Raw genomic sequence first — 113,790 nt, forward strand, 5'->3', positions numbered from 1 at the left:
CCCCCCCCCCCCCCCCCCCCCCCCCCCCCCCCCCCCCCCCCCCCCCCCCCCCCCCCCCCCCCCCCCCCCCCCCCCCCCCCCCCCCCCCCCCCACCGCCGGTTAGGCCCTTTTCGGCTGCCTGCGGCCCCGCGATCACCGGGCACGGTCTCCCCGTACGGTGTTCCCGGTACGCAGGACACGACCGGGCCCGATGGGCGTACGGTGGTCCGTGGCGCGAGGTGGTCGCGCGAGGAGGCCGGCCGTGGAGGCGAAGTTGAAGACGGTGATCGGCGGAGAGCTCGTGGAGCTGCCGGGCACCATCGCCGGTATCCGCGCCGTCCTCGACGAGGAGCAGGCGCGCGCGTTCGACCAGGAGATCCCGCACGTCCCGGCCGGCGAGCTGCCCGCCAGACTGGCCCGGTGGGCCATGGGCGGCACGGGAGCCGACCGCGAGGACCAGGAACTTTTCGAGCGCCTCGAGCGCGGCGAGGACATCGGTGCCGTACCGGCCGACGACAGCCGGCCGGAGGTGGCGTGACCCGCCGTCGCCTCCAGTACGCACCCCCTGCCGACCAAGCCCGCGACTCCATGGACACCGCCCTGCGCACCCGCTTCGACGCGGGAATGCACCGCCTCGCCGACGACCCGTACGGCCACGGCTCCGCGGCAATAAAAACGGAACGCGAGCGCCGAGAAGCCACCGTCGCCGGCGTCGTCATCCGCTACTACGTAAGCGAAAGCGTCCTCACGGTCACGGTCGTACGCATCGTGTACTTCTGACTCCCCCAGCCCGGCGGCCGCCTGTGAGGCCCCCGCTCGTGCGCCGTTCGATGGAAAAGTTGGGGTTCCGCTGGAGCTGATCGCGGGCATCGTGGCCTTCTGGGCGCGGGACGGCGGGACGGCGGGGCGGCCACGGCGCTGCTGACGCTGGGGTTTGCGTGGGCCGGTACGGCGCTGGTCATGGCATCGGGGTCGCCGGGGCAGCTCAGTCCGGCGCTGGCGGTGTTCCTGCTGACGCTGACGCCGTTCATTCTGGTCCTCAGCGTGGCGGCGTTGAGTGGCAAGCCGCTGTTCGCGATCCTGCTGCTGGCCGGCGCGTCCCGGTACGCATTGGTCGGTTTCTACAACGCGACCGGCAACGCCGCGGTGGAGTCGGCCGCGGCCTGGCTGGGGGTCGCTCTCGGGGCGTTCGCGCTCTACGGCGGGCTGGCTCTCCTCCTGGAGGACACCGCCCAGCGGCACCGTGCTGCCCCTCGGGCGGCGGGGCCATGCGCGGGTGTCCCTGGAGGGCGGGCTGCGCGCGCAGTTGGCCTACGCGCAGCAGGAGGCGGGCGTGCGGCGTCAGCTGTAGGGGGTGGTCCTCCTCATCCCTTGTACGCGCAAGGCCCCCCGCCCTCCAGCAGCCGCTCCACCTCGTTGTGGGCCGCGTTGACGATGCGTACGACGGCTTGGGCGGCGTCGGTGGGACGGCCCGCGGCGACCGCGCTAGCGACTTCCTGGTGGCGGTGTACGGCCGCCATGTCGATGTCGGGCGGCATCAGGGCGAGGTCCCGGCGGGCCGTCAGCAGCTCCTCCGTGACCTCGGCGAGCTGCGCGAACATGCCGTTGCCCGAGGCGGTGAGCAGCGCGCGGTGGAAGGCCGCGTCCGCGGCGACGAAGGCCGCGCGGTCGCCGGTCCCGGCGGCGTCCGCCATGGCGTGGGCGTGCTCGGTGAGTGCGGCGCGGGCGCCGGGGGCCGCGCCGGACGCGGCGAGGGCCGCGGCGGACGGTTCGACGGCGGCCCGCAGCTCGGCCAGTTCGCGCAGCTGGGCCTCGCGCCGGGGCGAGGCGAGCCGCCAGCGGATGATCTGCGGGTCGTAGAGGTTCCACTCGGCGAGCGGCCGTACGGTGATGCCGACGCGCGGGCGGCTGGTGACGACCCGCTTGGACTCCAGGACGCGGACCGCCTCGCGGGCCACCGTGCGCGAGACGCCGTACCGTTCCTGTACGTCCTCCAGGCGCAGCACCTCGCCCGCCCGGATCTCGTCCGCGGCGAGCGACCGGCCGATGCGGTCGACCACCTGCCCGTGCAGGCCCTGAAGTTCCACGCCGTCCCCCGTGTTCCCGTGTTCCCGTGCGCCTCGGTACGGGGCGGCCGGACCGCGGCCGCCCCGCCGATTGTCACACCTGAACCGCCTTCGGTGCCCGCCGGCAGGACGGGGTCAGAACGCCTGGGGCGGCGGTGCCGAGTCGCCGGCGCCGCGCAGGAAGTCCAGGTCGACGCCGGTGTCGGCCTGGGTGACGTGCCGGTCGTAGAGGTAGTTCCAGCCGCGTTCCGCGGGCGCGCGGGGCGGCTGCCAGGCCGCGCGGCGGCGCTCCAGCTCGTCGTCCCCGACCAGGACGTCGAGGCGGCGGGCCGGTACGTCCAGGCGTACGGAGTCGCCGGTGCGGACGAGGGCGAGCGGGCCGCCGACCGCCGCTTCGGGGGCCACGTGCAGGACGCAGGTGCCGTACGCGGTGCCGGACATCCGGGCGTCGGAGATGCGGACCAGGTCGCGGACGCCGGCGTCGAGGAGCTTCTTGGGCAGCTGCACGTTGCCGACCTCGGGCATACCCGGGTAGCCCTTCGGGCCGGTGTTGCGGACGACGAGGACGGTGTCGGCGGTGACGTCGAGGTCCGGGTCCTCCGCGACGGCGAGGTAGTCCTCCAGCGAGTCGAAGACCAGCGCGGGCCCGGTGTGGCTGAGCAGCTTGGGGTCGGCCGCCGACTGCTTGATGACCGCGCCGTCGGGGGCGAGGTTGCCGCGGAGTACGGCCGTGCCGGTGCCGGCGGGCTGAACGGGGCGGTCGAGCGGGCGGATGACCTCGCGGTCGTACACCTCGGCGCCCGCGCAGTTGTCGACCAGGCTGCGCCCTGTGACGGTGACGGTGTCGTGGTGCAGGTGGTCGCGGAGGTCGTTGATCAGGGCCGGGAGCCCGCCCGCGTACGCGAATTCCTCCATCAGGAAGCGGCCGGAGGGCATCAGGTCGATGAGGAGCGGGAGTTCGGCGCCGAGGCGGTCGAAGTCGTCCAGGGCGAGCGGGACGCCGAGGCGGCCGGCGAGGGCGAGGAGGTGCAGTACGGCATTGGTGGAGCCGCCGATGGCGGCGTTGATGCGGATGGCGTTCTCGAAGGCGGCGCGGGTCATGATGCGCTGCGGGGTGAGGTCGGAGCCGGCCAGTTCGACGGCGCGGATGCCGGTCTCCTCGGCGAGGGTGCCGCGGCGGGAGTCGACGGCGGGCAGGCCGGAGCCGCCGGGGACCATCATGCCGAGCGCTTCGGTGAGGCAGGCCATGGTGGAGGCCGTGCCCATGGTCATGCAGTGGCCTGCGCTGCGGGTCAGCGCGGTCTCGAACTCGGTGAACTCCTCCTGGGTGACCGTGCCCGCGCGCAGCTCCTCGGTCATCCGCCAGACGTCCGTACCGGATCCGACGGCGCGGCCCCGGAAGCGGCCGTTGAGCGTGGGACCGCCGGTGAAGACGAGCGCGGGGACGCCGGCGCTGGCGGCGCCCATGAGAGCCGCGGGGGTGGTCTTGTCGCAGCCGGTGAGGAGGACGACGGCGTCCAGGGGGTTGGCGCGGATCTGCTCCTCGATCTCCATGGCGGCGAGGTTGCGGTACAGCATGGTGGTCGGGCGCATGATCGGCTCGCCGAGCGACATCGCGGGGAACTCCAGCGGGAAGCCGCCGGCCTGCAGTACGCCGCGCTTCACGGCGTCCGCGAGGAGCTGCAAGTGGCCGTTGCAGGGCGTGAGTTCGGAGTAGGTGTTGCAGATGCCGATGACCGGGCGGCCGTCGAAGTTGTGACCGCCGCGGCCCATGGCGCGCAGGGAGTGCCGGGCGATGAAACCGTTCTTGCCGCCGTCGCCGAACCAGGCGCGGGAGCGGAGCGCGGGCTGCTCCGGCGGGTGCGGGGAGGATGCGTTCGCGGCCATGCGAGGTCCTTCCGGTGCGGGCGTGGCGGGCCGGGCGGGACCGGCCGTGACCAGGCTGCACCCTCCCGCTCTCCAATGGTGCTATCAAAGCATGATAGGGGTCTCGCCTGTCCAGAGTCCGGCACGGACCTTTTCCCACGACGGGGCACTGGGCGAGCGTGGCAGAACCTTTCGGACGCCGGGCAGCGCATACGGGTGGCCGAGGAGCCGGGCCCGAGTGGCGTCGCGGGCCCGGCCCCGCGCAGCGCCCCGCGCCTCGCCCCGATCGTCCGCACCGCGCGCACCACGGCCGCCGGACTCTCCCGGCGGCTGGCCTGAAACACCCCCGCCCCGGGCGTGCGCCATGACCCGTCGGCGCCGCCCGTCACCCCTGTCACCAGGCACGATGCATACCGGCCGTTCGAGGGGCAGCTTCACGACACGCTTGCGCGAAAGCTTATAGAGTCACAATTCACGTCATATTCTCCGGTTCTGTGCAGAAGAGTGACGACGTGGTCGTGTCAGGCATGGTCCGGGAAGCGGCGGCGGGTCCCCCGCACCCTGTGTGGGCAGCACGCCGCCTGAAGGTGTGCTTCCTCCTTTTCAACCTCTACGGCATCGGCGGCACCATCCGCTCGACCGTCAACCTCTCCGGCGCGCTGGCGGAGGCCGGGCACGACGTCGAGATCGTCTCGATGATCAGGACCCGGGCCGCTCCGGCCCTGCCCGTCCATCCCCGGGTACGCATCGTGCCGCTGGTCGAGGCCCGCAGGGACCGGCCCGGCTTCGACCCGGCGCACGACCCGAAGGGCAACCCCTCACGCGTCTACCCCGCCTGCGACGGCCCGTACAAGCTGTGCAGCGCGCTGGTCGACACGCGGATCGAGGAGTACCTGCGGGACACCGAAGCGGACGTGATCATCGGGACGCGGCCCGGCATCAACGTCTACCTCGCGCGCTTCGGGCCCGCCCGCGCGCTGCTCGTCGGGCAGGAACACCTCACCCACGACATGCACCGGGCGGACGTGCGGACGGCGCAGAACGCGGCGGTGCCCCGCCTCGACGCCTTCGTCACGGTGTCCCGGCAGGACGCCAGGATCTACCGCGAGGCCCTGCCCGATGTCGCCACGGAGATCCGCTGCATCCCCAACGCGGTGCCGCAGCCGGACGTGTCGCCCTCCTCGGGGCGCCACAAGCTGGTGGTCGCGGCCGGCCGGCTCATCCGCATCAAGAACTACCGGCTGCTGATCGACGCGTTCGCGCGCGTGGTGGAGCAGCGCCCGGACTGGAAGCTGCGGCTGTACGGGCGCGGGCCCGAGGCGCGGGCGCTGCGGACCCGCATCCACGAGCTGGGGCTGTGCGAACAGGTGACGATGATGGGCGCGCACGCGCCGATCGAGCCGGAGTGGGCCAAGGGGTCCATCGCGGCGGTCTCCTCGGACGGCGAGTCGTTCGGGATGACGATCGTGGAGGCGATGCACGCCGGGCTGCCGGTGGTCGCCACGGACTGCCCGTTCGGGCCGGGCGAGATCATCTCCGACGGGGTGGACGGGCTGCTCGTCCAGCCGGGCAACGCCGAGGAGTTCGCGGCGGCGCTGCTGGAACTGATCGCGGACGACGAGCGGCGGGCCGCGATGGCCGCGGCGGCCCGCGCCAAGGCGCTGGACTACGCGCCCTCGGCCGTCGCGCACGCCTACGTCAAGCTCTTCGAGGACCTCGCCGCGAAGACGGGCAAGTGCTGCGGTCCGCCGGAGGCGCGGAAGGAGCTCGCCGGGGCGCACGCACTGGGCGGGTACACCGGTACCGCGGGGCGGGGCAGGGCGCTGCGCGCGGGCAAGGCGCTCGCCCGGCGCGTGGCACGCCCCCTGCTCCAGCGGCCGGTCACCGCCGTGCCGCTGCTCGGTGTACTGCGCAAGGTCTCGCCCGCGGCCGCCGCGCGGGCCGACGGCACGGCACGCAAGCTGCGCCCCGAGGCGCGCTGCGCGGTGGCCGAGGACGGTGCGCTGGTACTGACCTTCCCCGCCGCGGGGCTGACCGGCCCCGCCGATCTGGTACTGCGCCGCCGCAACTCCGCCGAGGAGGTGCGGGTGCCGCTGCCGCCGCCCGTACGGGAGGGCCGCGGCGGCCCGTACCGGGTACGGCTGCGGCTGGCGCGGATGCCGCTCGCCGAGGGGCACTGGGAGGTGTGGGTACGGCGGCGCGCGGACGGGGCGCTGCGGCCCGTGCGGTCCACGATGGTCGAGCGGGCCGCGCTGGTCGGCCGGGCCCCGGAGGTGGCCGACGGCGCCGTGCGGTCCTGGATCCCGTACGCCGCCGACAGCGGGCGGCTGGCGCTGCGCGTGTGGCAGCGCGCCGCGCACGCGGAGGCGGTGTGGGTCGCGGTCGGCCCTTCGGTCACCTACGTCGAGGCGCAGCTGCTGGGCGCGGAGCCGGCGGCGGAGGCGGTGGTGACGGCGACGCGCCGCGGCACGCGGCCGACGGTGCTGCGGCTGCCCACGACGGAGCTGGGCACCGGCCGGTTCTGCTGTCTGCTGCCGCACGAGGACTTCACCGGGCGGGTGGCCGGGTCGGCGCCGCGGGAGCGGGAGTTCTGGGACCTGCGGCTGGTGCTGCCGGGCGGCACGGCCGTACGCATCGGGCGGATCGGCGGGGACATCGTCGCGCGCAAGGACATCGACACCCATCCGTCGGCGTACCGCGGTGAGGGCGCGGCCCGCGCGCGGGTCCGTCCGTACTTCACCGACGCCAACGACCTGGCCCTGGTGGCCGCGCCGGCTCCGGCGCCGGACACCGCGGCCGTGCACGCGGCCGCGCCCCGGTGCGCGCATCTGCGGAACGGCTGAGACAGCGGTCCACAGCCGGCCGGCGGGCGCGTCTCAACTCGCCGGCGGCGCCGTCCTCGTCGTACCGGCGAAGACCGACCAGGTCACCGGGCGGCTCATGAAGGGGCTGAAGGAGCGGGCGCGCGGGCTGGGGGCGCTGCGCCGGCGGGTCGCGCGGTGTCCGGTGCCGCCGGCCGTCTCGGCGCGGTGGGCGTCGGCCGCGGACGGGAAGGGCGCGCCGAACACGCCGTGCCAGAGCCCGATCGCGCCGGTGTGGTCGCCGGCCTGCTCCCGGCGGCGGGCCTCGGCGGCCTGCGCGGCCAGTGCGGCCAGCACCTCGGCGCGAGCCGTGCGCTGTGCCCCGGTCCAGTCGGCGGTGAGGTCCTGGGAGCCGGTGGGGTCCAGGACGGGGCCGGTGACGGCCTGCGCGGCGTGCGCGAGGGTGGTGGCGATCGCGTCGGTGTGCTGCCGGGGTCCGGAGACGGCTTCGTAGGCCAGCGCCTCCCACAGGAGGCCGCGGGTCTCGCGCAGTACGGGGTGGCCACCCCTTAACGACTTGACCATGCGGACCTGGTGGACGAAGCGGCCGTCGGTGGCGTGGTCGTGCCGGCCGATGACGCGGTTGAGCGTGCGGACCGTCGAGCGCTCCCAGGTGTCCCGCTCCCAGTTGGCGGTGAGCAGGTCGGTGCAGCGCGGGTCGGCGAGGGCCGGGGTCAGGCCGAAGGTCACGTCCAGGTCGGCGAAGGTGACCTGGAGGGCGCGGGAGGTGCGGTCCTCGTCGCCGAAGCGGGAGCCGGGGAACGCCTCGGTGACCGTGTCGCAGAGCATCGCCATGGCGTCGGCGGCGCCGCCGGGGCGCTTGACGAGGCGGGCGAAGCGCCGGTGGAAGACCATGACCATGCCGATGTCGTCCAGCGGGGCGATGCGGGTCTTCCGGGCGAAGCTGCCCTGGAGGCAGCTGCTTTCGATCAGGCCCGCGTTCTTCAGCGCCGCGGTGATCTGGCGGTGCCGGCGACGGGCCCTCTCGTAGCGGCCGGGTTCCAGGGCGAGAGCCTGGTCGAAGTCGCCGAATGCGGTCCTGGCGGTGTAGGTCATCGCGAGGGGCTCGTTTCTCTCGACAGCAACGGGACGAGGGGGCATTCCGGTTGGGCGTCCGCGGCGGTGCCGGGTACGTCCGGGGAGGAGCGAGCGTAGCGGGGAATCGTTTCAGCGGAAGGGGTCGAACGTGTCACATCATGCATGGGAAAAATCGTTCCTCTCCGACGCCGGCCGACGACCGGACAAGCCGCGGCGAGTTGTCTTGTGCCACTCCGTGCCACTCCCGCACGACGGGTTCCGGTTCCCTCCGTGCGCACACCGGTCCGTCCGGGCGGCCGCACCTCCCGGGCGAACGCGCGGCACTCCATTCAACTACGCATATATCTGTCGTGGAGCACCGCGAAAGAGCTCGTCCTGATCGATGATGAACTTAATTCCCCCTTTCTCGTCCACCTCCGACAGCACCTGTTTCACGCCCTGTTGCCATCGCGACCGCATCCGACAGCGGCAGCGACCTTCTGGCATATGCCAGAGTCGTCCCGGCGACATACCCCTCCGGCGGACCGCCGACACCGCTCAGTTCGGGAGATCCGCTGCCAACAGGTCCAGCAGAAGCGAGTCGTGCCAGGTGCCGTCGGGTCCGCGCTCGTACTGGCGCATGATCCCGACCGGCCGGAAGCCGGCCTTCCGATAGCTGCGGATCGCCGCCTCGTTGTCCGCCGCCGGATCGATCGTGATCCGGTGGTGACCACGCTCCGTCAGCAAGTGCCGCGCCAGCGTGCGCACCGCGTCGGTGCCCAGCCCCCGGCCGTGCAGCGCCGCCGTCAGATAGATGTCGATATTCGCGTGCCGATAGTCCGGATCCGATTCCTGCGACCACTGGATCGCGCCAATGATCCGGCCCGCGTACTCGATCGCGTACGTGTACTTCCCGGGCGAGGCGAGGTCATCGGCGACCTCGGCCTCCAGGTCCTTCCCGCCGCGCCATCGCGCGTACACCTCGGGCTCGCCCCGGATCGCGGCCAGGACGGGGATGTCGTCCGCCGTGGCGGGGCGCAGTACCACGTCGACGCCGTACAGAGTCGTCTGCATACGCCATGACGCTAGCGGCCGGGCCCCGCCACCGCACCGGTGCGGCCCGGCGACCGCGATCTTCCGGACGCCCGGGGCTACTGGGCGGCGTGCCGCTCGCGCAGCGCGGTCTTGAGCACCTTGCCCGCCGCCGAGACCGGCAGCGCGTCGGTGAAGTACAGCTCGCGCACCCGCTGGTACGGGGCGACGCGCTCGGCGACGTACGCCATCAGCTCCTCCGCCGTCGCCGCCGTGCCGTTCCGCAGGACCACATAGGCGGCGGGGATCTCCCCCGCGTCCGCCGCGGGCGCGCCGATCACCGCGGCCGCCGCCACCGCCGGGTGCCCGGCCAGGATGTCCTCCAGGTGCAGCGGATAGACGTTGTACCCCTTGTAGATGAGCATGTCCTTGGCGCGCCCCGACAGGAAGAGGTGGCCCCGCTCGTCCAGCCGCCCGATGTCACCGGTGCGCAGCCAGCCGTCGGCGTACTGCTCGGCGGTGAGTTCCGGGTGGCCCTGGTACCCGTCGGTGACCTGCGGGCCGCGCGCCCACAGCTCACCGGTCTCCCCCACCCGCAGTTCGCGCTCGGGGTCGAGCAGGTCGCGGATGGACAGCTCGGTGTCCGGGAGCGCGACGCCGACCGTGCCGTGCGGCGTCCCGGCGGCGGCGTCCAGCGGCCACATGGCCAGCGCCATGGTCGCCTCGGTGAGCCCGTAGCCCTCGCTGAACAGCGCGTCCGGGAAGAGTTCGGTGAGCCGCTGCCGGGTCCCGGGGTCCATGGGCGCGGCACCGGAGTTGATGTTGCGTACGCATTTCAGGCGGCGCCCGGCGCTCGCCGGGGAGGCCAGCAGGGCCCGGTACATCGTGGGCGAGCCGCCGACCATGCCCACTTGGTGGGCCTCGAGGTCGTCGAGGAAGCGGGCGGGGTCGAAGCGGGTGTGCAGCACGGCCGTGGTGCCGATGACGGTGTGCGCGACCATGCCGACCAGGCCCATCGCGTGGAAGAGCGGGGCCACGGAGATCGTCGACTCGGTGCCGGGGACGGACTGGTGGGGCGTCGCGACCGCCTCGTCGCGGACCACGTCGAGCACGCCGTCCGCCTCCCGCAGCCGTCCGGCGGCCCGTACCCAGACGGTCTGGGCGGCGTTGGCGATCACGTTGCGGTGCAGCACGCGGACCGCCTTCGACCGGCCGGTGGTGCCGCCGGTGAACGCGAGGTGCGCCAGATCCTCCGGGCGCCGCCGCGCGGGCTCGGCCCTGCCGTACGTCAGCAGCTCGTCGGCGGCGAGGACGGTACGGCCGGCCGGGGGCTCGGGGACGGTGACCGGCCCCGGTTCACCGGGGGTGCCCGGTCCGCCGGGAGCCGGTACGACGGCGGTGAAGCGCACGCCGGGTGCGTCGGCGGCGTACACGGACGGCAGCGCGCCCGCGTAGGCGATCACCGCGCGGGCGTCCGAATCGGCGAGCTGCGCGGCCAGCGGGGCCGCGGGCTGCGCGGGGTTCGTGGGGCTGACGACCGCGCCGGCCAGCAGCGTGCCCCAGTACGCGACCGGGAACCACGGGCAGTTGGGGATCATCAGCAGCACGGTCTCGCCGGGGGCTATGCCGTGCTCGTGCAGGCCGCGCGCGAACCGCAGCGCCCGGTCGTACAGCTCGGCGTACGTCAGGCTCTCCCGCCCGTCGGTCAGCGCGAGCCGGTCGGGATAGCGCCGCGCGGCCCCGGCGAGCACGGCGCCGACGGGCAGGGGCGGGTAGTCCAGTGCGGTACGCGGCATGGGGCGACTCCTCGGGGGGTGCCGGTGTCTGCGGACGACGGCTACGGGAGGGCGTGAGGGACAACACGAGCGCGGAGGTCACATATTGGCGAACGATCGTTAAGCTAAGGCGGCGCCACGACCTCTGTCCAGGGGTCGGAAGTCGAAGGGACGGAACTTCCTGTGACAGCCGACGCAACAGCCGAGATCACCGGCACCGTGCAGTGGCGGGCCTGGCAGGACGGTGTGCTGCCGCCCGTCGAACGCGTCCGGGACGGCCTGTGGTCCCTCCCCGTCCCCATTCCGGACAACCCGCTGCGGTACGTCCTGGTCTACGCGCTGGAGGTGCGTGGCGGCCTCGCGCTCGTCGACGCGGGCTGGGACGCCGACGTCTCGTGGCAGGCACTCAACGACGGGCTGACGGCCATCGGTTACGACATCCGCGACGTCAAGGCCGTGCTGGTCACCCACAACCACGCCGACCACTTGGGCCTGGCGGGCCGGGTCCGCGACGCCTCCGGCGCGTACGTCGCGCTGCACGAGCTGGACGCCCATGCGATGCGCCCGGAGCTCGACACGTACGACAAGTGGCGGCACGGGTACGTCGGGCACCTGACGGAGCACGGCATGTCCGGCACCGACGCGGACGCCACCGCCGACATGATGGACCCCGACCGGCTGTTCCGCGCCCCGCGCCCGGACGTCCTCCTCCGGGACGGCGAGCGCATCGCCCTCCCCGGCCTTGACCTGCGGGTCGTCTGGACGCCCGGCCACAGCCCCGGCCACTCCTGCTTCTACGACCCCGACCGGCAGCTGCTGTTCTCCGGCGATCACGTACTGCCGCGGATCACGCCCTCGATCGGGTACCTCCTGCAGAGCGTCGGCGACCCGCTCGCGGACTTCCTGCGCTCGCTGGACAAGCTGACCGGCTACGACGTGGCCGAGGTGCTGCCCGCGCACGAGTACCGCTTCCGGCAGCTGGACCGGCGGCTCGCGTACATCGCTCGACACCACACCGAGCGGCTCGCGGAGACCCTGGCCGCGGTCACCGCGGCGCCCGGCAGCACCGCGTGGGAGCTGGCCGCGCACCTCAAGTGGTCGCGCAGCTGGCAGGAGTTCGGCCTTCAGCAGCGCCGCTTCGCGCTCGGCGAGACGCTCGCCCACCTCAAACTGCTCGCGGCCCGCGGGGAGATCACCGAGCACGCGGGCGGGCCGGAACAGCCCGGGGGCCCGCGTCGGCCAGCGCGCTGGACGCCGGCTGCCCCTAGGCGATGACGAACGATCGTTAACTTACGGCTGCATGGAGACCGTGTCCAGAGAGGGCGCCGCACAGGATCGGGCCGCCGTACCACGTCGGCCTGGGCTGCGGCGGAAATGGCGCATCCGGCACACGAGTTGCACACCTGTCACGGGCCTCACGGGCACAAGCGCGTTGCGCTGCCGTACCTGCCGCGCACCGGCCGGGCGCGGCCCAATCGTCGTGGAACGCCGCTGGTCGGCGCGGGTGAGTGAGTGAACGGCCGACGGCGGTCCGGCGGCAGTCCGGCGTCCGCCCACCGCAGCGACGACAGGACACCCGCCGGGAACTCGACGCAAAGAGACCGGTAAAGGTCCGAGACTGATCGGCGGCCGTCACCAGAGCCATCTCTCCAGGAACTCCACCCAGATGTAGCCCACGAACCCGTCGAAGGCCGGCGGGTCGATGGCCTTCAGCTGCACCGCCAGCCGCCCCAGCTCGGCCACCGCGGCGCCCTCATCGCCGTTCGGGTCGTTCAGGACCGCCGAGCGGCTCACGTGCAGCCCGTAGTGGTGCAGCGTGCGCAGCCACAGCTCTATCGAGGAGTTGGCGAACCACGCCTCGCCGTCGGGCAGTACGTAGTACACCGCACCGGAGTCGGGATCGACGCCGAACGCCCAGGTCAGCGCGGGCGAACGGCGGCCGTGCGCGTTCTGCGTCAGCCGGTACAGGAGCCGGCCGTCGCGGGTGCGCAGCTGCGGTTCGGGCTCGTGCTGGAAGCACGCCGTGCCGATGAGATTGTCCACCACCGGTATCCCGGTGGTCACCAGTAACGCCTTCTGGCGGTCCGGTATCCGCCACTTCGCCACGGCGTCCGGATCGGCCCGGACGACCTGTCCGGCACCGGCCCACGCCACCAGCTCTTCGTATTTCGGCACAGGAGCCCCTCCCCCCACGGCTGACCGCACGCGGCGGGACTCTACCGGGAACAACCGTCCGGCGAGTCGGACATCTGACCACGCGGCGCGGCGCGAAGGAGCAGACCGGGGCGGGAAAGAGAATTGAACGGTCGTTAAGAGCGGGTGGCCGACCACCGGCCGGGCACCCACCGCCGCGGGTCAGCCGGACCGGCGCGGGAGACTGCCGGCCGGCCGGTACTCGACCAGTACGAGCGCCAACTCGACGTAGCGCTCGGCCAGTTCACCGACGCCGACGTCACCGCCCGCGCTGTACCACTGCGCCACCGCATTGCACATCGCGATCACGCCGCGCCGGGCGTCCTCCGGATGCGGCGTACGGAACACGCCCTGTGCCACGCCCGCGTCGACCACTTCGTGGAACAGCCGCGAGCCGTCGTACTGCCGCTGCCGCGCCTCCTTCAGCCGGCCCTCGGAGAGGTGGCGCCACTCGGTCAGCAGCAGGCTGCTCTCCAGCCGGTGCTGGGCGCGGTAACGGACGGTGGCCCGCACCAGGGCGGCCAGCCGCTCCCCCGCGTCCGTCCCGGCCCGCGCCTGCTCGGCCTCGCAGGAGGCGAAGTACTGGGCGCTGCTCTCGTCCAGCAGGGCGTGCAGCAGCTCCTGCTTGCCCGCGTAGTAGTGGTACATCGCGGAGAGGCTGACCCGGGCCCGCCGCGCGATGCCGCGGATGGACGCCGCGCCGTAGCCGCGCTCGGCGAACTCGTACCGGGCGGCATCGAGGATGGCCTTCTGGCCCGCAGGCCGCACCGCACCCACCTGGGTCCTCCCGTTGACCGCATGACCGAACCTGACTGAACGAACGTTGGCTCAGTGTACGCAGCCGTACGGTGGTGCAGCGCAGCCGTACCGAAGGCGTATCCGGCCGTACACAGCCGCAACGCACGACGGAGCGCCGCCCGGACGGATCCGGACGGCGCTCCTCGGTCGGGGGACTCCCTCAGGTGTCAGTCCTTGACCTGCTGGCCCGAGAGGCGCTCGACGCCACGCAGGAGGGCCGAGTGGTCCAGGCCGCCGTCGCCCTGGGCGCGGAGCGAGGCCACAAGGTTCGCGACGACGGCGCCGACGGGCAGCGCGGCACCGACGGTACGGGCGGCGTCGGTGACGATGCCCATGTCCTTGTGGTGCAGGTCGATGCGGAAGCCGGGCTTGAAGTCGCGGTTCTTGAAGTTGTCCTTCTTGCGGCTCAGCACGGTGGAGCCGGCCAGGCCGCCGTTGAGGACGTCCAGGGCGGCGGCGAGGTCGACGCCGGACTTCTCCAGGAAGACCACGGCCTCGGCGCACGCCTGGATGTTGACGGCGACGATGAGCTGGTTGGCGGCCTTGACCGTCTGGCCGGAGCCGTGCGGGCCGCACAGCACGATGGTCTTGCCGAGCGCGTCGAACAGCGGCTTGGCGGTGTCGAAGTCGGCCTGGTCACCGCCGACCATGATGGACAGCACGGCCTCGATGGCGCCGGCCTCGCCGCCGGAGACCGGGGCGTCCAGGACGCGGATGCCCTTCTCGGCGGCGTTCTTGGCCAGGTCGATGGAGGTCTGCGGGGTGATCGAGGACATGTCGATCAGCAGCGCGCCGGACTTGGCGTTCTCCAGGATGCCGTCGGGGCCGTACGCGATGGCCTCGACCTGCGGGGAGGCCGGGACCATGGTGAGCACGACATCGGCGTCGCGGACGGCCTCGGCGATGCTCGCGGCCGCGGTGCCGCCGGCCTTGGCCAGCCGGTCGAGCTTGTCCTGCTCAAGGGTGAAGCCGGTGACGGAGTAGCCGGCCTTGATCAGGTTCTCCGCCATCGGGGAGCCCATGATGCCCAGGCCGATCCACGCGATCTTGGGGAGGTTGCTGCTCATGGAGAGTGTGATCCTTTCCAGGGGAAAAATGGGGACGGTATGAGGACGGTCAGGCGCTGTAGAGCCAGCCGAACGCCTGCGAGCTGGGGCGGTCGCCGGGCTTGTACTCCAGGCCCACCCAGCCGTCGTAACCGGCCTTCTTCAGACGACCGAGCAGGTCCGCCAGCGGCAGGTCGCCGGTGCCGGGCGCGCCGCGTCCGGGGTTGTCGGCGATCTGCACGTGCCCGGTCTTGTCCGCGTAGGCGTCGATGACCTCGTTGAGGTCCTCGCCGTTCATGGCCAGGTGGTACAGGTCCATCAGGAACGTGGCGTTGCCGAGCCCGGTGGCCGCGTTGACCTTGTCGACGATCTCGATGGCCTTCGGTGCCGAGACGATCGGGCAGCGCGGCGACTCGGTGGCGTTGAGCGCCTCGATCAGCAGCGTCGCGCCGATGCGGTCGGCGGCGCGGGCCGCGAGTACCAGGTTCTCCAGCGCCAGGGTGTCCTGGACCTGGGGGTCCACGCCGTCGACGCGGTTGCCGTAGAGCGCGTTGAGGGCCTTGCAGCCGACCGACTGCGCGAAGTCGGCGGCGACGTCGATGTTGGCGCGGAACTTGTCGGACTCCTCGCCGGGGACGGAGAGGGCGCCGCGGTCGGGGCCCGGCAGCTGTCCGGCGTAGAAGTTCAGGCCGATCAGCTGGGTGCCGGCGTCGTTCAGCGCGTGCCGCAGCGCGTCCAGTTCGGACTGCTCGGGAACCGGCGCGTCGACCCACGGCCACCACAGCTCGACCTCGGTGAAGCCGGCGGCGGCCGCCGCCGCGGGGCGCTCCAGCAGCGGCAGTTCGGTGAAGAGGATCGACAGGTTGACGGCGTAACGGGCGTCGGTGAAGCCCATGAGGGATGGCCTTCCTTCCGGTGCGGACGACAGGGGGCGGGGGCCGGGCCTCCCGCGTACGGGGCGCAGGCGGGAGGCCCGTCGGCGTCAGCTCTTCAGCGGCGAGATCGCGCTCGGCGCGTGCCACGGCTCGGTGGCGATCTCCTCGAACTCCGTGACATCGCTGATGTCCGCGGTCTTGCTCATCGCGATGTTGGTGATCCGCTCCAGGATCGCCTCGACGACGACCGGCACGCGGTGCTCGGCGGCGAGCTTCTTGGCCTGCTCGAAGGCGGCGCCCAGCTCGCTCGGGTCGGTGACGCGGATCGCCTTGCAGCCCAGGCCCTCGGCGACCTTGACGTGGTCGACGCCGTAGACGCCCAGCTCCGGGGAGTTGATGTTCTCGAACTCCAGGTTGACCTGGAAGTTGATGTCCAGGCCGATCTGCGCCTGACGGATCAGGCCCAGGTAGGAGTTGTTGACGAGGACGTGGACGTACGGGATGCGGTGCTGCGCGCCGACGGCCAGCTCCTCCAGCATGAACTGGAAGTCGTAGTCGCCGGAGAGCGCGACGACCTGCGCGTCCGGGTCGGCGGTGGCGACGCCGAGCGCGGCCGGGATGGTCCAGCCGAGCGGGCCGGCCTGGCCGCAGTTGATCCAGTGGCGCGGCTTGTAGACATGCAGCATCTGCGCGCCGGCGATCTGGGAGAGGCCGATGGTGGTGACGTAGCGGGTCTCGGGCCCGAACGCCTTGTTCATCTCCTCGTACACGCGCTGCGGCTTCATCGGGATGTTGTCGAAGTGCGTGCGGCGCTGCAGGGTGGCCTTGCGCTCCTGGGTGGAGGCGGCCCACTCGCCGCGGTCCGGCAGCTTGCCCGCGGCCTTCATCTCCTTCGCCACCTCGACGAAGAGCTCCAGCGCCGCCTTCGCGTCGGAGGCGATGCCGTAGTCCGGGGCGAAGATCTTGCCGATCTGGGTCGGCTCGACGTCGACGTGGATGAACTTCCGGCCCTTGCGGTAGACGTCCATCTTGTAACCGGTGTGGCGGTTGGCCCAGCGGTTGCCGATGCCGAGGACGAAGTCGGACGCCAGGAAGTTCTCGTTGCCGTAGCGGTGCGAGGTCTGCAGGCCGACCATGCCGGCATTGAGCTCGTGGTCGTCGGGCAGGACGCCCCAGCCCATCAGGGTCGGGATGACCGGGATGCCGGTCAGCTCCGCGAACTCCACGAACAGGTCGGAGGCGTCGGCGTTGATGACGCCGCCACCGGCGATCAGCACCGGCCGCTCGGCCTCGTTCAGCATCGAGAGGGCCTTCTCGATCTGGGCGCGGGTCGCGAGGGGCTTGTAGACGGGCAGCGGCTCGTACGTCTCGGGGTCGAACTCGATCTCGGTCTGCTGGACGTCGATCGGCAGGTCGATCAGGACCGGGCCCGGGCGGCCCGACCGCATCAGGTGGAACGCCTGCTGGAAGACGCCGGGGACCTGCGCGGCCTCCAGGACCGTGGTCGCGGCCTTGGTGACCGGCTTGGCGATCGAGGCGATGTCGACGGCCTGGAAGTCCTCCTTGTGGAGCACCGAGGTGGGCGCCTGGCCGGTGATGCACAGGATCGGGATGGAGTCACCGATCGCGGAGTACAGGCCGGTGATCATGTCGGTGCCGGCGGGGCCCGACGTACCGATGCAGACACCGATATTGCCCGCGTGGGTACGGGTGTACCCCTCGGCCATGTGGGACGCGCCCTCCACGTGGCGGGCGAGCGTGTGCTGGATGCCGCCGCCGGCCTTCAGGGCCGCGTAGAAGGGGTTGATCGCCGCACCCGGCACGCCGAAGGCGTTGGTCACGCCCTCGCGCTTGAGGATCTCCACTGCCGCACGAGCGGCGGTCATACGAGGCATCGAGTACTCCTGCGTCGTCGGCCTGTCAGGAAGCGGACACGTTCCGGCGTGAGGCCCGGAAGTGACGTTTTCCGTATCTTGGAAAAGTTGTTTTGCTTTATGGAAGACGAAAGTAGAGCGAGACGCGGCAGCCGTCAAGACCGGACCGCGCCCTTCAGCCGAGGTGCGTCCTTCAGCCGGGGCGCGACCGGACAGCACGACGCCCTCCTCGGCTACTGGGCCGGGGAGGGCGTGGGAGGGAGGGCGGCGGGCGTCGGGCGGCGGCGCGGGAGGGTCAGCCGCGCTTGATGCGGCCGCGGACGGCGAGCACCGCGAGGCCGAGGAGGGCCGGCTCGGAAAGGCGGGACACCATCTCGATGTACGTACCGGCGGTGGTCAGATTCTGCCCACTGGCGCGGAAGACCACGGAGTGGATGACCACGTCGGCGGCCTTCTCCGCGCGCTCCCCCGTGAACCGGTCCAGAAAGGGCCGCTGGAGCTCCGGATGCCGTTTCCCGATGACGCCGGCGCTCGCCGGATAGTCGCGCGCGGGCGTGTCCGGCAGGCCGTACGCCATCATCAGCACGACCGTGGCCGCCATCGCGAGGCCGAGCCCGACGAGGGCGCGGGAGGCCCGCAGGCCGTACCCGGAGAGCAGCCAGTACGCCTGCAGCAGCCAGCGCTCCGCCTTGCGCCGCCCGTGACTGTACCGGCGCATCTCCATTTCGCCGTAATAGAAATCCGCCGCGCCCGGCTCGTCCTTCGCGTCCTCGCGTGCTTTACGGAGCTGGCGGTAGGTCGTGGTGAGCGTGGCGAGTCCCGGTACGCCGTCCGGCGACTCCGGCGGATCGCCCCAGGCGTGCCGCGCCGCATGGCGGCGACGGGGCAGCGTGCGCCATTGCCGCTCTTCCTCGATGATCTGGCGCTTGGTGCACCAGCGGGGAATTCCCCGGCCCCACTGGACGCCTCGGGGCGCGGCGGAGAGCCGCCATTTCCCTTCGAATCTCAGCTGGTCGAGGTGGTGTGCGCCGGAGAAACGGCAATGGGTCAGATCCACGTCGCTGAGCAGCAGCATGGCGGCGTCGACTCCGCGGATCGAGGCAATGGAGACCTCGATGTCGTGGGCGGCAGAGAGGGGCTCTTCGCCGGGGCGGCGAGGCGTGGAGAGGTCGGTCGCCACCGAGCTCGGGAACAGCAGTACGGCATCGGTGAGGTCGATTGTCGCCCATCGTGCGCGCAGCGCGACGGCCCCCTCGAAAAGCGCGGAACGGGCATCGATCCCCGCCGCCAGCACGGAAATCTGCAGGGCGTTACGGAATTCTGCATCGGTCAGCCGAAGCGTTTCCCGGCATATCACAGGCCCTCGCCAGGACGCCGCGAAGACCGCCCGCATAAAGCTCACATCGCGCCGGAACACCGCATTGCCGAACCACGCCATGCCGTCGAACCGGCATCCGCCGAACCACGCCGCACCGTCGAATTCCGTGCCTTCGAACCCCGCGTCCTCGGCGAAACTCACTCCCCCGAACGAAGCGATACGAGAAAAGCGGGACCCGTTGAACCAGGCACCTTTCTCGAACCTTGCCCCGTCGAGGGTGACGCCGGAGTCGAAGCGCGCCCCTTCGAATACCGCATCATCACGGAAGCGGGCTCCCGCGAAATCCACGGTTTCCGGGAAACGCGCCCGGTGAAAGGACGCGGAGCCCACGACGGGCCGCCCGTCGTCGCCGCCCAAGCGGCCCAGTAAGTCCGCGAACAGCCAGGGGGGCAACGTCACCCCGCGACAGTCCAGATCGGAACCGGGCCCCAGACCCGCCAAGTACGCCTCGCGCTCGGCGGGTTCGAGATGTGCGAGGCACCGGGCGCCCGCCCGGCTGCCCCGGCATCCGACCGGATCGTCCGCGGAGGCCCCGAACCGGCAGAGATCCCAATCCGGTGGAGTCGGAGTCGGAGTCGTGTCCATGCCGGTGATCCGATCAGCACGGCCACCACAGCGCAACGGGCCGGTACGCAGCGCACGTTGCGTACCGGCCCGTTGCGAGAAGCGTCAGCGGATCGGCATGCCCGCCAGCGTCCGTGCGATCACCAGGCGCTGGATCTCGCTCGTACCCTCGAAGATCGTGTAGATCGCGGCATCCCTGTGCATGCGCTCGACGGGGTACTCGCGGGTGAAGCCATTGCCGCCCAGGATCTGAATGGCCTGACCCGTGACCTTCTTTGCGGTCTCACTCGCGAAGAGCTTGGACTGGGAGCCCTCGGCGGCGGTGAAGGGCTTGCCGTTGACCGCCATCCAGGAGGCGCGCCAGACCAGCAGCCGGGCCGCGTCGATCGACGTACGCATGTCGGCGAGCTGGAAGGCGACGCCCTGGTTGTCGATGATCGGGCGGCCGAACTGCTCGCGGGTCTTGGCGTATTCGAGCGCTTCCTCATACGCGGCGCGGGCGGTGCCGACCGCCATCGCACCGACGGCCGGGCGGGACGCCTCGAAGGTCGCCATCGCGGCGTTCTTCACTCGCTCGCCGCCGCCCGCCTTGGCGCGCTCGCGGGCGCGGGCCATGCGCTCGTCCAGCTTCTCCTTGCCGCCGAGCAGGCAGCTGCCGGGGACGCGGACGTCCTCCAGGACGACCTCGGCGGTGTGCGAGGCGCGGATGCCGTGCTTCTGGAACTTCTGGCCCTGGGCGAGGCCGGGGGTGCCCGGCGGGATGATGAAGGAGGCGTGGCCCTTGGAGCCCAGCTCCGGGTCGACGACCGCGACGACGACGTGGACGTTGGCGATGCCGCCGTTGGTCGCCCAGGTCTTGGTGCCGTTCAGCACCCACTCGTCCTTGGCCTCGTCGTAGACGGCCCGGGTCCGCATCGAGGCGACGTCCGAGCCGGCGTCGGGCTCGGAGGAGCAGAAGGCGGCGACCTTGACGTCGTTCACATCGCCGTACATCTGCGGGATCCAGGTGCCGATCTGCTCCTCGGTACCGTTGGCGAGGACGCCGACGGCGGCCAGGCCGGTGCCGACGATCGACAGGGCGATGCCCGCGTCGCCCCAGAACAGCTCCTCCATGGCCATGGGGATGCCGAGGCCCGTGGGGTCGAAGTACTGCTGGGCGTAGAAGTCGAGCGAGTAGATTCCGATCTTGGCCGCTTCCTGGATCACCGGCCAGGGGGTCTCCTCGCGCTCGTCCCACTCGGCGGCGGCGGGGCGCATGACGTCCGCGGCGAATCCATGGATCCAGTCCCGGACTTCCTTCTGCTCGTCGTTGAGTTCCATGATGAACTCGGCCATGACCCCTCCAGCAGTGCGTTACTTGCGGTAACAGCAGTCTGTTACTCACGAGTAAGCACTGTCAACCTCAGCGACCGATATCTCCCGCCCAATGGACAGGGTGTTACGTTGCGCGAACAGCACGAAGTCACCACAGGGCGGGGAGCCGGACGATGGAAATGACACAGGAGAGCCGCCGCACAGCCAGTGAGCGCCGACGACGCGAGCTGCTGGAGGCCGCGGACCGCGTGGTCCTCCGGGACGGCCCCGAGGCGTCGATGAACGCGATCGCGGCCGAGGCCGGGATCACCAAGCCGATCCTCTACCGGCACTTCGGCGACAAGGGCGGCCTCTACCGCGCACTCGCCGTACGCCACACCGACGCTCTCCTCGCCGGCCTGCGGGCCGCGCTGGACTCCCCCGTGGCACGAAGGGAGCGGGTCGAGGCCACGCTCGACACCTACCTCTCGGCCATCGAGGCCAGGCCGCAGGTCTACCGCTTCCTGATGCATCCGTCCGACGAGGGCCAGACGCCGGACAGCGGTTTCGACGTCGGCCGGCACTCCGCTCCCCTGCTGCGGCGGATGGGCGAGGAGCTCGCGCAGGTCATCGCCGAGCGGGTGGACCTGGGGCCGGTCGGCGACGAGCTGGCGCGGGTGTGGGGCCATGGCATCGTCGGGATGATGCACGCGGCCGGCGACTGGTGGCTGCGCGAGCAGCCGTGTTCGCGAGCGCAATTGGTACAGCATCTCGCGGACCTGCTGTGGGGCCGACTCGCAGCGGCGGGCGACCGCCCGGGCGGCCCGGGGTTCTAGGCCCGGGCCGGGCCGGAGGTGACGTTTCGCCTTCCGGCCCCCCTTGTACTGGGGAACGCTCGAGTGGCTGAGGTGGTGCCCGACCCGCCCGGGGTTCTGAACCACGGCAGTACGGGCAGTACCCGCTAGCCCGCCACCGTCCGGCCCGCCCACGGTGCCTTCGCGGCAGCCCGCAGTGCGCGGCGGCGGCGCAGGCCGGTGAGGTGGTCGACGTACAGGCCGCCGTCCAAGTGGTCGCATTCGTGCTGCAGGCAGCGGGCGAAGAAGCCGGTACCGGAGATCCGGCGCGGCTCCCCGTCCACCGTGACGCCCTCGACCACCGCCTCGTCGTGGCGCGGCGTACCGGATTCGATCCCGGGCAGCGACAGGCAGCCCTCGGGGCCGCGCAGGACCTCGCCGTCCACCGCCACGAGCCGGGGGTTGACCACGTGTCCGAGGTGGCGGACGTCCTCGTCGTCCGGGCAGTCGTAGACGAACACCCGCTGCGCGACGCCGATCTGGTTCGCGGCGAGGCCGACACCCCGCGCCGCGTACATCGTCGCGAACATGTCCTCCACGAGCCGCGCCAGCGCCGGCCCGAAGTCGGTGACCTCCTCGCACGGCGCGTGCAGGGTCGGGTCGCCGAGCAGCCGCATGGGGCGGACGCGGCCGGAACTGCCGGGGATGGAGCGGTGTCGCATGGGGGCAAGAGTACGTTCCGGCCGACGACCAGCGGCGTTGCGGTCCGGGCAGCGGCCCGGCCGGCCCGCCGGATCGCCGGGCGCCGGGCGCCGGCCCGGTCGTCGCTCCCGGTGCAGCGGCGCTGTACGGCAACCCCGTACGGCAGCCCTGTACGGCGGCGGACCGGGCACCACATCAACCACTGCCGGACGTCACATCAACCACTACGGGCACCACATCAGCCGCTACCGAGCACCACATCCACCACTACCGGGCACCACATCAGCCGCTCGAGCGTTCCCCAGTACAAGGGGGGCCCGAGAGCCGAAACGTCACCTCCACACCCCCCTCACGGGTGGTCTGGTTCGGGCCCCGGCGCGGAAATCGATAGGCTGATCCCCAACCACAGCCTCCCGGCCGGCCGGGCCGGTACGGAGGGGCGTTCCACCGGCGGCCCCGGGGGCAGGAGGGCGCCGGATGCAAGGAGGATCTAGGACGATGGCAGGCAACACGGACCCGCTGTCGCCGCGGGCCAAGCTGGCCGTGACGGCGGGCAGGGCCGCGGCGGCGGCGTCGCGCGCGGTGGGCCGCGGCAGCGGATCGGTGATCGGTGGCAAGGTCGCGCTCAGGCTCGACCCCGACCTGCTGGCCCGGCTCGCCCAGCACCTGGACGTGGTCCTGGTGTCCGCGACCAACGGCAAGACCACCACGACCCGGCTGATCGCGGAGGCGCTGCGGGCCAGCGGCCCCGTCGTCTCCAACGCGCTCGGCGCGAACATGCCGGCCGGCATCACCTCGGCGCTGGCCGGGGGTTCGGACGCGCGGTACGGCGTCATCGAGGTCGACGAGAAGTACCTCGCCGGCGTCGCCCGCGACGTCACCCCCAAGGCCATCGCGCTGCTCAACCTTTCGCGTGACCAGCTCGACCGCGCCGCCGAGACCCGCATGCTGGCGGAGCAGTGGCGCGAGGGGCTGGCCGGTTCCAAGGCGCTCGTCGTCGCCAACGCGGATGACCCGCTGATCGTCTGGGCGGCCTCCTCGTCCGCCAATGTCGTATGGGTCGCGGCGGGCCAGGAGTGGAAGGACGACGCCTGGTCCTGCCCGTCGTGCGGCGGCGTGATGCAGCGCCCCGGCGACGACTGGTTCTGCGGCGAGTGCGGCTTCCGCCGCCCGACGCCGAGCTGGGCGCTCTCCGGCGACCACGTGCTGGACCCGCACGGTTCGGCCTGGCCGATCAAGCTCCAGCTGCCCGGCCGCGCGAACAAGGCCAACGCCACGACCTCGGCCGCGGTGGCCGCCGCCTTCGGCGTGCCCCCGCAGGTCGCCCTGGAGCGGATGTACTCCGTCCAGGCGGTCGCGGGCCGGTACGACGTGGTCTCCTTCCTCGACCGCGAGCTGCGGCTGCTGCTGGCGAAGAACCCGGCCGGCTGGCTGGAGACGTTCTCGCTGATCGACCCGCCGCCGACGCCGGTGATCCTGTCCGTCAACGCCCGCGGCGCCGACGGTACGGACACCTCCTGGCTCTGGGACGTCGACTACACCCGGCTCGCCGGCCACCCGATCTTCGTGATCGGCGACCGCAAGCTGGACCTCGCGGTCCGGCTGGAGGTCGCGGGCCTGGAGTTCCAGGTGTGCGAGGACGCCGACGAGGCCGTACGGAAGGCACCGCCGGGGCGTATCGAGGTCATCGCCAACTACACCGCCTTCCAGGACCTGCGCCGCCGCGTGGGCAACTGACCCGATCCGCAACGGACAAGGACGAGCAAGCATGAGTGACAACAGCCTGCGTCTGGTGTGGATCTACCCGGACCTGCTGAGCACGTACGGGGACCAGGGCAACGCACTGGTGGTGGAGCGCCGGGCGCGGCAGCGCCGCCTCGACGTCCAGCGCCTGGACGTCCGCTCCGACCAGCCGATCCCCACCTCGGGCGACATCTACCTGATCGGCGGCGGCGAGGACCGGCCGCAGCGGCTCGCGGCCGAGCGGCTGCGCCGGGACGGCGGTCTGAACCGGGCGGTCGCCAATGGCGCGATCGTCTTCTCGGTGTGCGCCGGTTACCAGATCCTGGGCCACGAGTTCATCAACGACCTGGGCGAGCGCGAGCAGGGGCTCGGGCTGCTGGACGTGGTGAGCACCCGCGGTGAGGGCGAGCGGTGCGTCGGTGACGTACTGGGCGACATCGACCCGGAGCTCAACCTCCCGCCGCTGACCGGCTTCGAGAACCACCAGGGCGTCACCCACCTCGGGCAGACCGCCCGCCCGTTCGCGAAGGTACGATTCGGCAACGGCAACGGCGTGGGGGACGGCTACGAGGGCGCGTGGAACGACACCGTCTTCGGTACGTACATGCACGGGCCCGTGATGGCCCGTAACCCGCACATCGCCGACCTGCTGATCAAGCTGGCGCTGGACGTCAACGCGCTGCCGCCGGTGAGCGACCACTGGTACGAGGCGCTGCGCCAGGAGCGCATCGCGGCGGCTACGCAGCCGGCGTGACTGTCACGGCGGCCGGCATGAGCACGTCGGCCGCCGTGACGTTCCGCCACTTGGGCCCCCCTTGATACAGGGGTAACGATCGGGGAGCCGTCGATGTGCCCGTAACGGCTTGGCCGGATAACAGCGTTTTTGCGTGCCCGCAGTCCCGCACTGCGGGCACGCGCGCGTTCATGTGCCGCGCGCTTGTAGGGTGACGACATCCCAACCGGACGACGGGGTCCGGTCATCCGGTTGAGTTGCAGAGGTTCTACGAGCAATGCGTATTGGTGTACTCACCTCCGGAGGCGACTGCCCCGGTCTGAACGCCGTCATCCGCTCCGTCGTGCACCGCGCCGTCGCCGACCACGGCGATGACGTCATCGGCTTCCGCGACGGCTGGCGCGGCCTGCTGGAGTGCGACTACCGCAAGCTCGACCTGGACGCGGTCGGCGGCATCCTGGCCCGTGGCGGCACCATCCTCGGCTCCTCGCGCGTGCAGCCCGCGCATCTGCGGGACGGCGTCGAGCGGGCCCGCGGCCACGTCGCCGACCTCGGTCTGGACGCGATCATCCCGATCGGCGGCGAGGGCACGCTGAAGGCGGCCCGGCTGCTGTCGGACGCCGGGCTGCCGATCGTCGGCGTGCCGAAGACCATCGACAACGACATCTCGTCGACCGATCTGACCTTCGGGTTCGACACGGCGGTCGGCGTGGCGACCGAGGCGCTGGACCGGCTCAAGACCACCGCCGAGTCGCACCAGCGGGTGCTGATCGTCGAGGTCATGGGCCGGCACACCGGCTGGATCGCGCTGCACTCGGGCATGGCGGCCGGCGCGCACGCCATCGTCGTGCCCGAGCGCCCCTTCGACATCGACGAGCTGTCGGAGCGGGTCGCGGCGCGCTTCGACGCGGGCAAGAAGTTCGCGATCGTCGTCGTGGCGGAGGGCGCGAAGCCGCAGGCCGGCTCGATGGACTTCGAGGTCGGCGGCAAGGACGCGTACGGGCACGAGCGCTTCGCGGGCGTCGCCCGGCAGCTGGCCGTCGAGCTGGAGGACCGGCTCGGCAAGGAGGCCCGCGCGGTGATCCTGGGCCACGTGCAGCGCGGCGGCACTCCGACCGCGTACGACCGCGTGCTCGCGACCCGCTTCGGGTGGCACGCGGTGGAGGCGGCGCACCGCGGCGACTTCGGGATGATGACCGCGCTGCGCGGTACGGACATCACGCTGGTGCCGCTGGCGGAGGCCGTCGAGACGCTGAAGACCGTGCCGGGCGACCGGTACGACGAGGTGGAGTGCGTGCTGTAGTCGCACCGCGTACGACACGGCGCTCGGGCTCTCGCCGCACCGCGTACGGCACAGCGCTCAGGAGCCGCCCCCGGTCACCGTCCGTGCCGGGGGCGGCTCTAGGCTGGTCGCGGAGCATTGGTGCGAATCAGGAGCGAGCGGATGGATCACAGCGGGCACGGCATGATGATGGATCTGCCGCCGTTCACGCTGGGGCGCGGGTTGGAGTTCGGCGGCGACGCCTTCTTCCTCGTCGGATGCCTGCTGGGGCTGGCGCTGTACGGCTGGGCCGTGGTGCGGCTGCGGCGGCGCGGCGACAGCTGGCCGGTGAGCCGGATCGTGGCCTGGGTCGTGGGCGTGCTGACGGTCGCCCTGGTGATGTGCACGAAGCTGAACGACTACGGCATGGCCATGTTCAGCGTGCACATGGTGCAGCACATGGTGATCAGCATGTTGTCGCCGATTCTGCTGCTGCTCGGCGCGCCGGTGACGCTGACGCTGCGGGCGCTGCCGACCGCGGGCCGCGGCCGCAAGGGCCCGCGCGAGCTGCTGGTGGCGTTGCTGCACAGTCGGTACATGCGGATCATCACGCATCCGGCGTTCACGATCCCGCTGTTCATCGCGAGCCTGTACGCGCTCTACTTCACGCCGCTCTTCGACTTCCTGATGGAGTCGCGGACCGGGCACATCGCGATGATGGTGCACTTCCTGGCCGTGGGGCTGGTGTTCTTCTGGCCGATCATGGGTGTGGATCCGGGTCCGCACCGTCCCGGCTATGTGATGCGGATGCTGGAGCTGTTCGCGGGCATGCCGTTCCACGCGTTCTTCGGCATCGCGCTGATGATGGCGTCGGAGACGATGGTGAAGACGTTCCAGCACCCGCCGGCCTCGCTGGGCGTCGACGCGCTCGCGGATCAGCAGGCGGCGGGCGGCATCGCCTGGGCCTTCAGTGAGATCCCGTCGGTGCTGGTGCTGATCGCGCTGGTCTTCCAGTGGTACACGACGGAGAAGCGGCAGTCGGTACGGATGGACCGGGCCGCCGACCGGGACGGCGACAAGGAGCTGGCGGCGTACAACGCCTATCTCGCGTCGCTGAACGCGCGCGGCCAGGGCTGACGCGGACTCGGTCCGGGAGTCGGGCGGGCGAGGCGGAATCCGGCGAAAGCTGGCGGTGCGGGCCGCGGCCGGGGAACATGTCCCCAAGGCCGCGGCCCGTGGCATATCCCCGTACGGGCCGCCGTGAGGAGGATGCCAGGATGCCCGGATCGGCTAAGGCGATGGCAGGGTGCACGGTGGGCGGGCTGATCCTGGCCACGGCGTACACGGTGGCGGTGGGCAGCAGCGGTTGGCTCTGGTTCGCGTGGGTGGTGCTGGCCCTGGTGACGGTCGGGGTGGTGGCCGGGAAGCGGTGGTGACCGCCTCCCCGCCTACGGGAGGGATCGGAGGCGCCGCACGGTCGCCTGCAAGGGCGCGGCCGGCTGGAGCAGCAGGCCGACGCGTGGGTCCGGGTCGGCGGGTGCCACGTCGAGGTGGCACCGCTGGGCGAGGGTGGCGAGCAGGAGTGCGGCCTCGACCTGGGCGAAGCGTCTCGTGCCCGGCGGCCCACAGGGTGGCGGCCTCGTCGCGCACCTCAGCGGCGGTCAGCGGCCGGCCCGCTTCGTCGCGGGCCGCCAGGAGCCTGCTCAGCAGGTCGTCGCGGTCCTCGGTGTCGCCGCGCCGCTGCCGCGCGCGGATCAGCCGGTGCACCTCGGCGTCGATGGTGGCGATGGCCCGGAGCAGGCGGCGCCGGCCCGGGGTGCGGATCCAGCCCGGCAGGAAGAGGGTCATGTTCCGCAGTTCGGCGCCGATGTGGTGTTCGGCGACGGCCATCGCCTCGCTGAGTTCCCCGGTCCGGTCGCCGAGGTCGTTGCCGAACAGGGTGCGCAGGACGATGCGCTGGGTGAGCAGCGCCATCTGGTGGCGTACGTCGATGCGGTCGCCGTCCCGCCACTGCCCGGCCGCGTCCTGCGCGCACTCGACCATGGCGGAGGCGTAGCCGCGTACCTGGCGGGGGCGGACGGTGGGCTGGACGAGGGACCGTTTGCGGCGCCAGTCGCCGCCCTTGCTGAGGATGAGGCTCTGGCCGGTGAGCTGTTTGAAGGCCCAGCCGATCTCCAGGAGCTCGAAGGTGCGCTCTCTGGCGGCCAGGAATTCGGCGATGTGCGCGGGGTGGAAGAGGAACAGGCTGCGCCGCGGCCCGAGGGACCAGGTCACCGCGTCGCCGAACTCGTCACGCAGCCGTACGAGGAAGCCCAGGGGGTCCCTGCCGAAGGCCGGGAGGTTGCCGAGGAGGGGCAGGCCGCGGGGTCCGGGTACGGGCTTGAGGGGGACGGAGGGCGGGGGCATGGGGTCTCCGGGGGCCAGGGGGCCGTCAGGCCGTACCGCGGAGTACGCGCTGTTCGAAGCGGTGGAAGGCGCTCTCCAGCCGCCACTGCAGGCGCGCCTTGAGGCCGATCGTGGTGCCGGTCCTGGGGGTGGCGGTGAGGTCGGGGCCCGGCAGGAATGCCTGTTCCAGCGAGGTCCGGGCGAGGTCCTTCAGTTCGGGGTAGCTCAGGTCGTACGTGGTCGCGGCGCGCTGGTACTCGTGGCTGATGTCGGTGCGGGAGATCCCGGGGTCGTCGGTGGCGAGGGTCACCGGTACGCCGGCCCGGCGGTAGCGCTGGAAGGGGTGGGCGTCCCCGCTGACGCCGAGGATCTGGGCGTTGCTCGTCAGGGGTGATTCGAGGGCGATGTGGTGGTGGGCCATGGTGCGCAGCAGTTCTTCGGCGTCGTCCTCGTGTGCCAGGTCCACGCCGTGGCCGATGCGCTCGGCGTGGCCGGTGTGTACGGCTTCGCGGATGTGGAAGCGCAGGTCGGCGGGCTTGACCAGGCCGGGTGTGAGTTCGCCGGCGTGCAGGGTGATGTGCGCGTGGGGGTAGACGCCGTGCAGGTAGTCCAGCATCCGCATGTGGAGCCGGTAGTCGCGCAGGGCGACGGCGCCGTCCTCCGGGGCGACGAGGTTGACCGCGACGAACCGCCGGTCGTGCTCGGCCAGCCGCATGCCGAGCGCGAGCTGCGTGAAGACCTGCTCGGGTGCGGCGGACCGGGTGCCCTGGGAGATGAAGCGGTACGTGACGCGGCAGGCGGGCGCCGGGGTGGCGGTGTCGCAGTGTGCGGTGCGGCGGAAGTCGGCCGTGGCGCGGTCGGCCTCCTGGCGGGCGTCGCGCACCACTTGGTCCAGCTTGCCGCCGGCCAGCAGCGCGCGGTGCATCCGGGCGAGGTCGGCGTCGTACCCGACGTCTGCGGCCAGCCGGCGCGCGGCGGCCCCGGCCGGGCTGACCATGGTCTCCAGGTACGACTGGTGGTTGGCGGCCGCGGTGCCGGCCACGTCGGCCAGCAGTTCACCGGTGTGCCGCTTGGTGACCTCGCCGAATTTGCCGAAGGCGGCGAAGAAGTGGTCGTGGCCGGATTCGCCGGGCGGGAGGTCCTGCATCGACCAGGCGCGGATCAGCCGCTGCCGGAAGGCGGGGTCGGTACGGGTGTCGGCGGCGGACCGGGTGCCGGCCCGGCACGGCGGCGGCAGGGCCGTGTCGGTCCGGTCGATGCACAGTCCGTCCTGCGCGGCGAGGCGGACGAGCAGCTCGGTGGAGACCGCGCCGGAGAGGTGGTTGTGCAGGTCACCGCCCTTGGGCAGGGCCTGCATGAACGCGCGCAGCGCCTGTGGGTGGTGCCGGATGGCGTCCAGGCGTGCGTCGACGCGCTGCTCGGCGGGGGTCGCGGGACGGCCGGCCGGTGGCGGTGTCGCGGCGGCGTCCGGTACGGCGGGCAGGGCCGCCGCGCCCAGGGAGGCGGCGCCCAGGAGGGCCAGTACGGCGCGCAGGCCGGGCTTGGGACGGGGTGCGGAAGCGCTCCTGCGGAGCCGGGTGCCGAAGATCACGGTGCATCTTCGGCATGCGGGGTGGCCGGGTGCGACCTGACAGGCCGAGATCCGGCCAAGGCCACCCGGTCGGCACAGCCACGGGCCCGGCGGCCCGGTGGCTGTGCCGGTGCGGTCCGGGCTCTTATGCCCCCGAGTACGCCCCGGAGACCGTCTCCAGCTGCCGCTCGGCTTCCCGGGCGGCGAAGGGGCACTGCCAGTCGGCGGGCTTGGGGCGGCCGGAGTAGCGGCGGGCCTCGGAGAGCTGCTCGTACTCGTACAGGTTGGGGTTGATGTCCCCCTGCAGCTTGATGTCCTGCTTGCGTATCTTGTCCGCCAGCCGGTCCCACATGCCGGCGCCCTTGATGAGGTCGAACTGCTCGTGGGAGTTGAAGGCCAGCATGGGGAAGGGAGGCCGGCGGCCCCAGCGGCGGTGCGTCTCGTGCAGACCGATCACGAAGAAGGGATGGCCGGCGACGCTGAACGCGAACTGCCCGGACTGGGGATCGGACGAGTAGCCGTCGGCCCAGCGATGGGATTCCGCGTCCTGCTCGTGGAGCAGTTGCAGCTGCTCCCAGAGAAGCTCTTCGAACCGCAGCTCATCGACTCCGCGAGGTTGCTCGAACGTCGCGATGAAGCTGGTGAACGTCCGGGGGCTCCAGTCCGCCGCGCCGACGAATTCCGCGAGGTCGAGCGCCATCAGCCGGGCGGCTTCCGTACTCCCCATCCGGTCGTAGTGCCGGTGGGTGATCCCGCCCCGGCGCCAGGCCGACCGGCCCGCCAGGCAGGAGAACCGCTCCCCCAGGATGAACTCCTCGACCTCGCCACGCGCATCCGCCGTCATGGCCAGCCTTCCTTCCAATTACGTGCCTCCTCACAGGGAGATCGTTCCGGTGTGCCTGGCTGATTGTGACGGCCGAAGGCCGGTCAAAGAAAATCCGCGGCGGAACGCGCGATGACGAATCGCCCGCATCCCCCTGCAATCGGGTGGTTGTGCGCCGCCGGACACCGTCACGGGGCAGGCGTTCCGGAGTCGTGAGGAACTCCGGAGGCGTGAGGAACAAGGAATCCAGGAACCCAGGAATCAGCAACCGAGGAAACAGGAACCGAGGAGAGGTGTGGCATGAGTGAGTACGAGCGTTCCCGGACGATGCCGGCGCTGCCCGAGCACGTCTTCGACCAGGCGAGCGATGTGTCGCGGCTCGATTCCTGGATGCCGGCGGAGCTGCACGTACGGGAGGAGGAGCTGCCGGCCGTGACGGTGCACGAGGACCGTACGGGCGAGGACGCGTCCGCTCTCTTCCGGGCCCAGTCCGACCAGCAGCGCCTGGAGTGGGGCACCCGGGAGACCGGCAGCTACGCCGGGTGGCTGCAGGTCGCCGGCATCGGGAGCGGGGCGAGCGAGGTGACCATCCACCTGTCCTTCTTCGAGGCGTCCCACGACCCGGGCGGCGAGGCCGTGGACGCCGCGCTGGACCGGAGCCTGGAGCGGCTGGCGGAGCAGGTGCGGCTGCGTGTCGACGACGCGGGATAGCCGACAGCGCGGGGCAGCGGCAAAAGGGATATTCAATTCGTTTCGCCGCGCCGGCCGGCGGAAACCCGGCTCGGTGCGACCGCCGGAGCGGGCGGCGCCCGGCGCCCCCGCCCACGCCGGGATCGAGAGGTGGAAGATCATGCATCATGACGAGTTCCTGCGATCGGTACAGGCCGGAGCCGCGCTCCCCGACCACGGGGCGGCGGAGCGCGCGGTGCGGGCGACGCTGGAAACGCTGGCGGAGCGCATCCCCGACGGCCTCGCCGAACACGTGGCGGCCCAGCTGCCGCACGAGATCGGCGAGCACCTCCGCCGGGTGGTCGCCGCGCACGAGGGCGGGTCGGCCGAGCACCACACGGCGGAGCGGTTCGACCTGACGACCTTCGCCGCGCGGATCGCCTGGCGCGGCGGGGTCTCGGAGGACGCCGCGCTGCAGGAGGCGAGCGCGGTCTTCGAAACGCTGGACGCGGCGCTCGCGCCCGAGCTCAGCGAGAAGCTGGGCAGCGTCCTGCCGCCCGACATCCGCGAGCTGCTGCCGACGAGCCGGGTGGAGGACCGTTGACCGCGAACCGGGCACCTGACCTGCGTGCCGCCGTGATCACCGGGGCGGACTCCGGCATCGGCCGCGCCACCGCCGTACGCCTCGCCGAGCAGGGCGTGGACATCGGCATCACCTGGCACACCGACCGGGAGGGCGCCGAGGCGACGGCCGCCGAGGTGCGCGGCAAGGGCCGGAACGCGGCGATCGAGCGGATGGACCTCGCGGACCCGCCGGCGGCGGCGCAGGTCGTCGACCGGCTCGCCGAGCGGCTCGGCCGGCTCGACGTCCTCGTCAACAACGCCGGCACCGGCACCGCGACGCCCTTCCTCGACATCGGCCACGAGACGTTCCAGCACGTGGTGGACGTCGACCTCATCGGCCCGTTCCTCTGTTCCCAGCTGGCCGCTCGGCGCATGATCGACCAGGGGGACGGCGGCCGGATCGTCAACGTCACCAGCGTGCACGAGCACCAGCCCCGGGTCGGCGCCGCACCGTACTGCGCTGCCAAGGGCGGGCTGGGCCTGCTGACGCAGGTCATGGCCCTGGAACTGGCCGAGTACGGCATCAACGTGAACGCCGTCGCGCCCGGTGAAATCGCCACCCCGATGACCGGGCAGGAGGACGCGGACGTGACCGTCAAGGACCGGCCCGGCGTCCCGCTGGGCAGGCCGGGCGACGCCCGCGAGGTGGCCGCCGTCATCGCCTTCCTCGCCGGCCCGGACGCGGCGTATGTGACGGGGGCATCGTGGGCCGTCGACGGTGGCATGCTGCGGATGGGCCCGCAGGCCGGCTCCCACCTCACGGACCACAGCTGGCGCCGCCCCTGAGGCCCCTGCAGGCCTCGACACCGTACGGACGCCGCGGCCTTACGTGGCGCTGCGCTCGCTCTCGTCCCGGAGCTCGCGCTCCACGGCGCGGTTGCGGGCGTCGTCCGGGCGGCCGGCCGCGCTGCCGGGCCGGCCGGCCCTGAGCAGCTCGCGCCAGCGTTCCGGGCTCCAGTCGGCCGGCCGGGTCGTGGCGATGAAGTGCTGCACCGCGGCGAGGAAGCGGTCCGGATCGGCGGTGAAGGGGAAGTGCCCTGCACCCTCGAAGACCTCCAGACGGCTGCCGGGCATCGCGGCGTGCGCGCGGTACGCGTGCCGTACGGGCAGCACGCCGTCCCGTGACCCCCACAGCAGCAGGGTGGGCATGCCCTCGGCCAGGTAGCACCGGTCCAGCATGGTGATGACCTGGCCGCGCCAGTCGACCACCGCGCGCAGGCTGCGGACGAACGCGCTCCGGGACGCCGCGTCCGGGAGCGAGTCGACCAGCCGGAGCAGGGCCGGCGCGTCCTGCCCGAGGTCCGTGCCGAGGCCCTTGAGCAGCCCGACGACCAGCCGGGTCTGGCAGCGCATCCCCGGCAGGCCGAGCACCGACAGCAGTGCGGCGGCCACCGGCAGGGACACGGCCCGCAGGACGGGGGTGACCTCCCGGCCCACGCCGCCCGCGCTGACCAGCACCAGGCGCTCGGTGCGCTCGGGGAACTGGTACGCGAACTGCATGGCCACCCCGCCGCCGAGCGAGTGCCCGATCAGGGTCGCGCGGTCGATGCCGAGGACGCCGAGCAGGTCGCGGACGCCGTTGGCGTAGGCGGCGACCGAGTAGTCGGCGCGGGGCTTGTCGGAGGCGCCGTGGCCGAGCAGGTCGGGGGCGATCACGGTGTGGTTCCTGGCCAGCGCCGGGAGGACGCCCTCCCAGGTCGCGGAGGAGTCCCCGATGCCGTGCAGGAACACGAGGGCGGGTCCACGGCCCGCGAGCCGGAAGGCGCGGCGGTAACCGTGCACCACGTGGTAGCGCAGCTCCACGTCGTCCTGCACGCCCGACGCCCCCTCCCCCGGCCGTCTCCCCGTCTCCCCGCTTCTCCGTGCGAGCGTAGAAGGTGTAGCACCCCGACACCGTTACCGGAGCGTTTCGCGCCCGCTACGACGCTTCGCGACGGCCGCCGTGGACGCGTCCCGGCGGCGGGCGGCCGCGGGTGCGGGGCCGTCCGCACCCCGTGATACTGAAAGGCGGGCCGTGCGCAGCAGAAGCGAGGAGGTACCAGTGGAACGACTGCCCCCGGTGATGAGCGACCCGCTCACCAACCACGGAACGGCCTTCACCCGCGCGGAACGTGACCGTCTCGGCCTCGTGGGCCGCCTGCCCGACGGCGTACTCACCCTCGATCAGCAGGCGCGGCGCGCGTACGGCCAGCTGCGGCGGCAGCCCACCGATCTGGCTGCGAACATCTACCTGGAGCAGCTGCACGACCGTAACGAGGTGCTGTACCACCGGTTGCTGACGGACCACCTCGTGGAGCTGCTGCCCATCGTCTACGACCCGACGGTCGGGCAGGCGATCAAGGACTACAGCCACGAATACCGGCGGCCCCGGGGCGTGTTCCTGTCCATCGACCGCCCGCAGGACCTGCGCCGCTCGTTCGAGGCACTGCAACTGTCCGCCGACGACGTGGACATGGTCGTGGTGACCGATGCCGAGCAGATCCTCGGCATCGGCGACTGGGGTGTGCACGGCATCCAGATCTCGGTCGGCAAACTCGCGGTGTACACGGCCGCGGCGGGCATCGACCCCGCGCGCTGTCTGCCGGTGGTGCTCGACGTCGGCACGGACAACGCGCAGTTGCTCAACGACCCGCTCTACCTGGGCGTACGGCACAGCCGCGCCCGGGGTGAGGAGTACGACCGGTTCGTCGCCGACTTCGTCGAGACCGTGTCCGCCCTGTATCCGCACGCGCTCCTGCACTTCGAGGACTTCGGGCCCGGCAACGCCCGGCGCATCCTGGAGCGGTACGGCGACCGCCACCGCCTGTTCAACGACGACATGCAGGGCACGGGGGCGATCACGCTCGCGGCGCTGCTGTCCGCGCTGGACGTGACCGGTGTCCCGTTCCGCGACCAGCGCGTCGTGGTGTTCGGCGCCGGCACGGCAGGCGTCGGCATCGCCGACCAGCTGCGCGCCGCCATGGTCCGCGACGGCCTGGACGAGGACGCCGCGACCGGGCGTTTCTGGCTCGTCGACAAGCAGGGGCTGCTGCTCGACGACATGTCCGACCTGCGCGACTACCAGCGCGGCTATGCCCGGCCCGCCGCCGAGGCCGCCGACTGGACCGACGGCCGCCCCGTCGACCTGCTGACGACCGTACGGAAGGTGCGTCCGACCGTTCTGATCGGTACCTCGACCGTGCGCGGGGCCTTCACCCGGGAGGTGGTGGAGGCGATGGCCGAGCACGTCGACCGGCCCATCGTCCTCCCGCTCTCCAACCCCACCGAGCGGATCGAGGTGCTCCCTTCCGACCTGCTGGACTGGACCGAGGGCCGGGCGCTGACGGCGGTCGGCATCCCGGTCGAGCCGGTGGAGGCCGGCGGCGTGCGGCATGTCATCGGCCAGGCCAACAACGCGCTCGTCTACCCGGGCGTGGGCCTGGGCGTCATCGTGTCGCGCGCCGAACGGGTCACGCCGGGGATGCTCCGGGCCGCGGCCGAGGCCGTCGCGGGCCAGGTGGCCACGGGCGAGCCCGGGGCGCCACTGCTGCCGGAGGTGGAGAACCTGCGCGCCTCCTCGGCGACGGTCGCGGTGGCGGTCGTACGAGCGGCGGCCGAGGACGGCGTGGCGACGGTCGTACCGGCCGACCCCGTACAGGCCGTACAGGACGCCATGTGGCAGCCGGAATACGGGCCGGTGTCAGACCCGCGTCCCTGACTCACGGCCCTGACTCACGGCCCTGACCCGCGCCCCGGGAGTCCCTGGCCCTCAGGCGCGGTGCGGATCCACGCGGTGCCGGACCCAGACGTTGGGTTCGACGTAGGCCGCGTGGTCATGGGCGGTGTCGCAGTGCACGGGGACCAGGGCGCCGGGCACCTCGATGTCACCGTCGCGGTCGAAGGGCAGGCCGGTCCACCGCCGCCACTGGGCCAGGGAGCCGCTGACCGTCATCGACGCCGGGGCGATCCTCTCGATGGTGCCGCCGGCCTTGACGTGCACGCGTAGCCACGGGTCGGCCGGCAGTCCGTCCGCGCGCCGCCGGCGGACGTAGTCGGCCATGGGGACGCGCGGTTCACGATGCTTGGCCGTCGGGCGGACCGGGGCCAGCAGCACGTCGTGGCCCTGCTCGCCGACGGCGCTGCGCAGCGCCTCCAGCATCCGGTAGGACAGCCCGCGGCCGAGGTACTCGGTGTCCACCGTGATCTCCAGCGCACTGGCCGTCGTCGGCGGGTGCCCGTCGCGCCGGTCGTGGAACGCCCACCCCAGCACCCGGTCCCAGCCCCGGTCCGGCGTCTCCTCGCGGCCGTCGCGCCCGCCGTCGAAGGGCACGCTCAGCCCGCGCGCCACGACGCGGTCACCGTCCGTCGCCACCACGCAGTACTCGGGGAAGTCCGCGGCCACCCGGCCCAACAGGGCGTCCGCCACCGGGTCGTGCGGTATGAAGGCCGGCCAGGTCTCGGTGAGCTCGTAGAGACGGGGCAGCAGCGCCGGGCGCTCGGCGACGGGGGTGATCCGGATGCGGTCGGTGTCTGTCACAGCGCGGACGCTGCCACAAGGACACCGCTGCGGCCAGCGGTTTTCTCCGGCCCTGCGTGCCTGGCCGACAAGCGGCTACACGTCAGTGGCGCGGCAGCCCATGGTCGGAGGGCGGGGCACGAGCGCCGGCCGGCCGCCGACGGGCTCCTGCGCGCGCTTCGTTGGTCGTGGGCGCCACCTGGCGGGCAAGGTCAGGGGCTCCCGAACAGGGAGGAGTTGGCATGATCTTCTTCCGGCGGTCCCGCCTGAAGGCACGCGCCGTGAAGCAGAGGACGAGGCAGGCCGCCGGCCGCACCGCGGAGGCGCTGGACGCCCGGCTGCCGGTCGCCGAGGGCGGCGGGCTGCTGCGCAAGCCGTTCCCCGACCACTGGTCGTTCCTCCTGGGCGAACTGGCCCTGTACAGCCTGATCGTGCTGATCCTGACGGGGGTCTACCTCACGCTCTTCTTCAAACCCGACATGCACGAGGTGGTGTACCGCGGCGCGTACACACCGCTCTCCGGCATCCGCATGTCCGAGGCGTTCGACTCCACCCTGCACATCAGCTTCGACATCCGCGGCGGGCTGCTGATCCGGCAGATGCACCACTGGGCCGCGCTCGTCTTCATCGCGGCGATCGGCGTCCACCTGCTGCGGGTCTTCTTCACCGGGGCGTTCCGCAAGCCCCGCGAGGTGAACTGGATGATCGGGGTGACGCTCTTCCTGCTGGCGCTGGCGGAGGGCTTCGCGGGCTACTCGCTCCCCGACGACCTGCTGTCGGGCACCGGGCTGCGGATCGCGCAGGGCATCATGCTGTCGCTGCCGCTCGTCGGGTCGTACGTCAGCATGTTCGCCTTTGGCGCGGAGTTCCCCGGCCACGACATGATCTCCCGGCTGTACGGGGCGCACATCCTGCTCATTCCCGGCCTGATCCTGGCCCTGGTCACCGTCCATCTGATCCTGGTCTTCTACCTCAAGCACACCCAGTGGGCGGCCCCGGGCCGCACCAACCGCAATGTGGTCGGCAAGCCCCTCTTCCCCCACTTCATGGCCACGTCGGGCGGCCTGTCCCTCATGGTCTTCGGGGTGACGGCGTTCCTCGGCGGGGTGGCGCAGATCAACCCGGTCTGGGTGTACGGCCCTTACCGTCCCGACCAGGCGTCCACCGGCGCCCAGCCGGACTGGTACGTCGGCTTCCTGGAGGGCGCGCTGCGGCTCGTACCGCCGTGGGAGACGTCGGTCGCAGGCCACACCCTCATGTGGAACGTGCTGCTCCCGGCCGTGGTGCTGCCGCTCGCGCTGTTCGCGCTGCTGTACGCGTACCCGTTCGCCGAGGCGTGGGTGACCGGTGACCGGCGCGAGCACCATCTGTGCGACCGGCCGCGCGACCGGCCCGTGCGCACCGCGCTCGGCACGGCGGCCGTCAGCGCGTACGCGGTACTGCTGCTGGCCGGCGGGAACGACGTGGTGGCCGACACCCTCGGCATCTCCCTCAACGCCCTGACCTGGCTGCTGCGGACGGCGCTGATCGTGCTGCCCGTCGTCGTGTTCCTGGTGGTCAAGCGGGTGTGCCTGGCGCTGCGGGAAGCCGAGTTGGAGCGGCTGGCCGAGGGCGAGGAGACCGGGCGGATGCGCCAGACGGTCGAGGGCGGTTACGAGGAGGAGCACCGGCCGATGGGCGAGGAGGAGCGGTACGTGGTGCTGTACGGCAGCATGCCGGCGGCGCCGCCGCTGACGGCGGCCGGGCGGGACGGGTCTCCGGAGGAGGCCGACGGGGCCGGTGCGGACGGCGATGCCGGGCGGCTGCGGGCCGCGCTCAGCCATTGGTTCGCGGCGGCCTCGCACCCGCGCACGGACTCCCGGGAGCCCGGCCGTCAGCTGCGCGACCGGCGTCAGCTCCGCGACCGGCCGGCGGGCGGCTCGTCGCCGGACTCCTGACGGTCCTGACGCCCCGCGTACTGGAACACCATCTCGAAGACGCCGAGGGCCAGCACGCCCGCCCCCAGCAGCGCCAGCCACAGCCCGAAGACGACGCCGAGCGCGACGACCGTGAAGCCCGCGGCGACGACGAGGGGCCAGGGGCTGGCGGGCGGGAAGAAGTCCAGCGGCCCGGCGGTGTCGGCCACCTCGGCGTCGCGGCGGTCCTGCGCCCGCTGCCCGCGCCGCCGGTACTGCACGGCCAGGAAGAAGGCGACCAGCGCGGCCATCAGACAGGCCACGATCAGCACGCTGGCGCCCGCGGGGTCGTGGCCGTATCTGCCGTAGACGCCCGCGGTGACGGCGAAGAAGACCGCCACACCGGCGAAGAGAACGGCTTCGGTCTTCATGTGTCCTCCCCCTGCTCCTTCTTCTCCTCCGCCGGCTTCACGTGTGCCACTCCTTCTCCGGATGGTGCAGGTCAAAGGCGGGCGACTCGGAGCGGATGCGCGGCAGGGCGACGAAGTTGTGGCGCGGCGGCGGGCAGGAGGTGGCCCACTCCAGGGACCGGCCGTAGCCCCACGGGTCATCCGTGCCGACGCGCGTGCCGTACTTCGCGGTCTTCCACACGTTGTACAGGAACGGCAGCGTCGAGGCGCCCAGCAGGAACGCGCCGATGGACGAGACGGTGTTGAGGACCGTGAAGCCGTCGGCGGCGAGGTAGTCGGCGTAGCGGCGCGGCATGCCGTTCTCGCCGAGCCAGTGCTGCACGAGGAAGGTGGTCTGGAAGCCCACGAACAGCGTCCAGAAGTGGATCTTGCCGAGCCGCTCGTCCAGCATCTTCCCCGTCAGCTTCGGCCACCAGAAGTAGAAGCCGCCGAACATCGCGAACACGACCGTCCCGAACAGCACATAGTGCAGGTGCGCCACGATGAAGTACGAGTCGGTGAGGTGGAAGTCCAGCGGCGGCGAGGCGATCAGTACGCCGCTGAGCCCGCCGAGCAGGAACGTCACGAGGAAGCCGACCGCCCACAGCATCGGCGGTTCGAAGGAGAGGGACCCGCGGTACATGGTCCCGATCCAGTTGAAGAACTTCACCCCCGTGGGCACCGCGATGAGGAACGACATCAGGGAGAAGAACGGCAGCAGCACCGCGCCGGTGGCGAACATGTGGTGCGCCCAGACCACGGCCGACAGCATGGTGATCGCGACGGTCGCGCCGATCAGCCCGACGTACCCGAAGACCGGCTTGCGGGAGAAGACCGGCAGGATCTCCGTCACGATGCCGAAGAACGGCAGCGCGACGATGTACACCTCGGGGTGGCCGAAGAACCAGAACAGGTGCTGCCACAGGATCGCCCCGCCGTTGGCCGCGTCGAAGACGTGCGCGCCGAACTTCCGGTCCGCCTCCAGTGCCAGCAGCGCCGCCGTCAGCACAGGGAAAGCCGGGAGCACGAGGATCGAGGTGAAGAGCACGTTCCAGGTGAAGATCGGCATCCGGAACATCGTCATGCCGGGCGCGCGCAGGCACATGATGGTGGTGATGAAGTTGACCGCGCCGAGCGTGGTGGACACACCCGCCACGACCAGGCCCATGGTCCACAGGTCACCGCCGGTGCCCGGTGACCGGACGGCCCCGTTCAGCGGCGCGTACGCGAACCACCCGAAGGCCGCGGCCCCGCCGGGCACCAGGAATCCGCTCACCACCATCAGGGCGCCGAAGAGGTACATCCAGTACGACAGCGCGTTCAGGCGGGGGAAGGCCACGTCCGGCGCGCCGATCTGGAGCGGCATGACGGCGTTCGCGAACCCCGCGAAGAGCGGGGTGGCGAAGAGCAGCATCATGACCGTGCCGTGGATCGTGAACAGCTGGTTGTAGAGGTGCTCGTCGACGATCTGCAGCCCTGGCCGCGCCAGCTCGGCCCGCATCAGCAGGGCGAGTACGCCGCCGAAGAGGAAGAAGCAGAAGGACGTCACCAGGTACAGATTGCCGATCACCTTGTGATCGGTGGTCCGCGTCAGCCGGACCAGTCGCCTGCCCAGCGACGGGGCCGGTCGGTACACCGGCCGCACCACGCCGTCCGCCAGTTCGGTCACAGCCTCGCCTCCCGGGAACACGCCGACTCAGCGGCGTCCGAGTGCCCCGGCCGGCGGCGGAGAATCCGCACCGCGGGCCACCGGGACCAAACCGTCGCCGCTCCGGCTCCGAATGACTCGTGTACCGGAATTCCCCGGGCACCGGAATTCCCGGGTTCCGGACGGACGTCGTAGAGGATCACCGCGTGAAAGAAATCGTGCGCATCGGGGAGAGCCCGGCACCGGGTCCGGATCTGCCGGCGCTGATGGAGTCCGTCGCCCGCGGGGACGAGGAGGCGTTCTCGGGCGTCTACGACATCGTCGCGGGGCCCGTCCTGGGCGTGGTGCGCGGCGTGCTGCGCGATCACGCCCAGTCGGAAGAGGTGACGCAGGAGGTGCTGGTCGAGGTGTGGCGGACGGCGGCCCGTTACCGTCCGGAGCGCGGCGCGGCGATGAACTGGGTGCTGACGCTGGCGCACCGGCGCGCGGTGGACCGGGTGCGGTCGGCGGAGGCGTCGGCGAAGCGGGAGCGCAGGGCCGCGCTGCTGGACCGTACGCCGGAGTTCGACGAGGTGACGGAGCAGGTGGACGCCCGCCTGGAGCGGGAGCAGGTGCGCCGCTGCCTGCGGACGCTCACCGAACTGCAGCGGGAGTCGGTGTCCTTGGCGTACTACCGGGGGCTGTCCTACCGCGAGGTGGCGGAGCTGCTGTCGGTGCCGCTCGGGACGGTCAAGACGCGGCTGCGGGACGGTCTCATCCGGCTGCGTGACTGCCTGGGGGTGACCGCGTGACCGGCGCCGACCTGCACACCCTGACGGGCGCGTACGCCCTGCACGCCCTGCCCGACGACGAGCGCGCGGAGTTCGAGCGGCACCTGGCCGTGTGCGAGTCCTGCGCGCAGGAGGTGCGGGAGCTGTCCGCCACGGCCGGCCGGCTGGGCCTGGCGGTCTCCGTCACGCCGCGTCCCGGCCTCAAGGACGATGTGCTGCGGCGGATCACCACGGTCCGCCAGGAGGCTCCCCGTACGCCGCGGCCGCCGCACTCCGGACCCGTGTCGGCCCGGGCCCGGCGGCTGACGCGCTGGGCACTGGCCGCGTGTCTCGCCATCGCGGCGGCGCTCGGCGGCGTGGCGGTCTGGCAGCACGACCGGGCCGAGGACGCGCGCGAGGAGGCCCGGCGGGCCCAGCAGCACACGGAGGACCTGGCGGCGGTGCTGGGCGCGCGGGACGCGAAGGCCCGTACGGCCCGGTGGGGCAAGGAGGCAAGCGGTACGGTCGTCGTCTCGCGCAGCCGCGACCAGGCGGTGTTCATAGCCTCGGGGATGTCGAAGCCACCGGACGGCAAGGTGTACCAACTCTGGTTCGACGACAACGGAACGATGCGTTCCGCCGGGATGCTGGACCCGGCCCGGCCCACGGCCGCGGTCATGATGGGGCCGCTCGGCCGGGCGTCCGGCATGGGGATCACCATGGAACCGGCGGGCGGGTCGCCCCGGCCGACCTCCGCTCCGCTGACCATGGTGCACCTCCCCGCGTGACGCCCGCTCAAGGAAACCGTGCGCCGGTCCGATGAAGGACCACGTCGATCCCGTACAAGTCGAGCCAGTGCAAGTCGATCCAGTACGAGTCGATCCAGCAGAGGACCAACTCGATCCGGGAAAGGACCAATCCGCCGCCCGTCCGGCGACGGATTCCCCACGTGAGCAGAGACCAGAGATTTCGGGAAGCCCCGGCACGGGGCACGCGGCTGCGGGCACTGGCACCGGGAGCCCTCAGCGGGCTCCTCGCCGGATACGCGGCGCTGGCCGTCGCGGAGCTGGCGTCGGCGGCGGTGCGGCCGCAGGCCGGCCCGGTCGTGGCGGTGGGCGGCGCGGCGATCGACCTGACCCCGGCGTCGGTGAAGGACTGGGCGATCCAGCGCTTCGGCACGGCCGACAAGCTCGTCCTCCAGCTCGGCATCCTGGCCGTACTGGCGCTGCTGGCGATCGCCCTGGGCGTCCTCGCGCTGCGCCACCGGCGGCTCGGCGCGGCGGGCGTCCTGCTGTTCGGCGTGGTCGGCGCGGTGGCGGCGACGAGCCGGCCGGACGCGTCCGCCGCCGACGCGCTGCCCTCGCTGGTCGGAGCGGCGGCGGGCAGCGGCCTGCTGTACTGGTTCGCCGGGCGGCTGAGCGCCCGTACGGCACCGGAACCGGCACCGGCTGATGGGCCCGCGGCCGGTGAGGGCAAGGGCTGGGACCGCCGCGGCTTCCTCCTCGCGGCCTCGGCCGCGGCGGCGGCCTCCACCGGGGCCGGCGTACTGGGCCGCACCCTCAACGGCGCGGGCAGCCACGCGCTCGCCTCCCGCAGCCACGTCGTCCTGCCCCCGCCGGCCTCCCCCGCGGCCCCCATCCCTCGGGGAGCCGGGCTGCGTATCGCGGGCCTCGGCCCGTTCGTCACCCCGTCCAAGGACTTCTACCGGATCGACACGGCACTCCTCGTGCCCAAGGTCGACGCCACGACCTGGCGGCTGCGCATCCACGGCAAGGGCGTCACCGCGCCGCTGACGCTGACCTTCGACGATCTCCTCCACCGCGACCTGATCGAACGCGACATCACCCTCGCCTGCGTATCCAACGAGGTCGGCGGCTCGTTGGTGGGCAACGCGCGCTGGATCGGCGTACGGCTGGCCGAGCTGCTCCGGGAGTGCGGCGTCCGGCCGCCGTCACGGGGCGGCCCGGCCGACCAGCTGGTGGCCCGGTCGGTGGACGGCATGACGATCGGCAGTCCGGTCGAGGACGTCATGGACGGCCGGGACGCGATGCTGGCGCTGGGCATGAACGGCCGGCCGCTGCCGTTCGAGCACGGCTTCCCGGTACGGATGGTCGTCCCCGGCCTGTACGGCTACGTCTCGGCCTGCAAGTGGATCGAGGACATCGAACTCACCACCTTCGACGCCTACGACGCGTACTGGGTCGAGCGCGCGTGGGCCCCCAAGGCACCGGTCAAGACGCAGTCGCGCATCGACACCCCCCAGCCGGCCGCCCGGCCGCGGGCCGGCACGGTCATGATCGCCGGCGTCGCGTGGGCGCAGCACCGCGGCATCGACCGGGTGGAGGTGCGGGTGGACGACGGGCCGTGGCAGCGGGCCGAACTCGCCTCCGAGGACACCCGCGACACCTGGCGCCAGTGGTCCCTCCCCTGGCGGGCCGCTCCCGGCACCCACACCCTCACGGTCCGCGCCACGGACCGCACCGGAAAAACCCAGCCCGCACACCGCACTCCCCCCGCCCCCGACGGCGCGACCGGCCACCACTCGGTGGTCGTCAGTGTCGACTGACACCCCCGGTCTCCCTCAGCCCTCCAGGACTCGGTCGGTGTCCAGTCGGGTGAGGAGCTCGGGGTGGTGCAGCTCTGCCAAGGGAGCCAGCAGGTCCGGGTGGCGCAGGAGGGCGGCGGCCTGCTGGTCGTGGGCGTCGGGCGAGACCAGGCGGCGGAATTCGACCGGTGTGCCGGACGTGTGCCAGGAGTCGGCGAGGGCGGTCACCGCGGTGGCGGCCAGGGCCGGCGTACTGAGCAGGGACGCCGCCCAGCTCGCGACGACCTCGTCCACCCATGACCGCCACGCGCTCTCCGCCTCGTCGTCCTCTCCGGGGACATCCGCGCCGGTGAGCCAGTCGAGCCGGCCGGAGCCGCCCGGACCGGTGACCGAGACCAGCGCGGCGTCCATCGCCGTCGGGTAGCGCAGCCAGGCCGCGACGGTCACGGCCTGCCGGGCCTGCGCTTCGGTGAGGGCAACGCTCATGGCGCCGCCGCTCGACGGATACGCGCAGGTCAGCCACTGGGTGGTCGCCGATATCAGCAGGGAGAGGTCCGTGGGCACCGATGAGCCGTCCGAGTCAGCGAGGGGGCAGGACGTACAGAACGTTACTCAGCGGAACTCTCCGGATAAATGACGCAGGTCACGACGGAGGAGTGGCGTTCGTCTCCGCGTGTCCAGTACCGACACGCCGCCTGTTCGGGTGGTTGAACGATCCGCGGCGACGGAGGAGTGACGCAGGGGGCAGGCATCGTCATCGGGTACCGGACCGGTGCCCGTCGGCGACCGGCCCGAGGACGTCTCCCGCGCCCCGGCCGGCAACGAAAGGAGCATTGACCATGATCGCTGTACGAGGCGTGGCGGCGACCGCCGTGCTGGTGATGGCTGTGACCGGCACGGTCACGACGACCGCGGCCGCGGCTGCGCCCGCGACCGCGACCGCGACGAGCTCGCGCCCGACCGATGGGGCGTTTCTGAGGACCGTGCACCAGGGGAACTTGGCGGAGATCGCGGCCGGGCGGGATGCGGGCACCAACGCCACCACGCGCTGCGTGAAGAGACTCGGCGCCACGCTGGTGCGCGATCACCGGAGGCTGGACAGGGACATCACGGCCCTCGCGGACAAGCTGCATGTGCGGCTGCCCGGCTCACCCAGCGCGGAACAGCGGCACGCGCTGGCGGACGTACAGGCCAAGAAGGGCACGCGAGCGTACGACAGGGCGTGGCTGAGGATGGAATCCTCGGATCACGTGAAGACGCTGGCGCTGATCGGCCGTGAGCTCCGGACGGGCCGCAACAGCGAGGTGAAAGCCGCCGCCCGCAAGGCGCGGCCCGTGGTGGCGAGGCATCTGGCGGCGGTGTTCGTGTGCAGGACGACCACGCACGCCGCCCCGCCGACGCACCATCACTGACCGCCACGCGGGAGTCCCCTCCGGCCGGCTCCTGCCCGGCGAACCACGGTCACCGCAACGCACCAACTCCTCGGGCGCGCCCGGACTTTCGCGTCCGGGCGCGCCCGACAGCGAGGAGACGGAAGTAGAGGAGGCGGAAGTCGAGGAGACGGAAGTACTCGACGGGGGCGCGCAACTCCCCAGTATCTGCTGAGCCGCGAGCGGTCAGGCGGTCAGCCGGCATCGGTCGGCAGCGGGCGGACCGTGAGGATCTGCTGCGCATGGCCGACGGGACCGTTGATGTCGTGCAGCACGGTGCTGGTGATGCCCTGGCCGGTGGGCCCGAAGGTGACAGTGGTGTCCAGTCCGGTCCAACGGCCTTCGGGCCGGCGGTGGAGGTGGACGGTGAGGTCGACGTTGGGGAACATCCAGTCGGTGGGCGACTGGCGCACGGCGATGCCGTTGGCGGTGTCGACGAGGGCCAGGTAGGACGCCAGCTGACTGCTGGGCTGCCCGGCGACGAGGTCGAGAGGGGTGGACACCCAGGCGGTCGTGCCGCCCGGCTGCGGCGGGGCGACCGGCCGGACGTCCAGGGAGGCGATGTACCCGCCCGGCCATACGGAGGCCAGCGGCCAGGAGGGCAGCGACTCGGGCGGCTGGAGCCTGTCGCCGGCGCCACCGGCCACGGCCGCGGTGTCCACGGCGGCGAGCAGCCAGGCGCGCGCCCGGACCACGGGGCGGTCGGCGATCCGCACAACGGCCTCGATCAGCTCGATCGTACGGCCCGGCCGCAGTGTTTCCACGAGGATCTCGCACTCGTCGAGGGCGAGGCGCCCGAGGATGTCGAAGCTGATCCGCCCGAGGACCAGCCCGCTGTGCGGACGCGCGGCCAGATGACGCTCCATGGCGTGCAAGATGAGCCCACCGAGCGGACTGAAGTGCTGCTCATTGACGTCCCATGCGCCGCTCGCGTGGGCGGTGGGCTTGTAGCGGTGCTCGTCTATGGGCTCGAAAAAGCTGTCGGAGTGCGGCGCGCCGGTGCTCAACGGAAGGTTCTCCTCATCCTGATGCCGGGGTGTCAGAGGACTTTGATGAGGATGACACAGCAGGCGGTGCCGACACCCACACTGAGCGCGTGACCTCGCGCTTCACGAGGAAGAACGTCAAGCCGGGCCCGTAGCCGCGGGCCGGCGGGCCGTGTCGGGCGGCCAGACGGGGCGGTGGCCTTCGGGGAGAGTGGCGAGGGCTTGGGTGACGGTGGTGAAGACCGGGAGCAGCTCGCTGCTGCCGGTCTGGTCCAGTACGTGCCGTACGCGGCGGCCCACGCACGCCAGCAGGAGCCGGCCCTGGCGGCGACGCAGCAGCCAGTGCAGGCCCAACAGGCAGTTCAGGCCGCGGGAGTCGCAGAAGGTGAGGGCGGAGCAGTCCAGGGCCAGGTAGCGGTAACCGGCGCCGACGCAGGCACCCATCGTGACGCGGAAGACCCCTTCGCTGCCGTGGTCCAGTTCGCCGCTGACGCGCAACACTGCGCCGGCATCGCAGGAGGCGAGCGTGGTGATCGCCAGTCCGTCGGCGTTCGGCATCCAGCACCTCCGGCGCGCTTCATGCCACTTCCACTTCCCCGTTGCTGCGGATCGTACGTGCCATGCGAGGAGAAACAAGACGGTTTCCCCGAGTCTCCTTTCCTCCGTGCCCCTTTCTCCATGCCCGTCCCGCTTCTCCCCGTTCCCCGTTGCCCTTTTCCCGTTGCCTTTTCCACTGGGGAGTTGACGTGGTGGCCCGACCCGGCCGACCGTGCACCGTACGCACTGTGCGGTACGGTCCGTTCAGGCGACACCCGGTGAGAGGAGGTGGGCACAGTGGCCGGACCTGTGGCTCGCACCGCCATGGACGACCGAGCCCAACTCCGCACGATGATCGACTTCGCCCGCCGCCACTTGGAGAGCAACGCGGCCGAGGCCGAGGCGTTCGCCCCTGGCGACCAAGGCGGCCAGATGCGCCACCGCCTCGCCGGCCTCAAGAAGACGATCGAACTGCTTCTGGAGGCCGCCGAACCGCTGGCCGCCCCACCTCGACGCAACGCGCCCCGGCCGGACGGCACGGCCACATAACCCGGCGATCGCACCCGCCCCGGCCGGGCACTGATAGGAATACCGTGCGGACTGATAAGGCATCACTTATCAGCAGTGGGCCCTACGCCTGGAACCCTTGCCTGTTCAGGGTCGACGCCCTGTCCCGTGTGCACCGAACCGGAGGCGCGGCATCCGTCAAGCCTCGGCCATTACCTGGAGTATCCCACTTGCTCCGTTGAGCGACCGTTGCCAGGATGCGGTGCACTTCGAGATATGACCCGGATGCATGCCAACGTCAGAGTCACGTCAGAGATCCAAGCCGGACTGACCAGGCGTTCGGCCCCCAGGAGACGACCACGCATGTGCGACGAATCGATCCATCAGCAGTTGACGCCGGTCCTCCTCGACCTCGCCGACGCCGCTCCACGCGACCTCGAAAACGGTGGCGTACTGCGGCGGCTGACCGATCACAGTCTGCGGCTGCCGGGCGTCGAGGCGACGGCGGTCATCTCCGTGGACGAGCGGAACAAGAACACTCCGACGGTGGCCGCCGCCTCGCACCACGCATCCGGTCAACTGGCGCGGGCACAACTGGAGCTCGACGAAGGCCCCGGCCTCGAAGCCCTCCGCACCGGACGCCGGCTCGCCGACCTCCCCCTCGACCGGCCGAGCTTCCGTTCCCGATGGCCGCGCTTCGTCCCCCGGTCCCTGTCCGAGGGCTTCACCGGCATCACCGTCATCCCCCTCTGCCACGAACACCGGGCGATTGCCGCGCTTCAACTGCACCACCAGCATTGCCACGACCACGCGTTGTCCAGTGAATCCGTCCGCGCAGCACAGGCCATGAGCGACGCGGCAGTGATAGGGGTGGCTCATCAGATGCAGCAGCGGTACGTCGACCAGTTGCAATCGGCCCTGACATCGCGGATCGCCATCGAGCAGGCGAAGGGAATGCTCGCGGAACGCTTCGAGTGGACCACGGACGAGGCGTTCGCACTGCTCCGCTCCTACGCGCGCAGCCACAACACCCGCCTGAACGACCTCGTCCGCTCGGTCATCGACGGCCCGGCCACCGATGGCCCGTTCCGGCGCGCATCACCTCAATAGCCGGTTCGCCCACTCCCCACGCCCCATCGACTGCACCGAGCGCCCTCTGTCTAACGGTCTAACGGTCTAACGGTGAAAGGTCGTGGTCGCGTCGAGGGGAGCCCGGCCGGTTGTGAGGTGGTTGACCGGCGCGGCAGCGTCGGCGTAACCGAAGGAGACCCCGACGAGCAACTTCCCGTCGTCAACGCCGAGTTCGCCACGAACGGTATCGGCGTAGAAACTCAGCAGCCCCTGCGGGCAGCTGTCGATGCCGTACGCGGTCATCGCCAGCAGCAGCGTCTGCGTGTAGATGCCGACGTCCGCGGCCAGCCGCGCCCCGGCATCACCGGTCGCGAAGAGGAAGGCGACGTGCGGGGCGCCGTAGAAGCGCAGGCTCTCGGCGTCATAGGCCGCGCGGGCCGCGTGGTCGTCCCGGCCGATGCCCAGCGCACCGTAGAGCTCGCCGCCGAACGCGGCGCGGCGGCGCTGCTGTGCCGTCGAGTACATGTCGTCGTGGTAGGGGAAGTCGACCGTGGTGCGCTGCTCGGCGTGGGCCGCCTGGAGCGCGTCGGCGAGCCGGTCCCGCCGCGCCCCGCTCACCACCTCCACACGCCAGGGCTGCGCGTTCGAGTTGGACGGCGCGGCGCCGGCGAGCGCGAAGACCGCGCGCAAGGTCTCCTCGGGCACCGGGTCGGGCAGGAAGGCGCGGGTCGCGCGGCGGCCGCGGATCAACTTCTCGGCGTGGCCGGCCAGGTCGGTGGGCCGGGGCGGGCTGGTCGGATTCATGGGCGCTCCTCAAGGAATCACTTAGCAGTTACCACTTAGCGCTTGGCGCTTAGCACTTGGCACTTGGCACTTAGGTACACGGAAGCGTGTACCTAAGCCTGACCGTAACAGTGACTCACGCCTGAAGTAAACGCTCGCGTATACTTTCGATCCATGAGTACGACGACCACGAAGACCCAGCGCCGGGGGCGCGGCGGGCGGGAACGGATTCTGGCCGCTGCCGCCCTGCTGTTCGCGCGCCAGGGGATCAACACGACCGGTATGGAGCAGGTCGCGGAGGCGGCGCCCGTGTCCAAACGGACGCTCTACGCGCACTTCCCGACCAAGAGCGACCTGGTGATCGCGTACTTGCGGGAGCTGGCCGCATCGGGCCAGACGCTGGAGAGCGTGCTCACACGCGAGGAGCTCGACCCGCGCGACCGCATTCTCCGGCTGTTCGAGCTTCCGGCGCCGGACGCGGCCCCGGTGCGCGGGTGCCCGTTCATCGATGCCGCGGTCGAGTTCCCGGATCCGCTGAGCGAGATCCACACGTACGCGCGCGAGCAGAAGCTGCTGATGGCGCAGCTCGTCACCGAGCTGGCGGCGGAACTGGGCGCCGCCGAACCCGCCGCGCTCGCCGAGCAGTTGGTCACCCTCGCCGACGGCGCGGCCAGCCGCGCGATGGTGCTGGATCAGCCGGATTACGGTCGGCACGCGCGCGCGGCCGCGGAAATCCTGCTCGACCGGGCGACGCGTCACTGAACTCCGCTGCACTCGCCGACCCTGCGGGGGCTGGACTGCCGCCCGCCGCCTGGGCACCGCCCCTCACGAGGCAGCCCAGCGCGGTGGCGGCCGCCACGGCCCCGGCGGCGAGCAGCAGGACGCGGTGGTCCACGAGGGCGACCAGGCCGGCGCCGAGGGCCAGGGCAAGGGCGTTGGGTGCGAAGAGGAGGGTGTTGGCGGTGGCCGCCACCCGGCCCAGCAGCGCGTGCGGCGTCTCGCGCTGGACGGCGGTCATGGCCGCGATCAGTACGCAGGGCAGGCCGGCGCCGATCATCGCACTGGCGAGCAGCGCGACGGGCACGGAGGGTACGACGCGCAGGGCGACACCCAGCGCGAACAGCATGATCCCCGCTGCGGCGAAGCTCCGCTCGGGCATCCGCCGCAACAGGGCACCGGCGCACAGCCCGATGAGAACGGAGCCGGTGCCTTGCACCGCGTAGAGCACCCCGGCGAAGGCCGGCGGGCGATGGAGGCCGGCGTCGACCACGGCATACACCGCGGCCCCGTTCAGCCCCGCCATGCCCATCGTCGCGGCCCCGGCCAGTACGAGGCGCCGCAGGTCCGGGTGCCGGCGCAGATGCCGGACACCCTCGGCGGTCCGGGCCGTCCACCTCGGGGCCTCGGCCGGGTCGGCCGGGTCGGTCGGGACGGTCGGGACGGCCGCGTCGGTCGGGACGGTCGGATCGGTCGTGACGGTCGGGACGGTCGGGACGGTCCGGCGGGGCGGGGTTTCGGATACGCGTATCAGCGTGAAGGCCGCGGCGGCCAGCGCGAACGTGGCCGCGTCCAGCAGGGCCACGGCCGCGCCCCCGAACTGTACGAACAGGCCCGCCCCCAGAAGCGGCGCGACCAGTTTCATGCCTTCGTTGACCGTCATCCGCAGGCCGTTGAAGTCGCCACGCAGCGCCTCCGGTACGGCAGTTGCCACCAGTGCGGCCTCCGCGGCGTCCAGCAGTACGGAGCTGACGCCGTACACCGTCAGCACCACGAACAGGATCCAGATCTCCCCGCCGGAGCGGACAGCGAGCAGGGGCAGCGGCATCACGGCCATGCCGAGGTTGGTCCAGATCAGCAACGGCCGCCGGCGCGTCCGGTCGGCCACCGTGCCGATCAGCGGGCCGAACAGGATCGGCGCCCATACGCAGAAGGTCGTCAGCGCCGCCAAACTGTCCGATCCCGTAAGCGACTTGGCCCATACGCCCGCAGCCAGCGCCATGGCCGAGCTGCCGAAGCCCGAGACCACCACACCGCTCAGGTAGAACACCACGTTGCGGTCACGCAGAACGCGCCGTCCGCCCCAGCCCGTCCCCATCCCCCGTGCCCCCATTCCCCGTGCCTCCTTCCACCACCGCCGCCGCGACACTACGCCGCCCGGGCTGCCGCGCGGTCAACCGGATGAGGTGATGTGCACACGTACCGGCGAGTTTGGTGCCCCGTTCGAGTTACAGGCGTTTTCTGCACATGGCGACGGAGATGCTCCGTGCGGGCATTCCCTCACATCAGGAGATAAACATGAGCATCCGTCGCGCAGTCGTCGCCACCACCCTGGCCGCCGCCGCTGTCCTGGGAGGAGCAGGCGTCGCAGCGGCCGACTCCGGCGCGTCAGGCGCCGCAGCGAACTCGCCCGGTGTCATCTCCGGCAACACCATCCAGGTCCCCATCCACGTTCCGGTCAACCTCTGCGGCAACAGCATCGACATCATCGGGCTGCTCAACCCCGCCTTCGGCAACACCTGCGTGAACGACTGACCCGTCGCGACCCGTCACGCCGTCAACGGCCGGTCTCCGGCCGGACGCCCCGCCATCTCCCCCTTGTGGCGGGGCGTTTCGCATGTCCGCACGGGCACGAAGTACACCCACCCCTGCCGAAACGCCGAGCCGTCGAGAAACCCGGCGCAGCACCCTTGTGAAGCGATGCGTCGCCACTCTTCAAAGGGCAACCGCCATGGCTCTGCCGCTCCCCCGCCGCGACAAGGGAGCAGACCGCCGCCCCGACCCCGTAAACAACGACACGCACTGAACTCACCGTTGCGCGGCGGGCGCCTCGGGCCGTCGAGGCGTCTGCGTGCGGTACGAATGGCCGAGTTCCGGGCCGAGGCCGAAGTAGTGGCGGAAGTTGTAGATGAGGGGGCTCCAGGCCGCGGGGTCGATGTGGTCGGTGCCGGGGACGACGAGCCGGGGGTCCGCGTGCACCTTCCGCACGGCGGCCTCGACGAGGACAAATTCCCCGGACACGTCCGGCTGCACCCGTTCGGCGCGGGCCTCCAGCTGGAGGGGGCATTCGGTGACGCGAGGCGGCCGGACGAGGTGGGACGGCTCACTGTGCAGGCCGGCCGCGCCGAACTTGTCCGGCTCGAAGCGGCAGCCGTGCGCCTTGGTCGGGGGCACCGGATTCCGGCCGGTCAGCGGCGCCAGCCGCTCCACGGCAGGCCAGAGCGCGGGGTCCGGCAGGTTGATCACGAGGTCGGGCCGCGTGCCGAGGTTGCGCGCGGTCTGCCCGTCGCGGCCGAGACCGAGTACCACTGTCTGCCCGAGCGCCCATGCGGAGGACATCGGGGCGAGGTTGAACGACCCGTCCTGATTCTCGGTCGACAGCAGGACCACGGGCGTCCCGAAGTACAAGACGCTGGGCTCGATGGCTATCGGGGCGGCGGGTCGCCCCACGTCCAAGGTGTCATTCACAACGTTCACAACGTTCGTGGCGTTCGTTGCGTTCATGGCGTTCATGGCGTTCATCGCGTGCATGATCGGGAGCCTAGGAACCGGATACTTCGGCGGGCGCCGAACTGTCACCGGGGATAATCGAGCACATGAACACTCAGCGCGAGCGCGTACGTGAGGCAGGCCCGGACCTGGCTTCAGTGGCCAGGCTCCTGGCCGATGGCACGCGTGCGGGCTTCTGCCTCGCGCTGCTCGACGGGAGGGCGTGGACGGCCGCCGAACTGGCCCGCCACCTGGGCGTGGCGGCCTCGACCGCGACCGAGCACCTCAACGCGCTCGTACGCGGCAATCTGCTTGCCGAGGAACGGCAGGGGCGCCACCGGTACGTGCGGCTGGCCGATCCCCAGGTCGCCGAGTTGATCGAGAGCCTCGCCGCGATGGCACCCGGCCGCGTCCAGCCGCCGCCCCGTTCGTTGTCGGCGGCCAGCCGCCGCCAGGCCCTCGCCCACGCCCGTACGTGCTACGACCACCTCGCCGGGGCCGTGGGGGTCGCCATCACCGACGCGATGACCGAGCGGGGGCTGCTGGACTGGCAGCACGGATTGCAGCTCACCGGCGACGGAGCGGCCTGGCTGGGAGTACTCGGCATCACCGTCCCGAACGGCACGCGCCGGCCGTCGGTGCGCTCGTGCCTGGACTGGACCGAACGCCGCCCGCATCTGGCAGGCGCCGTCGGAGCGGCCCTCTGCCGCCACGCGTTCGACGCCGGCTGGATCACCCGCATCGGCACCACACGCGCCGTAGCGGTGACGCCCACCGGCCGCCGCGCCCTCCACGACCACCTCGCCCTGCCCGACACCGTCCTCGCACAGAAATAGGCTCGCGGGCGCCCATGACCGGTCACACCTTGGCCGGTCACACCTTGGCCGATCACGCCATGACCGATCACGCCGTGACCGCCGTGCGGTGGAGGTGTTCCAGGGCGTCGAGGACGATGGTGCGGTGGTGCCAGGCGAGCCAGCGGCCGGCCTGGTCGCCGATCCGGTCCAGGGCGCGGGCCTGGGCCGGGACGAGGAGTTGCTGGGGGCGGTCGTGGTGGGTGGAGACCATGCCGAGGCAGACCCCGTTCGCGGTGGTCAGCGGCGTACTGTGCGCGGCGCGGCTGCCGGCTTGGAGGATCTTGTAACGGGCCTCGTCGGTGAAGACCGGGTCGGTGGCGACGTCGGTCACGGTGACCCGCGTGACGTTGCGCGCGGCCAGCGCGCACGACGTGCCTTCCTTGCCCACGAGGTCGAAGTAGTCGACGAACTCCTCGTTCAGGCCGTGGTGTTCCTCGATGCGCAGGCCGCCGGCGTGGCGGTCGGCGAGCTGTACATTGCCCATCGGGGTGTCCGAGATCGTCAGGGACTGGTGCAGGACCGCGGAGATCACCGCACTGCGGTTGGTGGCCTCGCCGTTCACCTGCGGCAGCGCCGGGAGCTCCGGCGGGCGGGTCCGGATGCGGTCGGGGAACCAACGGGCGCTGCCGCTCTTGGGCCGGGGCGCGTTGAGGACCGCGGCGGCCAGGGCCCGGAGCTTGACGTTGTGCTGCTGCGAGGCGTTGCGCAATAGGGCGAACGCCGCCTGTCCGTCGGGCAGCCGGTAGCGCTCCTGCAGTACTCCCTGTGCCTGCGCGATCATGGGATGCGTACGGACCTTCGCCTGGAGGTCCCGTACCTTGCCGCGCAGGCGCTCGATCTCCTGCTCGGAACTCTCGTCGCGCGTCGCAGCGAGGAGGTCGGGAGCGGGGGCGGGGGCGCAGGCCACGGCTGCCCGTACGGCCGCCTCCGGCAGATCCGGGACGCAGGCGGTGATGAGGTCGTGCGCGGTCGGCAGCACGACGAGGCGGGCGGCGGCGGTCCCATTGGCGGCGTCGGCGGCCCCGTTGGCGGCCGTCAGGGCCCGGGTGACCTCCTCGGAGGGGGCGGCCAGCAGGAGGCGGATGCCCCGGCGGTCCAGTTCCGCCGCACACGCGGCCAGGCCGCGCGCCGCGGCGACCGACACCTCCCGTACCGCCGACAGGTCGACCGCGACCGCCCGCGGCTGCCCGGTGGTCTCGAGGATCGCCGCGAGGAGCGGATGGTCGGCGGAGTCCAGGACCCCCTCGACGCCGAGCATCCGCAGCCATCCGGCCGCAGCGGGTAACCGAACTATGTCGGTGCGGATTTCCCGTGCTGCTCCGCTGTCCATACCGCCTCGCATGCCGCTTCTCATACCGCCTCCGTATCCGGTCGTTGTCGTCCTCGGCGTCACTGTCCTTCACCGGCGTGGTGTCAACCACCAAGCGGCCAGGCGCACTTACGTCACACTATGACGGTCGCGCAACAGGTTCACACAGAGGGTTCACGAGGTAGCGGCGGGTTGGGTTTGACGACCACCGCTACTGCATCCGTCGCAGCAGGGACTACCTCGATAAGACCTTCGCCGCGTACGGACTCAGCCCGCCCGAGTGGCTCCACTCCGTTCGAATGCCCCCGGAAGCCGATGAGCCCATCACAACGGGCGGACCGTCACCTCATAGAACATCCGCCCAGCAACTACCCATAACGGCACCTCTTGTGGCTCTGTTCTTAGAGCACCAGTACCCCTCGCGCACCCATCCGGAGGACACCATGACTCTTACTCCCGTCCCTGCCTCTGCCTCCATCAGAATCGAACGGGTCAACCTCGCCGCGCCGGCCGCCGCGGCGACAGTGCGGCGCCGTGTTGACGTCTGGAGGCACTACCCATCACGTCTCGAAACGACGTGGTCAGCATGAGCGAACGAGCAGACGAGGCCCACGTCAGCAAGACCCCCACTGCCCCTCGGGCCGAGATGCGGTACGTGGATCTGACCGGCAGCCGAGAGGCGGCCGGCAAATCGATCCGGCTGCTCGACATGGCCAAGCGGCTGCCGCAGTTGGTACGCCGGTCGCTCGCGCTCGCCTGGCAGGTGGACCGGGCCGCGACGGTCGGCCTCCTGCTGTGCCAGGCGGTCGCAGGAGTCATGCAGGCGATGGGGCTGGTCGCGATCAGCGGCACACTGACCGCACTGCTGGCGAGCGGCGACGTCTACCACCGGCTCCTGGAGGCGTGGCCGTCCGTGGCACTGCTGGCCGGCACGTCCGGCGTACGGGCACTGCTGGGCATCACCGTCACCTGGCTCTCCTCCCGACTGGGTCCGCTGATGTCGCGGGAAGCCGAGCAGATGCTGCTCACGGGCTGCGCCGAGGTGGAGCTGTGCGCCTACGACGAACCCGATTTCAACCGCGACCGTGAGGCCGCCGACCGGGGCGCGCAAGTCACCGGAGATCTGGTCGACGAGGGCCAGGACCTGATCGCCTCGGCCGCCTCGTTCCTCGCCGGGTCGGTGGTACTGGCCGGGGTGCACCCGATGCTGCTGCCCCTGCTGGTGGCGGCCAGCCTCCCGCAGGCCGTGGCCCAGGTCAGCGCCGCACGGGTGCGCTACCTGGCGAATCTGCGCAGCAACGGCGACAACCGGATGCTGGCGGTACTGCGCTGGCACATCTACACCAAGGAGGCCGCCGACCAGATCCGCGCCGGCACCATGGCCGGGTTCCTGTCCGGCCGGTACCGGCAGACCGTCGCCCGGATCAACCGCGAGGACAGGGCCGCCGCCGACCAGGGAGCCCGCATGTCCCTGGTCGGCGCTCTGTGCGGGGGCCTGGGCTCGGCGATCGTGTGGGCGGCGGTGGTCTGGCTGCTGGCAACCGGCCGGATCAGCGTCGGGCACGCGGGTACGGCGGTCTTCGCCCTGCAAACGGTGGGCCAGTCGGTACGTGGCCTGGTGAGCGTAGGGGCTCGTGCTGTGCGTACGGGGCTGTACATGGACGACTGGAACGGGTTCCTGGACAAGGCCGGGGGCTTCCGGATGCGACGCGGCACGCACCAGCCCCAACCGCCGAAGAACATCGAGGTCAAGTCGGTCTCCCACCGCTACGCCGGAAAGGACCGCAACGCGCTCACCGACGTCTCGCTCACGTTGCGTCGGGGTGAGGTCGTGGCGTTGGTCGGCTTCAACGGGTCGGGCAAGTCGACGTTGTCGAAGCTGATCAGCGGCCTGTACCTGCCCACCGAGGGACAGGTGCTGTGGGACGGGACCGCCATCGGCGATGCCGACCCGGAGGCACTGTGGAAGCAAGTGGCCCTGGTGCCGCAGGACTACGCGCACTGGCCGCTGACAGTGCGCGAGAACATCACTCTCGGGCAGCCCACTTCGCGGGGAGACGCGGCGGTGCGGGAGGCGTGCGAGGCCGCCGGCGCTGACGAGGTCGTCGACAGGCTCGGGGCCGGTCTGGACACACTGCTGGCCCGCGAATGGCTCAACGGGGAGGAACTGAGCGGTGGGCAGTGGCAACGCATCGCCCTCGGGCGGGCTTTCTTCCGCGATGCGGGGCTGCTGGTGCTCGACGAGCCGACGGCGAATCTGGATCCCCGGGCCGAATACCGCATCTTCCAGCGGCTGCGCGACCTGGCCGAGGATCGGGCGGTGCTGCTGGTGACCCACCGCATCACCAACGTCGCCGTCGCCGACCGGATCGTGGTCCTCGACGACGGCCGGATCGCCCAGGAGGGCACCTACCAGGAGTTGGCCCAACAACCAGGACTCTTCCAACAGTTGCTCTCCTACCAGGTCACTTCGGGGGCGCCCCAGAGCGAGTAACGGTTCCCGGAGCGAGTAACGGTTCCCGGAGCTGCGACGAGTCCCGGAGCGGTAGCGGGCAGGCGAGTGTGAGCGTGAGTGTGAGCGCCTGACCGTATCTCCTTCCGGCAGGCGCTCTACTACCAATCCGCGACCGCCCGCGTACGCCTTATCGGGAATTCGCCCGGAAGTGGCCTTCCGGCTTCCTACGATGCGCTGCACCAAGCCAATCAGGCCGATGGCCGATGCATGCCGGCATCACGCCGTTGGGCCCTGCGGCCCTCGTCGTCGCAGGGCCGCCCCCAGGAGGAGGCTGCATGACGCCATATGACTTGACCGGGCGAACGGCGCTGGTGACGGGCGGTGCGCAGGGGCTGGGAGCCGGTATGGCCGAGGCGCTGGCCCGGGCCGGTGCGGCTGTCATGATCGGCGATGTGCGGAAGGAGGCGGGCGGGGAGACCGCAGCGTCACTGCGCGAGTCCGGTGCCACGGTCGACTTCGTCCCCCTCGATGTGACCGAGGACGCGAGCTGGGAGTCGGCCGTCGGGCGGACCGTCGCCGAGCTCGGTGGCCTGGACATCGTCGTCAACAACGCCGGAGTGCTGGCCTCGGGGCTGATCGCCGACCTCGACCGGGAGGCCGTCCGCGAGATGCTGGACGTGAACGTCCTCGGGGTCGCGCTCGGCATCAAGCATGCCTTCCGGGCCATGCGCCCCGGCGGTCCGGCCGGGGGCGGCGGCGCGGTCGTCAATGTCTCGTCGGTGGCCGCGACGATCCCCTTCCCCGGCATCGGGGGCTATGCGGCGACCAAGTCCGGAGTCGACCGGCTGACGCGGGTGGCCGCGCTGGAGTCCGGCAAGCTCGATTACGGCGTACGGGTCAACTGCGTCTACCCGGGCCTGGTGCCCACCGCGATGGGCACCCAGCTCGCGCAGGACATGATGGATCTGGGCCTGTGGCCCAGCGCGGAAGCGGCCGTCGGCGATGTCATCGGGCGCACCCCGCTCGGTCGGCTCGGTGAGGTCGCCGACATGGCCGATGCGGTGGTCTTCCTCGCCTCCGACGCGGCCCGGTTCGTCACCGGCGCGGGCCTTCCGGTCGACGGCGGCCTGGGAATGTAAAGGAACACACGGACGGCCAAGAGGCGTATGAGCGGTCGGCGCGGAATGGGGGTCGGCTGTCCGTTCGGGTCAGTGGAGGCGTGATTCTCGGACATCGGTGCACCGGCGACGGAGAATCCGAACATGGAAACGGACTCGGGCTGTTGTTTCATGTCCTCGTACGAAAAAAGGCACCGACCCCACCCGTCCTGTGCCCTAGGATCCGGGCGACACATCGGCTGATAGAGCTGGCATGGCGATGAAAGCTCCTCGGGACTGTTCCTGGCATTTCCCCGCAGCGGCATGTGTGGGTGTCGCAGCCATTCTTTTCACGCTCGCACGCGAAGCCTCCGGCGCCGTGCCGGCCGGTGTCTGTATGACACTGGTGGCGGCGCTGGCAGCTGTTTCCATGGTGATCATCCGCCGCCAGGGACGGCGCCTCAGAGCGCTGCGGTCGGTGGCGGAAGCGGTCCAGCGGGAGATGCTGCGGCCGCTGCCGGGCCGGATCGGAGGACTGCGCACCGAGGTCCGCTACGAGGCCGCCCAGGCCGGGGCGCTCGTCGGTGGGGATGTCTACGACGCCGTTCACACACCCTTCGGCGTACGGCTGTTCATCGGCGACGCGATGGGCAAGGGCCTGTCGGCGGTGGGGACCGCCATGGACACCCTCGGCGCCTTCCGCAACATGGCCCAGCACGAAAAGCGGTTGTCCGCGCTGGCCCAGCGCATGGACACGGTCCTCGCCCGCCGGGACGGCGGCGTGGACTTCGTCACCGGCCTGTTCATCGAGGCCGCCGAGGGGCGGGAAAGCGTCGAGCTGGTCTGCTGCGGCCACCCGCCACCGCTGCTGTTGCGCGCCGGTCGCGCCACCTTCGTGGACGTTCTCCCGCCGTCGCCGCCGCTCGGCCTTTTCGGCCTCCAGGACGACTGGTGCCGGGCGAGCACTGTACCGCTGGCCGACAATGACCGGCTGCTGCTCTACACGGATGGCGTCACCGAAGCCCGCGACGCCAGAGGGGTCTTCTACCCTCTCGCGGAGCGGGCGGCGGTCCTGTACGACGACGATCCCGGAACCTTCCTCGACGCCCTCACCGACGACCTCATTCATTACTCGATGGGCAAACTGGGCGACGATGCCGCGCTTCTACTCATCGACTTCGGAGAAGTTCGGGCACGTGCGCGCCAAGCCCGGACCGAAATGCGCCAATCGCTTCGGGAGAGTCCGACGAGGCCGATACGGTAGCGACCAACGGGCATGCCATGGCCGTGTCCGTCCTTGGAAAAGCCTTCCCTATCACTGAGACGTCCATATCGCTGAGGCACCCATGTAGCTGAGGCATTCATATAGCTGAGATGAGGCGGCTGTGGTTGGCGGTCTGCCTACGGAAAAGTCGGGCTTCATCGGCCGCAACCGTGAACTCGCCGTGCTGGCGCGGGCGTTGACGCAAGCCGGTCTGGTGACACTGACCGGGATCGGCGGTGTCGGCAAGTCCCGCACCGCGCTGCGCGCCGCCGCCGAGAGCGCGGACGGCTTCCGCGATGGCGCCTGGCTCGTCGAGCTCTCCGGGCTGCAGGACAGCGAGTTGCTGGTGCACGCGGTCGCCACGGTACTGCGCCCCACCGACCATACGACCCGGCCCCTGGAGGAGGTGCTGGCCGACCACCTCAGTACCAAGCACCTGCTGCTCGTCCTCGACACCTGCGAACACCTCGTAGACGCCTGTGCGAACCTCGCGGACCTGCTCCTGCGCGCCGCCCCCCGGCTGCACCTTCTCGTCACCAGTCGGCAGCCCCTCGGCATCCCCGGCGAACAGACCTATCCCATCGAACCGTTGCCCGTCGCGGACGACGCGGTGGCCCTGTTCGCGCAGCGCGCCCTCGCCGCGTGCCCCGGCTTCACCCTGACCGGCCGCAACAGGACGATCGTGGAGCGGATCTGTGCGCGGCTCGACGGCATTCCGCTCGCCATCGAACTGGCAGCCGGGCGGCTGCGAACCGAAACCCTCGCGGACCTCCTCGACCGCCTGGACGACCGCTTCCAGTTCCTCGTCGACGAGAAAGCCGCCGACGCCCCGGCCGGACCGCGTCGCAGCGGCTTCCGTCACGACACACTGCGCACGGCGATCGGCTGGAGCCATGAACTGTGCCGCCCGCACGAGCGGTTGCTGTGGGCCCGGCTCTCCGTATTCATCGGGGACTTCTCCCGCGCGGCCGTGGAGCACGTATGCACCGACGACACCCTGGAGAAGGCGGAGATCGGCGATCTGCTCACCGGGCTGGCCGAGAAATCGCTCCTGGTCCGGGAGGAAGGACCGGACGGCGAGCGGTTCCATCAGCTCGATACCGTACGTGCGTACGGCGCCGAGTGGCTGCGCCGCCTCGGCGAGGAGCTGCCCCAGCGCGCCCGCCACCTCGACTGGTGCCAGGCCTTCGCCGAGCAGGGGGAACGGGACTGGTTCGGCCCCGGCCAGGCCGCCGTCTTCCGCGCCACCCGGCGCGAGCACGCGCAGCTCTTCGCCGCCCTCGACTTCGCGCTGTCCACCCCGGGCCGCGAGCAGGCCGGTCTGCGGCTCGCCGGGACACTCTGGTTCTACTGGGTCGGCTGCGGTCTGCTCGGCGACGGCCGCTACTGGCTCGACCGTGCCCGCGCCCTCGCGCCCGACCCCACCCGCGAGCGGCTCAAGGTGCTCTGGGTCGGCGGGTACGTCGCCATCCTCCAAGGCGACTCGGAGGAGGCCACGGCCATGCTCACCGAATGCCGGTCACAGGCGCTGCGTACCGGCGACGACGCCGCGTACGCGTACGCCACCCACCGGCTCGGCTGCGCCGCCCTGATGCGTGACGAACACCGCGCGGCTCAGGCCTTCTTCGAGTCCTCGCTCGCCCGCTATGCCGAACTCGACGAAGTCAACAGCAATGTGATGATGGCTCAGATCGAGCTCGGCATGGCGCTCGCCTTCCAGGGCGACCTGGAGACCGCCGTCGGCCTCTGCACGGACGCCCGCTCCGTCTGCGAGGCACACGGCGAGCGCTGGGCCAAGGCATACGCCCTCTACGTCCTGTCCTACGCGGCCTGGACCGCGGGCCGGCACAACGAGGCCGCGAAGCTGGCGAAGGAGTGCCTGACCATCAATTACGAGTTCCGCGACCTGGTCGGCGTGGTCCTGCCCATCGAACTCATCGCGCTGTTCCGCGCCTCCAGCGGCCAGAGCCTCCCGGCCGCCACGCTGCACGGCGCGGCCCGGCGCATCTGGCGAAAGGTCGGACTGCCGCTCTTCGGATCCGCGTACTTCAACGCCCCGCACGAGGCGGCCGTCGCCCTCACCCGCAAGGCCCTGGGCGACGACCAGTACGCAGCCGCCGTGGAACACGGCATCCGGCTCCCGCTGGACGAGGCGGTCGCCAGGGCACTGGCCGAGGTGGACCAACTGCTTGTCCGAGGCCTCGTCTAGGTGTGGGTGAGGGCCTTCTGAACGCGAGGGGCTTGGGGCTCAGTCCTTCAGCGCGGTGGCGATGCTGTCGGCGATGGGGGTCGTCGGGCGGCCGATCAGGCGGCTCAGGTCGCCGCTGCCGCCCTGGAGCAGGCCGCGTCGGATGGCCGAGGTGTCGACGTCGACGAGGATTTCGGCCATCGCGTCCGGTACGCCCGCGCCCGCGAGTACGGCCTTGAGGTCCTCGGCGGGCAGGTCGGTGTACGCGACCTCCTTGCCGGACTGGCGGGACAGCTCGGCCGCGTACTCCGCCAGGGTCCAGGCGTCGTCTCCGCTGAGCTCGTACGTGGCGTTGTCGTGGCCCTCGGTGGTCAGCACCACGGCCGCGGCGGCCGCGTAGTCGGCGCGGGCGGCGGAGCCGACACGGCCGTCACCGGCGCTGCCCACCACCCCGTGTTCGAGCTGGGTGGGGATCTGGGCGGTGTAGTTCTCGTTGTACCAGCCGTTGCGGAGGAAGGTGTAGGTCAGCCCGGAGTCGAGGATCGCCTGCTCCGTGACCTTGTGCTCGTCCGCGAGCCGGAAGTCGGCCGTGGGGCCGCCCAGCACGCCGGTGTACGCGAGCCGTGCCACGCCTGCCGCCTTCGCCGCGTCGATGACGGCGGTGTGCTGGGCGGTGCGCTGCCCGACCTCGCTGCCGGAGATCAAGAGGACGACGTCGCCCGGCCGGAAGGCCCCCGCCAGCGTCTCCGGCTTGCCGTAGTCGGCCACGCGGATCTCGACGCCGCGCGCCGCGATGGAGGACGCCTTCGCCCGGTCGCGTACCACTGCGGCGACCTGCTCGGCGGGCACCCTGGCCAGCAGCTCCTCGATGACGAGGCGGCCCAGCTGCCCGGTGGCTCCGGTGACGACGATGCGCATCTCGATTACTCCCGTACTCGTTGATCACGTGTCCTGGACACTCACCGTACGGGCGGTACTTTCTCTGGGTAAGTACGCACTTTCAAGTAAGCTAAGGGCATGGGTGTAAGTGAAGAGGTCGCAGCCCTGCAGGGCAGGGCACCGGACGTCAATGTCGCGCACTGTCCCTCGCGGCCGATCCTTGAGCACGTCACCAGCCGCTGGGGCGTGCTCGTGCTCGCCGCGCTGCTCGACGGCACGCACCGGTTCAGCGAGCTGCGCCGCATCGTCGGCGGAGTGAGCGAGAAGATGCTCGCCCAGACCCTGCAGACGCTGGAGCGCGACGGACTCGTACACCGCGAGGCGTACCCGGTGATCCCGCCGCGTGTCGACTACTCCCTCACCCCACTCGGTGTGGAGGCCGCCCACCAGGTGTCGGCGCTGGCCCGCTGGGTCGAGAAGCGGGTGCCGGACGTACTGGCCGCACGCGCGGCCTACGACGAGACCAAGAACGCCAAGGCCGGGCCCCGGCCATAACAGCCGACACAGCGGGCCCCGGCTCGACGCTACCGGTCTTGCTCGGCCTCATCAGTCGCGATCAGTCGCGCGGCGGGGAGGCATGATCGCCGGCTTTGCCGGGGCCGCCGTCTTGCCAGGGTGGAGGTACGTCCTGGGTCGGCTTGTCCGTGGGCGACGGGTCGGCAGGCGGCGTTGCGGTCGTCCCGGGAGGTTCGGGCGTAGGCGATGAAGGCCGGGGGGCGGCCGAGGAAGGCCGGGAGGTGGCCGGGTTGTCCGGTGCGGGCGGCGGAGGCGATGCGGGCGGCGCGGTACGCGTGGGCTTGTCAGTGGGGGGCGGGGCCAGGGCAGCCGGCGGCGCGGGATCGGCAGGCGTCGGGCGCACGGAGACAGAGGCCGTGCGGGAGCTCGGTGAGGGAGCCGGCCTCTTCTCGGTCGCCTGCCTCTTCTCGGTCGCCGCCTGCTTCGCGGGGGCGGCGCCGCTACCCGTACCCCCGCCGCCGCCCGTGCCCCCGCCCTCGCTCCGCGGAGGTGCTTCCGGACCCTGGGACACCGCACCGTGCCGGGGCGTCGGCTGGTCACTGCCGGTGAGGCCGAGGCCGGCCGCCACCGCCGCGCAGGCGACCGCGACCACCGCGACGCCCGCGGCCACTCCGGCCGGTCCGGCCTGCTTCACGTCCCCGCGGAGCAGGTGCCGTACGGAGCGGATCACACTGCCGCCCACGTGCCCGCCGGCGCCGGAATGGGCCGCCCCGGCCCCGGCGCCCGCCGCGCCCAGCAGCGGCAGCAGGAACTTGGCGCCGCCGCCGGCCACCAGCGCCAGCAGGGCGGGCCCGGTGAGCGCGGGCAGCCGGTGGTTGGCCTCGGTGAGCTGTGCGACTCGCGCACGGCAGTCGGCACAGCCGTCGACATGCTCGTGCAGCCCCTCGGCCTGCTTCGGGGTCGCCTCTCCCCGGACGAACGCGGGCATCCGGTCCCAGTGCGCGGAGCACTTCGCCTCGTCGGGCTGCCCCGGCAGGGCGCGCAGGAACGCCTGCCGCATGCCTTCCCGTGCCCGGTGCAGCAGCACGGCCGTCGCGTTCCTGCCCGCGCCGATGGCTTCACCGACGGTCTCCAGCGGCTGCCCCTCGGCCTCCGAGAGCCACAGGGCGGTCACCCAGCGCTCCGGCAGCTGGTCCAGTACCTGCGAGAGCAGCCCGACGTAGGCGACGCGCTGCTGCGGGTCACCGCCGCCGGGCCGGTCGGCCTGCTGCGGCCACTCGTGCTCGCTGCCGGGGTCCTGCGGTACCTCGCGGGCCTCGGCGGCGCCGACGGTGGCGGCGAGATGCTTGATCGTGGTGCGCAGGTACGCCGGTACGTTGTCGATGCGGGCGCCGGACCGGATGCGCCGCCAGACCCGGAAGTGGGCCTCGGCCACCAGGTCCTCGGCGAGCCAGGCGTTGGAGGCGAGCGTGCGAGCGTACGCGACGAGCCGCGCGTGTTCCTTCTCGTACACATGGGCGTAGGCGGTCGCGGCAGCCTCGGCGGACTCCTCGGCCCCGGTGCTGAGGGATGCCTCGGTGCCGGGCCCGGTGGTCTCTCCAGGCCCCGCTTCCGTTTCCCTCTCCGTCGCCGTCTTCGTACGGGGCGGCGCGGCCGACGCGAGGGTGTCTTCGGCGGCGTCGGGCATGGCGGCGTACTCCTCGTGCGGATCCGGCTCGACGTACGTGCGCGCGTACTGGCGCCGTTCGGCAGTACGCGCGCGCACGTGCCGACGGCGGCAGGACAGCGGTCGCAAGTCAGCGTAGAGAGCGCAGGCCGCACGGGCAACGCGCGTGGTGAAGCCCTGGTGTTCCGACCACAGTGACTCGCCGAACAATCCGGCCGGCGGGCAGGTTTCAGCGCTCCGGATGACGTGGCGGGTCGGGGCGTGAGCGCTTGCCGGTCAGGAGCGTTCTGAGCCGGGCGAGGAGCCGGAAGCCACGCGGGCGAGCGGTCCGGGGTCGGGCTTCGTCTGTTCGGGCCGGCTCGGCGTAAGGGCTGGTGAGGTGGTGGAGCGCGTCGTCCAGGGCGAGCCGATCGGCTTCGCGGCCGCGGGGCACGACCTGGTAGGTGCTGGTCAGCCAGGGGCGCAGCCGGTCGGCGGAGGCTTCCAGCAGGGCATGCCCGTCCACGCCGGCCAGGGCTATGCACACGATGTGGTGACCGGCCCGGCAGGCGGGCCAGATCCTGACGTCCGCGCATCCGGCCGGCCAATGGATGCCTTCGGCCAGCAGATCCCGGGCGAACCACCACGTCATCGGACGCTGCGGGGTGATGTGGACCGTCATGCCGACCGCCACGGGGTCACGGGTGTCGTAGATGAACTCCGCCGGCACCGGAACCCGCTGCTCCGGGGAGATCACCAGGTCCATCAGCACCTCACGCCGCATCACTGTCTGCCGCATCACACACTCCACTGCGCCTGCTCGATTTGCGTACTCCTCGCCGCCGGGAGGGCGGCTGTACCGAACAGACCGGGGTGAGCCTGTGTTCATTACGCAACGTCCCCATGGCATACGTCACACGGGTCGGCGTGCGTCACACGGGTTGGCGCGGCACCGGTGCGGTGCGGTCGCGAAAGACACGATCCAGGTCGCCCACGGCTCCACTCGTGCGTTGCCCGGCGCAGGAGCAGCATGGAGGAGACGGCTCTCGTCGCACAGGGCCCTGGGCACCGCCGGGGAGGGAGGCGGGATGGTTGCAGACGGATCGCTCGCGCAGGAGGGGCCGGACCACCAGGAGTGGCCGGTGCCGCCGGGCGAGCTGCTCGACCTGCTCAGCGTCTCGGCGGTCGTCCTGGACAGCAGTGGGCGGATCGTGTTCTGGAGCCCGCAGGCCGGCGAGGTGTTCGGTTACACCGCTGAGGAGGCGCTGGGCCGGTACGCGGCCCGGCTGCTGGTCCGCGACGAGCACCGTGAGCAGGTGATGCGGCTGTTTGCCGAGGTGCTGGGCGGCGAGGCGGGCTGGGCGGGTGCGTTCCCCATCCGGCACAAGGACGGCAGTACGCGGCTGGTGGAGTTCCGCAACATGCGGCTGCTGGACGACCTCGGCGACGTCTACGTTCTGGGCATCGCCGCGGACCGGACCACGTTGCAACGGGTGGAGACCAAGCTGGCGCTGTCCGAGCACCTCGTGTCGCAGGCGCCCGTCGGCGTCGCACTGCTGGACACCGATCTGCGGTATCTCCTGACCAACCCCGCGCTGGAACGCATCAACGGCATCCCCGCCGCCGACCACCTCGGCCGTCGCCCCCATGACATCCTGCCGCTCCTCGACGCCTGCACCATCGAATCCGCACTGCGGCAGGTCCTGCGCACCGGCACGCCACTGATCGACCAGTGCGTCGTGGGCCGCACCATGGCCGACCCGGACACCGACCATGCCTGGTCGGTGTCGTACTACCGCATCGAGGGCCCCGGCGGGCGGGCGATCGGTGTGGCGAACACGGTCGTGGACGTCAGCGAACGTCACCGGGCGGCGGCCGAGGCGGAGCGGGCCCGGCGCCGACTGGCCCTGATCGCCGACGCCTCCGCGCAGGTCGGGACGACGCTGAAGGTGGAGCAGACCGCACGGGAACTGGCGCAGGTCGCGGTCCCCGAGCTGGCGGACGTCGCGGCGGTGGACGTCCTCGACGCTGTCCTGGCCTGCCGCCGCACCACCGGTTCCCACGAGGGACCGGAGGTGTTCCGTGCGCTCGCGGTGGCCGCTGCCTACCCCACTGCTGCCACCGCCGCCATGGACGCGGTCGGCGAGGTCGCCGCGTACGGCACGGACCGCCTGGTCACCCAGTGCGTTCACACCGGCAAGCCGCTCCTGGTGGCCCATGCGCAGCGAGACGATCTGCTGCGGATCGCCCGCGACCCCGAGGCCGCGGCCGCCTTGGCCCGCGCCGGTGTCCACTCCTACCTCGCGGTGCCGTTGATCGCCCACAACGAGGTCATCGGCGCGTTCGACCTTCTGCGCGCCCGCAATCCGCTCCCGTTCGCCGAAGACGACGTGATCCTCGCCGGGGAACTGGCTTCGCGGGCAGCCGTGGCCATCGACAACGCCCGCTGGCACGAGAGCGTGCGCAACTCCGCCGAAACCCTTCAGCGCAGCCTGCTGCCCAGCCACCCTCCCCATCTCACCGGCCTGGAGGTCGCCTCCCGCTACCAGCCCGCGCAGGCCTCCAGCGAGATCGGCGGCGACTGGTACGACGTCATCCCCCTGACCGGTGACAAGACCGCCCTGGTGGTCGGTGACGTGATGGGCAACGGCATCGACGCCGCCGCGACCATGGGACGGCTGCGCACCGCCACACGTGCCTACGCCGACCTCAACCTGCCCCCGCACGAGGTCCTCCAGCATCTCGACAAGATCACCTGCGGGCTGGAGCATTACATCGCCACCTGCCTGTACGCCGTCTACGACCCGCACCGCGCCGAGTGTCACATCGCAAACGCCGGTCACCTGCCGCCCGTCCGTATGCCCGGCCGGCAGCCCCCCGAACTGGTCGACCTGCCTGCTGGTGCGCCGCTCGGAGTCGGCGGAGAACACTTCCGCACCATCGCCTTCGCACTCAGCCCCGGTGACCGGCTCGTCCTGTACACCGACGGCCTCGTCGAGACGCGCCACCACCCCATCGACGAGCGCCTGGACACCCTCCTGCACGCCCTCGACCAACAGCACCGGCCGCTGGAGGCAACCTGCGAGTGGCTCCTGGACACGCTGCGGCAACCCGACGACCACGACGACGTCGCCCTCCTGATCGCACAAGCCCAACCGCTCGCCCATGACCACACGCACGCTCCATGACAACGACCACACGCACGCTCCATGACAACGACTGCACGCACGCTCCGTGACGACGGCCTCAAGGGTCGCGCGTCGCGTCGGAATGCTGCCACCGCCTTGGGGCAAGTGACCGAACAGGCCGGGCTCTCCGCCGCGATCTGCTAAACCTGGCTGAGGGCGCGCCGCTGCATGCCCTCGCCGGGCCCAGGCGCTCCGTTGTGCCGGTCTGTGCCTCGCTGGCACAGGCCGGTGATCAGTTCGGACATACACCTCTGCTCACCGTCGCGGAGCGATTTCCCCTCTCTCGGCGAGTGGCGCAGCGCGGAACGGGAGTGTGGCGGTCGTGACGGATGAGTGGCGGGCCGGGAATCTGCCCATGGAGACAACGGAGTTGGTGGGGCGTCGAGCGGAACTCACGTACACCCGGCGGCTGTTCGAGCGTTCACGGCTGGTGACCCTCACCGGCGTCGGTGGGGTGGGCAAGACCCGGCTGGCCCTGCGGGCCGCGGCCGAGCTGCAGCCGTCGTTCCGGGACGGCGCGTGGTGGGTGGAGCTGTCACCGCTGCAGGAGAGCGTGCTGCTGCCCCACGCGATCGCCCAGTCCCTGTCGATGCCCAACCAGATCCTCCGCCCCATGCTCGACGTACTCGCCGACTACCTCGCGGACCGCGAACTGCTGCTGGTGCTGGACACCTGCGAGCATGTGGCCGATGCGTGCGCCGCGTCGGCCCGAGTACTGCTGGCGGCCGCGCCGGGGCTGCGGATCCTCGTCACCAGCCGCCGCCCGCTGGGCACGGCCGAGGAACAGGTGGCGGTGATCGAGCCGCTGCCGGTGCCGGATACCGATACCGCCGGCGAGAGCGAGCAGGCGGATGCCGTGGTACTCCTCGCCGAGCGGGCCGCCGAGGTGGTGCCCGGCTTCGCGGTGACCGCCGCCAACCGGCTCGATGTGCTGCGCCTGTGCCGGCGTCTTGAGGGGCTGCCGCTGGCGCTGGAACTGGCGGCGGCGCGGCTGGGGGAACTGCCGGTGACCACGCTGATCGAGCGGCTGGGCGACCGGTTCGCCGTGCTGGGCGACACCACCGACGCGATGACCGAGGCCGACCCTCCATGGCATCGGGCACTGCGCACCGCGATCGGATGGAGCCACGAACTGTGCACGCCGGCCGAACGGCTGCTGTGGGCACGGCTGTCCGTCTTCGCGGGAAGCTTCGACGTCGAGGCGGCCCGGCAGGTGTGCGCCGGTGTGCACCTCCCTGATGAGCAGATTCCCGCCGTGCTGGGCGCGTTGGGGGAAAAGTCGATCCTGACCTGGGCGCCGACCGGCGGCGGTGAGCGTTACCGGATGCTGGACACCCTCCGCGAGTACGGCGCCCACTGGCTGCGCCGCCTGGGCGAGCAGGACCGGATGCGGCGACGCCACCGGGACTACTACCTGGCTCTGGCCCGCCGGGGTGATGCCGCCTGGATCGGGCCCGCCCAGTTCGACTGGTACGACCGCACCACCAGCGAGCACGACAACTTCCGTGCCGCCCTGGAGTTCACGCTGGCCCAGCAGGAGGGCAGGACCGCCCTGGAGCTGGCCGGGGCGCTGTGGTTCTTCTGGTATCCCTGCGGTTACCTCAAGGAAGGCCAGCACTACCTGGAACAGGCCCTCGCGCTCGACACCGTGCCGAGCCCGGCACGTGACAAGGCCCTGTGGGCGTGCAGCTTCGTCCTGCTGTGCCAGGGCGATGTCGCGGCCGGCCAGACCTGGGCCGACGAGTGTGTCAGCGCGGCCGAACAGCTCGGTGACACCGAAGCGGTCAACGCCGCCCTGGGCGCCGCCTTGTGCGTGGCGGCGATGGTCGGCGACCGGGCGCGCGCGTGGTCTCTCGCGGAGCACCTGCTCACCGTCACCTCGGGAGATGACGGTGAACTCGACGGTCCGCTCACGCTGCCCAGGCTCTTGGCCCGCGTGATGGCCGGCCATGTGCTCTCCGCCGATGACCGCACCGAGGAGGCCATCGCCATGCTGGAGGCGATGCGCACCGAGTGCGATCGGCACGGCGAGCGCTGGCAGCGCTCCTACGGCGACGTCATGCGCGCGCATGCCGAACTGGCCCGCGGCTGCCCCGAAGCCGCACAGCGGTATGGCCGGGCGGCCCTGGAAGTCAAACAGCGGCTGCACGACCGCCTGGGCATCGGCCTCTCGCTCGACGTACTCGCCGTCGCCACCGGCGCCGCCGGGCAGGGCGAGGCGGCTGCTCGGCTCCTCGGGCTGGCCCAGCACGTCTGGGACACCCTCGGCCTGCCACAGGCGGGCGTTCCGGAATGGGTCGCCGCCCGCCGGTCCTGCGAACAGCAGGCCCGCGACAGCCTCGGCGAGGCCGCCTACGACACGGCCTTTCGCACCGGCTACGCCACCGACCTGAGCACCGGCATCACCCAAGCGCTCAGCGGGACCGGGTCGACCACGCAGCCGCACGGCCCGACCGGCTGACTCCGACGCCCTCATCCGCAGCACACGCACTGCTCCGGGAACAAGCTGCTCCGGAAACAAAACGGCCATTTAAATCCATTACGATCTGCCGCCTCCTGTCCGTTGTCAGACGAAAGCAGTTATGAAGACAGATGAGCCGCAGCACCGCAGGGGAAATCTGCCGGTGCGGACCACGCGACTGATCGGCCGTGAGGCGGAATTGGCTGAGGTGCGGGAGCTGTGTGAGCGGTCGAGACTGGTGACACTGACCGGTGTCGGCGGGGTGGGCAAGACGCGACTGGCGCTGGCGGCCACGGTCGAACTGCAGCCGCACTTCCCGGACGGCGCCTGGCTGGTGGAACTGTCGCCCTTGACCAGTGCCGCGCTGCTGCCGCACACCATCGCCGAGGCGCTGCCACTGGTCGACCGGACCACCCGCCCGATGATCGACGTACTGGCCGACTACCTCGCCGACCGGCGACTCCTTCTCGTACTGGACACCTGCGAGCATCTGACCGACGCGGTCGCCCTGACGGTCCAGGTGCTGCTGCGGGCCGCCCCGCAGCTGCGGATCCTGGCCACCAGCCGCCGCGTCCTGGACGTGCCCGGGGAAGAGGTGCTCACGGTCGAGCCGCTGCCGGTTCCCGACAGCGCCGATATCCAGGCGGACAGCGCGGATGCGGTGACGCTGCTGGCCGAACGAGCCGCCGAGGCCGTACCGGGCTTCACGGTCACCGACGCCAACCGGGCCGATGTGCTGGGGCTGTGTCAGCGGCTGGACGGGCTGCCGCTGGCCCTGGAACTGGCCGCGGCCCGGCTGCGCGAGCTGCCCGTACGGGAGCTGACAGCACGGCTGGAGGACCGGTTCGCCGTACTGGGCGACACCGACGACACCACGTCCCGCGCCGACCCGCCCTGGCACCGTGCACTGCGGACCGCGATCGGCTGGAGTCACCAGCTGTGCAGCCCGGCCGAGCGGCTGCTGTGGGCGCGGTTGTCCGTCTTCGCCGGCACTTTCGACGCCGAAACGGCCCGAACGGTCTGCGCCGATGAGCATCTCCCGGGTGAACAGGTCCCGGACCTGCTGGACGCGCTGACGGAGAAATCGATCCTGGCCTGGCAGCCGACGGGCGGCGGTGAGCGTTACCGGATGCTGGACACCATCCGTGAATACGGCGCCGACTGGCTGCGCGCGCTGGACGAGGAGAACGCGCTGCGGAACCGGCACCGGTACCACTACGTGCGGCTGGCCCGGGCCGGCGACGCCGCGTGGCTGGGGCCGGATCAACTCGCCTGGTACGACTGCCTCAGCAGCGAGCACGACAACCTCCGGGCCGCTCTGGACTTCTGCCTGGCGGAGCCGGCAGACCACAGCGCGCTGGACCTGGCCGGGTCGCTGTGGTTCTTCTGGTTCGCGTGCGGGCACGCGCGCGAGGGCCGCCACTACCTGGAGCGGGCTCTGGAGCTCTGCCGGGAACCGGGCCCACGGCGCGCCAAGGCCCTCTGGGCCGGTGGCCTCACGGCCGTCGCGCAGGGCGATGCCGATGCCCTCGCGCGGCTGGTGAAGGAGTTCCGGGAGAGCGTCGAAGAAGCCGACGACCCGACCGCGCCGTTCGCCGTGGCCTATCTGGACTGCGTACGCCTGGTACTGCAAGGGGACGCGCGGCGGGCCGTCGAGGTGTTCCGCGCGGCGCCGGACTCCCCCGGTGGCGAGGGCGGGTACGAAGCGGCCTGGCTGATCCATCGGGTGGGCTGGGCGTTCACCCATACCCAGCTCGGGGAGTACGAGGCAGCGGCGGCCCTGGCGGATGCGGTGTGTACGCAGTGCGGGGCTCGCGGCGAGCGGTGGACGCACGCGTGGGGTGATCACGTACGGGCGGTGGCCGCGCTCGGCCTCGGCCGGTGGGACGAGGCAGTCGCCCATGCCCGTGCCGCCGTAGAGGGCAAGGCGCAGCTGCACGACAGCCTGGGGATCGCCATGGGCATCGATGTCCTGGCCTCGGCGGCCGCGGCCACCGGCCGAGGGGACCACGCGGCCCGGCTGCTCGGCATCGCCCAGCAGGTCTGGCTGACCCTGGGGCGGCCGCAGCTGGGCATGCCCGGGCTCGTCGCGGCCCGCGAGGCCACGGAGCGCCGAGTCCGGCATGCCATCGGCGACACGGCGTACGAGAAGGAGTTCGCGACCGGCCTGGAAACCCACACCGACAACGGCATCGCCTACGCCCTCGACCACGCACTACGGCACACGGAGTAGCCGCTTCGCCGTCTGTCACCTGGTGGGGCGCAGTGTGCGTTCGATGTCCTCCAGCGTGCGGCCACGGGTCTCCGGGACGCGGCGCAGGACGAACACCCAGCACAGGCCGTTCATCACGGCGTACGTCAGCAAGGTGGCGGTGAGGCCGAAGGTCTGCACGGCGGTGAGTGCGGTGACGGCGATGAGCAGGTCGAAGCCCCAGACGGTGGTCGTGGCCAGGCTGGTGGCGGGGCCGCGGACGGACAGCGGCAGCACCTCGGGGGCCAGCAGCCATACGACGGTCTGCATGCCGGCGCCGTTGAGGAAGATGTACGCGAACAGTGCGAGCACGACCGTCCAGCGCTGCACTCCGGAGGCCGGCATCAGGAAGGCGAGGGCGAGGACGGCCATGGCCGCGCCGGAGGCCGGCATCAGCCACAGCAGCAGCCGGCGGCGGCCGACGCGGTCCACGGACAGCGCGCCGGTGATGCCGGCGAGGACGAGCATCACGCCGATCCCGATGCCGGTGAGCAGGGCGACGGAGCCGCCGAAACCGGCGTCGGTGAGCAGGGTGGGCGCGTAGTACACCATGGCGTTGATGCCGGTGAGCTGCGAGAACGCCGCGATGCCGAGGGCGATGAGGAGAGCGGGGCGCAGCCGACCGGCACGCAGGACGGCTGCGGTGGCGCGCAGGCCGCGGGGCGCGTCGCTCCCGGCCCGGCACAGGGCGGCGATGTCCCCGACCTCCGCGGCGATGTCGGCGTCCGGGCCGCGCAGCCGGGCCAGTACCGCGTGGGCGCGCTCGTGGTCCCCGCGGCCGACGAGCCAGCGGGGGCTCTCGGGCAGCGGCAGCATGCCGGCCGCGAGGACCAGGGCGGGGATGACCGCGAGCGCGAACATCCAGCGCCAGCCGCCCGGGCCGGCCAGCGCGTACCCGACGAGGTAAGAGATCAGCTGGCCGATGGCGACCATGAGCTGGAAGAGGACCATGAGCCGGCCGCGTATCGCCGGCGGGGCGGTCTCGGCGATGTAGACGGGCACGGTGTTGGAGGCGGCGCCGACCGCCAGGCCGAGTACGAGCCGGGCGACGGTGAGCGCGGCGGCGGACGGCGCCAGGGCCGAGGCCAGCGCGCCGAGCGCGAAGACGGCCGCCACGGCGATGACGACGGGGCGCCGGCCCCAACGGGCGCTGAGCACACCGGAGACGGGGGCGCCCACCATGGCGCCCACGAGGATGGCGCTGACGACCACCTCGCGGTAGTGGGTGGAGAGGTGCAGATCGCGGCCGAGGTCCAGCAGGGCGCTGGAGATGATGCCGGTGTCGTAGCCGAAGAGCAGTCCGCCCAGGGCGGAGATCGCGGCCACGGCGTAGAGCAGGGCGGGCCGTCCGGTGCGTGGAGGCGTGGGCCGGGCGGCGGCGCTGCCGGCCGGTTCGAGCACGGTCACGGGGTTCCTTCGCCAGTTGGTCGGTTCGGTCGGGGGCCGTGGAGAGCCGGCCGGGTGGGCCGCGAGGTGCCGGCCCGGTGGGGCGAGCCTGTGCCGGTGGTCAGGCGTCGCCCATGACCAGTCCTTCGATGGTGTGCTGCTGGACGACCGGCTGGAGTTCGTCCACGACGCGGGCCGCCAGGTGATCGCGGACGCGCTCGGGCAGCGCGGCCCAGTAGGCGCGGGTCACGGCCATGTTGTGGTGCGCGTCGTTGCCTGCGCCGGGGGCGTCCACGCCGAGGACGAGGACGGGCCGGGAGACGGCCGAGTGGTTGGTCGTACCGCGGTGGATCGTCAGGGCGGACCGGGCGGAGATGTCGCCCCGCCGCGGGTACTTGCGTACCGCCCGCGCCTCGTAGCGCGCGTAGTCGGCCTTGTCCGGGAACATCTCGTGCGTGAAGTCGGCGCCCGTCTCCCACTGGGTGCCCAGGGCGATCTCGAAGGGGCCCATGTCCTCCGCCGTGTCGACGGCGGTGACGTTGAAGGCGAGCGAGGTCAGCCGGTGTTCCTCGCGAGTGGGCGCGGGAGAGGGGAAGTCCCGGTGCCACGGCTGGTTGACGGCGCCTTCCAGGGGGACGTCGAAGCCCAGCTCGACGATGCGGTACTCGGGGCCGAGCACGGCCTCGCACACCGAGCGCACCCAGGGGTGGTCCGCCAGCTCGGCGAAGTCGCGCAGCTGCTCGGGGTGGATCTCCACGTAGTACCGGTTGGGGCCGCGGCCCACGGCACCACCGGGACGGTTGCGGGCCTCGTCGAAGGCCCGCTCGATGTCCTCGCGGAGCCGGTCGGCGAACTCGACGGGGAAGGCCGACCGGCGGGCGGTGATGCCGTCGGTGTACAGCTCGCGCACGGCGCTGCCGATCTCCGTAGCGGTGGGCTTCGCAGTCGTGGCCGGTGCGGGGGAAACGAGGTCGCGGGCCGGGGACGTGGCGGTTTCGGGCATCGGTACTACTCCTCGCGTCGGTGGGAGGGCGTGGGGTGTCTGCGCCGTGGCGTGTCTGCGCTAGATTGCAACGTGGAATGCAACGTTGCAATAGTGCGCGGCAAGATTTTTTCCGGCTTCCGGACGCTCCCGGGGACGTGAGACGATCGGCCGGCCCACATCCCGGAGGAGGAGCAGGTGGGAGCGAAGCTCAAAGACGTGGCCACCCTCGCCGGCGTCTCGGTCCGGACGGTGTCGAACGTCGTCAACGACTCCGCCTCCGTGGCACCGGCCACCCGTGCGCGCGTGCTGGCCGCCATCGAGCAGACCGGCTACCGCCCGAACCTCGCCGCCCGCAACCTGCGGCAGGGGCGCACCGGACTGATCGGGCTCGCCATACCGGAAGTCGGCTCGCCCTACTTCGGCGAACTGGCCGGCCTGCTCATCGACGCGGCCCAGGAGCGCGGCTGGACGGTACTCATCGACCAGACGGCCGGCCGGGCCGACCGGGAACGCCGGCTGCTGTCCGGAGTCGAGGGCCATGCCGTGGACGGCCTGATCATCAGTCCGTGGGCGCTGTCACCCGCCGAGATCGGCGCCTGCTCCGGCCCCGCGCCCGTCGTCGTACTGGGCGAGATCGACCCCAAGGGCACCGCGGACCACGTGGCGATCGACAACGTCACCGCCGCGCGGGAGGCGACCCGGCATCTCATCGCCCGGGGCGCCCGCCGGCCCGCGGCGCTCGGCCTGCAGCCGGACCTGCGCAACGGTACGGCCGAACTGCGGCTGCGCGGTTACCGCGAGGCGTTGCACGAGGCCGGCCTGGAGCCCGATGCCGGGCTGGAGGCCGCGGTGGCCTCACTGCACCGCGCCGAGGGCCGGCGTGCGATGGAAGCGCTGCTGGACCTGCCCCAACCACCCGACGCCGTCTTCTGCTTCACCGACGAGCTGGCGCTCGGCGCGCTGCGCGCCGCCCTCTCGCGGGGCCTGCGCGTCCCGCGCGACCTGCGCGTCATCGGCTTCGACGACATCGAGGACGGGCGGTACAGCACGCCCTGCCTGAGCACCGTCGCCCCCGACAAGCAGCACATCGCCGAGAGCGCGCTGCAGCTGCTCGCCGACCGCATCTACGGCCGGCTCACCACCAGCCCCTCACGCCAAGTGGTCGCCCGCCACCGGCTGTTGGAACGCGAAACCACCGCCCCGGGGCCACGGCGCAGTGCCCTACGCTGAGCCTCCAGGCGTCAAACCTCTCTTCACTGACAGGCCGTCAGGAGGTCGACAGCAAGTCGGCATTAGTCCGGTTGTAAGTGGTTACACCCGACCACACCCGCATCTACACTTCTGACCCTTACGGCACAGCTGACCTGCGTAGACGTCAGTGACGGCAGGGTCGGCAGAGGGAGGGGTCAGCACGTGTTCTATCAGGTGCTCAAGTACGTCGTTCTGGGGCCGCTGTTGCGAGCGGTGTTCCGGCCCCGGGTGGAGGGGCTGGAGCACATTCCCGAGGAGGGGGCGGCGATCATCGCCGGCAACCACCTCTCCTTCGCCGACCACTTCGTCATGCCCGCGATCGTGCCGCGCAGAGTCACCTTTCTGGCCAAGGCCGAGTACTTCACGGGGCCCGGCCTCAAGGGCCGGCTGACCGCCGCGTTCTTCCGCGGGATCGGGCAGATCCCGGTGGACCGGTCCGGCGGAAAGGCGTCGCAGGGCGCGATCAGGTCGGGGGTGAACGTGCTCCGCAGGGGCCGGCTGCTCGGCATCTACCCGGAGGGCACCCGCTCGCACGACGGGCGGCTCTACAAGGGCCGTACGGGCGTCGCCGCGATGGCGCTGGAGGCCGGGGCGCCGGTGGTGCCGTGCGCGGTGATCGGCACGTTCGAGGCCCAGCCGACCGGCCGGCGGCTGCCGCGCGCCATGCGCGTCACGATCCGCTTCGGGGAGCCGATGGACTTCTCCCGGTACGCGAACATGACCTCCGAGCACGCCGCGCTGCGGGCCGTCACGGACGAGATCATGTACGAGATCATGAAGCTGTCGGGCCAGGAGTACGTCGACGTGTACGCGGCCGACGCCAAGGCCGCGCAGCAGCAGGCCGGCAGGCAGTAACGCAAGCGGGCCGGCAGGCCGTGACGCACGCGAAGCGGGGCGCCCGGGATGTCCCCGGGCGCCCCGTCCTGTATGCGCTGTCGCGCCTCGCCGATTACGGCTTAGGGGTGGCGTGCGGGGTGCACGTCACGTCCTTGGCGTCGGTCTTGCCGTCCACGAAGTACGCGTCGACGCGGTTGTTGACGCACGGGTTCACCAGGCCGGTGACGCCGTGCGAGCCGGCGTCCTTCTCGGTGATCATGCGCGAGCCGGCCAGCCGGCGGTGCAGCTCGACGGCGCCGTCGTACGGCGTCGCCGCGTCGCGGGTGCTCTGCACGATCAGCACGCCGGGCAGGCCCTTGCCGGTCTTGACGTTCACCGGGGTCTGCTGCTTCTCCGGCCACGTGGCGCAGGGCAGGTTCATCCAGGCGTTGGACCAGGTCATGAACGGGGCCTGCTGGTGGATCCGGGTGTTGTCGCGGTTCCAGCGCTGCCAGCTGGTGGGCCACTTGGCGTCGTTGCACTCCACCGCCGTGTAGACCGCGTTGCCGTTCTCCGAGGAGATGTTGCCGGCCTTGTCGCTCATGTCGGGGGCCGCGTTCTCGACGATCGGCTTCTCGTCACCGGCGAGGTACGCGCTCCACGCCTTGGCGACCGGCGCCCACATCGAGTCGTAGTACGGCGCGTTCTGGAAGAAGCCGGTGAGCTCGGCCGGGCCGACCTGGCCGCCGATCGGGGACTTCTTCGCGGTGGCGCGCAGCTTCTCCCACTGCGCCTGGACCTTCTCGGGGGTGTCACCGATGTGGTACGTCGCGTCGTTCTTCGCGACCCACTTCTTCCAGTCGCCCCAGCGGCCCTCGAAGGCGATGTCCTGGTCGAGGTTGGCCTCGTACCAGACCTTCTCGCGCGAGGGGTTCACCACGGAGTCGACGAGCATCCGGCGCACGTGGTCGGGGAAGAGCGTGGCGTAGACGGCGCCGAGGTAGGTGCCGTAGGACACGCCGAGGTAGTTGAGCTTCTTGTCGCCCAGCGCCGCACGGACGACATCCAGGTCACGGGCGGTGTTGGGCGTCGTCATGTGCGCCAGCAGGGCGCCGCTGCGCTCCTTGCAGCCGTCCGCGTACTCCTTGGCGAGCTTGCGCTGGGCGAGCTTGTCGGCCTCGTCGTCGGGCACCGGGTCGGCCTTGGGCGCCTTGACGAACTCCTGCGGGTCCATGCAGGAGATGGCGGCGGAGTGGCCGACGCCCCTCGGATCGAAGCCTACAAAGTCGTACGCCTTGGCCATGTTGGCGTAGATGGGGTTCTTGGTGGTCACCCGGGTGGGGAAGCGAAGCCCTGAGCCGCCGGGGCCGCCGGGGTTGTAGATCAGCGAGCCCTGGCGCTCGTCCTTGGTGCCGGTGCTCTTGGCACGGTCCACCGCGATCTTGATCTTCTTGCCGTCCGGCTTGGCGTAGTCGACCGGCACGGTCACGAACCCGCACTGGATCGGGGCGTCCAGGCCCCAGTCCTTGGGACAGGTCTGCCAGTCGATACCGGCCTTGGCGGCGCGCGCCGCGGCGGTCTGCACGCCGCGGTCCTCGGCGGAGCCGCGCTGGTGGTTCACGCCCGCGCTGGCGGGTGTGGCGGCGATGGCGCCGGCTATGAGTGCGCCGGCAACCGCGGTCCCGGCGGCGCCGAACGCTGCTTTTCGTCTCACGTAGGTGTTCCCCCTGCATGGTGCGCCACTTGTGGCGGCGATGATCACAGAGCTGCAGGGGGATCCTGTCTCGTACGCCCGTCCGATGAAAAGACCGGACGGCTATTTCTTTACCAACCCGTAGGAATTGCGGCCGTTTCGAGCAGCCGCCGGACGGCCAGTGCGTCCGGTGCGACGGCGGTGACCAGCGCGGCGGGCCCGGCGAGCGGCGTGATCACGGCCTGACCGGGGCCGTCGGACGCCTCCAGGGTCCGTACCGTTACGGGCCGCTCCTCGTACGCCGGGTCGACGACGAGCAGCTGGCCGACGGCACGGTGTCCGGCGAGCACCGCTGAGGAGTCCCAGCCGGGCACCCCGGGGCCGTACGCCGTCTCCTGGTCCAGCAGGACCCGGCCGGCGCGCCGGACCGTCAGCCGGGCGGTGAGCCGTCCGGTGACCTCGCCGGTCCGCCCGAGCACCTGCTCCTCGCGGAGCAGCAGCCGGGCGGTGGGCGCGAGGTCGACGGTGGTGGTCTGGATCAGGTCGCTGCCGGCCGCGGAGATCAGCGGCTCGGGCAGCCAGTCCAGGCGCGCCCCGTCGGCCACGTCCAGCGCCACGTCGTAGCGGGCCGTCCCCGGGTGGTGGCCGGGCAGCGCGAGGGTCGCGGCGGCCGCGGTGACCCGCAGGTCGCTGCCCGCCCCGGCGCGCGCCTCGATGCGCAGCTGGTCGCCGCCCACCGGGGCGCTCATCGCGCCGACCACGCAGACCCGGGCCGCCGCGTCGTGCGAGCGCAGCCGGCGCAGCGCCAGCGGCCCGTCGCCGTCCAGCACGGGGAGCCGGGAGACGCCGTACGGGTCGGCGACCGCGGCGATGCGGGCGGTGGCGCGCAGCTGCCGTGCGGCGGGCGCTGGGGCAGCGTCCGCCAGTACTGCGGCGGTGGGCGGTGGCGGCGCGAGGGTCATGCCGGGACCGCGGTCCACTGGCCGAGGCACGCGCGGACCCAGTCGGCGACCGGCGCGACGCCGTTCTCGCCCTTGATGGAGGTGAAGGCGACGGGGAGGTCGCCGCGCTGCGCCTTGGCGTCGCGGGCCATGGGCTCCAGGTCGGAGCCGACGTACTGGGCGAGGTCGGTCTTGTTGATCACGAGCAGGTCGGCGGTGGTGACGCCGGGGCCGCCCTTGCGCGGGATGTCGTCGCCGCCGGCCACGTCGATCACGAAGATCTGGAAGTCGACGAGGCCCTTGGAGAAGGTGGCGGTGAGGTTGTCGCCGCCGGACTCCACGAGGATCAGGTCGAGGGAGCCGACCTCCTCCTCAAGGTCCTCCACGGCCTCCAGGTTGGCGGAGATGTCGTCGCGGATGGCGGTGTGCGGGCAGGCGCCGGTCTCGACCGCGGTGATCCGCTCCGGGGGCAGTACGGCCTCGCGGAGCAGGAATTCCGCGTCCTCGCGCGTGTAGATGTCGTTCGTCACGACGGCGATGGACAGTTCGTCGCGCAGCGCGCGGCAGAGCGCGGCGACGGTGGCGGTCTTGCCGGAGCCGACCGGGCCGCCGAGGCCGATGCGCAGCGCGCGGCGGGTGCCGTCGGCGCGCTCGGGGGCCGCGGCGCTGTAGGTGTGGCGGTGGGGGAACTTCTCGTCGAGATCGTGGTCGAGGTGCATACGAACTCCGTGATCGTGCAATAAGTGGGTGGGTCAGGACGCGAACAGCCGTACCGGCCAGGCCGCGTGCTGCTCGGCGGTGATGTCGAGCAGCGGTGCGGAGCGGGCGGGCAGCGCGCCGGTCCCGTCCTGCGGGACGCGCGCCGCCGCCGCGACGGCCTCGGCCACGACCGCGTCCAGGTCGGGGGCGAGGCGCGCGAGGACCGCCGTCGCGTCGAAGGGGTCCAGGCTCAGCAGCCGTACGGCGGCGGTGGCCGGGCCGCTGACGGTCTCGTACGTGACGGCGTACGCGGCGTCCTCCGGGCCCAGGCCCGCCGAGCGCGCGGCGAGGCCGAGGACGACGGGCTGGTGGGCGCCGCGCGGCCGGGCCGCGGCGAGCGCGTCCAGCTCCGCCGAGGGCCAGGTCGCGCGGGCCGCCCGCATCATCTGGCGGCCGAGCTTGCGCGCTGTGGCACGCAGGGCCGGTACGGGTGTGCGGGCGTCGGCGGCCTCGTCCAGCGCGAGCGGGTCGCAGCCCGCGGCGGCCGCGGCGGCGAGACCCGCCGCGACCAGCCCGGCCGTGTGCAGCCGACCGCGGCAGAACTCCTCCAGCGAGCCGCCGTCCCGGATACGCCCTGCGGCGACGGCCGGTTCGGCGCCGCCGGAGTGGGCGTGCCCGCCGGCCGGGAACCGTCCGTCGGCCAGGACCAGCAGTGCGGCGCGGCTCATCGGTCCCGGCCTTTCCGCAGGGGTGCGTCGTACATGGCCATCAGAACAGGAAGTACCGCTGTGCCATGGGCAGTTCGGCCGCCGGGGCCGGCTCGACCACGGCGTCGTCGATGGTCACCGTGAAGGTGTCGGGGTCGACGACGACCTTCGGCAGCGCGTCGTTGTTGCGCATGGACGCCTTGGTGACCTGGCGCGTGGAGCGGATGGCCGTCAGCTCCTTGGCGACGCCCAGCCGGTCGCCCAGCCCGTCCGCGATGGCCTGCTCGGAGACGAAGTTGAGCGAGTTGGCGCCGGGGGCCTTGCCGATCGCGCCGAACATCGGGCGCGGCAGGATCGGCTGCGGGGTGGGGATGGACGCGTTGGCGTCGCCCACCTGCGCGTACGCGATCTGGCCGCCCTTGATGACCAGCTTCGGCTTGACGCCGAAGAACGCCGGGTCCCACAGCACGAGGTCGGCGAGCTTGCCGGTCTCGACGGAGCCGACGACGTGGTCGATGCCCTGGGCGATCGCCGGGTTGATGGTGTACTTCGCGACGTACCGCCGTACGCGGTTGTTGTCGGCGGCGAAGTCACCGGGCAGCGCGCCGCGGCGCTTCTTCATGACGTGCGCGGTCTGCCAGGTGCGCATGACGACCTCGCCGATGCGGCCCATGGCCTGCGCGTCCGACGACATCATCGAGATGGCGCCCATGTCGTGCAGGAAGTCCTCGGCCGCGATGGTCGAGGGCCGGATGCGGGACTCGGCGAAGGCCAGGTCCTCGGGGACCGCGGGGTTGAGGTGGTGACAGACCATCAGCATGTCGAGGTGTTCCTCGACGGTGTTGACGGTGTGCGGCCGGGTCGGGTTGGTCGAAGCGGGCAGCACGTTGGGCTCCGACACCATGGCGATCATGTCGGGGGCGTGGCCGCCGCCCGCGCCCTCGACGTGGAAGGCGTGGATCGAGCGCCCGGCGATCGCGGCGAGGGTGTCACCGAGGAAGCCCGCCTCGTTCAGGGTGTCGGTGTGGATCGCGAGCTGGGCGCCGCTCTCCTCGCAGACGCCGAGGCAGGCGTCGATGACGGCCGGGGTGGCGCCCCAGTCCTCGTGGATCTTGAAGCCGAGTACGCCGGCCCGCAGCTGGTCGCGCATCGAGGCGACCGAGGTGGTGTTGCCCTTGCCGAGCAGGCCGACGTTGACCGGCAGGCCGTCCATCGCCTCGAACATCCGGGTGACGTGCCAGGCGCCGGGCGTGATGGTGGTGGCCTTGCTGCCCTCGGCGGGCCCCGTGCCGCCACCGATCATGGTGGTGACACCGGAGGCCAGCGCTTCGGTCGCCTGCTCGGGGCAGATGAAGTGCACGTGGGTGTCGATGGCGCCGGCCGTGAGGATCTTGCCGTTGCCGGCGATGATCTCGGTCTCCGGGCCAATGACCAGCTCCGGGTGGACGCCGTCCATGGTGTCGGGGTTGCCGGCCTTGCCGAGCGCCACGATGCGGCCGTCGCGGATGCCGACGTCGGCCTTGACGATGCCCCAGTGGTCGATGACGATCACGCCGGTGATCACGGTGTCCGGGGTGCCTTCGGCCCGGGAGAGCCGGGACTGGCCCATCGACTCGCGGATGACCTTGCCGCCGCCGAAGACCGCCTCGTCACCGCTGCGCCCGGGGCCGCCCGACCAGTCCTCGCTGATCTCGATCAGCAGGTCGGTGTCGGCGAGCCGCACCATGTCGCCCGCCGTCGGGCCGAAGAGGTCGGCGTACGCGGCACGGGAAAGTTCAGCCATCGAGGGTGCCTCCGGTTTCGCCACGCAGGCCCGCGACGATCCGCTTGCCCGCGAGGGGCACCAGTTCGACCTCGGTGGGGATACCGGGCTCGAAGCGCACGGCTGAGCCGGCGGCGACGTTCAGGCGCTTGCCGTGCGCGGCCGCACGGTCGAAGTCGAGGCCGGGGTTGGCCTCGGCGAAGTGGTAGTGGGAGCCGACCTGCACGGGGCGGTCGGCGATGTTGAGGACGGTCATGCGCGTGACGGGAAGCCCCTCGTTGAGGCGTACCGGCTCATCGGCGTAGCGGATCTGTCCCGGGATCATCTTCGGCTCTCCCTGGGTCAGCTGATGGGATCGTGGACGGTGACGAGCTTGGTGCCGTCCGGGAAGGTCGCCTCGACCTGGACGTCGTGGATCATCTCGGGGATGCCCTCCATCACGTCGTCGCGGGTGAGGACATTGCGCCCGGAGGACATGAGCTCGGCGACCGTTCGGCCGTCGCGCGCGCCTTCCAGGATGTGCACGGTCAGCAGGGCAATGGCTTCGGGGTGGTTGAGCCGTACGCCGCGGGCCCGGCGCTTTTCGGCAACGTCCGCCGCGACATGAATCATCAGCCGTTCTTGTTCATGCGGGGTCAGTTGCATTCTCCACCTCACATTCTTACGCCTGGGCCGCATCGGCCCAGGTCACGGGCCCCGACGCGCCCGTACAAGTAGATGTATCACACATTCAACAAAGGAAAAGCAAACTGATCTCCAGATAAGTTCCATGAAACGCCCCGGACTTCGCAGGCTAGCCCCGCCCGATGTCGGCGGCGTTACCCCGGTGAATCCCTTGTTAAATCTGGGGACCGTGCCACAGGCGCCGAATTCCCGCGTACTCCCCACTCCCCCCGAAGCGGACATAACGCTCGACCGCCCCGCTCCCCGGAACAACGCGTTCGCTATGCGCCCTTGACTGGCCACAGACAAGTCACGATGCTCATCTCCGCGCGCCCGTATGCCCCACGCGTCGCGTGCGCGCTCCCGCACCACAAGAAGCTCCGCACCACCACCCCCCACACAGCATCGGAGCCACACCGTGACCCGTTCCGCACGCATACGCCGGGCCGCCCTGGCCGCGGGCGCCTGCACCGCCGTCGCCGCCACGCTCTTCACCGCGGCCGGCGCCCAGGCGGACCCCGCGCCGCTCGCCGCGCCGGACATCCCGGTCTCCGCCGTCAAGGCGGACCTGGACCAGCTTCAGTCCATAGCCGACGCCAACGGCGGCAACCGCGCCCACGGACAGCCCGGCTACAAGGCATCCGTCGACTACCTCAAGGGAAAGCTGGACGAGGCCGGGTTCACCACCCAGGTCCAGGAGTTCGACCACAACGGCGGCAAGGGATACAACCTCGTCGCCGACTGGCCCGGCGGCGACGAGAGCAAGACGGTCATGGCCGGCGCCCACCTCGACTCGGTCGACGAGGGCCCGGGCATCAACGACAACGGCTCCGGCTCGGCCGGCATCCTCGAAGTCGCCCTCGCGGTCGCCAAGGCGGACCTCAAGCCCGCCAAGCACCTGCGGTTCGGCTGGTGGGGCGCCGAGGAGTACGGCATGGTCGGCTCGCAGCACTACGTCGACAGCCTCGCCGAAGCGGACCGCGCGAAGTTCGACTCGTACCTCAACTTCGACATGATCGGCTCGCCCAACCCGGGCTACTTCGTATACGACGACGACCCGCGCCTGGAGAAGGTCTTCAAGGACTGGTACGCGGCCAAGAACATCGCCACCGAGATCGAGACCGAGGGCGACGGCCGCTCCGACCACGCCTCGTTCAAGGACGCGGGCATCCCCGTCGGCGGCCTCTTCTCCGGCGCCGACTACAAGAAGACCGCCGAACAGGCGAAGAACTGGGGCGGCATGGCGGGCGAGCCGTTCGACGCCTGCTACCACCAGTCCTGCGACACGGCGAAGAACATCGACGAGGCGGCGCTGGACAACAACACCGACGCCATCGCCCACGCGGTCTGGGAGCTCAGCTCCTGACGCTCACTCACCCGTCGCGCCGGCTCACCGGCTGACGACGGCTCAGCTCTCGTGGCCCGGTCGCCGATCCCCGGCGGCCGGGCCGCGGTGCTCCGCGGCGATGCCGAACCGCCGACGTTCGCTCGCGGCGGACGTCGGCAGCTGCCGCACCGAGGAGACCGTACTGATGACCTCCTCCTCGGCGGCCGCCTCCGCACGGTCGAGCTCTTCGAGTCGTCGCAGGTCAGCGGCGGACACCAGGGCCACCAAGGGCTTGCCGTGGCGCGTGACGACCACACGCTCGGAGCCGTAGACGACACGGTTGATCAAGTCCGCGAGCTCCGCCCGCGCCTGCGTCACCGGAATCTCGTAGGTCATGCTCCTCAGCTTAGCGCGCACCCGCTTCGTACTCCCGTGCTGCGCATGACGAGAAATGCCAGGTCAGAGGCGGTGCCGGGCAGCTCGGCGGCATCCTCGGCACAACCGGAGCACACCCGCCCGCAAAGGCGCCCCGAAGTGCGTCGTTCGCTCACGGCGAGCGCCGAATGACCCCGTGAGTCGTTGACTTCGCCGGACCGCTGGAACATGCTCCTCATCTGAAGGACTGTACGTCCTGTACATTTTTTAAGTAACGCGGCGAAGAGGAGCCCTCATGCTCGAGCCCACGGCCCGCTACGTCCTCCCGGAGTTCACCGAGCGCACGACGCAGGGCACCCGGACGCTCGATCCGTACTCCAAGCTGCTCGAGGAGCGCATCGTCTTCCTCGGCACCGCCATCGACGACACCTCGGCCAACGACGTCATGGCGCAGCTGCTCCACCTCGAATACACCGCCCCCGAACGGGACATCTCGCTCTACATCAACTCCCCCGGCGGCTCGTTCACCGCGATGACCGCGATCTACGACACGATGCAGTTCGTCACCAGCCCCATCGAGACGGTCTGCCTCGGGCAGGCCGCGTCCGCCGCCGCCGTCCTGCTCGCCGCCGGCCACCCCGGGCGCCGGCTCGCGCTGCCCGGCGCCCGCGCCCTCATCCACCAGCCGTCCTTCAGCGAGCCGGTCGAGGGGCAGGTCTCCGATCTGGCCCTGCAGGCCCAGGAGATGCTGCGCACCCGCGAGCTGCTGGAGGAGCTGCTCGCCCGGCACACCGGGCAGCCGCGCGAACGGATCAGCGCCGACATCGAGCGCGACAAGATCCTCGACGCCGAGGAGGCGATGGCGTACGGGCTGGTCGACGGGCTCACCCGCGGCCGCAAGGCGTCGTCGTCCGCCGCGCCCGGCGCGAGGTGAGGTGATGGCCCTGCCTCCCGACCTCCCGCCACTGCCCGCGCTGACCCGGGCCGAGGGCGCGGTCATCGACAGTTACCTCCAGGTCCTGGACCTCTTGGGGCGCATCAACCCGGCCCGCGGCGAGGGCACGTACCGGGGCCTGCGGGCGGCGCAGGCGCTGGTCGGCCGGGCGGTGGCGCTGCGGGACGCGCTGGCGCTGATGCACGAGCGGGGTGAGACGGAACTCCACGCCGACACGCTCAGCCGCGCGCTGCGGGTGCTGGACGGTGAGCGGCGGGCCGGGCTCGTCGCCGTGCCGCCGCCTGATGAGGAATGACGGGACGATCCCGTTCCACGCGGGCGCGGAGTCCGATCGGGCTACCGCCGATGGGGTACTCCTGGGCGCGTTCGCGGCGGAGTACGACTTGCGCGCTCCGTCGACGTGTCGCGTTGCGGGCGGTACGACGGCGCCGGTGCGGGGGTGCGTACGGGGTGCGGGCCGCTCGACGGACCGCGCCTGTCCACCCGAACGGATCAAGCGTGACCACCCTCACACAAGGCATGTTCGGCGTCTGAACCGCCCGGCGCTGCGTCACGATCCCTCCGACGACAAGCCCCCGCCGCAGCGGCGGGGCGGTCCGGGCGGACGCCGAATCCTGCCGCCGTGCCCGGGCGCCTGGTCGATACGCGTGGACCGGCAGGAGCGGAGGACCCGAGCACGACGGGGCCGCGGCCGTGGTACTGGCCGGGCGGTCCCTTGGGGTGAAGCCTTCGCCGTCCTTTCCGGGCGGCCGGCCGGGCATCTTCGCCTGCCCGAACCCGACAGGTCTTCCTTCGCAGGCGGCTGACGAAGGAGTGCGCATGACTGCGCGCGTTGATCTTCCTGTTCGTGGTGTTGCCGCGCCGGGCCGCCTGGCCCGTGCCGGAGTGGTGTCGGCGCTCGCGCTGGCCGTACTGGTTCCCGCCGGTGCGGGGGACGCCTCGGCGGCGCCCGCCTCCGGTGCCGCCTCCGCCGTGTCGGCGGCGGCCTCGGGGTCCGGCAAGGCGGCCCTGCGGGTCGCGGCGTCGAAGAAGGGGGCGCCGTACGCATGGGGGGCCGAGGGGCCACACCGGTTCGACTGCTCAGGGCTCACGCAGTACGCGTTCAAGCGCGCGGGGAAGCGGCTGCCACGTACGGCGGATTCCCAGTACCGGCACGTGCGGCACATCAAGGCGTCCTCGCGGAAGCGGGGTGACCTGGTCTTCTTCCACTCGGGGCGGTACGTGTACCACGTGGGCATCTACGCCGGGAAGGGCCGCATGTGGCACGCCCCCAAGCCGGGCGCCTCGGTACGCAAGGAACGGATCTGGACCGGTCGCGTCTGGTACGGGCGGGCGTGATGCGGGTGTGATGAGGGAGCTGACGCAGCGGTGACACAGAGGGGGCGGGGCCGACGGCCCCGCCCTCCTTCTGCCGCACCACGGCCGGATGCGCGGGCGCTAACTTACGGCTGTGATCAATGACTTGGCCAAGACCCTGACCGCCGCCGCCCGGGGCGACTTCCCGCCCGCCGACGGGACGGTGAGCGTGCTGCCCCCGGCTTCGGAACGCGACTGGGGAGTCATCTCATTCTCGGGATGCGCCGTCGTGTTCGCCGATGTGGCGGCCGCCTGGGTGCACGCCCGTATCGCCCCGGGCGATCTCTCCGGCCCGCTCAGCCCCTCGTTCCTCGGCGCGCTCGCCGCCCGGACGGGCCGGGAGATCGAGAACATCGATCTGCTCATGGTCGCCGGGGCGCTGCCGGGCCCGCCCTCGATAGCGCTGCGTGAGACGCGGGACCCGGCGCACCCCCGTATCGCGCGGGCGCTGCGGCACCGTGACGGCGTACGGGCGTGGACGGCGGACGAGGAGGGCTCCGCCGTCGTGGTCGGTCGCGGTGTCGCCGGGCGGTGGGAGGTGGCCTTCGAGGTGGCGGAGGCGGCGCGCGGGCGGGGGCTCGGGCGGCGGCTCGCCGCGGCCGGGCGGCATTTCGTGCCGCCGGGCGAGGCCGTGTGGGCTCAAGTGGCGCCGGCGAATGGCGCGAGTGTGCGGGCGCTGCTCGCCGCAGGCTTCGTACCTGTGGGGGCCGAGGCGCTGCTGAAGCGAGGGGCGGACGGGGGCGGGGCGCAATCGCGGTACGGGCCGGGCGAATGATCTCGGCCGCATTCGGGCGGGTCGGGGCCGGCTTCGGGGCCGGTCGGGTGCAAGGCCGTGCGCTGTTCTCAGGTGCCGGCCGGTCGCGGTTCCCCGGGCAGCACCGGAACCGGCCAGGGGAGGGCGATCCAGACCGTCTTGCCGCCGCTCTCCGTCGGTTCGATGGTGATCTTTCCGCCGGATTCCGCCGCGAGGCAGCGGATGATGACCATGCCGCGGCCGTTGTCCTGCTGGACCGCGGCCGGCAGCCGGCGCGGCATCCGGGGGTGGTCGTCCGTCACGCCGATGCGCAGGAGTTCGTGGCGGTCGAGGTGGACGTCGACCGTGAAGGTCGGGGACCGGCCCGAGGTGTGTACGACGGCGTTGGTGGCCAGCTCGGAGACGATGAGCCGGATGGAGTCGAGGAGTTCGGCACGCCCCACGCCGGTCGGCGTGTCGTCCCACTCCGTGAGAACCCCAGTAACGTATCTGCGCGCCATCGGTACGGAGTCGGGCGCGCTCGGCAGGGTCAGTGATGCTTCCTGGTGATCTGCCATCGCCGCGCCGTCCCTTTCCCACCCGAGGCCGTCTCTCCGCTGGGCAGCGGCATGATCGGGTCCGAAAATCGGCCCCTTGCCGCTGCATTGCGCCAGACTGCCACTCATGCTGCCCCTGCCGTGAGCCATCCACCAAGATATGCATATATCTGTCGCTCGAAGCGGTGAACTCTGCTACGCGAGACCGTATTTGGGCGGCACACTGACGCATCGGTGTCAGTTATGACGAATCGCGGTACGCCCGTGAGGAGGGTTCATGCACCACGGTCCCGCAGTGCGCCGTCGCAAGCTCGGTGCGGAGTTGAGGCGCCGTCGGAATCTGGCCGGGCTCACGAGCGGCGAGGCCGCCCGTCTTGTGGGCTGGCATCAGTCGAAGGTGAGCCGGATAGAGACCGGCCGGAGCGGAGTGCGTCCGGCCGACGTGGAACGGCTGCTGGACGCGTACGAGGTGCGCGACGAGGAGTCCCGCGCACTGCTGGCCGCGCTGTGCGGCCAGGACGCGGGCGGCGGTGGCGGAGGGGACGCCGGGCGCGGCTGGTGGCACACCTACCGCGACCTGCTGCCGCCCGCCTACCGGGACTTCATCAGCCTGGAGGCCGGCGCCTCGCACGCGCGGACGCTGGAGACGACGGTCGTACCGGGGCTGCTGCAGACCCCGGACTACGCGCGCGCCGTCACCCGGGCCGCGCTGGCCGACCTGCCCCAGAGCAGAATCGATGCACTCGTCGAGGTCCGCATAGCGCGGCAGAGCGTTCTGGAGGGGGACCCTCCGCTGAAACTTTCGGCCGTGTTGGACGAGGCGGTACTACGCCGTCCGGCGGGTGGTCCAGAGGTGATGAAAGCCCAATTGCGGCATCTCCTCAAGGTCATGGAACTGCCGCACGTGCGACTGCAGGTGCTGCCGTTCACTGCCGGGGTCCACATCGGCATCACCGGCCCTTTCGTTATCTTCTCCTTTCCGCTCATTGCTGACTTGGATGTGGTGGTTCTCGACCATTTGACGAGTAGCCTCTACCTCGAACGCAAAGAGGACCTCAGGGCGTACAGCGATGCATTCGACACGCTGCGGGGGCACGCTCTCTCATGCGAGGAATCATCGGCTTTGATTGCCCGGACCGCAGATGCCTGACGGCCTGGTCCGGGCGCGTTGAGGAGGCTCCACTATGACGGCATCGCCGCGGTACGTACCCGCCAGCACGGCCCTTGCGGGCGCGTGCTGGGTGCGCAGCACGCGCAGCACGGGAATGAACAACTGCGTCGAGACCGCCCGGGTCAACGGTGAAACTCTCGCCGTGCGCGACTCGAAGGACATTTCGGGACCGGCGTTGCTCTTCGCGGTCCCTGCATGGCGGGCTTTTGTCGACGCCCTGCACATCGGTCGGCCCACAAAGGAGGGCTGATCCAGCCCTTCCCGGAAACGGTTCAAGAATAAAATTCGGACACCGGTTCCGGGGAATTCGGTCAAGCGGTCGGTGCGGTCGAAAGGATCGCACCGACCGCTTCGTCAATCTGCCGGTCGGTCAGATCTCCGCGGGCGGTCAGCCGGAGCCGGGAAATACCGTCGGGAACGGACGGCGGACGGAAACAGCCGACCACCAGACCCGCCGCACGGCAGTCCGCCGCCCACCGCACGGCCTGCTCGGGCGAGGGAGCCCGCACGGAGACCACCGCGGCGTCCGGAAGAACGGCCGACAGTCCCCCCGCCGTCAGTCGGCGGTGGAGTTCGCGGGCCACGGCACGGGCCCGGTCCGCGCGCTGCGGCTCGCGGCGGAGCAGCCGGAGCGCGGCGAGCGCGCCACCGGCGGCGGCCGGCGCCAGACCCGTGTCGAAGATGAACGTACGGGCCGTGTTGACCAGGTGCTCGATGACCTTCGCCGGGCCCAGTACCGCACCGCCCTGGCTGCCCAGGGACTTGGAGAGCGTCATGGTGGCCACCACGTCCCGGTCCCCCGCCAGGCCCGCGGCCGACAACGCGCCGCGCCCGCCCTCACCCAGCACGCCCAGCCCGTGCGCGTCGTCCACCAGCAGCGCGGCGCCGTGCGCGCGGCAGGCAGTGACGTACCCGGCCAGCGGTGCCGCGTCCCCGTCCACCGAGAAGACCGAGTCGGAGACGACCACGGCCCGGCCTTCGTAGTCGGGTTCGGCGCGGGCGGCGTCCAGGGCCTTGTGCACGGCTTCGGGGTCGCTGTGCGGGACCACGGCCGTACGGGCGCGGGAGAGGCGGCAGCCGTCGATGAGCGAGGCGTGGTTGCCGGCGTCGGAGACGACCAGGGAGCCGGGCGCGGTGAGCGCGGTGACGGCTGCGAGGTTGGCCGCGTAGCCCGAGGAGAGGACCAGTGCGGCCTCGAAACCGCAGTATTCGGCCAGTTCGCGTTCGAGTTGCGCGTGCAGTTCGGTGGTGCCGGTGACCAAGCGGGAGCCGGTCGCGCCTGCGCCCCAGCGGTGCGCGGCGGCCGCGGCGGCCCGGGTGACCTCGGGATGCCGGGCGAGGCCCAGGTAGTCGTTGCTCGCCAGATCCAGGAGCGCGGAGTCGGCCGGGCGCGGGTTCAGCGTCCGTACGAGCCCGGCGCCGCGACGCCGCTCGCGCGCCTCGTCGATCCAGGCGAAGGGGTCGTTACCGGGCTGGGCGGCGGCGGGATCGGCAGGCATCGGCTTCCTCGGGTTTGTTGGCTGTCGATAGACGTTAGCGGTCGTTACGCCTGCTTACGGTGTGGCGATACACACACCCCCAACCAGCGGCGTTGTGGGAATCCTCCTTGGCCGCGAGCGGTGCCGTAAGACAGGATCTTCGCCATGGACCTGCTGAACGCTCTGGTGGAGAAGGGTCTGCGGCGCGAGTCGCCGACCCGCGAAGAGGCACTCGCCGTACTGGCGACATCCGATGACGAGCTGCTCGACGTCGTAGCGGCGGCGGGCAAGGTCCGCCGCCAGTGGTTCGGGCGGCGGGTGAAGCTGAACTATCTGGTCAACCTCAAGTCGGGCCTGTGCCCGGAGGACTGCTCGTACTGCTCCCAGCGACTCGGCTCCAAGGCCGAGATCCTCAAGTACACCTGGCTCAAGCCCGACGAGGCGTCCGAGGCGGCCGCCGCCGGTGTCGCGGGCGGCGCCAAGCGGGTGTGCCTGGTCGCCAGCGGCCGCGGCCCGACGGACAAGGACGTCGACCGCGTCTCGCAGACCATTTCGGCCATCAAGGAACAGAACGAGGGCGTCGAGGTGTGCGCCTGTCTCGGGCTGCTCTCCGACGGCCAGGCGTCGCGGCTGCGGGACGCGGGCGCCGACGCGTACAACCACAACCTCAACACGTCCGAGGCGACGTACGGCCAGATCACCACCACGCACACCTACGCCGACCGCGTCTCCACCGTCCAGCAGGCCCAGGCGGCCGGCATGTCCGCCTGCTCCGGCCTGATCGCGGGCATGGGCGAGAGCGACGAGGACCTGGTCGACGTGGTCTTCTCGCTGCGCGAGCTGGACCCGGACTCCGTACCGGTCAACTTCCTGATCCCCTTCGAGGGCACCCCGCTGGCCAAGGAGTGGAACCTCACCCCGCAGCGCGCCCTGCGCATCCTGGCCATGGTCCGCTTCGTCTGCCCTGATGTCGAAGTACGGCTGGCCGGCGGCCGCGAGGTGCACCTGCGCACCCTGCAGCCCCTCGCGCTGCACCTGGCCAACTCCATCTTCCTCGGCGACTACCTCACCAGCGAGGGCCAGGCCGGCAAGGACGACCTGGCGATGATCGCGGACGCCGGGTTCGAGGTGGAGGGCGCCGGCACCACGACGTTGCCCGCGCACCGCGCCGACGCCCTGGCCGCCGCCGGGGGCTGCGGCAGCCACGCGGGCCAGGAGTCGAGTGGCTGCGGCGGGCACGGTGACGGTGGCTGCGCGCCGTGCGGTGACGCGGGATCCGAGCCGGTCGCCGCCGAGCCCGAGCCGGTCGCGGCCGGTGCGGTGGCCGAGGCGCCGGACGCTGACGGTGCCCGTACGGACCTGGTCTCGGTGCGCCGCCGCGGCGCCGGTACCGACCTGCCGCCCAATGCCTGAGGCCGAGCCGATGCACGTGCACGACCTGCTGGCCCTGGACCGGCAGCATGTATGGCACCCGTACGGCCCGATGCCCGGCAAGGACGACCCGCTGGTGATCGAGTCGGCGGCCGGGGTCCGGCTGCGGACCGCCGAGCCGGTGCAGGGTCACACCGAGCTGGTCGACGGCATGTCGTCGTGGTGGTCGGCGATCCACGGCTACAACCACCCGGTACTGAACGAGGCAGCACGCGGCCAGCTGGACCGGATGAGCCATGTGATGTTCGGCGGGCTCACCCACGAGCCCGCCGTCCGGCTCGCCCAGCGGCTCGCCGACATCGCGCCGGGCGACCTGGAGCACGTCTTCCTGTGCGACTCCGGGTCCGTCTCGGTCGAGGTCGCGGCCAAGATGTGCCTGCAGTACTGGCGGTCGCTCGGCCGCCCGGCCAAGCAGCGGCTGCTGACCTGGCGCGGCGGTTACCACGGTGACACCTGGCAGCCGATGTCGGTGTGCGACCCGGAGGGCGGGATGCACGACCTGTGGTCGGGCGTACTGCCCCGGCAGGTCTTCGCCGACGAGCCGCCGGGCGGGTTCGACGCACCGCTGGACGAGGCGTACGCGGACCACCTGCGGGAGCTGATCGGCCGCCATGCCGACGAGCTGGCCGCGGTCATCGTGGAGCCGGTCGTACAGGGCGCGGGCGGCATGCGCTTCCACTCCCCCGCGTATCTGCGGGTACTGCGGGAAGCGTGCGACGCGCACGACGTGCTCCTGGTCTTCGACGAGATCGCGACGGGCTTCGGCCGGACCGGCGAGCTGTTCGCGGCCGGGCACGCGGGCGTCGTACCGGACGTGATGTGCGTCGGCAAGGCGCTGACCGGCGGCTATCTGACCATGGCGGCGACGCTGTGCACGCCGCGGGTGGCGGACGGGATCTCCCGGGGCGAGGTGCCGGTGCTCGCGCACGGGCCGACGTTCATGGCCAACCCGCTGGCCGCCGCGGTCGCCAACGCCTCGCTGGACGTCCTGCTCGCGCAGGACTGGCAGCAGGAGGTCAAGCGGATCGAGACCGGCCTGTGGGACGGACTGGCGCAGGCCAGGACGATCCCGGGCGTCCGGGACGTACGGGTACTGGGCGCCATCGGCGTCGTCCAGCTCGACCACGCGATCGACATGACGGCCGCGACCCGGGCCGCCGTCGGCGCGGGCGTGTGGCTGCGGCCGTTCCGCGATCTGATCTACACGATGCCGCCGTACATCACCGGCGACGAGGACATCGCCCGTATCTGTGCCGCGGTGTGCGCTGCCGCGCGCGAGGGCTGAGGAGGACGCGTACATCATGTCGGTGCTGTTCATCACGGGCACGGGCACGGAGATCGGCAAGACGGTCACCAGCGCCGCGATCGCCGCGGCCGAGCTGGCCCGCGGCCGGTCGGTCGCGGTGCTCAAGCCCGCCCAGACCGGGGTCGCGCCGGACGAGCCGGGCGACGCGGCGGAGGTGGCCCGGCTGGCCGGTGACGCGGTGACCACCGCCGAACTCGCCCGCTATCCGGAGCCCCTGGCGCCCGCGACCGCGGCACGGCGGGCCGGGCTGCCGCCGGTACGCCCGTACGAGATCGCCGAGGCGGCGACCAAGCTGGCCACCGAGCACGACGTGGTGCTGGTGGAGGGCGCGGGCGGGCTGCTGGTCCGCTTCGACGAGACCGGCGCGACGCTCGCGGACGCGGCGAAGGCGCTCGGCTCACCGATGCTGATGGTCGCGCAGGCGGGTCTCGGCACGCTCAACGCGACCGCGCTGACGGCGCATGCGTTGCGTACGGCGGGCATCGCGACGCCGGGTGTGGTGATCGGCAGCTGGCCCGCCGATCCTGACCTGGCGTCGCGCTGCAACATCGAGGATCTGCCGGAGTCGGCGGGGGCGCCGCTGTTGGGACTCGTACCGGCGGGGTCGGGGGCTTTGCCGGGTGCCCGGTTCCGGGCGGAGGCGCCGTCTTGGCTGGCGCCGCGGCTGGGTGGGACCTGGGGCGGGTGACGGCCGCGCCGGGGTGCTTCGGGGGCGCTGCCCCCGGGCCCCCGGTCCTCAAACGCCGGACGGGCTGAAATAGGTCAGCGATCGTCGGACAGGCTGAAATAGGTCAGCGATCGCCGGACGGGCTGGATTGTGGGCAAGCCCCTCAGTCCAGCTCGGCGCCCTTCCGTTCCGGGATCAGCAGCATCGCGGCCATGTCCAGGACGTAGATGACGGCGAGCAGGGCGATCGCCTTCTGGAAGCCGTACGAGCCGGCGACGAGGGCGACGACGAGCGGGGCCAGGCCGCCGATGCCGCGGCCGACGTTGAAGAGGACGTTCTGCGCGGTGGCGCGCGCGTGCGTCGGGTACAGCTCGGCGATGAGCGCGCCGTAGCCGCCGGTCATGCCGTTGACGAAGGCGCCCATGACCGCGCCGCCGATGAGGAGTGCGGTGGGCGTGGCGAGGGTGGCGTACGCGAGGACCGTGACGACCGAGCCGGCCTGGAAGATCCAGAAGGTGGGGCGGCGGCCGATGCGGTCGGCGAGGTGGCCGAAGGCGAGGATGCCGCAGGCCATGCCGAGCACGGTGACGGCGGTCCAGGCGCCGGACTTGGTGAGGCTGTAGCCGAACTGCTGGGAGAGGTAGCTCGGCAGCCAGGTCATGATGCCGTAGTAGCCGAAGTTCTGTACCGAGGTCAGGACGAGCACGCCGAGGGTCGAGCGGCGCGCGGCGGGGGTGGCGACCAGGGAGCGCAGCGGCGCGGTGGCCGGGCGCTCGGCACTCTTCGCGGCAGTGAACGCGGCGGGCTCGTGCATGGTGCGGCGGAAGAGGAAGGCCGCGACCGCGGGCAGCACGCCGAGGGCGAAGAGCGCGCGCCAGCCCCAGGCGTTGATGACGGGGGCGGAGAGCAGGGCGGCGGCGAGGACGCCGGTCTGCCAGCCGAGACCGACGTAGGAGGTGCCGCGGGCGCGTTTGCGGCTGGGGAACGCCTCGGCGGCCAGTGCCATGCCGATGCCGAACTCGCCGCCGATGCCCATGCCGGCGAGGAAGCGGGAGGCGGCGAGCTGGGGGAAGTCCTGGGCGATCGCGGTGACGCCGGTGAAGACGGCGAAGAGGATGATCGACCAGGTCAGGACGCGGATACGGCCGAGGCGGTCGGAGAGCAGACCGAAGAGGAGCCCGCCGGCGACGCAGCCGATGAGGGTGATCGTGGTGAGCGATCCGGCCTGGGCGGAGGTCAGGTGCAGCCCGGCGGTGATCGCGGAGAGGGCGAAGCTGAGGATGAGGAGGTCGAAGCCCTCCAGGCCGTAGCCGACGGCGGAGGCGAGTACCGCCTTGCGGGCGTAGGCGTCGGTGGTGGTCTCCGATGCGCCCGGCTGGGCGTCCTTGACCGCTGGCGCGGGGTGGTTCGGCATGCGTCCTGCTCTGTCGTGCGTACGGCTGGGCGGCGGGGCGTACGTCGGAGGGCAGGCTCGTGCGGCGATACGGGGTCTCGGCCGCGGGCCCGCGCCGACGCGGCCGAGGGGCCATTCTAGAGCGCGGCTGTCGGTGTCAGGTACACGCGGGTGTGCTCGGCTGCCGACCTCACCGGTGGTGCCGGGCACGGCGCGACGTCGGGACACGGTGGCGCCGGGCATGACTCGGCGTCCGGAGACGGTGGAGCAGAGGCCGTCTCCGGACGCCGGTCGGGTCCGCGGATCGGTCAGCGGCCCTCGCCGGCCAGGCCGGTGCGCCGTGCCGGGATGCTTCGTATGCTCGCGCACGGCGCCTCTGACCGCGGGTGCTTGCCACCGCGCTGTACTGCCAGTGCGTCGGCGGCACGGACCCGTGCCACCGAACCGCGATCGAAGACGAGCACCACGGCCGTCGCCCCCATCGCCCGCACATCCGCTCTAACGGACTGGACTTGCCGCCAACGGCCCTGAATGAGCACCAGGTCACCCTGCCTCACCTGCAGCGCCCTCACCGCACCATCACAGCCCACATTTCTCTGCCCACCCCATCTGTCAATGGCGGGACCACTCGGTGCGCCCCCTCCCCAGGGGCGGACTTCGGTCCTGCCGTGATTGGTTCGGTAACTCTGGCGGCTCGTTCGCTTCTGCGCACACTCCGATCCGGTCACATTGCCGACCCTTGGGTATACGCGCGTTGCGCGACCATATGCGTTTGCTCATGCAGGGCGGACGGTCAGGTACCGGGGGCCCGGGTGGCACTGGGTGTCACATGCCGTCCGAGCAGCACGTGCGCTCCGCCCGGCCAGCGAAAAGTGCAATATTGCATCCACGTGGGTGGGTGCATGGATGCACCTGCACGCGGGCGCACACCTCTTCGATGGCAGCGCGTGCCACCCTGATCACGCCCCGCTACGAGCCGGTCGCCGACCCGCTGACCTCGGCCGCGGCGCAAGCGCCGCGGAACCCTCCCGAAACGCCCTCCACACGGCACATGGGCTGATCACGGCCCGGACGGGAGCAAACGGCCACCGGAGGCGGAAGGCACGGGGTGACGGCCGGATAAGGGCGGTGGGTGGCGCACGACACTGTCTCCGACCGGCCGTTACTCGTCCGTACCGCGGATTACTCGTCCGTACCGGCGGTTCCCGGGCCGGGCAACTCCCCCGGCCAGTGACGCAGTTCACGCAGCAGCGTGAGGAAGGCGCGTTCCGCCGGGGACAGCAGCCGGTCCCTGCGGTGCACCAGGCTGACCGGCCGGGGCTCCGGCGCGGGCACGACGGGCAGTACGGCCAGCCGGCCGGCCCGTACGTCCTCCCCCACCGCGTGCTCGGAGATCAGCGCGAGACCCAGCCCGGCGGCCACGCACTGCTTCACCGCCTCCGGGCCCCAGATGTCCGCGCGCGGCACGTCCTCCAGCGCCCAGTCGGCGAGCACCTGTTCCTGGAGGCTGCGGGTCTGGGAGCCCGGCTCGCGCAGCAGGAACCGCGCCCCGGCCAGCTCCGCGGGCGTCACCTCGGCGGCGCCCGCGAGCCGGTGGCCGGGGGCCGCGACCAGTACCAGCCGCTCGTCCAGCACGGTCTCCACGACGAGCCGGTCGCCGTGCGGGCTGCCGGCCACCACCGCGATCCCGATGCCGCCGCCCAGCAGCTGCTCCTGCACCGCCTCGCCGTTGCCGACGAAGATGTCGCACTCGATGGCGGGGTGCCGTTCCCGGTACCGGGCCAGCAGCGCGGGCAGCAGATACGTGCCGACGGTCGTCGAGCCGCCGACCAGCAGCCGGCCGGTGGCCAGCCCGCTGACCTGCTGCACGGCCGCGACCGCCTCCTCGGCGAGCAGGAAGACCCGCTTGCCGTACTCGGCGAGCACCTCGCCCTCGGCGGTCGGCCGGGCGCGGGTCCCCGAGCGGTCCACGAGCGTGACGCGCAGCGACTGTTCGAGCTTGCGCACCTGGTTGGAGACCGAGGGCTGGCTCATGTACAGCTTCTGCGCGGCGGCGGAGAAGCCCTGGTGCTCGACGACCTGCATGAAGATCCACAGCCGGTGGAGGTTGAGTTCCATGGCACCTCCAAGGGCTTGCGAAGATCGGCTTCCGGGCGGGCCGCAGCCTAACTCTCCGGCTGCCCGCCGGACAGGGCCACGAGCGGATCGTCCGTACTGTCCAGGTCCACGTCCCCCTCCCCCACGCCGTGCCGCGCGCGGGCCCACAGGTAGTACAGCGGCGCGGTGACGATCAGGCCGACCAGCCAGGACAGATCGGCGCCGCCGAGGCGCGCGGCGAGCGGTCCGGTGTAGAGGTCGGTGGCGAGGAACGGGATCTGTACGACGATGCCGAGGGCGTACGAGCCGAGCGCGACCGGGTTGAAGCGGCCGTAGCGGCCGCCGTCCGGGGCGAAGAGGGCGTCGAAGTCGTAGCGACCGCGGTGCAGCAGGTAGAAGTCGATGAGGTTGATCGCGGTCCAGGGGACGAGGACGACCAGGAGGACGAGGACCAGGTTGACGAAGTGGTTCACGAAGTCGCTGGACAGGCCGAGGGCGATGACCAGCGCGATCGCGAGGACCAGGGCGGAGACGGCGCCGCGCGCGAGGAGGCGCGGCTGCCAGCGGGCCCGGAAGGTCTGCCCGATGGTGATCATCGAGAGGACGGCGCCGTAGAGGTTGAGCGCATTGTGGTTGATCACGCTGACGAGGAAGAGCAGGAGCAGTACCGGGCCGAACGCGCCGGCCGCGTCGTGGAATCCGGCGACCGCGTCCGGGTCGGGGCTGACCAGCGCGACGACCGTACCGGCGAGGAAGGGCAGCGCGGAGCCGAGGCAGGAGCCCCAGTAGGTGGCCCAGAAGGTGCTCGCGGTGCGGACCGTGCGCGGCAGGTAGCGCGAGTAGTCCGAGACGTACGGGGCGAACGCCAGCTGCCACAGGGCGCTGAGCGAGACGGTGGCGAGCCAGCCGGCGAAGGTGAAGGAGCCGCGGGTGAGGAAGTCCTCGGGCAGGCCGCGCGCGATGACCACCGCGAGCCCGGCGAGGATGCCGAGGCCGAGGACGACGGTGGCGATCTTGTTGAGGTGATGGATCAGGCGGTAGCCGATCAGACAGATGGCCGCCGAGCCGGCCGCGCCGAGCAGGATTCCCGCGTCGACCGGGACGGCGGGCGCGAGGCCGTGCAGCGACTTGCCCGCCAGCACGATGTTGGAGGCGAAGAACCCCACGTACATCGCGGCGGCGACGACCACGATGAGCAGCGCGCCCACCGAGCCGAACTGCGCGCGGCTCTGGATCATCTGCGGCACGCCGAGCTGCGGCCCCTGCGCCGAGTGCAATGCCATGAAGACGCCGCCGACGAGCTGGCCGACGACGATCGCGAGGACCGCGGAGACGAAGGACTGATGGAAGACCTGGACGCCCATGGCGCCGGTGACCAGCGGCAACGGCGCGATGTTGGTCCCGAACCACATCGTGAACAGGTCGCGGGCGCGGCCGTGCCGTTCGGTTTCGGGGACGTGGTCGATGGTGTGCTGTTCGAGCGCGTCTGAGGGTTCGGTCACGGGCGTCTCCTCGCCTGACGTGTGATGGCAGGGAGTCTCGGGCAGCCTCGATGATCCGGTCAATCAGAGAAATCCGCGCTCCTCCATCTGATGAACCGATGCAGCGGGGATGGCAGGATCCGGTCATGCCCAAGGACGCGAACTTCACCCTCGTACAGCTGCGGTACTTCATGGCCGCGGCGGAGCTCGGCAGCATGACCGCGGCCGCCCAGCGGATCAGTGTCTCGCAGTCGGCGATCTCGACAGCGGTGACGCATCTGGAGCGTGAGCTGGGGGTGCAGCTGCTGATCCGGCGGCACGCGAAGGGGCTGTCGCTGACCCGGGCCGGCGAGCGGTTCCTGCACGAGCTGCGCGGCTTCCTCACGCACGCCGAGGACCTGACGGAGGCGGCGCGCAGCCTCGGTACGGAGCTGGTGGGCGAGCTGGCGGTGGGCTGTTTCCAGACGCTGGCGCCGTTCTGTCTGCCGCGGCTGCTGCGGGAGTTCGGGCAGGCGCACCCCGCGGTGCGGGTGCAGGTCACCGAGGGCGACATCCGGGCGGTGCAGGAGGATCTGCGCGGCGGCACGTGCGAGCTGGCGCTCCTGTACGACCTGGGGCTGGACCCGGACATCGAGCGGGAGGTGCTGGCGGTGGCGCCGCCGTACGCGCTGGTGCCGCCGGACCATCCGCTGGCGGGGGCCGGTTCGGTGCGGCTGGCGGACCTGGCGGCGGAGCCGATGATCCTGCTCGATCTGCCGCTGAGCCGGGACTACTTCCGCTCGCTGTTCCTGAAGGCGGGCGTCGAGCCCAGGGTGCGGCACCGCAGTACGAGTTACGAGACAGTGCGCGCGATGGTGGCGGCGGGCCACGGCTTCGCGATCCTCAACCAGCGGCCGGTGCACGACGCGACGTACGACGGCGGGCGGGCGGTGGCGCTGCGGCTGACCGATCCGCTGCCCGCCCTGCCGGTGGTGCTGGCCCGCCTCGCGGGCATCCGCCCGACGGGCCGCGCCCAGGCGTTCGCGGCCGTGTGCCGGGCGGCGCTGGGGGCTTGACCTGCCCCGAGCCGAAGCATCTGCAAAACCGATGCAGTAGGTCGAAAACCTCTGCTTTACGGATGTAGAGCGGGCACCCATAGTCGTGTCTCAGCAGAGCCCGCACGCCTCGGGAGGCTGATGATGACCCTCACTCTGGACGACACGGTGGATCCCCGGACGGCCCGCGCGGACTTCGTCGCCGCGATGGGCAATGCCGCCACCGGCGTCACCGTGGTCGCCACCGATGGAGCGGCCGGACGCTTCGCGCAGACGGTCAGCGCCATGAGTTCGGTGTCCGCTGACCCGCCGTCGCTGCTGGTGTGTGTAAACCGCCGCAGCCCGCTCGCGGACGCGGCCGTACGCAACGGTGTCTTCTCCGTCAACGTCCTCGCCGTGGAACAGGCCCACGTCTCGGACGTGTTCGCCGGCCGGCCCGCGGACGGCGAATCCCCGTACGAACCCTACGACTTCGGCTGCGCGCGCTGGCTCCCGCTGCACACCGGCGCGCCCACCCTGGCCGATGCGGCCGCCGCCTTCGACTGCCGGCTCGCCGACGCGTACGAGCACGGTACGCACCGCATCCTCCTCGGCGAGGTGCTCGCCTCCGCCGTGACGGATGCCGCGCCGCTCGTACACCACGCCCGCGCTTACGGCGCGCACCGCCCGCTCTAGCCCCCCTCTTCCTAAGGAGCACCCGCATGATCCGTACCGGGGAGCAGTACCGGGAGTCGATCCGCGACGGCCGGGAGGTGTGGATCAACGGCGAGAAGGTCGCCGATGTCACCGCACACCCCGCCTTCAAGCCGTTGGTCGACATCCGGGCCCGCATCTACGACATGGCTCACGAGCCGGACAGCCGTGGGGTCATGACGTATGCCGACCCCGACACCGGCGAGGTCAACGCGATCCAGCAGAAGCCGCCGCGCACACAGGAGGACTGGGCCGCCAAGCGGGCCGCGACCGATGCCGTGCTGACGGATGTCGGCGGGGTGGTGACGCGGGTCGGTGACGAGACGATCGGCGAGGTGTGGTCGCTGATCGACGGGCAGGACGTACTGGACGCGATCAACCCGGCGTACAGCGACAACGTCAAGCGCCACATCGACAAGGCGTGCTTCGGCGACCCGTTCCACGTGTCGGCCAACACCGACCCCAAGGGCGACCGTTCCAAGCGCCCGCAGGACCAGGACCCGGACATGCTGTTGCATGTCGTGAAGGAGACGGACGGCGGGATCGTGGTGCGCGGCGCCAAGTACGAGACCGCCGCCGCGTACGCCAACCAGGCGTTCACCAAGCCGACGATCGCCAACTGGGGCGACTCCGAACTCTCCGACTACGCCCTCGGGTTCATGCTCGACATGGGGTCCCCAGGGCTGAAGTACATCTGCCGTACGGGCTTCGCGGGCCGCGCGCCCGCCGAGGACTACCCGCTCGCCAACCGCTTCGACGAGGTGGACACCCTCGTCGTCTTCGACGATGTCGAGATCCCCTGGGAGAACGTGCTGTTCTACCGGGACACCAAGGCGGCCACCTTCATCCGCGCGACCCTGCACCGCTACAGCGCGTACGCCTTCACCCAGCGCAATCTGCGGCTCGCGGACCTGATGATCGGCGCGGCGCTGTGGAACGTGAAGCAGACCGGGCTGGAGAAGCAGCAGGCCGTGCAGGAGAAGCTGGCGACGCTGGCCTGTTACCGGGAGGGCATCAACGCGCACCTCACGGCGGCGGTGGCGATGGCGGAGCCGAGCCCCGGTGGCCTGCTGATGCCGAATCAGTCCCTGCTCTACACCGGGCGGGTGCTCGCCTGCTCCCAGCTGCACGAGATGATGCACATCGCGCGCGAACTGTGCGGCGGACAGATCTGCATCACGCCGGACAAGGCGTCCTTCGACCACCCGGACACCGCGCCCTGGCTGGAGAAGTTCTACTCCGTCAACGAGCACTGGGTCGCCGAGGATCGCCGCAAGCTCCTCGCGTACGCCCGTGACCTGCTGAACTCCGACTACGCAGGGCACCGGCTCACCTTCCAGCTGTTCGCCCAGTCGCCGCCGTTCGCCCATCTCGGCGCGGTGTACCGGAACTTCGACTGGGACGGCCCGCTGGACCTGGTGAAGGACGCGGCGGGGCTGTCGGACAAGGTACTCGGCACGCTGGGGAGGACCAAGTGACCACGCATCGGCGCATTCGCCCCTTCAACACCGCCGACACCTATCCCGAACAGGATCTCTCCAACGACCTCGCGCAGGCGGTGGTCGCCGAGGGCACGGTGTATCTGCGTGGCCAGATCGGGCAGGACCTCGATACCCGCGAGAACGTCGGCGTGGGGGATGTCGAGGCGCAGGCCGAGCAGGCCATGGCGAATATCGCGATGCTGCTGGAGGAGTCCGGGAGCCGCCTTGACGAGATCGTCAAGATCACTGTCTATCTGACGGACATCCGCTTCCGCGAGCCGGTCTACCGTGTGATGGGGCGCTGGCTGAAGGGCGTGCACTACGTGTCGACCGGGCTGGTGGTCTCGGCACTGGCCCGGCCCGAGTGGCTGGTGGAGATCGATGCCACGGCCGTGATCCCGAAGGAGCGCCGATGACCTTCTCCCTTGCCGCACGCTGTCCCCGTACCGGGGAATTCGGAGTCGTGGTGTCCTCCTCCTCCCCCGCCGTCGCCGCGCGCTGTGCGTACGTACGCGCCGGGGTCGGCGCCGCCTGTTCGCAGAACGTGACGGACCCGCGGCTGGGCCCCGAGCTGCTGGACGCGCTGGCGGGCGGTACGGACGCGGGGACCGCGATGGCGCGGCTCGCGCAGGCCGTACGGCACGTGGACTGGCGACAGTTGACGGCGATCGGCGCGTCCGGGGAGCCCGCCGCGTACTCCGGGGACCGCACGCTCGGGGTGCACGCGCAGGCCGTCGGCGCGGATGCGGTCGCGGCGGGCAATCTGCTCGCCGACCCGGGCGTGCCCGCCGCGATGCTGGCCGCCTTCGCCGCCGAACCCGCGGCCCCGTTGGCGCAGCGGCTGGTGGACGCGCTGGCCGCTGGCGCGGCGGCGGGCGGCGAGGCGGGGCCAGTGCACTCGGCGGGGCTGCTGGTCAGCGGCCAGGTGCCGTGGCCGGTGACCGATCTGCGGGTGGACTGGACGGACGGCGATCCGGTCGCCGAGCTGGCGGCGCTGTGGAAGCGGTGGGAGCCGCAGGCGGCGGACTACGTGCGGCGGGCGCTGGATCCGGGGGCGGCGCCTGGGTACGGCGTACCGGGTGATCCGGCATGAGCGGCACCGATACGGCCGCGCACGCCGCCGTACGCGGCGCTGTCGCCGACTCCGCCGACAACCTGCTCGCGCTCAGCCACCGTATCCACGCCCACCCCGAGGTCGCGTGGGAGGAGGAGCGGGCCGCCGACTGGACCGCGTCCGCCCTCGCCGACCTGGGCTTTCAGGTCACGCCCGGGATCTGCGACCTGCCCACCGCGTTCGCCGCGACGATCGGCTCGGGGCCGCTGCACCTCGCGCTCTGCGCGGAGTACGACGCGCTGCCGGGCCTGGGGCACGCCTGCGGGCACAACATCATCGCGGCTTCGGCGGTGGGTGCCGCGGCCGGGCTGGCCCGGGTCGCCGACGCTCTCGGGCTGACGGTGACGGTGCTGGGCACGCCGGCCGAGGAGGGCGGCGGCGGGAAGATCCTGATGCTGGAGCGGGGCGCGTTCGCCGGGGTGCACGCGGCGATGATGGTGCACCCGGGCCCGGTGGACGTCGCGGAGGCGGAGCCGTACGCGGTGGCGCATCTGCGGATCGACTACGAGGGCAAGGCCGCGCACGCCGCGGCCTACCCGGAGCAGGGCCGCAACGCGGCGGACGCGTTCACCGTCGCGCAGGTCGCGATCGGCCTGCTCCGCCAGCAACTCCCCTACTCCGTACGGGTGCACGGGATGCTGACGCGCGGCGGCGAGGCGCCGAACGCGATTCCCGAGCGGACCAGCGGGCGGTGGTACGTACGGGCCGGCTCGCTGGAGGAGTTGGACGCCGTGCGGCCGCGTGTCGAGCGGTGTTTCGAGGCGGGGGCGCTGGCGGCGGGGTGTGAGCTGTCGGTGGCGCACGAGAGCCCGCCGTACGCGGAGTTCCGTACGGATGACGAGATGCTCGGGCTGTACCGGGCGCACGCGGAGGCGGTGGGGCGGAAGTTCACGTCGCCGTCCGCGCCCGAGGCGCGGATGAACCGTGCCTCGACCGACATGGGCAATGTCTCGCGGGTGCTGCCCGCGATCCATCCGTACATCGGCATCGGTTCGCTGCCCGCGGTGAATCACCAGAAGGAGTTCGCGGCGCACTGCGTCACGCCGGAGGCCGACCGCGCCGTGCTGGACGGCGCGGTGGCGCTGGCGCTGACGGGGGTGTCGCTGGCGTCGGATCCCCGGCAGCGGGAGCGGCTCACAGCCGCTCGCACCCCGTGACCGTACGGGCGTAGCGGAGGACCGCGTCGCGCGCCGCGGCGTGGTCCACCGCGGGGTTGCGGCTGATGATGTGCAGGCCGTAGCCGTCCTCCAGGGCGACCAGGTCGCGGGCGACGGCAGCGGCGGGCTGGTCGAGGGTGAAGTCGCCGCAGACGGCGCCCAGTTCGAGGAGGGTGGTGTAGAGCGCTGCCTCGCGGGCGTAGAGCGAGGCCATCAGGGCCGCGTGCTGGCGGCTGCGGTCGGCGAGGCCGTGCAGCTCGTACAGCAGCCGGTGGGTGGCGTCGTCGCTGTCGCGCGGCAGGCCGGTCGCCGCTGCCGCGCGCAGCCGCTCGACCGGGTCGCCCGCGCCGTCGGCAGCGGCATGACGGCCCGTCAGATAGCGTTCCACCGCACTCTGGTGGACCTCGAAGACGAGGTCGTCGAGCTCGGGGTAGTAGTAGAGCACCGAGCCCGCGGAGACTCCCGCCTCGGCCGCGATGTCCTTGATCCGCAGGCCGGCCAGGCCGCGGCCGGTGATCGCCCGGCCCGCCGCCTCGATGAGCGCTTCCCGGCGGGCGCCTTGGTTCTTGGTCCTTGCCATGCCGTAAATTCCCCGTTTCTCGCTTCAACAAATGCCGCTTTCTTCCCCGCGATGCATTGACAGACTAGCGCCTCATAGTTTGAATCTCGGTTCAAAGAATGCTTCGCCCACCACTCTCCCGCCAGGAGGCGGCGTGGACAACGACGCGAACGCCACCGTGGAGCGGCACACCATCGACGTCATCCCCGACGACGAACGGCACGGCCGCACCCGCGACCTGTTCACCATTTGGTTCTCCGCCAACCTCGGCCCGCTCACCATGGTCACCGGCGCCCTCGCGCCCACCGTCTTCGGACTGTCCTTCGTGTGGAGCGTGCTCGCGCTGCTCGTCGGCCACCTCGGCGGCGGCTTCCTGATGGCGCTGCACTCCGCGCAGGGGCCGCAGCTGGGCGTGCCGCAGATGATCCAGAGCCGCGGCCAGTTCGGCAGCGTCGGCGCGCTCGCCGTGGTCCTCGTCGTGGTCGTGATGTACCAGGGGTTCTTCGCCTCCAACCTGGTGCTCGGCGCGCAGTCGCTGGAGCAGGCGCTGCCGGCCGTCCCCGTCGACGCCGGGATCGCGCTCGGCACGGCGGTCAGCCTCGTCGTCACCGTCGTCGGCTACCGCCTGATGCACGGCATCGGCCGGCTGACCACCTGGCTCTTCGGCGCGGTCCAGCTCGTCGGCGCCGCCTGGATCGCCTTCGGCGGGCTGCCGGCCGGGTTCCTGGCCCGCGGCGGCTTCTCGCTCGGCGGCTTCCTCGGCATGGTCTCCGTCGGCGTGCTCTGGCAGATCGCGTACGCGCCCTACGTCTCGGACTACTCCCGCTACATGCCCGCCGACCGCGCCCGGGTCCGCTCGACGCTGTGGTGCACGTACTGGGGCAGCGTGCTCGGCAGCGTCCTGCCGATGCTGGTCGGCGTCGCCGTCGGCCTCGCGGTGGGCGGCGAGGACCCGGTGGCCGCGCAGTCGCAGCTGCTCGGCAGCCCGCTCGCACAGCTCACACTGTGGTCCTTCGCCGCGGTCACCATGCTCACCAACTCCATGAACCTGTACGGCGCGACGCTGTGCGTGGTCACCGCCGTACAGACCTTCGCGCACCGCTGGCTGCCGGGCCCGGCGCTCCGCGCGCTCTTCTCGCTCGCCCTCGGCGCCCTGTCCTTCGTGCTGGCCGCCGCCTTCGCCGACTCCTTCATGGCGAGCTATCTGAACCTGATCTACCTCCTGCAGTACGTCCTGATCCCCTGGACCGCCATCAACCTCGTCGACTTCTACCTCGTCCGGCACGGCGCGTACGACGTGCCGTCCTTCTTCGCGCGGGACGGCGGGATCTACGGCCGCTGGAACGCCACGGCCCTCGGCGTCTACCTGCTCGGCATCCTGATCGAGGTGCCGTTCATGGCCCAGACGCTCTACACCGGGCCGCTCGCCCACGCCCTCGGCGACACCGACCTCGGCTGGCTCGCCGGGCTGCTCTTCACCACGCCGGTGTACCTGTACGCGGCGCGGCGGCGGATACGACGGGCCGCCGCGCGGGCCGCGTCCGGCGCGGCGGCCGCCCCTCCCCCGTATGCCGGCACCCACTGATCTGGAGTCACCATGAGCACCCTCACGCACGACGACTGGCAGCAGCGTGCCGCCCAACTCCGGCCGGAGACAAGGGCGTTCATTGACGGCGAGTACGTCCACGCCGCCGACGGGCGCACCTTTTCCGACATCGACCCCGCGACCGGTAAGACCGTCGCCGACGTCGCCCGCTGCGGCGCCGCGGACGTCGACGCGGCCGTGCGGGCCGCCCGTGCCGCCTTCGAGGACGGCCGCTGGTCCAGGGTCGCGCCCGGCGAGCGCAAGCGCCGGCTGCTCCGGCTCGCCGAGCTGATCACGGAGCACGGCGCGGAGCTGGCGCTGCTGGACACCCTGGACATGGGCAAGCCCATCACCGAGACGCTCACCGTCGACGTACCGGGCGCGGCCGGCTGTTTCGCCTGGCACGCGGAGGCCGTCGACAAGCTGTACGACGAGGTGGCACCGACCGCGCCGGGCACCCTCGCGACGGTCCGCCGGGTGCCGCTGGGCGTGGTCGGCGCGGTGGTGCCGTGGAACTTCCCGCTGGACATGGCGAGTTGGAAGCTGGCGCCCGCGCTGGCCGCAGGCAACAGCGTCGTACTGAAGCCCGCCGAGCAGTCCCCGCTCTCCGCACTGCTGCTCGCCCGGCTCGCGACCGAGGCCGGCATCCCCGACGGCGTACTGAACGTCGTCCCGGGCTTCGGCGAGGAGGCGGGCCGGGGGCTCGGCCGCCACCCCGATGTCGACGTGCTCGCCTTCACCGGGTCCACGGCCGTCGGCAAGCTCTTCCTCTCCTACGCCGCCGAGTCCAACCTCAAGCAGGTCTGGCCCGAGTGCGGCGGCAAGAGCCCGAACCTGGTCTTCGCCGACGCCGACCTGGAGGCCGCCGCCGAGAAGGCCGCCTGGGGCTTCCTGTACAACTCGGGCCAGGTCTGCTCCGCCAACACCCGCCTGCTGGTGGAGAGTTCCATCGCGGAGGAGTTCACCGCCCGGGTCGTCGACCACGTACGGCAGTGGCGGCCCGGCGATCCGCTCGACCCCGCGACCGTGCTCGGTCCGCTGGTCGACGAGGCGCAGGCGAACCGCGTACTGGGCGCGGTGGAGAGCGCGCGAGCCGCGGGCGCGACGGTGGCCTGCGGCGGCACCCGCCCTGACCGCCCCGGCGCGTACCTCGACCCGACCGTGGTGACCGGACTGACGCCGGACGCGCCGCTGGCCCGCGAGGAGCTGTTCGGCCCGGTGCTGGCCGTGCTGCCGTTCGGGGACGAGGCCGAGGCGGTGCGGCTCGCCAATGACTCGCCGTACGGGCTGGCCGCCTCGGTGTGGACCCGGGACATCGGGCGCGCCCACCGCGTGAGCGACGCACTGCACGCCGGGACGGTGTCGGTGAACACGGTGGACGCGCTCGACCCGGTGACGCCGTTCGGCGGCTTCAAGCAGTCCGGCTTCGGCCGCGACCTGTCGCTGCATTCGTTCGCGAAGTACACGGGGCTGAAGACGACATGGATCCAGTACGCATGACGCATCGTCAGCAGATGGTGTGCGAGGAGATCGCGCGGCGCGCCGACGACCTGGTCGCGCTCACCACCACCCTCGTCGGCTTCGACACGACCGTACGGGGGTCGGCGGGCGAGCCGGCGCGGGACGAGGCGGACCTGCAGGAGTTCCTGGCCGGGCGGCTGCGTGCCGCGGGCGCGACGGTGGACGTGTGGACGCCGGGCCCCGGGGACCTGCCGGAGTCGCCGCAGACCCCGCCGCGGCTGGGCTTCGACGGACGGCCGCAGCTCGTGGCGCGGTTCGCCGGTACCGGCGGGGGCCGCAGCCTGCTGTTCAACGGGCACATCGACGTGGTGTCGGCCGAGCCGCGCGGCGACTGGGCCTCCGATCCGTTCCGGGCCGAGGTGCGGGACGGGCGGCTGTACGGGCGCGGCACGTGCGACATGAAGGGCGGTATCGCGGCCGCGGTGGTCGCCGCCGAGGCGCTGGCCGCGCTCGGCATCCGGCTGCCCGGCGATCTGCTGATCAACACGGCGACCGACGAGGAGTGGAACGGCGCGGGCACGCTCGCCTCGGTCGGATACGGGGTGCGCGCCGACGCCGCCGTCGTGCCCGAGCCCACCGACCTGAACGTGGTCACCGCCCAGCGCGGCATCCTCGGCGGGACGGTCACGGTCGCGGGGCGGCCGGGGCACGCCGAGTTCCCGCCCGGCGACTGGCGGGCGGGCGGCGCGGTGAACGCCATCGAGAAGACGCTCCCGGTGCTCGACGCGGTGCGGGAGCTGCGCGAGCAGTGGGCGGCGGACCCCGCGCACCGCCACCCGCTCCTCCCGCCGCCGTCCATCGTGCCCACGATGATCAAGGGCGGCGAGTGGTGGGTCACCTACCCCGCCTCCTGCGAGGTCTGCCTGGACGTCACGTATCTGCCCGTGCAGGCGGACGGCGGCGGCTGGGCGAGCCGGGTCCGTACGGAGATCGAGGAGACCGTACGGAAGGCCACCGGGGCCGACGGGTGGCTGGCCGCGCATCCGCCGGTCTTCGCCTGGGACACGGAGCTGGCGCCCGCGGAAGTACCGGGTGATCACGCTCTGGTGGCCGCGCTGACCGGGGCGGCGGGCGGTCTCGGCCGCGCCCCCCGCGTCGTCGGCGAGCCGTCCTGGACCGACGCCGCCACCCTGACCCGCTTCGGTGGCACCCCGGCCGTGTGCCTGGGCCCGACGGCCACCCGTCCGGACGGCTCCCCCACTCTCCACACCGTTGACGAATACATCGAGGTCAGCGACCTGGTCGCGACCGCGCAGACGCTCGCGCTGACCGCACTGACCATGACCACGACGACGACCACGACCACCGAACCTCCGAAGGGGACAGCATGAACCACGCCGAACTCGCCGCCGCCGACCGGGCCCGGATCATCCACCCGTACCTCCCCTCCTCCGTCGAGGAGCGCGTCGTGATGACCGAGGGCTCCGGCTGCCGGCTCACCGACGCCGAGGGCCGCTCGTATCTCGACGCCACCGGCGGGCTCTGGCTCGCGCAGATCGGGCACGGCCGCGAGGAGGTGGCACGGGCCGCCGCCGAGCAGATGCGGAAGCTGGAGTACTTCACCAGCTTCTGGGAGTTCTCCAACGACCGGGCGATCGAGCTGGCCACCCGGCTGACCTCGCTCGCGCCCGAGGGCCTGGGCCATGTGTACTTCACCTCCGGCGGTTCGGAGGGCAACGAGGCCGCGATCAAGATGGCGCGCTACTACCACCACCGGCGCGGCGAGTCCTCGCGCACATGGATCCTCGCGCGGGACAAGGCCTACCACGGCATCGGCTACGGCGGCGGCTCGGCGACCGGCTTTCCGCTGTACCACGAGGGGTTCGCGCCGATGATGCCGCACGTCAGCCACCTGACGCCGCCGTGGCCGTACCGCAGCGAGCTGTACGGCGGCGAGGACCCGTGCGACTTCCTGATCCGGGAGCTGGAGGAGCGGATCGCGGAGATCGGGCCCGGCAACATCGCGGCGATGATCGGCGAGCCGATCATGGGCGTGGGCGGGATGCTGGTGCCGCCGGCGGACTACTGGCCGCGGGTGCGCGAGGTGCTGGACCGGCACGGCATCCTGCTGATCTTCGACGAGGTGGTGACGGCGTACGGGCGGGTCGGCGAGTGGTTCGCGGCCCAGCACTTCGGGGTCACGCCGGACATCATCGTCACCGCCAAGGGCATCACGTCCGGCTACACGCCGCTGGGTGCGCTGCTGGTCGGGGACCACGTGGCGGAGCAGCTGCTGCGCGAGCACGGCTTCCCGATGGGCTACACGTACAACGGCCATCCGGTGGCCGCGGCCGTGGCGCTCGCGAACCTCGACATCATCGAGCGGGAGGGGCTGCTGGCCCGCGCGGTGGAGATCGGGGGTGCGCTGCACGGCGAACTCCAGGCGCAGCTGGGCGACTTGCCGGTGGTCGGCGAGGTGCGGTCGGTGGGCATGATGCTGGCCGTCGAGCTGGTCGCGGACAAGAAGACGCGCGCGCCGCTGCCGGTGCGGCCCGAGCGGATGCCGCACGATGTGATCCGGCGCGAGACGGGCGTGATCGTACGGGACTCCGCGCACAGCATCGTGCTGTCCCCGCCGCTGATCATGACGGAGGCGGAGGTGAAGGAAACGGTGACCGCGATGCGGTCGGTGCTCGCCCGCACCCTGCCGACCGGCGAGATCCGGGACTGATCCACTCCTCCGCAACCGGCCACGACTGGAAGGGCGCACTGCCGTGTCCGTACCACCCACCAGATCCGCACCCGCACCACCACCTCCTCCGCCTGCCCCTGAGACCGTCCCCCATCTGCACCGCAGCCTGCGCCGGTTCGACATCATGGCGATGGGTGTGGCGGCCGTCATCTCCTTCGACGTGCTGGGGCAGATCGCCGCGGGCGGGGGCGAGGCCGTCACCTGGATCGCCGCGATCGCGGTGGGCTTCCTGCTGCCGTACGCGCTGGTCTTCGCCGAGACGGGGGCGGCTTTTCCGCAGGAGGGCGGCCCGTACGTCTGGGTGAAGCTGGCGTTCGGGCGTACCGCCGCGGCGCTCACCACCCTGTTCTACTGGGTCACCAATCCGGTGTGGCTCGGCGGTTCGCTGGTCTTCGTGGCCGCCGAGTCCTGGGACGGCTTCGTCTCCCCGCTCGGCTCCGGGACGGTGGCCGACTACGCCTTCAAGCTGCTGTTCATCTGGGCGGCGATCCTCACCGCGATCGTGTCGCTGCGGCGTGGCAAGTGGATCACGACGGCGGGCGCGGCGGCGAAGGTGCTGGCGCTCGCCGTCTTCTCCGGCACGGCCGTGGCGTACGGCGTCGAGCACGGTTTCCACGGCCTGGACCACGCCTCCTTCGCCCCCTCCGCGGTCGGCTTCCTGGGTCTGGTGCCGGTGCTGCTCTTCGCGTATGTCGGCTTCGAGGCGCCGAACGCGGCGGGCGACGAGATGCACGATCCGCAGCGGGACGTCCCGGTCTCCATCGGGATCTCCGGGCTGATCGCGACGTGCTGCTATCTGATTCCCGTACTGGCGATCCTCTCGGCGGCGCCGGCCGGGCAGGTGACGGGCATCGGCGGGTTCATGGACGCGGCGCGGCTGGTCTTCGGCGTGTACGGGGGCTGGAGCGGGCCGCTGCTGACGACGGCCGCCGTGCTGTTCGTCTTCGCGCTGCTCACGCAGGGCAGTGCGTGGATGATCGTCAGCGACCGGATGCAGGCGATGACGGCGGCCGACGGCGGGTTCTTCAGCCGGGGCCTGGGCGCGTTCCACGAGCGGCTGGGCACGCCCGTCCGTATGAACCTGCTCTCCGGGATCACCGCGACGCTCTTCATGGTCGCCGCGATGCACCTGGCGTCCGGGGACGCCGCCGCGGTCTTCGGCGTCGTCCTGACGGTCGCGATCACCACACTGCTGCTGTCGTACCTTGTGATCGTCCCGTCCCTGATCCGGCTGCGCCTCCGCCGCGCGGAAGTACCCCGCCCGTACGAAGTGCCGTTCGGCACCCGCGGCTTCCTGGTGTACGCGTCGCTCGTCTACGCCTGGATCGTGCTCGGCTCCTGGGTGGCACTGTTCCCCGGCACCCTGGAGCACCTCGTCGGCCTGCACTACGACTTCGCCGACACCTGGGGCGTCTCCCGCGCCACCTTCGAGACCTTCACCCTGGGCACGGTGGTCCTGCTGCTGGCCGTGGGCGTTCTCGGCCTGCGAGGCGGGCGCGAGCGCGGCTGAACCGGTCCGACGCGGCGGCCGTCCCCGGTCCACCGGGGGCGGCCGCCGCGTCGGGTTATGAGCGGTATAGGAATTCCGGTGGTTCTGCCGCGGGGCGTCGCGGTGTTCTCTGGTGGGGCAGGGCGGCGCGACCGGCCGCCGACTTCGACCTCAGGGGTGGAACCGCACATGAAGGAAGCTGGTGCCGAGCGGCGGACCGAGCGGCTGACCGTCAACGGGCGCGGCTACGCCTGGCCCGCCCGGCCCGTCGTCGTGGTGTGCATCGACGGCAGCGAGGACGCCTATCACGAGCGGGCCATCGCCGACGGCCGGATGCCGTTCCTGGAGCGGATGCTGCGGGACGGCAGCGATCTGCGCGCGGACTGCACGATGCCGTCCTTCACCAATCCCAACAATCTGTCGATCGCGACCGGGGTGCCGCCGTCGGTGCACGGGATCTGCGGCAATTACTTCTACGACCCGGCCGCCGACGCCGAGGTCATGATGAACGACCCCGAGCTGCTGCGGGCGCCGACGTTGTTCGCGGAGTTCTCGCAGGCCGGCGCCAAGGTCGCGGTGATCACCGCCAAGGACAAGCTGCGCCGGCTGCTGGGCAAGGGCC

The 113,790-nt window shown here is 71.6% G+C and carries 101 protein-coding genes and 1 pseudogene (1 of these 102 only partly in view); 56 read left to right on the plus strand and 46 right to left on the minus strand.

Annotation, left to right across the window (positions count from 1 at the left end; genetic code table 11):
- The first annotated feature begins 242 nt into the window (after positions 1-242).
- Together ACZ4MH_RS00005 and ACZ4MH_RS00010 are read left to right on the plus strand one after the other, a co-directional pair.
- Positions 243-518 carry a hypothetical protein gene (locus ACZ4MH_RS00005; RefSeq protein ID WP_351598778.1) on the plus strand — a complete coding sequence of 92 codons (276 nt, stop codon included), beginning with the start codon at positions 243-245 and terminating at the stop codon, positions 516-518.
- Between the two features lie 50 nt (positions 519-568).
- Positions 569-760 carry a hypothetical protein gene (locus ACZ4MH_RS00010; protein WP_351598812.1) on the plus strand — a complete coding sequence of 64 codons (192 nt, stop codon included), beginning with the start codon at positions 569-571 and terminating at the stop codon, positions 758-760.
- Between the two features lie 584 nt (positions 761-1,344).
- On the opposite strand, the gene ACZ4MH_RS00015 is transcribed toward ACZ4MH_RS00010, so the two are convergent.
- The gene (locus ACZ4MH_RS00015; RefSeq protein WP_467753610.1) at positions 1,345-2,067 is read right to left on the minus strand and encodes a FadR/GntR family transcriptional regulator; all 723 of its coding nucleotides are present in this window, start codon (positions 2,065-2,067) and stop codon (positions 1,345-1,347) included.
- Positions 2,068-2,181: 114 nt separating this feature from the next.
- Complete coding sequence (locus tag ACZ4MH_RS00020) at positions 2,182-3,933, minus strand: IlvD/Edd family dehydratase (RefSeq protein WP_351602048.1); 1,752 nt, start codon at positions 3,931-3,933, stop codon at positions 2,182-2,184.
- 195 nt (positions 3,934-4,128) lie between these two features.
- Between ACZ4MH_RS00020 and ACZ4MH_RS00025 the strand changes: the two genes are divergently transcribed.
- On the plus strand, positions 4,129-4,251 hold the full coding sequence (locus tag ACZ4MH_RS00025; RefSeq protein WP_351602051.1) for a hypothetical protein: 123 nt from the start codon (positions 4,129-4,131) through the stop codon (positions 4,249-4,251).
- 155 nt (positions 4,252-4,406) lie between these two features.
- Positions 4,407-6,755 (plus strand): glycosyltransferase, encoded by a 2,349-nt coding sequence (locus ACZ4MH_RS00030; protein WP_467753612.1) that lies wholly within the window; start codon positions 4,407-4,409, stop codon positions 6,753-6,755.
- Positions 6,756-6,788: 33 nt separating this feature from the next.
- On the opposite strand, the gene ACZ4MH_RS00035 is transcribed toward ACZ4MH_RS00030, so the two are convergent.
- The 3 genes from ACZ4MH_RS00035 to ACZ4MH_RS00045 all read right to left on the minus strand — a co-directional run bounded on the left by ACZ4MH_RS00035 (position 6,789) and on the right by ACZ4MH_RS00045 (position 10,618).
- Entirely contained in the window at positions 6,789-7,829 is a 1,041-nt protein-coding gene (locus ACZ4MH_RS00035) for an SMODS domain-containing nucleotidyltransferase (protein ID WP_351595828.1), read from the minus strand.
- Positions 7,830-8,348: 519 nt separating this feature from the next.
- Positions 8,349-8,864 carry a GNAT family N-acetyltransferase gene (locus tag ACZ4MH_RS00040; protein WP_351595831.1) on the minus strand — a complete coding sequence of 172 codons (516 nt, stop codon included), beginning with the start codon at positions 8,862-8,864 and terminating at the stop codon, positions 8,349-8,351.
- Between the two features lie 77 nt (positions 8,865-8,941).
- Positions 8,942-10,618: a class I adenylate-forming enzyme family protein gene (locus ACZ4MH_RS00045; protein WP_351595833.1), complete on the minus strand. Its 1,677-nt coding sequence runs from the start codon at positions 10,616-10,618 to the stop codon at positions 8,942-8,944.
- A gap of 162 nt (positions 10,619-10,780) precedes the next feature.
- Here ACZ4MH_RS00045 and ACZ4MH_RS00050 point away from each other — a divergent pair, with 162 nt between their 5' ends.
- The gene (locus ACZ4MH_RS00050) at positions 10,781-11,872 is read left to right on the plus strand and encodes an MBL fold metallo-hydrolase (protein WP_351595835.1); all 1,092 of its coding nucleotides are present in this window, start codon (positions 10,781-10,783) and stop codon (positions 11,870-11,872) included.
- 357 nt (positions 11,873-12,229) lie between these two features.
- On the opposite strand, the gene ACZ4MH_RS00055 is transcribed toward ACZ4MH_RS00050, so the two are convergent.
- The 7 genes from ACZ4MH_RS00055 to ACZ4MH_RS00085 all read right to left on the minus strand — a co-directional run bounded on the left by ACZ4MH_RS00055 (position 12,230) and on the right by ACZ4MH_RS00085 (position 20,660).
- Entirely contained in the window at positions 12,230-12,772 is a 543-nt protein-coding gene (locus ACZ4MH_RS00055; RefSeq protein ID WP_351595837.1) for an SUKH-4 family immunity protein, read from the minus strand.
- 180 nt (positions 12,773-12,952) lie between these two features.
- Positions 12,953-13,558 carry a TetR/AcrR family transcriptional regulator gene (locus ACZ4MH_RS00060; protein ID WP_467753615.1) on the minus strand — a complete coding sequence of 202 codons (606 nt, stop codon included), beginning with the start codon at positions 13,556-13,558 and terminating at the stop codon, positions 12,953-12,955.
- A gap of 197 nt (positions 13,559-13,755) precedes the next feature.
- Positions 13,756-14,655 carry a 2-hydroxy-3-oxopropionate reductase gene (locus ACZ4MH_RS00065; RefSeq protein ID WP_351595843.1) on the minus strand — a complete coding sequence of 300 codons (900 nt, stop codon included), beginning with the start codon at positions 14,653-14,655 and terminating at the stop codon, positions 13,756-13,758.
- Between the two features lie 49 nt (positions 14,656-14,704).
- The gene (locus ACZ4MH_RS00070) at positions 14,705-15,529 is read right to left on the minus strand and encodes a TIM barrel protein (protein ID WP_351595846.1); all 825 of its coding nucleotides are present in this window, start codon (positions 15,527-15,529) and stop codon (positions 14,705-14,707) included.
- A gap of 87 nt (positions 15,530-15,616) precedes the next feature.
- Positions 15,617-17,404 carry a glyoxylate carboligase gene (gene gcl, locus ACZ4MH_RS00075; protein ID WP_351595849.1) on the minus strand — a complete coding sequence of 596 codons (1,788 nt, stop codon included), beginning with the start codon at positions 17,402-17,404 and terminating at the stop codon, positions 15,617-15,619.
- A 274-nt stretch (positions 17,405-17,678) separates the two neighbouring features.
- The gene (locus tag ACZ4MH_RS00080) at positions 17,679-19,160 is read right to left on the minus strand and encodes a pentapeptide repeat-containing protein (protein ID WP_351595852.1); all 1,482 of its coding nucleotides are present in this window, start codon (positions 19,158-19,160) and stop codon (positions 17,679-17,681) included.
- Between the two features lie 270 nt (positions 19,161-19,430).
- Positions 19,431-20,660 carry an acyl-CoA dehydrogenase family protein gene (locus ACZ4MH_RS00085; protein WP_351595855.1) on the minus strand — a complete coding sequence of 410 codons (1,230 nt, stop codon included), beginning with the start codon at positions 20,658-20,660 and terminating at the stop codon, positions 19,431-19,433.
- Between the two features lie 152 nt (positions 20,661-20,812).
- On the opposite strand from ACZ4MH_RS00085, the gene ACZ4MH_RS00090 reads away from it, so the two are divergent.
- Positions 20,813-21,454: a TetR/AcrR family transcriptional regulator gene (locus ACZ4MH_RS00090; protein WP_351595858.1), complete on the plus strand. Its 642-nt coding sequence runs from the start codon at positions 20,813-20,815 to the stop codon at positions 21,452-21,454.
- Between the two features lie 125 nt (positions 21,455-21,579).
- On the opposite strand, the gene def is transcribed toward ACZ4MH_RS00090, so the two are convergent.
- Entirely contained in the window at positions 21,580-22,134 is a 555-nt protein-coding gene (def, locus tag ACZ4MH_RS00095) for a peptide deformylase (RefSeq protein WP_351595861.1), read from the minus strand.
- Between the two features lie 478 nt (positions 22,135-22,612).
- Between def and ACZ4MH_RS00100 the strand changes: the two genes are divergently transcribed.
- The 4 genes from ACZ4MH_RS00100 to ACZ4MH_RS00115 all read left to right on the plus strand — a co-directional run bounded on the left by ACZ4MH_RS00100 (position 22,613) and on the right by ACZ4MH_RS00115 (position 26,988).
- Entirely contained in the window at positions 22,613-23,851 is a 1,239-nt protein-coding gene (locus ACZ4MH_RS00100) for a MurT ligase domain-containing protein (protein ID WP_351595864.1), read from the plus strand.
- Positions 23,852-23,882: 31 nt separating this feature from the next.
- Positions 23,883-24,611: a type 1 glutamine amidotransferase gene (locus tag ACZ4MH_RS00105; RefSeq protein ID WP_351595867.1), complete on the plus strand. Its 729-nt coding sequence runs from the start codon at positions 23,883-23,885 to the stop codon at positions 24,609-24,611.
- A 256-nt stretch (positions 24,612-24,867) separates the two neighbouring features.
- A complete protein-coding gene (locus ACZ4MH_RS00110; RefSeq protein WP_351595870.1) occupies positions 24,868-25,893 on the plus strand; it encodes a 6-phosphofructokinase in 1,026 nt (341 codons plus the stop codon).
- A gap of 141 nt (positions 25,894-26,034) precedes the next feature.
- Positions 26,035-26,988, plus strand: coding sequence for a cytochrome c oxidase assembly protein (locus ACZ4MH_RS00115; RefSeq protein WP_351595874.1), 954 nt, complete (start codon positions 26,035-26,037; stop codon positions 26,986-26,988).
- 480 nt (positions 26,989-27,468) lie between these two features.
- Here ACZ4MH_RS00115 and ACZ4MH_RS00120 read toward each other — a convergent pair.
- From ACZ4MH_RS00120 to gntA, 3 genes and pseudogenes are all read right to left on the minus strand, one after another.
- Positions 27,469-28,257, minus strand: a pseudogene (locus ACZ4MH_RS00120) (cytochrome P450); the annotation flags it as partial.
- Between the two features lie 25 nt (positions 28,258-28,282).
- Positions 28,283-29,824 carry an adenosine deaminase family protein gene (locus ACZ4MH_RS00125; protein WP_467753890.1) on the minus strand — a complete coding sequence of 514 codons (1,542 nt, stop codon included), beginning with the start codon at positions 29,822-29,824 and terminating at the stop codon, positions 28,283-28,285.
- Positions 29,825-29,951: 127 nt separating this feature from the next.
- The gene (gene gntA / locus ACZ4MH_RS00130) at positions 29,952-30,650 is read right to left on the minus strand and encodes a guanitoxin biosynthesis heme-dependent pre-guanitoxin N-hydroxylase GntA (RefSeq protein ID WP_351595877.1); all 699 of its coding nucleotides are present in this window, start codon (positions 30,648-30,650) and stop codon (positions 29,952-29,954) included.
- A 279-nt stretch (positions 30,651-30,929) separates the two neighbouring features.
- Between gntA and ACZ4MH_RS00135 the strand changes: the two genes are divergently transcribed.
- The 3 genes from ACZ4MH_RS00135 (at position 30,930) to ACZ4MH_RS00145 (ending at position 32,708) form a co-directional block, all read left to right on the plus strand.
- Positions 30,930-31,340: an SRPBCC family protein gene (locus ACZ4MH_RS00135; protein WP_351595880.1), complete on the plus strand. Its 411-nt coding sequence runs from the start codon at positions 30,930-30,932 to the stop codon at positions 31,338-31,340.
- A gap of 139 nt (positions 31,341-31,479) precedes the next feature.
- The gene (locus ACZ4MH_RS00140) at positions 31,480-31,902 is read left to right on the plus strand and encodes a DUF2267 domain-containing protein (RefSeq protein WP_351595883.1); all 423 of its coding nucleotides are present in this window, start codon (positions 31,480-31,482) and stop codon (positions 31,900-31,902) included.
- Entirely contained in the window at positions 31,899-32,708 is an 810-nt protein-coding gene (locus tag ACZ4MH_RS00145; protein WP_351595886.1) for an SDR family oxidoreductase, read from the plus strand. The genes ACZ4MH_RS00140 and ACZ4MH_RS00145 overlap by 4 nt, the downstream gene beginning before the upstream one ends.
- A gap of 39 nt (positions 32,709-32,747) precedes the next feature.
- Here ACZ4MH_RS00145 and ACZ4MH_RS00150 read toward each other — a convergent pair whose 3' ends face one another.
- Positions 32,748-33,737, minus strand: a complete 990-nt coding sequence (locus tag ACZ4MH_RS00150; protein WP_351595889.1) for an alpha/beta fold hydrolase — start codon at positions 33,735-33,737, stop codon at positions 32,748-32,750.
- A gap of 226 nt (positions 33,738-33,963) precedes the next feature.
- On the opposite strand from ACZ4MH_RS00150, the gene ACZ4MH_RS00155 reads away from it, so the two are divergent.
- Positions 33,964-35,619: an NAD-dependent malic enzyme gene (locus ACZ4MH_RS00155; RefSeq protein WP_351595892.1), complete on the plus strand. Its 1,656-nt coding sequence runs from the start codon at positions 33,964-33,966 to the stop codon at positions 35,617-35,619.
- 51 nt (positions 35,620-35,670) lie between these two features.
- Here the strand turns inward: ACZ4MH_RS00155 and ACZ4MH_RS00160 are convergent, their stop codons facing one another.
- Positions 35,671-36,438 carry an N-acetyltransferase gene (locus tag ACZ4MH_RS00160; RefSeq protein ID WP_351595895.1) on the minus strand — a complete coding sequence of 256 codons (768 nt, stop codon included), beginning with the start codon at positions 36,436-36,438 and terminating at the stop codon, positions 35,671-35,673.
- A gap of 221 nt (positions 36,439-36,659) precedes the next feature.
- Between ACZ4MH_RS00160 and qcrB the strand changes: the two genes are divergently transcribed.
- Positions 36,660-38,354, plus strand: a complete 1,695-nt coding sequence (qcrB, locus tag ACZ4MH_RS00165; protein WP_351595898.1) for a cytochrome bc1 complex cytochrome b subunit — start codon at positions 36,660-36,662, stop codon at positions 38,352-38,354.
- On the opposite strand, the gene ctaF is transcribed toward qcrB, so the two are convergent.
- Positions 38,309-38,743, minus strand: a complete 435-nt coding sequence (ctaF, locus tag ACZ4MH_RS00170; protein ID WP_351595901.1) for an aa3-type cytochrome oxidase subunit IV — start codon at positions 38,741-38,743, stop codon at positions 38,309-38,311. The genes qcrB and ctaF overlap by 46 nt on opposite strands.
- Before the next feature lie 37 nt (positions 38,744-38,780).
- Entirely contained in the window at positions 38,781-40,409 is a 1,629-nt protein-coding gene (gene ctaD, locus ACZ4MH_RS00175) for an aa3-type cytochrome oxidase subunit I (RefSeq protein WP_467753891.1), read from the minus strand.
- A 206-nt stretch (positions 40,410-40,615) separates the two neighbouring features.
- Between ctaD and ACZ4MH_RS00180 the strand changes: the two genes are divergently transcribed.
- From ACZ4MH_RS00180 to ACZ4MH_RS00190, 3 genes are all read left to right on the plus strand, one after another.
- The gene (locus tag ACZ4MH_RS00180) at positions 40,616-41,200 is read left to right on the plus strand and encodes a sigma-70 family RNA polymerase sigma factor (protein WP_351595904.1); all 585 of its coding nucleotides are present in this window, start codon (positions 40,616-40,618) and stop codon (positions 41,198-41,200) included.
- On the plus strand, positions 41,197-41,946 hold the full coding sequence (locus ACZ4MH_RS00185) for an anti-sigma factor (protein WP_351595907.1): 750 nt from the start codon (positions 41,197-41,199) through the stop codon (positions 41,944-41,946). Before ACZ4MH_RS00180 ends, ACZ4MH_RS00185 begins: the two co-directional genes overlap by 4 nt.
- 161 nt (positions 41,947-42,107) lie before the next feature.
- Positions 42,108-43,724, plus strand: a complete 1,617-nt coding sequence (locus ACZ4MH_RS00190; protein ID WP_467753623.1) for a sulfite oxidase — start codon at positions 42,108-42,110, stop codon at positions 43,722-43,724.
- A 15-nt stretch (positions 43,725-43,739) separates the two neighbouring features.
- Here the strand turns inward: ACZ4MH_RS00190 and ACZ4MH_RS00195 are convergent, their stop codons facing one another.
- Positions 43,740-44,267, minus strand: coding sequence for a hypothetical protein (locus tag ACZ4MH_RS00195; protein ID WP_351595435.1), 528 nt, complete (start codon positions 44,265-44,267; stop codon positions 43,740-43,742).
- 275 nt (positions 44,268-44,542) lie between these two features.
- Between ACZ4MH_RS00195 and ACZ4MH_RS00200 the strand changes: the two genes are divergently transcribed.
- Positions 44,543-45,115 carry a DUF4142 domain-containing protein gene (locus ACZ4MH_RS00200; protein WP_351595433.1) on the plus strand — a complete coding sequence of 191 codons (573 nt, stop codon included), beginning with the start codon at positions 44,543-44,545 and terminating at the stop codon, positions 45,113-45,115.
- Positions 45,116-45,327: 212 nt separating this feature from the next.
- On the opposite strand, the gene ACZ4MH_RS00205 is transcribed toward ACZ4MH_RS00200, so the two are convergent.
- Positions 45,328-46,140 (minus strand): thioesterase family protein, encoded by an 813-nt coding sequence (locus ACZ4MH_RS00205; RefSeq protein WP_351595430.1) that lies wholly within the window; start codon positions 46,138-46,140, stop codon positions 45,328-45,330.
- 117 nt (positions 46,141-46,257) lie between these two features.
- A complete protein-coding gene (locus ACZ4MH_RS00210; protein WP_351595428.1) occupies positions 46,258-46,677 on the minus strand; it encodes an STAS domain-containing protein in 420 nt (139 codons plus the stop codon).
- A 276-nt stretch (positions 46,678-46,953) separates the two neighbouring features.
- On the opposite strand from ACZ4MH_RS00210, the gene ACZ4MH_RS00215 reads away from it, so the two are divergent.
- Both ACZ4MH_RS00215 and ACZ4MH_RS00220 read left to right on the plus strand, forming a co-directional pair.
- Positions 46,954-47,205, plus strand: a complete 252-nt coding sequence (locus ACZ4MH_RS00215) for a hypothetical protein (RefSeq protein ID WP_351595425.1) — start codon at positions 46,954-46,956, stop codon at positions 47,203-47,205.
- A gap of 321 nt (positions 47,206-47,526) precedes the next feature.
- Complete coding sequence (locus ACZ4MH_RS00220) at positions 47,527-48,273, plus strand: GAF and ANTAR domain-containing protein (protein ID WP_351595422.1); 747 nt, start codon at positions 47,527-47,529, stop codon at positions 48,271-48,273.
- Between the two features lie 66 nt (positions 48,274-48,339).
- Here the strand turns inward: ACZ4MH_RS00220 and ACZ4MH_RS00225 are convergent, their stop codons facing one another.
- Positions 48,340-49,038: a nitroreductase gene (locus tag ACZ4MH_RS00225; RefSeq protein ID WP_351595419.1), complete on the minus strand. Its 699-nt coding sequence runs from the start codon at positions 49,036-49,038 to the stop codon at positions 48,340-48,342.
- Positions 49,039-49,191: 153 nt separating this feature from the next.
- On the opposite strand from ACZ4MH_RS00225, the gene ACZ4MH_RS00230 reads away from it, so the two are divergent.
- The gene (locus ACZ4MH_RS00230) at positions 49,192-49,779 is read left to right on the plus strand and encodes a TetR/AcrR family transcriptional regulator (RefSeq protein WP_351595416.1); all 588 of its coding nucleotides are present in this window, start codon (positions 49,192-49,194) and stop codon (positions 49,777-49,779) included.
- Here ACZ4MH_RS00230 and ACZ4MH_RS00235 read toward each other — a convergent pair.
- Positions 49,667-51,127, minus strand: coding sequence for an MFS transporter (locus ACZ4MH_RS00235; protein WP_351595413.1), 1,461 nt, complete (start codon positions 51,125-51,127; stop codon positions 49,667-49,669). The two genes, ACZ4MH_RS00230 and ACZ4MH_RS00235, sit on opposite strands and share 113 nt — an antisense overlap.
- A 185-nt stretch (positions 51,128-51,312) precedes the next feature.
- Here ACZ4MH_RS00235 and ACZ4MH_RS00240 point away from each other — a divergent pair, with 185 nt between their 5' ends.
- Positions 51,313-51,549 (plus strand): chaplin, encoded by a 237-nt coding sequence (locus ACZ4MH_RS00240; protein ID WP_351595410.1) that lies wholly within the window; start codon positions 51,313-51,315, stop codon positions 51,547-51,549.
- A 273-nt stretch (positions 51,550-51,822) separates the two neighbouring features.
- Here the strand turns inward: ACZ4MH_RS00240 and ACZ4MH_RS00245 are convergent, their stop codons facing one another.
- Complete coding sequence (locus ACZ4MH_RS00245) at positions 51,823-52,545, minus strand: flavin reductase family protein (RefSeq protein WP_351595407.1); 723 nt, start codon at positions 52,543-52,545, stop codon at positions 51,823-51,825.
- Positions 52,546-52,610: 65 nt separating this feature from the next.
- On the opposite strand from ACZ4MH_RS00245, the gene ACZ4MH_RS00250 reads away from it, so the two are divergent.
- Positions 52,611-53,339: an ArsR/SmtB family transcription factor gene (locus tag ACZ4MH_RS00250; protein WP_351595405.1), complete on the plus strand. Its 729-nt coding sequence runs from the start codon at positions 52,611-52,613 to the stop codon at positions 53,337-53,339.
- Between the two features lie 67 nt (positions 53,340-53,406).
- Here ACZ4MH_RS00250 and ACZ4MH_RS00255 read toward each other — a convergent pair whose 3' ends face one another.
- Positions 53,407-54,690, minus strand: coding sequence for an ANTAR domain-containing protein (locus ACZ4MH_RS00255; RefSeq protein ID WP_351595402.1), 1,284 nt, complete (start codon positions 54,688-54,690; stop codon positions 53,407-53,409).
- 625 nt (positions 54,691-55,315) lie between these two features.
- Between ACZ4MH_RS00255 and ACZ4MH_RS00260 the strand changes: the two genes are divergently transcribed.
- From ACZ4MH_RS00260 to ACZ4MH_RS00275, 4 genes are all read left to right on the plus strand, one after another.
- Entirely contained in the window at positions 55,316-57,163 is a 1,848-nt protein-coding gene (locus tag ACZ4MH_RS00260) for an ABC transporter ATP-binding protein (protein ID WP_351595439.1), read from the plus strand.
- A 296-nt stretch (positions 57,164-57,459) separates the two neighbouring features.
- On the plus strand, positions 57,460-58,263 hold the full coding sequence (locus tag ACZ4MH_RS00265) for an SDR family NAD(P)-dependent oxidoreductase (protein ID WP_351595399.1): 804 nt from the start codon (positions 57,460-57,462) through the stop codon (positions 58,261-58,263).
- A gap of 232 nt (positions 58,264-58,495) precedes the next feature.
- A complete protein-coding gene (locus tag ACZ4MH_RS00270; RefSeq protein ID WP_351595396.1) occupies positions 58,496-59,485 on the plus strand; it encodes a PP2C family protein-serine/threonine phosphatase in 990 nt (329 codons plus the stop codon).
- A 214-nt stretch (positions 59,486-59,699) separates the two neighbouring features.
- Positions 59,700-61,694 carry an ATP-binding protein gene (locus ACZ4MH_RS00275; protein ID WP_351595393.1) on the plus strand — a complete coding sequence of 665 codons (1,995 nt, stop codon included), beginning with the start codon at positions 59,700-59,702 and terminating at the stop codon, positions 61,692-61,694.
- A gap of 39 nt (positions 61,695-61,733) precedes the next feature.
- Here the strand turns inward: ACZ4MH_RS00275 and ACZ4MH_RS00280 are convergent, their stop codons facing one another.
- Entirely contained in the window at positions 61,734-62,591 is an 858-nt protein-coding gene (locus tag ACZ4MH_RS00280; protein WP_351595391.1) for an SDR family oxidoreductase, read from the minus strand.
- A 99-nt stretch (positions 62,592-62,690) separates the two neighbouring features.
- Between ACZ4MH_RS00280 and ACZ4MH_RS00285 the strand changes: the two genes are divergently transcribed.
- Positions 62,691-63,107: a winged helix-turn-helix transcriptional regulator gene (locus ACZ4MH_RS00285; RefSeq protein ID WP_351595388.1), complete on the plus strand. Its 417-nt coding sequence runs from the start codon at positions 62,691-62,693 to the stop codon at positions 63,105-63,107.
- 61 nt (positions 63,108-63,168) lie between these two features.
- Here the strand turns inward: ACZ4MH_RS00285 and ACZ4MH_RS00290 are convergent, their stop codons facing one another.
- Positions 63,169-64,833: a sigma factor gene (locus ACZ4MH_RS00290; RefSeq protein ID WP_351595385.1), complete on the minus strand. Its 1,665-nt coding sequence runs from the start codon at positions 64,831-64,833 to the stop codon at positions 63,169-63,171.
- A gap of 130 nt (positions 64,834-64,963) precedes the next feature.
- A complete protein-coding gene (locus ACZ4MH_RS00295; RefSeq protein ID WP_351595382.1) occupies positions 64,964-65,512 on the minus strand; it encodes an SsgA family sporulation/cell division regulator in 549 nt (182 codons plus the stop codon).
- A 289-nt stretch (positions 65,513-65,801) separates the two neighbouring features.
- On the opposite strand from ACZ4MH_RS00295, the gene ACZ4MH_RS00300 reads away from it, so the two are divergent.
- From ACZ4MH_RS00300 to ACZ4MH_RS00310, 3 genes are all read left to right on the plus strand, one after another.
- Positions 65,802-67,901 (plus strand): SpoIIE family protein phosphatase, encoded by a 2,100-nt coding sequence (locus tag ACZ4MH_RS00300; RefSeq protein ID WP_351595379.1) that lies wholly within the window; start codon positions 65,802-65,804, stop codon positions 67,899-67,901.
- A gap of 322 nt (positions 67,902-68,223) precedes the next feature.
- Complete coding sequence (locus tag ACZ4MH_RS00305) at positions 68,224-70,362, plus strand: ATP-binding protein (RefSeq protein WP_351595377.1); 2,139 nt, start codon at positions 68,224-68,226, stop codon at positions 70,360-70,362.
- Between the two features lie 121 nt (positions 70,363-70,483).
- A complete protein-coding gene (locus ACZ4MH_RS00310; RefSeq protein ID WP_351595375.1) occupies positions 70,484-72,595 on the plus strand; it encodes an ATP-binding protein in 2,112 nt (703 codons plus the stop codon).
- Positions 72,596-72,610: 15 nt separating this feature from the next.
- On the opposite strand, the gene ACZ4MH_RS00315 is transcribed toward ACZ4MH_RS00310, so the two are convergent.
- Together ACZ4MH_RS00315 and ACZ4MH_RS00320 are read right to left on the minus strand one after the other, a co-directional pair.
- A complete protein-coding gene (locus tag ACZ4MH_RS00315; protein ID WP_351595372.1) occupies positions 72,611-74,020 on the minus strand; it encodes a sugar porter family MFS transporter in 1,410 nt (469 codons plus the stop codon).
- A 100-nt stretch (positions 74,021-74,120) separates the two neighbouring features.
- Positions 74,121-75,002: a phytanoyl-CoA dioxygenase family protein gene (locus tag ACZ4MH_RS00320; RefSeq protein ID WP_351595369.1), complete on the minus strand. Its 882-nt coding sequence runs from the start codon at positions 75,000-75,002 to the stop codon at positions 74,121-74,123.
- A 177-nt stretch (positions 75,003-75,179) separates the two neighbouring features.
- On the opposite strand from ACZ4MH_RS00320, the gene ACZ4MH_RS00325 reads away from it, so the two are divergent.
- Entirely contained in the window at positions 75,180-76,214 is a 1,035-nt protein-coding gene (locus tag ACZ4MH_RS00325; RefSeq protein WP_351595367.1) for a LacI family DNA-binding transcriptional regulator, read from the plus strand.
- 183 nt (positions 76,215-76,397) lie between these two features.
- A complete protein-coding gene (locus ACZ4MH_RS00330) occupies positions 76,398-77,090 on the plus strand; it encodes a lysophospholipid acyltransferase family protein (RefSeq protein WP_351595364.1) in 693 nt (230 codons plus the stop codon).
- Between the two features lie 94 nt (positions 77,091-77,184).
- Here the strand turns inward: ACZ4MH_RS00330 and ACZ4MH_RS00335 are convergent, their stop codons facing one another.
- The 7 genes from ACZ4MH_RS00335 to ACZ4MH_RS00365 form a co-directional block, all read right to left on the minus strand.
- On the minus strand, positions 77,185-78,765 hold the full coding sequence (locus ACZ4MH_RS00335; RefSeq protein ID WP_351595361.1) for an alpha/beta hydrolase: 1,581 nt from the start codon (positions 78,763-78,765) through the stop codon (positions 77,185-77,187).
- A 110-nt stretch (positions 78,766-78,875) separates the two neighbouring features.
- Positions 78,876-79,706 (minus strand): urease accessory protein UreD, encoded by an 831-nt coding sequence (locus tag ACZ4MH_RS00340; protein ID WP_351595358.1) that lies wholly within the window; start codon positions 79,704-79,706, stop codon positions 78,876-78,878.
- Positions 79,703-80,404, minus strand: coding sequence for an urease accessory protein UreG (gene ureG / locus ACZ4MH_RS00345; RefSeq protein WP_351595356.1), 702 nt, complete (start codon positions 80,402-80,404; stop codon positions 79,703-79,705). Before ureG ends, ACZ4MH_RS00340 begins: the two co-directional genes overlap by 4 nt.
- Positions 80,405-80,437: 33 nt before the next feature.
- On the minus strand, positions 80,438-81,112 hold the full coding sequence (locus ACZ4MH_RS00350) for an urease accessory protein UreF (protein WP_467753633.1): 675 nt from the start codon (positions 81,110-81,112) through the stop codon (positions 80,438-80,440).
- A 40-nt stretch (positions 81,113-81,152) separates the two neighbouring features.
- The gene (locus tag ACZ4MH_RS00355; protein WP_351601472.1) at positions 81,153-82,874 is read right to left on the minus strand and encodes an urease subunit alpha; all 1,722 of its coding nucleotides are present in this window, start codon (positions 82,872-82,874) and stop codon (positions 81,153-81,155) included.
- Positions 82,867-83,178: an urease subunit beta gene (locus ACZ4MH_RS00360; RefSeq protein WP_351601475.1), complete on the minus strand. Its 312-nt coding sequence runs from the start codon at positions 83,176-83,178 to the stop codon at positions 82,867-82,869. The genes ACZ4MH_RS00355 and ACZ4MH_RS00360 overlap by 8 nt, the downstream gene beginning before the upstream one ends.
- 17 nt (positions 83,179-83,195) lie before the next feature.
- Positions 83,196-83,498: an urease subunit gamma gene (locus ACZ4MH_RS00365; protein ID WP_351601478.1), complete on the minus strand. Its 303-nt coding sequence runs from the start codon at positions 83,496-83,498 to the stop codon at positions 83,196-83,198.
- 436 nt (positions 83,499-83,934) lie between these two features.
- Between ACZ4MH_RS00365 and ACZ4MH_RS00370 the strand changes: the two genes are divergently transcribed.
- Complete coding sequence (locus ACZ4MH_RS00370) at positions 83,935-84,882, plus strand: M28 family metallopeptidase (protein WP_351601481.1); 948 nt, start codon at positions 83,935-83,937, stop codon at positions 84,880-84,882.
- Positions 84,883-84,924: 42 nt separating this feature from the next.
- Here the strand turns inward: ACZ4MH_RS00370 and ACZ4MH_RS00375 are convergent, their stop codons facing one another.
- Positions 84,925-85,239, minus strand: coding sequence for a type II toxin-antitoxin system Phd/YefM family antitoxin (locus tag ACZ4MH_RS00375; protein WP_351601484.1), 315 nt, complete (start codon positions 85,237-85,239; stop codon positions 84,925-84,927).
- A gap of 274 nt (positions 85,240-85,513) precedes the next feature.
- On the opposite strand from ACZ4MH_RS00375, the gene ACZ4MH_RS00380 reads away from it, so the two are divergent.
- The 4 genes from ACZ4MH_RS00380 (at position 85,514) to ACZ4MH_RS00395 (ending at position 88,304) form a co-directional block, all read left to right on the plus strand.
- Positions 85,514-86,152, plus strand: coding sequence for an ATP-dependent Clp protease proteolytic subunit (locus ACZ4MH_RS00380; protein ID WP_351601487.1), 639 nt, complete (start codon positions 85,514-85,516; stop codon positions 86,150-86,152).
- 4 nt (positions 86,153-86,156) lie between these two features.
- Positions 86,157-86,468 (plus strand): hypothetical protein, encoded by a 312-nt coding sequence (locus tag ACZ4MH_RS00385; protein WP_351601490.1) that lies wholly within the window; start codon positions 86,157-86,159, stop codon positions 86,466-86,468.
- Between the two features lie 524 nt (positions 86,469-86,992).
- The gene (locus ACZ4MH_RS00390) at positions 86,993-87,511 is read left to right on the plus strand and encodes a C40 family peptidase (RefSeq protein WP_351601493.1); all 519 of its coding nucleotides are present in this window, start codon (positions 86,993-86,995) and stop codon (positions 87,509-87,511) included.
- Between the two features lie 115 nt (positions 87,512-87,626).
- Positions 87,627-88,304, plus strand: a complete 678-nt coding sequence (locus ACZ4MH_RS00395) for a GNAT family N-acetyltransferase (RefSeq protein WP_467753893.1) — start codon at positions 87,627-87,629, stop codon at positions 88,302-88,304.
- Positions 88,305-88,372: 68 nt separating this feature from the next.
- On the opposite strand, the gene ACZ4MH_RS00400 is transcribed toward ACZ4MH_RS00395, so the two are convergent.
- Positions 88,373-88,840: an ATP-binding protein gene (locus ACZ4MH_RS00400; protein WP_351586709.1), complete on the minus strand. Its 468-nt coding sequence runs from the start codon at positions 88,838-88,840 to the stop codon at positions 88,373-88,375.
- Positions 88,841-89,096: 256 nt separating this feature from the next.
- On the opposite strand from ACZ4MH_RS00400, the gene ACZ4MH_RS00405 reads away from it, so the two are divergent.
- Together ACZ4MH_RS00405 and ACZ4MH_RS00410 are read left to right on the plus strand one after the other, a co-directional pair.
- On the plus strand, positions 89,097-89,969 hold the full coding sequence (locus tag ACZ4MH_RS00405; RefSeq protein WP_351586707.1) for a helix-turn-helix domain-containing protein: 873 nt from the start codon (positions 89,097-89,099) through the stop codon (positions 89,967-89,969).
- Between the two features lie 34 nt (positions 89,970-90,003).
- The gene (locus ACZ4MH_RS00410; RefSeq protein ID WP_351586705.1) at positions 90,004-90,240 is read left to right on the plus strand and encodes a DUF397 domain-containing protein; all 237 of its coding nucleotides are present in this window, start codon (positions 90,004-90,006) and stop codon (positions 90,238-90,240) included.
- A gap of 61 nt (positions 90,241-90,301) precedes the next feature.
- Here ACZ4MH_RS00410 and ACZ4MH_RS00415 read toward each other — a convergent pair whose 3' ends face one another.
- Positions 90,302-91,489, minus strand: coding sequence for an 8-amino-7-oxononanoate synthase (locus ACZ4MH_RS00415; RefSeq protein WP_351586703.1), 1,188 nt, complete (start codon positions 91,487-91,489; stop codon positions 90,302-90,304).
- Between the two features lie 144 nt (positions 91,490-91,633).
- Here ACZ4MH_RS00415 and bioB point away from each other — a divergent pair, with 144 nt between their 5' ends.
- Genes bioB through bioD form a run of 3 tightly spaced genes read left to right on the plus strand, consistent with a single transcriptional unit; the run spans position 91,634 to position 94,893 of the window.
- Positions 91,634-92,881 carry a biotin synthase BioB gene (bioB, locus tag ACZ4MH_RS00420; RefSeq protein WP_351586701.1) on the plus strand — a complete coding sequence of 416 codons (1,248 nt, stop codon included), beginning with the start codon at positions 91,634-91,636 and terminating at the stop codon, positions 92,879-92,881.
- Positions 92,874-94,184, plus strand: a complete 1,311-nt coding sequence (locus ACZ4MH_RS00425) for an adenosylmethionine--8-amino-7-oxononanoate transaminase (protein ID WP_351586699.1) — start codon at positions 92,874-92,876, stop codon at positions 94,182-94,184. Before bioB ends, ACZ4MH_RS00425 begins: the two co-directional genes overlap by 8 nt.
- A gap of 16 nt (positions 94,185-94,200) precedes the next feature.
- Entirely contained in the window at positions 94,201-94,893 is a 693-nt protein-coding gene (gene bioD, locus ACZ4MH_RS00430; RefSeq protein WP_351586697.1) for a dethiobiotin synthase, read from the plus strand.
- Positions 94,894-95,035: 142 nt separating this feature from the next.
- Here the strand turns inward: bioD and ACZ4MH_RS00435 are convergent, their stop codons facing one another.
- The 3 genes from ACZ4MH_RS00435 to ACZ4MH_RS00445 all read right to left on the minus strand — a co-directional run bounded on the left by ACZ4MH_RS00435 (position 95,036) and on the right by ACZ4MH_RS00445 (position 99,864).
- Positions 95,036-96,286 carry an MFS transporter gene (locus ACZ4MH_RS00435; protein WP_351586695.1) on the minus strand — a complete coding sequence of 417 codons (1,251 nt, stop codon included), beginning with the start codon at positions 96,284-96,286 and terminating at the stop codon, positions 95,036-95,038.
- A gap of 1,161 nt (positions 96,287-97,447) precedes the next feature.
- On the minus strand, positions 97,448-98,383 hold the full coding sequence (locus ACZ4MH_RS00440) for a LysR family transcriptional regulator (protein WP_351586693.1): 936 nt from the start codon (positions 98,381-98,383) through the stop codon (positions 97,448-97,450).
- Positions 98,384-98,430: 47 nt separating this feature from the next.
- Complete coding sequence (locus tag ACZ4MH_RS00445) at positions 98,431-99,864, minus strand: purine-cytosine permease family protein (RefSeq protein WP_351586691.1); 1,434 nt, start codon at positions 99,862-99,864, stop codon at positions 98,431-98,433.
- Between the two features lie 125 nt (positions 99,865-99,989).
- Here ACZ4MH_RS00445 and ACZ4MH_RS00450 point away from each other — a divergent pair, with 125 nt between their 5' ends.
- From ACZ4MH_RS00450 to ACZ4MH_RS00475, 6 genes are all read left to right on the plus strand, one after another.
- Positions 99,990-100,898: a LysR family transcriptional regulator gene (locus ACZ4MH_RS00450; RefSeq protein WP_351586689.1), complete on the plus strand. Its 909-nt coding sequence runs from the start codon at positions 99,990-99,992 to the stop codon at positions 100,896-100,898.
- A 123-nt stretch (positions 100,899-101,021) separates the two neighbouring features.
- A complete protein-coding gene (locus tag ACZ4MH_RS00455) occupies positions 101,022-101,552 on the plus strand; it encodes a flavin reductase family protein (RefSeq protein ID WP_351586687.1) in 531 nt (176 codons plus the stop codon).
- A 26-nt stretch (positions 101,553-101,578) separates the two neighbouring features.
- Positions 101,579-103,048, plus strand: a complete 1,470-nt coding sequence (locus ACZ4MH_RS00460) for a 4-hydroxyphenylacetate 3-hydroxylase family protein (protein ID WP_351586685.1) — start codon at positions 101,579-101,581, stop codon at positions 103,046-103,048.
- Positions 103,045-103,467 (plus strand): RidA family protein, encoded by a 423-nt coding sequence (locus ACZ4MH_RS00465; RefSeq protein WP_351586683.1) that lies wholly within the window; start codon positions 103,045-103,047, stop codon positions 103,465-103,467. Before ACZ4MH_RS00460 ends, ACZ4MH_RS00465 begins: the two co-directional genes overlap by 4 nt.
- Positions 103,464-104,144, plus strand: a complete 681-nt coding sequence (locus ACZ4MH_RS00470) for a DUF1028 domain-containing protein (RefSeq protein WP_351586681.1) — start codon at positions 103,464-103,466, stop codon at positions 104,142-104,144. The genes ACZ4MH_RS00465 and ACZ4MH_RS00470 overlap by 4 nt, the downstream gene beginning before the upstream one ends.
- Positions 104,141-105,322, plus strand: coding sequence for a M20 family metallopeptidase (locus ACZ4MH_RS00475; RefSeq protein ID WP_351586679.1), 1,182 nt, complete (start codon positions 104,141-104,143; stop codon positions 105,320-105,322). The genes ACZ4MH_RS00470 and ACZ4MH_RS00475 overlap by 4 nt, the downstream gene beginning before the upstream one ends.
- Here the strand turns inward: ACZ4MH_RS00475 and ACZ4MH_RS00480 are convergent.
- Positions 105,300-105,902 carry a TetR/AcrR family transcriptional regulator gene (locus tag ACZ4MH_RS00480; protein ID WP_351586677.1) on the minus strand — a complete coding sequence of 201 codons (603 nt, stop codon included), beginning with the start codon at positions 105,900-105,902 and terminating at the stop codon, positions 105,300-105,302. The genes ACZ4MH_RS00475 and ACZ4MH_RS00480 overlap by 23 nt on opposite strands.
- 133 nt (positions 105,903-106,035) lie before the next feature.
- Here ACZ4MH_RS00480 and ACZ4MH_RS00485 point away from each other — a divergent pair, with 133 nt between their 5' ends.
- The 6 genes from ACZ4MH_RS00485 to phnA form a co-directional block, all read left to right on the plus strand.
- On the plus strand, positions 106,036-107,466 hold the full coding sequence (locus ACZ4MH_RS00485; protein ID WP_351586675.1) for a purine-cytosine permease family protein: 1,431 nt from the start codon (positions 106,036-106,038) through the stop codon (positions 107,464-107,466).
- A 12-nt stretch (positions 107,467-107,478) separates the two neighbouring features.
- Positions 107,479-108,966: an aldehyde dehydrogenase gene (locus tag ACZ4MH_RS00490; RefSeq protein WP_351586673.1), complete on the plus strand. Its 1,488-nt coding sequence runs from the start codon at positions 107,479-107,481 to the stop codon at positions 108,964-108,966.
- Positions 108,963-110,318 (plus strand): ArgE/DapE family deacylase, encoded by a 1,356-nt coding sequence (locus ACZ4MH_RS00495; RefSeq protein WP_351586671.1) that lies wholly within the window; start codon positions 108,963-108,965, stop codon positions 110,316-110,318. Before ACZ4MH_RS00490 ends, ACZ4MH_RS00495 begins: the two co-directional genes overlap by 4 nt.
- Entirely contained in the window at positions 110,315-111,658 is a 1,344-nt protein-coding gene (locus ACZ4MH_RS00500) for an aminotransferase family protein (protein ID WP_351586669.1), read from the plus strand. Before ACZ4MH_RS00495 ends, ACZ4MH_RS00500 begins: the two co-directional genes overlap by 4 nt.
- 43 nt (positions 111,659-111,701) lie before the next feature.
- Positions 111,702-113,189, plus strand: coding sequence for an APC family permease (locus tag ACZ4MH_RS00505; RefSeq protein ID WP_351586667.1), 1,488 nt, complete (start codon positions 111,702-111,704; stop codon positions 113,187-113,189).
- 168 nt (positions 113,190-113,357) lie between these two features.
- Positions 113,358-113,790: the 5' portion of a phosphonoacetate hydrolase gene (gene phnA / locus ACZ4MH_RS00510; RefSeq protein WP_351586665.1), read on the plus strand. 836 nt of this gene lie beyond the right edge of the window; 433 of the gene's 1,269 nt are visible here — the first part of the coding sequence; it begins with the start codon at positions 113,358-113,360; its stop codon lies beyond the right edge, outside the window.

Source organism: Streptomyces sp. NPDC026301 (assembly GCF_055567935.1).

Bases quoted from the DNA above. Each gene is read 5' to 3' on its own strand.
- ACZ4MH_RS00455 (WP_351586687.1), top strand. From the start codon at position 101,022: ATGACCCTCACTCTGGACGACACGGTGGATCCCCGGACGGCCCGCGCG.
- ctaF (WP_351595901.1), bottom strand. From the start codon at position 38,743: ATGAAGACCGAAGCCGTTCTCTTCGCCGGTGTGGCGGTCTTCTTCGCC.
- ACZ4MH_RS00140 (WP_351595883.1), top strand. From the start codon at position 31,480: ATGCATCATGACGAGTTCCTGCGATCGGTACAGGCCGGAGCCGCGCTC.
- ACZ4MH_RS00350 (WP_467753633.1), bottom strand. From the start codon at position 81,112: ATGAGCCGCGCCGCACTGCTGGTCCTGGCCGACGGACGGTTCCCGGCC.
- ACZ4MH_RS00490 (WP_351586673.1), top strand. From the start codon at position 107,479: ATGAGCACCCTCACGCACGACGACTGGCAGCAGCGTGCCGCCCAACTC.
- ACZ4MH_RS00450 (WP_351586689.1), top strand. From the start codon at position 99,990: ATGCCCAAGGACGCGAACTTCACCCTCGTACAGCTGCGGTACTTCATG.
- ACZ4MH_RS00250 (WP_351595405.1), top strand. From the start codon at position 52,611: ATGAACACTCAGCGCGAGCGCGTACGTGAGGCAGGCCCGGACCTGGCT.
- ACZ4MH_RS00320 (WP_351595369.1), bottom strand. From the start codon at position 75,002: ATGCCCGAAACCGCCACGTCCCCGGCCCGCGACCTCGTTTCCCCCGCA.
- ACZ4MH_RS00285 (WP_351595388.1), top strand. From the start codon at position 62,691: ATGGGTGTAAGTGAAGAGGTCGCAGCCCTGCAGGGCAGGGCACCGGAC.
- ACZ4MH_RS00300 (WP_351595379.1), top strand. From the start codon at position 65,802: ATGGTTGCAGACGGATCGCTCGCGCAGGAGGGGCCGGACCACCAGGAG.
- ACZ4MH_RS00010 (WP_351598812.1), top strand. From the start codon at position 569: ATGGACACCGCCCTGCGCACCCGCTTCGACGCGGGAATGCACCGCCTC.
- ACZ4MH_RS00220 (WP_351595422.1), top strand. From the start codon at position 47,527: ATGTGCGACGAATCGATCCATCAGCAGTTGACGCCGGTCCTCCTCGAC.
- ACZ4MH_RS00210 (WP_351595428.1), bottom strand. From the start codon at position 46,677: ATGCCGAACGCCGACGGACTGGCGATCACCACGCTCGCCTCCTGCGAT.
- ACZ4MH_RS00110 (WP_351595870.1), top strand. From the start codon at position 24,868: ATGCGTATTGGTGTACTCACCTCCGGAGGCGACTGCCCCGGTCTGAAC.
- bioD (WP_351586697.1), top strand. From the start codon at position 94,201: ATGTCGGTGCTGTTCATCACGGGCACGGGCACGGAGATCGGCAAGACG.
- ACZ4MH_RS00385 (WP_351601490.1), top strand. From the start codon at position 86,157: ATGGCCCTGCCTCCCGACCTCCCGCCACTGCCCGCGCTGACCCGGGCC.
- ACZ4MH_RS00390 (WP_351601493.1), top strand. From the start codon at position 86,993: ATGACTGCGCGCGTTGATCTTCCTGTTCGTGGTGTTGCCGCGCCGGGC.
- ACZ4MH_RS00365 (WP_351601478.1), bottom strand. From the start codon at position 83,498: ATGCAACTGACCCCGCATGAACAAGAACGGCTGATGATTCATGTCGCG.
- ACZ4MH_RS00360 (WP_351601475.1), bottom strand. From the start codon at position 83,178: ATGATCCCGGGACAGATCCGCTACGCCGATGAGCCGGTACGCCTCAAC.
- ACZ4MH_RS00255 (WP_351595402.1), bottom strand. From the start codon at position 54,690: ATGGACAGCGGAGCAGCACGGGAAATCCGCACCGACATAGTTCGGTTA.
- ACZ4MH_RS00260 (WP_351595439.1), top strand. From the start codon at position 55,316: ATGCGGTACGTGGATCTGACCGGCAGCCGAGAGGCGGCCGGCAAATCG.
- ACZ4MH_RS00410 (WP_351586705.1), top strand. From the start codon at position 90,004: ATGACGGCATCGCCGCGGTACGTACCCGCCAGCACGGCCCTTGCGGGC.
- ACZ4MH_RS00245 (WP_351595407.1), bottom strand. From the start codon at position 52,545: ATGCACGCGATGAACGCCATGAACGCCATGAACGCAACGAACGCCACG.
- ACZ4MH_RS00065 (WP_351595843.1), bottom strand. From the start codon at position 14,655: ATGAGCAGCAACCTCCCCAAGATCGCGTGGATCGGCCTGGGCATCATG.
- ACZ4MH_RS00495 (WP_351586671.1), top strand. From the start codon at position 108,963: ATGACGCATCGTCAGCAGATGGTGTGCGAGGAGATCGCGCGGCGCGCC.
- ACZ4MH_RS00475 (WP_351586679.1), top strand. From the start codon at position 104,141: ATGAGCGGCACCGATACGGCCGCGCACGCCGCCGTACGCGGCGCTGTC.
- ACZ4MH_RS00235 (WP_351595413.1), bottom strand. From the start codon at position 51,127: ATGGGGGCACGGGGGATGGGGACGGGCTGGGGCGGACGGCGCGTTCTG.
- ACZ4MH_RS00440 (WP_351586693.1), bottom strand. From the start codon at position 98,383: ATGGAACTCAACCTCCACCGGCTGTGGATCTTCATGCAGGTCGTCGAG.
- gntA (WP_351595877.1), bottom strand. From the start codon at position 30,650: ATGACGGCGGATGCGCGTGGCGAGGTCGAGGAGTTCATCCTGGGGGAG.
- ACZ4MH_RS00230 (WP_351595416.1), top strand. From the start codon at position 49,192: ATGAGTACGACGACCACGAAGACCCAGCGCCGGGGGCGCGGCGGGCGG.
- ACZ4MH_RS00200 (WP_351595433.1), top strand. From the start codon at position 44,543: ATGATCGCTGTACGAGGCGTGGCGGCGACCGCCGTGCTGGTGATGGCT.
- ACZ4MH_RS00415 (WP_351586703.1), bottom strand. From the start codon at position 91,489: ATGCCTGCCGATCCCGCCGCCGCCCAGCCCGGTAACGACCCCTTCGCC.
- ACZ4MH_RS00035 (WP_351595828.1), bottom strand. From the start codon at position 7,829: ATGACCTACACCGCCAGGACCGCATTCGGCGACTTCGACCAGGCTCTC.
- ACZ4MH_RS00265 (WP_351595399.1), top strand. From the start codon at position 57,460: ATGACGCCATATGACTTGACCGGGCGAACGGCGCTGGTGACGGGCGGT.
- ACZ4MH_RS00225 (WP_351595419.1), bottom strand. From the start codon at position 49,038: ATGAATCCGACCAGCCCGCCCCGGCCCACCGACCTGGCCGGCCACGCC.
- ACZ4MH_RS00270 (WP_351595396.1), top strand. From the start codon at position 58,496: ATGGCGATGAAAGCTCCTCGGGACTGTTCCTGGCATTTCCCCGCAGCG.
- ACZ4MH_RS00295 (WP_351595382.1), bottom strand. From the start codon at position 65,512: ATGCGGCAGACAGTGATGCGGCGTGAGGTGCTGATGGACCTGGTGATC.
- ACZ4MH_RS00280 (WP_351595391.1), bottom strand. From the start codon at position 62,591: ATGCGCATCGTCGTCACCGGAGCCACCGGGCAGCTGGGCCGCCTCGTC.
- def (WP_351595861.1), bottom strand. From the start codon at position 22,134: ATGCGACACCGCTCCATCCCCGGCAGTTCCGGCCGCGTCCGCCCCATG.
- bioB (WP_351586701.1), top strand. From the start codon at position 91,634: ATGGACCTGCTGAACGCTCTGGTGGAGAAGGGTCTGCGGCGCGAGTCG.
- gcl (WP_351595849.1), bottom strand. From the start codon at position 17,404: ATGCCTCGTATGACCGCCGCTCGTGCGGCAGTGGAGATCCTCAAGCGC.
- ACZ4MH_RS00380 (WP_351601487.1), top strand. From the start codon at position 85,514: ATGCTCGAGCCCACGGCCCGCTACGTCCTCCCGGAGTTCACCGAGCGC.
- ACZ4MH_RS00090 (WP_351595858.1), top strand. From the start codon at position 20,813: ATGGAAATGACACAGGAGAGCCGCCGCACAGCCAGTGAGCGCCGACGA.
- ACZ4MH_RS00405 (WP_351586707.1), top strand. From the start codon at position 89,097: ATGCACCACGGTCCCGCAGTGCGCCGTCGCAAGCTCGGTGCGGAGTTG.
- ureG (WP_351595356.1), bottom strand. From the start codon at position 80,404: ATGCACCTCGACCACGATCTCGACGAGAAGTTCCCCCACCGCCACACC.
- ACZ4MH_RS00070 (WP_351595846.1), bottom strand. From the start codon at position 15,529: ATGGGCTTCACCGACGCCCGTTACGCCGTCAACCTGTCGATCCTCTTC.
- ACZ4MH_RS00400 (WP_351586709.1), bottom strand. From the start codon at position 88,840: ATGGCAGATCACCAGGAAGCATCACTGACCCTGCCGAGCGCGCCCGAC.
- ACZ4MH_RS00425 (WP_351586699.1), top strand. From the start codon at position 92,874: ATGCCTGAGGCCGAGCCGATGCACGTGCACGACCTGCTGGCCCTGGAC.
- ACZ4MH_RS00470 (WP_351586681.1), top strand. From the start codon at position 103,464: ATGACCTTCTCCCTTGCCGCACGCTGTCCCCGTACCGGGGAATTCGGA.
- ACZ4MH_RS00375 (WP_351601484.1), bottom strand. From the start codon at position 85,239: ATGACCTACGAGATTCCGGTGACGCAGGCGCGGGCGGAGCTCGCGGAC.
- ACZ4MH_RS00135 (WP_351595880.1), top strand. From the start codon at position 30,930: ATGAGTGAGTACGAGCGTTCCCGGACGATGCCGGCGCTGCCCGAGCAC.
- ACZ4MH_RS00500 (WP_351586669.1), top strand. From the start codon at position 110,315: ATGAACCACGCCGAACTCGCCGCCGCCGACCGGGCCCGGATCATCCAC.
- ACZ4MH_RS00100 (WP_351595864.1), top strand. From the start codon at position 22,613: ATGGCAGGCAACACGGACCCGCTGTCGCCGCGGGCCAAGCTGGCCGTG.
- qcrB (WP_351595898.1), top strand. From the start codon at position 36,660: ATGATCTTCTTCCGGCGGTCCCGCCTGAAGGCACGCGCCGTGAAGCAG.
- ACZ4MH_RS00435 (WP_351586695.1), bottom strand. From the start codon at position 96,286: ATGCCGAACCACCCCGCGCCAGCGGTCAAGGACGCCCAGCCGGGCGCA.
- ACZ4MH_RS00040 (WP_351595831.1), bottom strand. From the start codon at position 8,864: ATGCAGACGACTCTGTACGGCGTCGACGTGGTACTGCGCCCCGCCACG.
- ACZ4MH_RS00310 (WP_351595375.1), top strand. From the start codon at position 70,484: ATGAAGACAGATGAGCCGCAGCACCGCAGGGGAAATCTGCCGGTGCGG.
- ACZ4MH_RS00240 (WP_351595410.1), top strand. From the start codon at position 51,313: ATGAGCATCCGTCGCGCAGTCGTCGCCACCACCCTGGCCGCCGCCGCT.
- ACZ4MH_RS00045 (WP_351595833.1), bottom strand. From the start codon at position 10,618: ATGCCGCGTACCGCACTGGACTACCCGCCCCTGCCCGTCGGCGCCGTG.
- ACZ4MH_RS00480 (WP_351586677.1), bottom strand. From the start codon at position 105,902: ATGGCAAGGACCAAGAACCAAGGCGCCCGCCGGGAAGCGCTCATCGAG.
- ACZ4MH_RS00020 (WP_351602048.1), bottom strand. From the start codon at position 3,933: ATGGCCGCGAACGCATCCTCCCCGCACCCGCCGGAGCAGCCCGCGCTC.
- ACZ4MH_RS00340 (WP_351595358.1), bottom strand. From the start codon at position 79,706: ATGACCCTCGCGCCGCCACCGCCCACCGCCGCAGTACTGGCGGACGCT.
- ACZ4MH_RS00115 (WP_351595874.1), top strand. From the start codon at position 26,035: ATGGATCACAGCGGGCACGGCATGATGATGGATCTGCCGCCGTTCACG.
- ACZ4MH_RS00355 (WP_351601472.1), bottom strand. From the start codon at position 82,874: ATGGCTGAACTTTCCCGTGCCGCGTACGCCGACCTCTTCGGCCCGACG.
- ACZ4MH_RS00105 (WP_351595867.1), top strand. From the start codon at position 23,883: ATGAGTGACAACAGCCTGCGTCTGGTGTGGATCTACCCGGACCTGCTG.
- ACZ4MH_RS00460 (WP_351586685.1), top strand. From the start codon at position 101,579: ATGATCCGTACCGGGGAGCAGTACCGGGAGTCGATCCGCGACGGCCGG.
- ACZ4MH_RS00085 (WP_351595855.1), bottom strand. From the start codon at position 20,660: ATGGCCGAGTTCATCATGGAACTCAACGACGAGCAGAAGGAAGTCCGG.